The sequence below is a fragment of the Sphingomonas kyeonggiensis genome, from assembly GCF_014204495.1.
GTDB classification, from domain to species: domain Bacteria; phylum Pseudomonadota; class Alphaproteobacteria; order Sphingomonadales; family Sphingomonadaceae; genus Sphingomonas; species Sphingomonas kyeonggiensis_A.
The window spans coordinates 346,028-460,071 of record NZ_JACHLN010000003.1 but is presented as its reverse complement, the minus strand read 5'-3'; the positions used below and the strand labels follow the sequence as shown (position 1 = coordinate 460,071).

General features: G+C 67.1%; 104 protein-coding genes (2 of these 104 running past the window's edge). 40 read left to right on the top strand and 64 right to left on the bottom strand.

Features of this window, described 5'->3' with window-relative positions; genetic code table 11:
* On the top strand, positions 1–458 hold the final stretch of the coding sequence (locus tag HNP52_RS16365) for a dicarboxylate/amino acid:cation symporter (RefSeq protein ID WP_221416460.1). The gene continues 784 nt to the left of window position 1, outside the view; only the last 458 of its 1,242 coding nucleotides appear in the window; its start codon lies off the left edge, out of view; the stop codon is at positions 456–458.
* A 72-nt stretch (positions 459–530) separates the two neighbouring features.
* Here HNP52_RS16365 and HNP52_RS16360 read toward each other — a convergent pair whose 3' ends face one another.
* Both HNP52_RS16360 and HNP52_RS16355 read right to left on the bottom strand, forming a co-directional pair.
* On the bottom strand, positions 531–1,808 hold the full coding sequence (locus HNP52_RS16360) for an amidohydrolase family protein (RefSeq protein ID WP_184168694.1): 1,278 nt from the start codon (positions 1,806–1,808) through the stop codon (positions 531–533).
* Complete coding sequence (locus HNP52_RS16355; protein WP_260396187.1) at positions 1,805–3,820, bottom strand: prolyl oligopeptidase family serine peptidase; 2,016 nt, start codon at positions 3,818–3,820, stop codon at positions 1,805–1,807. Before HNP52_RS16355 ends, HNP52_RS16360 begins: the two co-directional genes overlap by 4 nt.
* A gap of 122 nt (positions 3,821–3,942) precedes the next feature.
* Here HNP52_RS16355 and dacB point away from each other — a divergent pair, with 122 nt between their 5' ends.
* Entirely contained in the window at positions 3,943–5,394 is a 1,452-nt protein-coding gene (gene dacB, locus HNP52_RS16350; protein ID WP_184168693.1) for a D-alanyl-D-alanine carboxypeptidase/D-alanyl-D-alanine-endopeptidase, read from the top strand.
* A 165-nt stretch (positions 5,395–5,559) separates the two neighbouring features.
* Here dacB and HNP52_RS16345 read toward each other — a convergent pair whose 3' ends face one another.
* From HNP52_RS16345 to HNP52_RS16335, 3 genes are read right to left on the bottom strand one after another with little or no spacing between them, the layout of a single operon-like run.
* The gene (locus tag HNP52_RS16345; RefSeq protein WP_184168692.1) at positions 5,560–6,747 is read right to left on the bottom strand and encodes a dipeptidase; all 1,188 of its coding nucleotides are present in this window, start codon (positions 6,745–6,747) and stop codon (positions 5,560–5,562) included.
* Positions 6,744–7,748 (bottom strand): serine hydrolase, encoded by a 1,005-nt coding sequence (locus tag HNP52_RS16340; RefSeq protein ID WP_184168691.1) that lies wholly within the window; start codon positions 7,746–7,748, stop codon positions 6,744–6,746. Before HNP52_RS16340 ends, HNP52_RS16345 begins: the two co-directional genes overlap by 4 nt.
* On the bottom strand, positions 7,745–9,295 hold the full coding sequence (locus tag HNP52_RS16335; protein WP_311768495.1) for a permease: 1,551 nt from the start codon (positions 9,293–9,295) through the stop codon (positions 7,745–7,747). Before HNP52_RS16335 ends, HNP52_RS16340 begins: the two co-directional genes overlap by 4 nt.
* 314 nt (positions 9,296–9,609) lie before the next feature.
* Here HNP52_RS16335 and HNP52_RS16330 point away from each other — a divergent pair, with 314 nt between their 5' ends.
* The 4 genes from HNP52_RS16330 to HNP52_RS16315 all read left to right on the top strand — a co-directional run bounded on the left by HNP52_RS16330 (position 9,610) and on the right by HNP52_RS16315 (position 18,306).
* Positions 9,610–12,618: a TonB-dependent receptor domain-containing protein gene (locus HNP52_RS16330; protein WP_184168690.1), complete on the top strand. Its 3,009-nt coding sequence runs from the start codon at positions 9,610–9,612 to the stop codon at positions 12,616–12,618.
* A 232-nt stretch (positions 12,619–12,850) separates the two neighbouring features.
* Complete coding sequence (locus HNP52_RS16325) at positions 12,851–15,856, top strand: TonB-dependent siderophore receptor (RefSeq protein ID WP_184168689.1); 3,006 nt, start codon at positions 12,851–12,853, stop codon at positions 15,854–15,856.
* A gap of 37 nt (positions 15,857–15,893) precedes the next feature.
* Positions 15,894–17,060, top strand: a complete 1,167-nt coding sequence (locus HNP52_RS16320) for a serine hydrolase (protein WP_184168688.1) — start codon at positions 15,894–15,896, stop codon at positions 17,058–17,060.
* A 4-nt stretch (positions 17,061–17,064) separates the two neighbouring features.
* The gene (locus tag HNP52_RS16315; protein WP_260396186.1) at positions 17,065–18,306 is read left to right on the top strand and encodes a threonine synthase; all 1,242 of its coding nucleotides are present in this window, start codon (positions 17,065–17,067) and stop codon (positions 18,304–18,306) included.
* Between the two features lie 25 nt (positions 18,307–18,331).
* Here the strand turns inward: HNP52_RS16315 and HNP52_RS16310 are convergent, their stop codons facing one another.
* Positions 18,332–18,901, bottom strand: a complete 570-nt coding sequence (locus tag HNP52_RS16310) for an alpha-ketoglutarate-dependent dioxygenase AlkB (protein WP_311768494.1) — start codon at positions 18,899–18,901, stop codon at positions 18,332–18,334.
* 141 nt (positions 18,902–19,042) lie between these two features.
* Between HNP52_RS16310 and HNP52_RS16305 the strand changes: the two genes are divergently transcribed.
* Positions 19,043–19,357, top strand: a complete 315-nt coding sequence (locus HNP52_RS16305) for a helix-turn-helix transcriptional regulator (RefSeq protein ID WP_184168686.1) — start codon at positions 19,043–19,045, stop codon at positions 19,355–19,357.
* Here the strand turns inward: HNP52_RS16305 and HNP52_RS16300 are convergent.
* From HNP52_RS16300 to manD, 4 genes are all read right to left on the bottom strand, one after another.
* Positions 19,330–20,259, bottom strand: a complete 930-nt coding sequence (locus HNP52_RS16300) for a 1-phosphofructokinase family hexose kinase (protein WP_184168685.1) — start codon at positions 20,257–20,259, stop codon at positions 19,330–19,332. The genes HNP52_RS16305 and HNP52_RS16300 overlap by 28 nt on opposite strands.
* A 3-nt stretch (positions 20,260–20,262) precedes the next feature.
* Positions 20,263–21,264: an AAA family ATPase gene (locus HNP52_RS16295; RefSeq protein WP_184168684.1), complete on the bottom strand. Its 1,002-nt coding sequence runs from the start codon at positions 21,262–21,264 to the stop codon at positions 20,263–20,265.
* Between the two features lie 72 nt (positions 21,265–21,336).
* The gene (locus tag HNP52_RS16290) at positions 21,337–22,476 is read right to left on the bottom strand and encodes an endo-1,4-beta-xylanase (RefSeq protein ID WP_184168683.1); all 1,140 of its coding nucleotides are present in this window, start codon (positions 22,474–22,476) and stop codon (positions 21,337–21,339) included.
* Between the two features lie 17 nt (positions 22,477–22,493).
* Positions 22,494–23,705 (bottom strand): D-mannonate dehydratase ManD, encoded by a 1,212-nt coding sequence (manD, locus tag HNP52_RS16285; protein ID WP_184169224.1) that lies wholly within the window; start codon positions 23,703–23,705, stop codon positions 22,494–22,496.
* Between the two features lie 132 nt (positions 23,706–23,837).
* On the opposite strand from manD, the gene HNP52_RS16280 reads away from it, so the two are divergent.
* A complete protein-coding gene (locus HNP52_RS16280; protein ID WP_184168682.1) occupies positions 23,838–25,988 on the top strand; it encodes an alpha-glucuronidase family glycosyl hydrolase in 2,151 nt (716 codons plus the stop codon).
* A 47-nt stretch (positions 25,989–26,035) separates the two neighbouring features.
* Here the strand turns inward: HNP52_RS16280 and HNP52_RS16275 are convergent, their stop codons facing one another.
* A complete protein-coding gene (locus tag HNP52_RS16275) occupies positions 26,036–27,043 on the bottom strand; it encodes a cupin-like domain-containing protein (RefSeq protein ID WP_184168681.1) in 1,008 nt (335 codons plus the stop codon).
* Positions 27,044–27,082: 39 nt separating this feature from the next.
* Between HNP52_RS16275 and HNP52_RS16270 the strand changes: the two genes are divergently transcribed.
* Entirely contained in the window at positions 27,083–27,811 is a 729-nt protein-coding gene (locus HNP52_RS16270; protein ID WP_184168680.1) for a DUF6445 family protein, read from the top strand.
* A 128-nt stretch (positions 27,812–27,939) separates the two neighbouring features.
* Here the strand turns inward: HNP52_RS16270 and HNP52_RS16265 are convergent, their stop codons facing one another.
* Entirely contained in the window at positions 27,940–31,266 is a 3,327-nt protein-coding gene (locus HNP52_RS16265) for a TonB-dependent receptor (RefSeq protein WP_184168679.1), read from the bottom strand.
* Between the two features lie 273 nt (positions 31,267–31,539).
* On the opposite strand from HNP52_RS16265, the gene HNP52_RS16260 reads away from it, so the two are divergent.
* The 6 genes from HNP52_RS16260 to HNP52_RS16235 are packed head-to-tail and all read left to right on the top strand — an operon-like array spanning position 31,540 to position 40,858.
* Positions 31,540–32,991, top strand: a complete 1,452-nt coding sequence (locus HNP52_RS16260) for a tryptophan halogenase family protein (RefSeq protein WP_184168678.1) — start codon at positions 31,540–31,542, stop codon at positions 32,989–32,991.
* A complete protein-coding gene (locus tag HNP52_RS16255; RefSeq protein ID WP_184168677.1) occupies positions 32,988–34,388 on the top strand; it encodes a tryptophan 7-halogenase in 1,401 nt (466 codons plus the stop codon). The genes HNP52_RS16260 and HNP52_RS16255 overlap by 4 nt, the downstream gene beginning before the upstream one ends.
* Positions 34,385–35,902 carry a tryptophan halogenase family protein gene (locus HNP52_RS16250; protein WP_184168676.1) on the top strand — a complete coding sequence of 506 codons (1,518 nt, stop codon included), beginning with the start codon at positions 34,385–34,387 and terminating at the stop codon, positions 35,900–35,902. Before HNP52_RS16255 ends, HNP52_RS16250 begins: the two co-directional genes overlap by 4 nt.
* Positions 35,899–37,416, top strand: a complete 1,518-nt coding sequence (locus tag HNP52_RS16245; RefSeq protein ID WP_184168675.1) for a tryptophan halogenase family protein — start codon at positions 35,899–35,901, stop codon at positions 37,414–37,416. The genes HNP52_RS16250 and HNP52_RS16245 overlap by 4 nt, the downstream gene beginning before the upstream one ends.
* The gene (locus HNP52_RS16240; protein ID WP_184168674.1) at positions 37,413–39,077 is read left to right on the top strand and encodes a glycoside hydrolase family 43 protein; all 1,665 of its coding nucleotides are present in this window, start codon (positions 37,413–37,415) and stop codon (positions 39,075–39,077) included. Before HNP52_RS16245 ends, HNP52_RS16240 begins: the two co-directional genes overlap by 4 nt.
* Positions 39,074–40,858, top strand: coding sequence for a glycoside hydrolase family 9 protein (locus HNP52_RS16235; protein WP_184168673.1), 1,785 nt, complete (start codon positions 39,074–39,076; stop codon positions 40,856–40,858). Before HNP52_RS16240 ends, HNP52_RS16235 begins: the two co-directional genes overlap by 4 nt.
* Before the next feature lie 165 nt (positions 40,859–41,023).
* Here HNP52_RS16235 and HNP52_RS16230 read toward each other — a convergent pair whose 3' ends face one another.
* Complete coding sequence (locus HNP52_RS16230) at positions 41,024–43,426, bottom strand: glycoside hydrolase family 3 N-terminal domain-containing protein (protein ID WP_221416458.1); 2,403 nt, start codon at positions 43,424–43,426, stop codon at positions 41,024–41,026.
* A gap of 158 nt (positions 43,427–43,584) precedes the next feature.
* On the opposite strand from HNP52_RS16230, the gene HNP52_RS16225 reads away from it, so the two are divergent.
* From HNP52_RS16225 to HNP52_RS16215, 3 genes are all read left to right on the top strand, one after another.
* The gene (locus HNP52_RS16225; protein WP_184168672.1) at positions 43,585–44,673 is read left to right on the top strand and encodes a LacI family DNA-binding transcriptional regulator; all 1,089 of its coding nucleotides are present in this window, start codon (positions 43,585–43,587) and stop codon (positions 44,671–44,673) included.
* A gap of 262 nt (positions 44,674–44,935) precedes the next feature.
* Positions 44,936–46,339: a sugar porter family MFS transporter gene (locus HNP52_RS16220; RefSeq protein WP_184168671.1), complete on the top strand. Its 1,404-nt coding sequence runs from the start codon at positions 44,936–44,938 to the stop codon at positions 46,337–46,339.
* A gap of 81 nt (positions 46,340–46,420) precedes the next feature.
* A complete protein-coding gene (locus HNP52_RS16215; protein WP_184168670.1) occupies positions 46,421–48,199 on the top strand; it encodes an IlvD/Edd family dehydratase in 1,779 nt (592 codons plus the stop codon).
* 160 nt (positions 48,200–48,359) lie between these two features.
* Here HNP52_RS16215 and HNP52_RS16210 read toward each other — a convergent pair whose 3' ends face one another.
* The 13 genes from HNP52_RS16210 to HNP52_RS16150 form a co-directional block, all read right to left on the bottom strand.
* The gene (locus HNP52_RS16210; protein WP_184168669.1) at positions 48,360–50,411 is read right to left on the bottom strand and encodes a hypothetical protein; all 2,052 of its coding nucleotides are present in this window, start codon (positions 50,409–50,411) and stop codon (positions 48,360–48,362) included.
* Between the two features lie 370 nt (positions 50,412–50,781).
* A complete protein-coding gene (locus tag HNP52_RS16205) occupies positions 50,782–51,249 on the bottom strand; it encodes a MarR family transcriptional regulator (RefSeq protein WP_184168668.1) in 468 nt (155 codons plus the stop codon).
* 202 nt (positions 51,250–51,451) lie between these two features.
* On the bottom strand, positions 51,452–52,339 hold the full coding sequence (locus HNP52_RS16200) for an SMP-30/gluconolactonase/LRE family protein (protein WP_184168667.1): 888 nt from the start codon (positions 52,337–52,339) through the stop codon (positions 51,452–51,454).
* Positions 52,340–52,342: 3 nt separating this feature from the next.
* Complete coding sequence (locus HNP52_RS16195) at positions 52,343–53,140, bottom strand: SDR family NAD(P)-dependent oxidoreductase (protein WP_184168666.1); 798 nt, start codon at positions 53,138–53,140, stop codon at positions 52,343–52,345.
* Between the two features lie 48 nt (positions 53,141–53,188).
* A complete protein-coding gene (locus tag HNP52_RS16190) occupies positions 53,189–54,313 on the bottom strand; it encodes a fumarylacetoacetate hydrolase family protein (RefSeq protein ID WP_221416456.1) in 1,125 nt (374 codons plus the stop codon).
* Between the two features lie 87 nt (positions 54,314–54,400).
* The gene (locus HNP52_RS16185) at positions 54,401–55,072 is read right to left on the bottom strand and encodes a dTMP kinase (RefSeq protein WP_184168665.1); all 672 of its coding nucleotides are present in this window, start codon (positions 55,070–55,072) and stop codon (positions 54,401–54,403) included.
* Positions 55,073–55,099: 27 nt separating this feature from the next.
* Positions 55,100–56,008, bottom strand: coding sequence for an XRE family transcriptional regulator (locus HNP52_RS16180; protein WP_311768493.1), 909 nt, complete (start codon positions 56,006–56,008; stop codon positions 55,100–55,102).
* 270 nt (positions 56,009–56,278) lie between these two features.
* A complete protein-coding gene (locus HNP52_RS16175; RefSeq protein ID WP_184168663.1) occupies positions 56,279–56,794 on the bottom strand; it encodes a hypothetical protein in 516 nt (171 codons plus the stop codon).
* A 67-nt stretch (positions 56,795–56,861) separates the two neighbouring features.
* Positions 56,862–57,923, bottom strand: a complete 1,062-nt coding sequence (locus HNP52_RS16170) for a sigma factor-like helix-turn-helix DNA-binding protein (protein WP_184168662.1) — start codon at positions 57,921–57,923, stop codon at positions 56,862–56,864.
* 227 nt (positions 57,924–58,150) lie between these two features.
* Positions 58,151–59,206 carry a peptidoglycan-binding protein gene (locus tag HNP52_RS16165; protein WP_184168661.1) on the bottom strand — a complete coding sequence of 352 codons (1,056 nt, stop codon included), beginning with the start codon at positions 59,204–59,206 and terminating at the stop codon, positions 58,151–58,153.
* Complete coding sequence (locus HNP52_RS16160) at positions 59,203–59,628, bottom strand: hypothetical protein (RefSeq protein WP_184168660.1); 426 nt, start codon at positions 59,626–59,628, stop codon at positions 59,203–59,205. The genes HNP52_RS16165 and HNP52_RS16160 overlap by 4 nt, the downstream gene beginning before the upstream one ends.
* Positions 59,625–60,965 carry a flagellar protein export ATPase FliI gene (gene fliI / locus HNP52_RS16155; protein ID WP_184168659.1) on the bottom strand — a complete coding sequence of 447 codons (1,341 nt, stop codon included), beginning with the start codon at positions 60,963–60,965 and terminating at the stop codon, positions 59,625–59,627. Before fliI ends, HNP52_RS16160 begins: the two co-directional genes overlap by 4 nt.
* 9 nt (positions 60,966–60,974) lie before the next feature.
* Positions 60,975–61,367, bottom strand: a complete 393-nt coding sequence (locus HNP52_RS16150; protein WP_184168658.1) for a flagellar biosynthesis repressor FlbT — start codon at positions 61,365–61,367, stop codon at positions 60,975–60,977.
* A gap of 184 nt (positions 61,368–61,551) precedes the next feature.
* On the opposite strand from HNP52_RS16150, the gene HNP52_RS16145 reads away from it, so the two are divergent.
* The 3 genes from HNP52_RS16145 to HNP52_RS16135 are packed head-to-tail and all read left to right on the top strand — an operon-like array spanning position 61,552 to position 65,949.
* Positions 61,552–62,910: a flagellar hook protein FlgE gene (locus HNP52_RS16145; protein ID WP_184168657.1), complete on the top strand. Its 1,359-nt coding sequence runs from the start codon at positions 61,552–61,554 to the stop codon at positions 62,908–62,910.
* A gap of 25 nt (positions 62,911–62,935) precedes the next feature.
* Positions 62,936–65,017 (top strand): flagellar hook-associated protein FlgK, encoded by a 2,082-nt coding sequence (gene flgK, locus HNP52_RS16140; RefSeq protein ID WP_184168656.1) that lies wholly within the window; start codon positions 62,936–62,938, stop codon positions 65,015–65,017.
* A gap of 23 nt (positions 65,018–65,040) precedes the next feature.
* On the top strand, positions 65,041–65,949 hold the full coding sequence (locus HNP52_RS16135) for a flagellin (RefSeq protein ID WP_184168655.1): 909 nt from the start codon (positions 65,041–65,043) through the stop codon (positions 65,947–65,949).
* A gap of 386 nt (positions 65,950–66,335) precedes the next feature.
* On the opposite strand, the gene HNP52_RS16130 is transcribed toward HNP52_RS16135, so the two are convergent.
* Both HNP52_RS16130 and HNP52_RS16125 read right to left on the bottom strand, forming a co-directional pair.
* Positions 66,336–68,159 (bottom strand): hypothetical protein, encoded by a 1,824-nt coding sequence (locus HNP52_RS16130; protein ID WP_184168654.1) that lies wholly within the window; start codon positions 68,157–68,159, stop codon positions 66,336–66,338.
* The gene (locus HNP52_RS16125) at positions 68,159–68,326 is read right to left on the bottom strand and encodes a hypothetical protein (protein ID WP_184168653.1); all 168 of its coding nucleotides are present in this window, start codon (positions 68,324–68,326) and stop codon (positions 68,159–68,161) included. Before HNP52_RS16125 ends, HNP52_RS16130 begins: the two co-directional genes overlap by 1 nt.
* 139 nt (positions 68,327–68,465) lie before the next feature.
* Between HNP52_RS16125 and HNP52_RS16120 the strand changes: the two genes are divergently transcribed.
* Positions 68,466–68,876 (top strand): hypothetical protein, encoded by a 411-nt coding sequence (locus tag HNP52_RS16120; protein WP_221416454.1) that lies wholly within the window; start codon positions 68,466–68,468, stop codon positions 68,874–68,876.
* A 73-nt stretch (positions 68,877–68,949) separates the two neighbouring features.
* Here HNP52_RS16120 and HNP52_RS16115 read toward each other — a convergent pair whose 3' ends face one another.
* From HNP52_RS16115 to HNP52_RS16100, 4 genes are read right to left on the bottom strand one after another with little or no spacing between them, the layout of a single operon-like run.
* Positions 68,950–69,549: a MotE family protein gene (locus HNP52_RS16115; protein ID WP_184168652.1), complete on the bottom strand. Its 600-nt coding sequence runs from the start codon at positions 69,547–69,549 to the stop codon at positions 68,950–68,952.
* On the bottom strand, positions 69,549–69,950 hold the full coding sequence (locus tag HNP52_RS16110) for a DUF6468 domain-containing protein (RefSeq protein ID WP_184168651.1): 402 nt from the start codon (positions 69,948–69,950) through the stop codon (positions 69,549–69,551). Before HNP52_RS16110 ends, HNP52_RS16115 begins: the two co-directional genes overlap by 1 nt.
* Complete coding sequence (gene fliM / locus HNP52_RS16105) at positions 69,947–70,966, bottom strand: flagellar motor switch protein FliM (protein ID WP_184168650.1); 1,020 nt, start codon at positions 70,964–70,966, stop codon at positions 69,947–69,949. Before fliM ends, HNP52_RS16110 begins: the two co-directional genes overlap by 4 nt.
* Positions 70,963–71,511: a flagellar basal body-associated FliL family protein gene (locus HNP52_RS16100; protein WP_184168649.1), complete on the bottom strand. Its 549-nt coding sequence runs from the start codon at positions 71,509–71,511 to the stop codon at positions 70,963–70,965. The genes fliM and HNP52_RS16100 overlap by 4 nt, the downstream gene beginning before the upstream one ends.
* Before the next feature lie 114 nt (positions 71,512–71,625).
* On the opposite strand from HNP52_RS16100, the gene flgF reads away from it, so the two are divergent.
* The 7 genes from flgF (at position 71,626) to HNP52_RS16065 (ending at position 76,564) form a co-directional block, all read left to right on the top strand.
* Complete coding sequence (flgF, locus tag HNP52_RS16095) at positions 71,626–72,363, top strand: flagellar basal-body rod protein FlgF (protein ID WP_184168648.1); 738 nt, start codon at positions 71,626–71,628, stop codon at positions 72,361–72,363.
* Between the two features lie 29 nt (positions 72,364–72,392).
* A complete protein-coding gene (flgG, locus tag HNP52_RS16090) occupies positions 72,393–73,178 on the top strand; it encodes a flagellar basal-body rod protein FlgG (protein WP_184168647.1) in 786 nt (261 codons plus the stop codon).
* Positions 73,178–73,606, top strand: a complete 429-nt coding sequence (flgA, locus tag HNP52_RS16085) for a flagellar basal body P-ring formation chaperone FlgA (RefSeq protein ID WP_184168646.1) — start codon at positions 73,178–73,180, stop codon at positions 73,604–73,606. Before flgG ends, flgA begins: the two co-directional genes overlap by 1 nt.
* Before the next feature lie 38 nt (positions 73,607–73,644).
* Positions 73,645–74,397, top strand: a complete 753-nt coding sequence (flgH, locus tag HNP52_RS16080; protein ID WP_184168645.1) for a flagellar basal body L-ring protein FlgH — start codon at positions 73,645–73,647, stop codon at positions 74,395–74,397.
* A 323-nt stretch (positions 74,398–74,720) separates the two neighbouring features.
* On the top strand, positions 74,721–75,578 hold the full coding sequence (locus HNP52_RS16075; RefSeq protein WP_184168644.1) for a flagellin: 858 nt from the start codon (positions 74,721–74,723) through the stop codon (positions 75,576–75,578).
* A gap of 153 nt (positions 75,579–75,731) precedes the next feature.
* Positions 75,732–76,133 (top strand): hypothetical protein, encoded by a 402-nt coding sequence (locus tag HNP52_RS16070; RefSeq protein ID WP_184168643.1) that lies wholly within the window; start codon positions 75,732–75,734, stop codon positions 76,131–76,133.
* A 149-nt stretch (positions 76,134–76,282) separates the two neighbouring features.
* A complete protein-coding gene (locus HNP52_RS16065) occupies positions 76,283–76,564 on the top strand; it encodes a hypothetical protein (RefSeq protein WP_184168642.1) in 282 nt (93 codons plus the stop codon).
* 309 nt (positions 76,565–76,873) lie between these two features.
* Here HNP52_RS16065 and HNP52_RS16060 read toward each other — a convergent pair whose 3' ends face one another.
* The 8 genes from HNP52_RS16060 to HNP52_RS16025 form a co-directional block, all read right to left on the bottom strand.
* A complete protein-coding gene (locus HNP52_RS16060) occupies positions 76,874–77,587 on the bottom strand; it encodes a flagellar hook assembly protein FlgD (RefSeq protein WP_184168641.1) in 714 nt (237 codons plus the stop codon).
* 12 nt (positions 77,588–77,599) lie between these two features.
* Positions 77,600–79,042 (bottom strand): flagellar hook-length control protein FliK, encoded by a 1,443-nt coding sequence (locus HNP52_RS16055; protein ID WP_184168640.1) that lies wholly within the window; start codon positions 79,040–79,042, stop codon positions 77,600–77,602.
* A 75-nt stretch (positions 79,043–79,117) separates the two neighbouring features.
* On the bottom strand, positions 79,118–81,199 hold the full coding sequence (flhA, locus tag HNP52_RS16050; protein WP_184168639.1) for a flagellar biosynthesis protein FlhA: 2,082 nt from the start codon (positions 81,197–81,199) through the stop codon (positions 79,118–79,120).
* 37 nt (positions 81,200–81,236) lie between these two features.
* Positions 81,237–82,562, bottom strand: a complete 1,326-nt coding sequence (locus HNP52_RS16045) for a sigma-54 dependent transcriptional regulator (RefSeq protein WP_184168638.1) — start codon at positions 82,560–82,562, stop codon at positions 81,237–81,239.
* Between the two features lie 17 nt (positions 82,563–82,579).
* Positions 82,580–82,933 (bottom strand): flagellar motor switch protein FliN, encoded by a 354-nt coding sequence (gene fliN / locus HNP52_RS16040; protein WP_184168637.1) that lies wholly within the window; start codon positions 82,931–82,933, stop codon positions 82,580–82,582.
* 10 nt (positions 82,934–82,943) lie between these two features.
* The gene (fliF, locus tag HNP52_RS16035; RefSeq protein WP_184168636.1) at positions 82,944–84,551 is read right to left on the bottom strand and encodes a flagellar basal-body MS-ring/collar protein FliF; all 1,608 of its coding nucleotides are present in this window, start codon (positions 84,549–84,551) and stop codon (positions 82,944–82,946) included.
* Positions 84,552–84,871: 320 nt separating this feature from the next.
* A complete protein-coding gene (locus HNP52_RS16030; RefSeq protein WP_184168635.1) occupies positions 84,872–85,534 on the bottom strand; it encodes a FliH/SctL family protein in 663 nt (220 codons plus the stop codon).
* A 12-nt stretch (positions 85,535–85,546) separates the two neighbouring features.
* Entirely contained in the window at positions 85,547–86,581 is a 1,035-nt protein-coding gene (locus HNP52_RS16025) for a flagellar motor switch protein FliG (RefSeq protein WP_184168634.1), read from the bottom strand.
* 159 nt (positions 86,582–86,740) lie between these two features.
* Here HNP52_RS16025 and HNP52_RS16020 point away from each other — a divergent pair, with 159 nt between their 5' ends.
* Entirely contained in the window at positions 86,741–89,467 is a 2,727-nt protein-coding gene (locus HNP52_RS16020; RefSeq protein WP_260396185.1) for a hypothetical protein, read from the top strand.
* 3 nt (positions 89,468–89,470) lie between these two features.
* On the top strand, positions 89,471–89,884 hold the full coding sequence (locus HNP52_RS16015; protein ID WP_184168632.1) for a flagellar basal body protein: 414 nt from the start codon (positions 89,471–89,473) through the stop codon (positions 89,882–89,884).
* Positions 89,885–90,110: 226 nt separating this feature from the next.
* On the opposite strand, the gene HNP52_RS16010 is transcribed toward HNP52_RS16015, so the two are convergent.
* Genes HNP52_RS16010 through HNP52_RS16000 form a run of 3 tightly spaced genes read right to left on the bottom strand, consistent with a single transcriptional unit; the run spans position 90,111 to position 91,942 of the window.
* A complete protein-coding gene (locus HNP52_RS16010) occupies positions 90,111–90,536 on the bottom strand; it encodes a flagellar protein FlgN (RefSeq protein ID WP_184168631.1) in 426 nt (141 codons plus the stop codon).
* Entirely contained in the window at positions 90,537–90,839 is a 303-nt protein-coding gene (locus HNP52_RS16005) for a rod-binding protein (protein ID WP_184168630.1), read from the bottom strand.
* The gene (locus HNP52_RS16000; protein ID WP_184168629.1) at positions 90,839–91,942 is read right to left on the bottom strand and encodes a flagellar basal body P-ring protein FlgI; all 1,104 of its coding nucleotides are present in this window, start codon (positions 91,940–91,942) and stop codon (positions 90,839–90,841) included. Before HNP52_RS16000 ends, HNP52_RS16005 begins: the two co-directional genes overlap by 1 nt.
* 80 nt (positions 91,943–92,022) lie before the next feature.
* On the opposite strand from HNP52_RS16000, the gene HNP52_RS15995 reads away from it, so the two are divergent.
* The 3 genes from HNP52_RS15995 to HNP52_RS15985 all read left to right on the top strand — a co-directional run bounded on the left by HNP52_RS15995 (position 92,023) and on the right by HNP52_RS15985 (position 94,394).
* Positions 92,023–92,445, top strand: coding sequence for a flagellar assembly protein FliX (locus tag HNP52_RS15995; protein ID WP_311768492.1), 423 nt, complete (start codon positions 92,023–92,025; stop codon positions 92,443–92,445).
* A gap of 184 nt (positions 92,446–92,629) precedes the next feature.
* Positions 92,630–93,043: a DUF2147 domain-containing protein gene (locus HNP52_RS15990; protein ID WP_184168628.1), complete on the top strand. Its 414-nt coding sequence runs from the start codon at positions 92,630–92,632 to the stop codon at positions 93,041–93,043.
* 49 nt (positions 93,044–93,092) lie between these two features.
* On the top strand, positions 93,093–94,394 hold the full coding sequence (locus HNP52_RS15985; RefSeq protein ID WP_184168627.1) for an OmpP1/FadL family transporter: 1,302 nt from the start codon (positions 93,093–93,095) through the stop codon (positions 94,392–94,394).
* A 31-nt stretch (positions 94,395–94,425) separates the two neighbouring features.
* Here HNP52_RS15985 and flhB read toward each other — a convergent pair whose 3' ends face one another.
* Genes flhB through flgC form a run of 5 tightly spaced genes read right to left on the bottom strand, consistent with a single transcriptional unit; the run spans position 94,426 to position 97,260 of the window.
* Complete coding sequence (gene flhB / locus HNP52_RS15980; protein WP_184168626.1) at positions 94,426–95,496, bottom strand: flagellar biosynthesis protein FlhB; 1,071 nt, start codon at positions 95,494–95,496, stop codon at positions 94,426–94,428.
* The gene (gene fliR / locus HNP52_RS15975) at positions 95,496–96,254 is read right to left on the bottom strand and encodes a flagellar biosynthetic protein FliR (protein WP_184168625.1); all 759 of its coding nucleotides are present in this window, start codon (positions 96,252–96,254) and stop codon (positions 95,496–95,498) included. Before fliR ends, flhB begins: the two co-directional genes overlap by 1 nt.
* The gene (locus tag HNP52_RS15970) at positions 96,251–96,517 is read right to left on the bottom strand and encodes a flagellar biosynthetic protein FliQ (protein ID WP_184168624.1); all 267 of its coding nucleotides are present in this window, start codon (positions 96,515–96,517) and stop codon (positions 96,251–96,253) included. The genes fliR and HNP52_RS15970 overlap by 4 nt, the downstream gene beginning before the upstream one ends.
* 5 nt (positions 96,518–96,522) lie before the next feature.
* Complete coding sequence (locus tag HNP52_RS15965) at positions 96,523–96,840, bottom strand: flagellar hook-basal body complex protein FliE (RefSeq protein ID WP_184168623.1); 318 nt, start codon at positions 96,838–96,840, stop codon at positions 96,523–96,525.
* A 12-nt stretch (positions 96,841–96,852) separates the two neighbouring features.
* Complete coding sequence (gene flgC / locus HNP52_RS15960) at positions 96,853–97,260, bottom strand: flagellar basal body rod protein FlgC (protein WP_184168622.1); 408 nt, start codon at positions 97,258–97,260, stop codon at positions 96,853–96,855.
* Between the two features lie 117 nt (positions 97,261–97,377).
* Between flgC and HNP52_RS15955 the strand changes: the two genes are divergently transcribed.
* The 4 genes from HNP52_RS15955 to HNP52_RS15940 all read left to right on the top strand — a co-directional run bounded on the left by HNP52_RS15955 (position 97,378) and on the right by HNP52_RS15940 (position 99,501).
* On the top strand, positions 97,378–97,614 hold the full coding sequence (locus HNP52_RS15955) for a FliM/FliN family flagellar motor switch protein (protein WP_184168621.1): 237 nt from the start codon (positions 97,378–97,380) through the stop codon (positions 97,612–97,614).
* Complete coding sequence (locus tag HNP52_RS15950) at positions 97,614–98,204, top strand: flagellar biosynthetic protein FliO (RefSeq protein WP_184168620.1); 591 nt, start codon at positions 97,614–97,616, stop codon at positions 98,202–98,204. Before HNP52_RS15955 ends, HNP52_RS15950 begins: the two co-directional genes overlap by 1 nt.
* Positions 98,197–98,931, top strand: a complete 735-nt coding sequence (gene fliP / locus HNP52_RS15945) for a flagellar type III secretion system pore protein FliP (protein WP_184168619.1) — start codon at positions 98,197–98,199, stop codon at positions 98,929–98,931. The genes HNP52_RS15950 and fliP overlap by 8 nt, the downstream gene beginning before the upstream one ends.
* Before the next feature lie 174 nt (positions 98,932–99,105).
* Positions 99,106–99,501: a hypothetical protein gene (locus tag HNP52_RS15940; RefSeq protein ID WP_184168618.1), complete on the top strand. Its 396-nt coding sequence runs from the start codon at positions 99,106–99,108 to the stop codon at positions 99,499–99,501.
* 302 nt (positions 99,502–99,803) lie between these two features.
* Here HNP52_RS15940 and HNP52_RS15935 read toward each other — a convergent pair whose 3' ends face one another.
* From HNP52_RS15935 to HNP52_RS15865, 15 genes are all read right to left on the bottom strand, one after another.
* Positions 99,804–100,448, bottom strand: coding sequence for a PilZ domain-containing protein (locus HNP52_RS15935; protein ID WP_184168617.1), 645 nt, complete (start codon positions 100,446–100,448; stop codon positions 99,804–99,806).
* 58 nt (positions 100,449–100,506) lie between these two features.
* Positions 100,507–100,959: a hypothetical protein gene (locus tag HNP52_RS15930; protein ID WP_184168616.1), complete on the bottom strand. Its 453-nt coding sequence runs from the start codon at positions 100,957–100,959 to the stop codon at positions 100,507–100,509.
* An 11-nt stretch (positions 100,960–100,970) separates the two neighbouring features.
* Positions 100,971–101,825 carry a flagellar motor protein MotB gene (locus tag HNP52_RS15925; RefSeq protein ID WP_184168615.1) on the bottom strand — a complete coding sequence of 285 codons (855 nt, stop codon included), beginning with the start codon at positions 101,823–101,825 and terminating at the stop codon, positions 100,971–100,973.
* Between the two features lie 2 nt (positions 101,826–101,827).
* The gene (locus HNP52_RS15920; protein WP_311768491.1) at positions 101,828–102,154 is read right to left on the bottom strand and encodes a hypothetical protein; all 327 of its coding nucleotides are present in this window, start codon (positions 102,152–102,154) and stop codon (positions 101,828–101,830) included.
* A gap of 8 nt (positions 102,155–102,162) precedes the next feature.
* Positions 102,163–102,687, bottom strand: a complete 525-nt coding sequence (locus HNP52_RS15915; protein ID WP_184168613.1) for a chemotaxis protein CheD — start codon at positions 102,685–102,687, stop codon at positions 102,163–102,165.
* The gene (locus HNP52_RS15910; protein ID WP_184168612.1) at positions 102,687–103,076 is read right to left on the bottom strand and encodes a response regulator; all 390 of its coding nucleotides are present in this window, start codon (positions 103,074–103,076) and stop codon (positions 102,687–102,689) included. The genes HNP52_RS15915 and HNP52_RS15910 overlap by 1 nt, the downstream gene beginning before the upstream one ends.
* Positions 103,076–104,113 carry a chemotaxis response regulator protein-glutamate methylesterase gene (locus HNP52_RS15905; RefSeq protein WP_184168611.1) on the bottom strand — a complete coding sequence of 346 codons (1,038 nt, stop codon included), beginning with the start codon at positions 104,111–104,113 and terminating at the stop codon, positions 103,076–103,078. Before HNP52_RS15905 ends, HNP52_RS15910 begins: the two co-directional genes overlap by 1 nt.
* Positions 104,113–104,991 carry a CheR family methyltransferase gene (locus HNP52_RS15900; RefSeq protein WP_409372639.1) on the bottom strand — a complete coding sequence of 293 codons (879 nt, stop codon included), beginning with the start codon at positions 104,989–104,991 and terminating at the stop codon, positions 104,113–104,115. Before HNP52_RS15900 ends, HNP52_RS15905 begins: the two co-directional genes overlap by 1 nt.
* Positions 104,988–105,485 carry a chemotaxis protein CheW gene (locus tag HNP52_RS15895; RefSeq protein WP_184168610.1) on the bottom strand — a complete coding sequence of 166 codons (498 nt, stop codon included), beginning with the start codon at positions 105,483–105,485 and terminating at the stop codon, positions 104,988–104,990. Before HNP52_RS15895 ends, HNP52_RS15900 begins: the two co-directional genes overlap by 4 nt.
* Positions 105,482–107,662, bottom strand: a complete 2,181-nt coding sequence (locus HNP52_RS15890; protein ID WP_184168609.1) for a chemotaxis protein CheA — start codon at positions 107,660–107,662, stop codon at positions 105,482–105,484. Before HNP52_RS15890 ends, HNP52_RS15895 begins: the two co-directional genes overlap by 4 nt.
* Positions 107,659–108,024, bottom strand: a complete 366-nt coding sequence (locus HNP52_RS15885) for a response regulator (RefSeq protein WP_184168608.1) — start codon at positions 108,022–108,024, stop codon at positions 107,659–107,661. Before HNP52_RS15885 ends, HNP52_RS15890 begins: the two co-directional genes overlap by 4 nt.
* A complete protein-coding gene (locus tag HNP52_RS15880; RefSeq protein ID WP_184168607.1) occupies positions 108,021–108,338 on the bottom strand; it encodes an STAS domain-containing protein in 318 nt (105 codons plus the stop codon). The genes HNP52_RS15885 and HNP52_RS15880 overlap by 4 nt, the downstream gene beginning before the upstream one ends.
* On the bottom strand, positions 108,313–109,197 hold the full coding sequence (gene motA, locus HNP52_RS15875) for a flagellar motor stator protein MotA (RefSeq protein WP_184168606.1): 885 nt from the start codon (positions 109,195–109,197) through the stop codon (positions 108,313–108,315). The genes HNP52_RS15880 and motA overlap by 26 nt, the downstream gene beginning before the upstream one ends.
* A gap of 81 nt (positions 109,198–109,278) precedes the next feature.
* Positions 109,279–110,097 (bottom strand): class I SAM-dependent methyltransferase, encoded by an 819-nt coding sequence (locus HNP52_RS15870; RefSeq protein WP_184168605.1) that lies wholly within the window; start codon positions 110,095–110,097, stop codon positions 109,279–109,281.
* The gene (locus tag HNP52_RS15865) at positions 110,094–112,490 is read right to left on the bottom strand and encodes an HAD family hydrolase (protein ID WP_184168604.1); all 2,397 of its coding nucleotides are present in this window, start codon (positions 112,488–112,490) and stop codon (positions 110,094–110,096) included. Before HNP52_RS15865 ends, HNP52_RS15870 begins: the two co-directional genes overlap by 4 nt.
* A gap of 115 nt (positions 112,491–112,605) precedes the next feature.
* Between HNP52_RS15865 and flaF the strand changes: the two genes are divergently transcribed.
* The gene (gene flaF, locus HNP52_RS15860) at positions 112,606–112,968 is read left to right on the top strand and encodes a flagellar biosynthesis regulator FlaF (protein WP_184168603.1); all 363 of its coding nucleotides are present in this window, start codon (positions 112,606–112,608) and stop codon (positions 112,966–112,968) included.
* A 75-nt stretch (positions 112,969–113,043) separates the two neighbouring features.
* Here flaF and HNP52_RS15855 read toward each other — a convergent pair whose 3' ends face one another.
* Positions 113,044–113,622 carry a DUF308 domain-containing protein gene (locus tag HNP52_RS15855; RefSeq protein WP_184168602.1) on the bottom strand — a complete coding sequence of 193 codons (579 nt, stop codon included), beginning with the start codon at positions 113,620–113,622 and terminating at the stop codon, positions 113,044–113,046.
* 95 nt (positions 113,623–113,717) lie between these two features.
* On the opposite strand from HNP52_RS15855, the gene HNP52_RS15850 reads away from it, so the two are divergent.
* On the top strand, positions 113,718–114,044 hold the 5' portion of the coding sequence (locus tag HNP52_RS15850) for a TetR/AcrR family transcriptional regulator (protein ID WP_184168601.1). Its footprint extends 252 nt past the window's final position; the window shows 327 of its 579 coding nt (coding positions 1–327); the start codon lies at positions 113,718–113,720; the stop codon falls past the right edge of the window.

Here is a 114,044-nt window from a genome sequence, read left to right as displayed (position 1 = left end):
GCGGCGCGACGCTGCCGGTGGCGATGCGGGTGTCCGAGCAGAATCTCGGCATCGGTCGCCCGGTCTTCTCGACCGTGCTGCCGCTCGGTGCCAGCATCGGCAAGGACGGCACGGCGATGTATGTCGGCCTGCTGAGCATGTTCGCGCTGCAGGCGTTCGGGGTGCATTTGACCCCGACCGTCTATGCCGCCGTGCTGCTGACCGGTGCGCTTGCCGCCTTTGGCACGGCGCCGGTGCCCTCGGCATCGCTGTTCATGCTCGCCGCCGTATTGAGCGCGGTTGGCGTTTCGCCTGAGCAGACCGCGCTAGTGGTGGGATTCGTACTTCCCTTCGACCGGCTGCTCGACATGACCCGAACCGTGCCCAGTGCGTCGGCAAATCTGACCGTCGCGACGCTGGTCGCGCGCTGGGAAGGGGAGTTGGACGAGGACGTCTATCGCGCGCCGGATAGGGCCTGAGAAAGAGCGGCCGGGGGCGACCCCGGCGGCTCCAGCCAAGCAGGCGAAATCCTACATTGCAATGCGCCGCGATCAGTCGGCGAGGCTGACCTCACGCCCCGCGACCCAGACCCGCCTGACCGCATACAGATCCCGGAACGTCACATCCGGCGCGCCATTTACCAGCACCAGGTCGGCGCGGGCGCCCTTGCGGATCACGCCTTCGTCCTTGCGGCCCATGATCTCGGCGCTCACCTTGGTGCCCGCTTCGATCGCCTCGGCGGGCGTGAAGCCCAGCTCGGTGAGGATGCGCATCTCGCGCAGCGCGCCGAAGCCGGGATAGACGCCCTCGATGCCGGTATCGGTGCCCACGCCGATGCGGATCCGCGCGACCTGGAGCCGGCGGATATTCTCGCGCATGATCTCCCAGCGCTTGCTGTCATAGGGGGCGATCGCCTCGCCCCTGGCCAGACGCGCCGTCTCGCGGGCCTGCTGCTCGGGCGTGAGCAGGGCCAGCTCCTCGGGCGCGAGCACGCGCGCCTCGAGCGGCTCATAGGTCGCCAGCGTGGCGACATAGGCCATGTGGTGCTTCTTCATCAGCCCGATCAGCTCATTGTCGACCAGCGCATCGCCGACGCCGTGGGCCAGCGAGTCCACGCCCGCGCGCGCCGCGATCTTGGCGCCCTCGAGCGTGACGGTGTGGGTCATCACCTTGATCCCCGCCCTGTGCGCATCCGCGACGATCGCGGCCAAAGTCGGCTCGTCGATGCTCGGCTTGTCGGGGCGGGCGGGGTCGCCATAGCGCCAGCCATCGGCGAACACCTTCACCATGTCCGGCTTGTAGGGTAGCGCCTTGGCCATTGCCGCATGCGCCTCCTCCGGATTGGTGACCTGGAGCGTGATCGCATTGGTGAACTGGCTCTCGGTGCCATGCCCGTCGGGCACGCCGAGCCGCACCGCCAGCGTCAGGCGCGGGGTATCGGCGCGGAGCGCGCGGATGCCGGCCATCATCTCGCCCGAGACCGAGAATTCGTTGATGCTGGTCACGCCCGCGCGCAGGTACGGTGCGTAGAAACGGTGGAGCGACGCGGCGTCGGTAAAGGCCTCGCGCCTTGTGTGGATGTGGAGGTCGTGCAGCCCGGGGATCAGCGTCAGTCCCGTCGCGTCGATCACCTCGGTGCCTTCGGGCACGCGCAGCTTCCTGCCCACCCGCACGATCCGGTCGCCCTCGATCAGCACGTCGCTCAGCTTCGCCTTGCCGCCGGTGCCGTCGAACACCCGCGCGCCGTGGATCAGCGTCGCGCGCTCCTGCGCCTGTGCCTGCGCCGTGCCCGCTCCGGCCAGTGCCGCCGCTGCCATGATCGCCCTCATTTCAGATGCGCGTCGAAGAAGGAGATGGTGCGGCCATAGGCAGCGAGCCAGTCTGCATTGCGGAAGAATTCGTGGCGTTCATTGGGGAATACCAGCTCCTCATGCGGGATGCCGCGGGCCGCCAGCTCGCGGGCGAGCAGCAGCGACTGGGCGAAATCGACATTGCGGTCGTCGTCGCCGTGGACGAGCAGCACCGGCGAGCGCCAGGTCGCGATCGAACCCATGGGCGAGCTTTCCCACTGCTTCTGACGCATGGCGGCCTGCTGGTCGGGCGACACGCTGGTGTCGACGTTGCGCAGCAGCGTGTGGACGCCGTGGAAGTCGGCGCCCGCCTTGAACAGGTCGCTGTTGCGGGCGAGGGCGAGGGCGGTGAGATAGCCACCCCAGCTGCCGCCCCAGATGCCGATCCTGTCGGACTCGACATCCTTCTGCGCCGCCAGCCAGCGCCCGCCGGCCAGCACGTCGCGATATTCGGTGGCGCCGTCGCGGGCGATCCCGGGGGCGTCGCGGAACGCCTGGCCATAGCCGGTGCCGCTGCGATAGTTGACCGACAGCACGGTATAGCCCTTCGCCGCCAGCACCTGGTTCATCACATAGGCGTTCGAATAATATTGGGCGTGGTGGAAGCCGAGCACCATCTGGCGGCGCGGGCCGCCATGGACGAAGATCAGCGCGGGATGCTTGCCCTTGCCCTGGCCGCGGAACAGCTGGGCATGGACGGTCACGCCGTCCTCGGCCGTGTAGGTCACCGCTTCGGGGGTGATCGCGCCCTTCAGCTCGGCGACTCCGCCCAGCGGCGCCAGCCCCCTGGCCAGCACCGGGTGCGCGGTGTGGCCGGCATCGGCGGCGATGCCGGCGAGCTGGCCGCCGCCGAACAAAGGCAGGCTCTCGCTGCCCTTGCCCTGGGTTACCCGCTTCGCCGCGCCGCCGCCGGCCGGGACCTGCCAGAAATGGCGGCGATCGGCTTCGTCGGCATTGGCGGCGAAGGTGACGACATCGTCGGCGCCGAGGATGAAGGTCTCGACCTCGAACTTGCCGGGGGTCAGCTCCCTGGGCTCGCCGCCCCTGGCGGCGTCGATCGCATAGACATGGAGGAAGCCGGTGCGCTCCCAGGGGAAGAGCAGCTGACCGGCCTTGCTCCAGTAGAGATTGTGCTGGCGGGTGCCGTAATAGCGGCCGCCCATGCCTTTCGGCGCGCTCCACAGCGTGCGGGCCTTGCCGGTGGCAGCATCGGCGACGCGGATCGACCAATAGGGCCCGCCGTCACCCGCCGCGCCGGCGGGCGGATCGAGATACTGGATATAGGCGACCTGGCTGCCGTCCGGCGACAGCGCCGGCTCGGCCGAATAGCCGAGCGCCGGGTCCATGTACGTCAGCTTGCCCGCATCCACATCAAGCAACGCGACGAAGCCGTGGCCATCGCGATTGTCGACGAACAGCAGCTTCCTGCCATCGGGCGTCCATTTGAGATCGCTGACTCCACCGCCGACCGCGCCGATCCGCGCCGCCTTGCCGCCGGCCCAGACCCAGATCTCGCCGCGCCTGGTAAAGGCGATGCGCTGCCCGTCGGGCGAGAAGGCGGGCATATGGCCTTCGCCAATCGCGACCGGGGATTGGCCGTCCTCGGCGAGGAAGAGCTGCTGGTTTGGCGTGAAGGGCAGCGAGGCGGTGTTGGGGATCTTGCCGTCGGGGAACTCGTCATCGCCGCCGCGCACGAACGCGATGCGCTTGCCGTCCGGGCTGAGCGCCACGTCGTAGAGCATCATGCCGTCATCCTCGGCATAGCCCGTCACCTGGCGCGCCTGCTGGCCGGCATCGGCCACCCAGAGGTTGCGTGCGCCGGCCCGGTTCTCGACCCAGGCGAAGCGCGGCACGTCGCGGGCGCCGGCCATCTGGCTCGCAGTCGGCAAGGCGAGCGCGGCGGCCAGGTCGTTGGTCTGGGCAAGCGCGGGAGCGGCACTTGCGAGCATCGTCGCGCAGGACAGGTTGAGGGTGATCCGGATCATCTTCATTACGCGAACGTGCCGGTGCCATGTTGCCGGTACAATGCTGGCATGCGCGGTGGTTATGCCGGGGCCATGCCTCTGAATGATCGCGGGTTTGCACGCCGCACGGGCGCGGTTACGCTTGCGGCATGAAGCACATCGCACTTGGTCCTGTCGCGCTCGGCATCGCCCTGACGCTCGCCACCCCCGCGCTCGCGCAGCAGACGCTGGAGCAGCGGGTCGCCGCCAAGCTGGCCGAGGCGCCGCAGGGCACCCGCTTCGGGCTGGTGGTGGTGGACGACAGCGGCAAGGAGATCATCGCGATCAACCCGGACGGCCGCTTCATCCCCGCGTCGAATACCAAGGTCTATACGACGGCGGCTGCCTTCGCGAACCTGGCCGACATCAACGCGCCCGATGCGGCGGCCGGTACCGCAGTGCGGTTGCAGGGGCAGGATGTCGTGCTGGAAGGGCGGGGCGACGCGCGGCTGTCGAGCACCGACGATTGCACCGTCGATTGCCTCGCCACGCTGGCCGATGCGATCGCGGCGAAGACCAAGCATGTCCGCAACATCATCGGCGACGACACGCTCTTCCCGGACCAGCGCTGGAGCCCGGGGATGAGCTGGAACAACATCCCCAGCTCGTCGGGCACCGGCATCTCGGCGCTGACGCTCGACGATAACGAGCTGAAGCTCACCGTTTCGCCCGCCAAGGCCGGAGAAGCCGCGAAGGTCGAGCTCTGGCCCTATTTCACGATCGACAACCAGGCGAAGACGGTGCCGGGCGACAAGACCGAGCTGGGCTGGGACCGTGATCCCAACAGCAAGCTGCTCCACATCACCGGCACCATCGGCGCGGACGCCAAGCCGCGGGTGTGGAAGCTGGGGATCGACGATCCGGCTGAGTACGCGGCGTGGCGGCTCAAGGTGCTGCTCGAGGCACGCGGGGTGAAGGTGAAGGGGGCGATTCAATCGCTGCATCGGCGACTGACCCCGCAGGATGATCGTGCGAACCGCACCTTCCCGCCGGTGGAGGTCACGGTGCCCGGCATCCCCGCGCTCGCGCGGCTGACCCCGGCGCCGTTCGCCGAGGACCTCAAGCATATCAACAAGGTCAGCCAGAACCTTCATGCCGAGCTGACCTTGCGTCGGGTCGGCCTGCTCGACGGCGGCAGCGGTTCGATCGCGGACGGGGTCGCGAAGGTCGAGCAGGTGCTGGTCGCCGCAGGCGTGCCGCGCACCGCCTGGGACTTTTCCGACGGATCGGGCATGTCGAGCTATAACCGGGTGAGCCCGCGCGGTTCGGTGCTGCTGCTGCGCTGGGTCGCTGCCCAGCCCTGGGGCACGCAGTTCCGCGACACGCTGCCGATCGCCGGCGTGGACGGCACGCTGGCCCGGCGGTTCAAGGGTACCCCGCTGGAGGGCAGGCTGTTCGCCAAGACCGGAACGCTCAACCAGACCAACGCGCTGGCGGGCTATTTCACGGGGGCGAGCGGGAAGAACTACACCTTCGCCTTCTACGCCAACGACGTGCCGCAGGATGCCAGCGGGACGAAATATATGGACGATGCGCTGAACCTGGTGGCTGCGGGGAACTAGTCTTCAAGACTCCCCTCCCTGCAAGGGAGGGGTTGGGGGTGGGTGGCGACCCCGGCGAAGGCCGGGGGCGCTCAGCTATCGGCCCGCGATAAAGAAAAGGCCGGGCATCGAGCCCGACCTTTTCTAACCCACCCCTAGCCCCTCCCTTGCAGGGAGGGGAACGGGTTATTTCTGCTTCGCCGCCCAGTCCTCGGCGGCCTTCAGCACGCGCAGGACGTTGCCGCTCCAGATCTTCTCGATGTCGGTGTCCGAGAAGCCTTCCTTCTTCAGCCGCGCGGTGATCTTCGGCAGCGCGGTGATGTCTTCCATGCCGCGCACGCCGCCGCCGCCGTCCCAGTCGGCGCCGATGCCGACATGGTCGACGCCCATCACCGCGATGCAGTGGAGCAGGCTCTTCATGAACAGCTCGAAATCGGCGCCCTGATAGGGGTTGGTCGCGTCGGCCTTGGCCTTGTCGGCGATCAGCTTCTTCTGCTCGGCGTCCGAGAGTGCGTGCCAGTCGTCCTGACGGTTCGAGATCTTGTTGCGCGCATCGTCATGGTCGCCATCGACCAGGTAGACGCTGTTGACCTGGAGCACGCCGCCGGCCTTGGCGAGCTTGCGCATCCGGTCGTCGTCGAGGTTGCGCGGGTGGTTGTAGATCGCCTTGGGCCCCGAGTGCGAGGCGATGATCGGGGTCTTGGACAGCGCCATCGCCTGGTCGAACACATCGTCCGACGAGTGGCTGACGTCGATCACCATGCCGAGCCGGTTCATCTCGGCGACCCATTGCTTGCCCAAGGGGCTCAGGCCGTTCCACTGCTTGACCTTGTCGGTGGCGCTGTCGCCGAACTGGTTGTTGCGGAAGTGGATCGGGCCGGCCATGCGGACGCCCTGGTCGTAATACCACTTCAGCAGGGTCAGGTCGGTGCCGAGCGGATAGCTGTTCTCGATCGACTGGAAGACGATGCGCTTGCCGGCCTTGGCGATGCGATAGGCGTCCTCCGGGGTGGTCGCGAATTCCATCTTGTCGCTGTTCGCCGCCACCACGCGCTGGATCCACATCTCGCGGGTGAGCGCGGCGTCGCGGGCCTTGGCATAGCCTTCGGGGGTGAGCGGGCCCTGGCCGGTGTAGATCACGAAGAAGCCGCCATCGAGCCCGCCCTGCTCCATGCGCGGCAGGTCGATCTGGCTCTTGTCGAAGTCGCGGTCGTGCCACTCGTCGAACTTCCAGCCGGGATGCTCGAACAGCTCGGGCGTGTCGAGATGGGTGTCGAGCACCAGCATCTGCTGGTGCGCCAGCCGGTCGGCCGGGGTGGGCGTGTCGCTATCGGGCCCGGACAGGGCGATGGCGAGAGCGAGGAGCGAGATCATAGGGCCTCCCAGGCAGTGATGACGGCATCCCCCGTCGCGGGGCGCAGCACGAAGATGCCGCTGTCGAAATGGCGCGTCGGGTGGACGCGGTTGGTGAGCAGGGTCCAGGCGAGGCCGCGCTCGAAGTCGATCCACAGGCCGGTGCCGGTGAAGCCGGTATGGCCAATGGTCTCGTCGGAGCAGGCCTGGCCGCCCGACCAGCCGGCGAACTTGCGTTCCCAGCCGCAGGTGCGGTGGCTGTATTGCGGGGTGCGGATCGCTTCGAGCATCGCGGGCGAGAAGCTGCCGGACAGCACGCCCTGCGCGAAGTCGAGCACCCCGGCGACGGTGCCGAACAGCCCGGCATGGCCGGTCTGCCCGCCCATCGCAGCGCAATTCTCGTCATGGACCTCGCCCTTGAGCACGCGGCCGCGCCACATGCAGCGCTCGGTCGCCACGGCGGGGCCGGGGGGCGGGCCGTAGCTCAGCCCGGGGCCGAGCGGGTATTCGCCCAGGGGCGCGCCGGTCACCCGCTCGATCGCGATGCCGAGCAGGATGAAGTTGATGTCCGAATAGACCGGCTCGGCGATGTGCTTCCATTCGCGCTGGAGCACGAAGGCGCGGAGGCGATCCGGATCGTCGCCATAGGTGTAGATCGGCTCGACCGCGGGGAAGAGCGTGCGGTGGGCGAGGCAATCCCGGAAGGTGAGCGTGCGCTCATAGGCGCCGGCGACGTCGTACTGGCGCAGGTCGGGGATCACGCTGGTCAGCGGGGCGTCGAGATCGATCCGGCCCTCGTCGGCGAGGCGGAGGATCATCGTCGTGGTCGCCACCACCTTGGAGACCGAGGCTAGGTCGAACCAGTGATCGAGCGTCAGCGGCTCGGGCTCGGGGACGAGGGCCGCCATGCCGGTATGCGTCACCCAGCGCCGACCGTCGGCCGCGACCACGCCGAGCGTCGCGCCCGGGATGCGACCCGAGGCGACGGCTTCGGCGGCGGGTGCGAAAGCGCGCCCGATCATGCCGCGGCGCCTTCGGGCGTGTCGTCCGGGCGCGGCTTGGCCTTCACGATGAAGGGCAGGAACACCAGCGCGCCCAGGCTCATCGCGCCGGCCATGATGAAGAAGCCGTCATAGCCGATCGCCTTCTGGAACACGCCCGACAGGCCCGCGAGCAGCCTGGGGATCAGGAAGGCGAGGCCGGAGAACAGCGCATACTGCGCGCTGGGGAAGCGCGGGTTCACCAGCAGCGAGAGATAGACGACGAACACCGCACCCTCGAAGCCGTGGCCGAACTGGTCGATCGCCATCGCCAGGTACAGGTCGAAATCGCCGGCGGTCACCTGCACGCCGAACAGCGAGAACCACACCGGCCCGCCCGGCGACTGATAGGCCAGCCAGGCGAAGATCCAGTTGGACAGCGCCGACATCACCGCGCCGATCACCAGCGCCCAGCCCATCGGTGCCTTGGCGGCGAGGATGCCGCCCATCGTCACCCCGAGCATGCCCGCGATCAGCGCAACGAAGCCATCGGCGACGCTGATCTGCTCGAGCCCATAGCCGAGATGGTTGAACATCGGGTGGGAGAGGGCATTCGCCATCACGTCGCCGGTGCGATAGACCGAGATGAACAGCAGGATCGGGATCACCACGATCCCGTAGCGCCAGGCGACATCGACATAGGGGCCGACCGCGGCCGAGCGGCGCAGCGGCGCATCCCAGGGCAGCTTCTTCAGCCAGGGCACCGCGGTGCCGAGGATGATGAAGGGCAGCAGGCAGATCGCGAACACCCAGTAGCTCACCACGCCGGGATTGCGGATCCCGCCCGACCCGATCGCGGAGAGCAGTGCCCAGCCGAGCGCGCCGACCACCAGGACGCTTGCCACCATCGCCGCGAGGCTGGCGAGGATGCCGGTGACCAGCGCCACCGAGCGGCCGCCGCCGCCTTCCGCCTCGGGCCGCATCGCAGCGAGGATCGGGAAGGGCACGAAGGCCAGCACCGCGACCGAGAGATAGGCGATCGTCCAGTCGAACTTCGCCGCCATGAAGATGGCGCCGCCGCTGGCGATCACCATCGAGGCGCGATAGCCCCATTGGTTCGCGGCGACGAGCGGGCCCTGCTCCTCGGCATTGGGCGCCAGCTCGACGCGCCAGCCGTCCGCGGCGATCTCCAGCGTGCTGGTCCAGAAGGCGAGCAGCACCGCGAACAGCGCGGTGAGCGGGAGGTTGGTGTCCGACGCCGTGAACGCCATGCCCACGGTCGAAGCGAAGATGGCGAGCTGGGAGAGCATGATCCAGCCACGGCGCTTGCCGAAGAAGCGGCCGAAGCCGGGCACGTCATATTTCTCGAGCAGCGGGGCCCAGGCGAACTTGATCGTCGACATCAGCGAGACCCAGGCGAAGAAGCCGATGATCACGATATCGACGCCGTGCCGCGCCAGCCGCAGCGAAAGCGTGGCGCTGAACAGGTAGAAGGGCAGGCCGGCGGCAAAGCCGAGCAGCAGGTACAGGCCCATGCGCCCCCAGCCGGGGCGGACCGCTGCCGCAGCGGGACTCGGCGCCTCAGTCACGCGGCACCGGGCAGTAAAAACGCTTCATGCAGGCTCCCTCGCCCTGGTTTTCCTAACGCTCGGACGGGGCGGCGGCGCAGTCAATGGCGACGCTAGCACGCTTGTGTTGCAGTCGTGTCACGCTTTCCCGCAGAAACGTCTCATTTGATGCCACTGGGTTATGCCCCGGTGCACAGAAACTATGGCGCGGCGCAGCATTCTTGATACCTAATGCCCTCTCACCGCGCGGGAAACGCGGTTTCAGGGGGTAAGACAACATGATCGAAGCGAGGACTCTCAGGAGGATTCTTGTCTCGGGCGTTGCGTTCGCCGCCATGGCGAGCGCCATGCCGGCCTGGGCGCAGAGCACCGACAACACGACGCAGGAAGCCGCAACGCCAACGGGCGCGGTTCCCACCACGGATTCCGACGAGAGCGGCAAGCCGAGCAAGGGTAACGAGATCATCGTCACCGGCTCGCGCATCAAGCAGGACCCGAACAATTCGGCGCTGCCGCTGCAGATCATCACCCAGCAGGAAATCACCCGCAACGGCATCAGCAGCCCAGAGCAGCTGATGATGTTCCTGACGACCAGCGGCAGCGGCGCGGACAATCTCGCGTCGAACTCCGACGTCGTCACCGGTGCGCAGCGCGGCACCAACGGCCTGTCGGCGGCGAACCTGCGCGGCCAGGGCGCCGGCGGTACGCTCGTGCTGCTCAACGGCCGCCGCGTTGCCGCGCACGGCCTTTCGGGCTCCGCGGTCGACGTCAACCAGATCCCGTTCGCGGCGATCGAGCGCGTCGAAGTCCTCAAGGACGGCGCCTCGGCGATCTACGGTACCGACGCGGTCGGCGGCGTGATCAACTTCATCACCAAGAAGGACTTCCAGGGCCTCAGCCTCAACGGCTTCACCGACACCACCGAACAGGGTGGCGGCAACATCTACCGCATCGGCGGCGTCGCGGGCTTCGGTGACCTCGACGAGGACGGCTTCAACGTGATGGGCGCCGTCGCCTATAGCTGGAACAAGATGCTGCGCGGTTCGGAGCGCAGCTTCGTCAACGGCAGCCAGCCCAATCGCGGCCTTTCGGTCGATACCCGCGGCACCCCGGTGGCGACGGCGTTCAACATCGGCGCGAACACCCAGCCGGGCAGCATCACGGCCGGCGGCACGCTGCTCACCGGCCTGACGCTGACGCTGCCGAACGGCGCGAACGGCGCATCGGGCGGCATCAACATCCTCGACCTGCCAGGCGGCGCCGGCTGTGACTCGATCGACGGCGGCATGGCCTATGACGAGCAGCTGTGGAACACGCCCAGCGCGCAATATGCCTGTTCGTGGGATACGGGCCGCGCCGCGGTGATCCAGCAGCCGATCCAGACGCTGACCTATTACACCAAGGCGACCTGGCGCATCTCGGGCGACCATATCGTCGCCTTCGAAGTGACCGGATCGGACGCGGACTCGGCGAAGAGCTTCTCGAACGCGCAGCTCACCGCGAACACCACCAACCTGCCGATCGCCTATCCGCGCAATGCGGCGACGCAGGCGCAGTATGACTCGGTGTTCAACGCGATCCGTTCGGCGTTCGACGTACCGACCAACCCGAACCGCACCGCGCAGATCGCGGCGCTCAACGCGCGCTTCGGCCAGCCGATCTCCTATCGCTGGCGCTGCATCCCCTGCGGTCCGCGCGAGTACAAGACCAACACCAGCACCTTCCGCGCCGCGCTCGGCTTCGAAGGTCCGCTCTGGACCGGCTGGGACTATCGCGCGGGCGCATCCTATGCGCGCAGCGAAAGCTCGTCGGTGCTCGGCAGCGGTTATTATTATCGCGGCACCAACGCCAACGGCAGCTACGACGTCAACGCACCCGCCGTTGCCGGCGCCGGCCTGATCAACGGCCAGCAGGCGCGCGGCCTGGTCGGCGTGATGAATTCGGGCCTCATCAACCCGTTCAGCCTCACCCAGACCGCAGCCGGCCTTGCCGCGCTGGAATCGGTCTCGGCCTATGGCGCGACGCTCTATGGCGGCCGCTATGAAGTGAAGCAGGCCGATGCCTCGATCTCGGGCCCGCTCTTCCCGATCTGGGGTGGCGACGTCCAGCTCGCGGCAGGCGTCGACTATCGTCGCGAGACCTATGAGTTCAACGGCTCGGCGGCGGCTGCCGCGGCGGCGCCGGTGATCTTCCTGGCCGCGTTCGACAACGTCAACGCGCTCACCCCGAAGAAGCGCGACGTGAAGGCGGCCTATGCCGAATTGCTCGTGCCGCTGTTCAAGGGCTTCGAGCTGACCCTGGCCGGCCGCATCGACGATTACACCGGCTTCGGCAGCACCAAGAATCCGAAGATCGCGTTCAAGTACCGCCCGATCAACGAGCTGATGTTCCGCGGTTCGTACAACACCAGCTTCCGCGTCCCGACCTTCAACCAGATCTACAACGGCATCACCGAATCCCCCTATGCGGGTTCGGACATCGCCGATCCGGTGAAGTGCCCGGGCGGCGTGCCGACCAGCAACTTCGGCAGCGGCCTGCCCTGCGCGCAGATCCGCCCGAACATCTGGACGGGCGGCACCGCGGACCTGCGTCCGGAAACGGCCAAGCAGTTCAGCGCCGGCGTGGTCTTCCAGCCGATGAAGGACATGAGCCTGTCCGTCGACTTCTGGTCGATCGCGGTGGACAACACGATCCAGCTGCTCACGCTGCGCCAGCTGATCGACAATGCCGCGCTGTTCTCCGATCGCTTCGTCCGCGACGCGAGCGGCACGGTGCAGGTGATCGACGATCGCTGGATCAACGCGGGTTCGCGCCGCACCCAGGGCCTGGAATTCACCTATCGCAGCGGCTTCGAGGCGCTGGGTGGCAAGTTCTCGACCGGCCTGGACGGCACGCTGCTGCTCAAGAAGCGCGAGAAGCTCACGCCCAGCTCGGCCTATGGCCCCAGCCTGATCGGCGTGTTCAGCTATGCGGGCGACCTGGGCATCAAGTGGAAGCACAACGCGTTCGTCAGCTGGTCGAACGACCAGTGGTCGATCTCGTTCAGCCAGATCTTCCGTCAGGGTTTCAAGAACGGCGCCCTTCCGGGCATCGCGGCGGGCACGGTCACGCGTCCGGACTATAATGTCCGCACCGACGACTATGTCATCTACAACGCCTCGATCAGCTTCAACGGCCTGGCGCCGGGCTATCGCCTGAGCCTGGGCGTGAAGAACCTGTTCAACACCGATCCGCCCTTCACCATCACCTATGACGGCAACAGCGGCGCCGGCAGCTCCTGGGATCCGCGTGTCGCCGATCCGCGCGGCCGCGCCTATACCGTCTCGGCGCAGGTGCAGTTCTGATCCTCGATTGACTGAGGCACGCAGGGAAGGCCGGGGCAGCGATGCTCCGGCCTTTTCCTTTCCGGCCGGGTGGTGCAGGGACCGTCGGGTCGCCGGAATCAGGCCTCGGCTCGTCCCGTCGGATGCCATCGGGTTATGGCGCCGGGAACAGAAATTATGGCGCTGCGCAACATTCTTGGTACCTAATGTTCCCTCACCGCACGGGAGTTGCGGGTATCAGGGAATTGGCGACATGATCGAAGTAAAGGCGTTTAAGAAGCTACTTGCGGGCAGCTCGGCGATCGCGGCGATTGCGACTGCGATGCCGGCCTGGGCACAGACCGCGGCTCCGGAACCGCAGGCAACCACGGCGCAGACGGCGCCTGCCGAAGAGGGCGAGATCCTCGTCACCGGCTCGCGCATCCGCCGCGACGGGTTCCAGGCTCCGACGCCGCTGACCGTGCTGACCCAGCAGGACATCCAGAACACGTCGCCGACCAACAACATCGCCGACTTCGTCAACCAGCTGCCGCAGCTCGCCGGCTCGACCAAGCCGGCCAATTCGCGCCTGAACCTGTCGAACGGCTCGGCCGGCATCAACGCGCTCAACATGCGCAACCTCGGCGAAGGCCGCGTCCTCGTCCTCCTCGATGGCCGCCGCTCGGTCGGCTCGACCATCTATGGCTGGGTCGACATCAACACGATCCCGCAGGCGCTGGTCGATCGCGTCGAGGTCGTCACCGGCGGCGCTTCGTCGGCCTATGGCTCGGACGCCGTCTCCGGCGTGGTCAACTTCGTGCTCAACAAGAAGCTCGAGGGGCTGAAGATCGAGGCCGATACCGGCATCACCACCTATGGCGACGGCGGCAATTATTCGGCGAGCATCGCGGGCGGCAAGTCGTTCGCCGGCGGCCGCGGCCACATCCTGCTCAGCGCCAATATCGATCATCAGGACGGTATCTTCGAGGTCGGCAAGGACCGCGAGTGGAACCACACCGGCTATGTCCGCGTGGAGAACCCCGCCTGGGTTTCGGGCAGCAGCACCTTCAACCGCTACTTCACCACCAAGCGCCAGGTCGGCGCGTCGAACTCGACCCCGGGCGGCCTGATCACCGGCTCGGCCGGCACCACCGCCAACGCGCTGCGCGGCCTGTATTTCGGCTATGGCGGCGCGGTGAACACCTTCGACTATGGCACGTTCACCTTCCCGGCTTTCACGCGCGCGGCCGGCTCCTCTGCGCCCAGCGTCACCCAGGGCGGCTCGTGGCAGGTCAATGATTCCGGCACGCGCATCGGCCTGATGCCGAAGGACGATCGCTGGGGCGTGTTCGGCCGGCTGAGCTACGAAGTGGCCGACGGCATCGAGCTGTTCGCCGAGGGCTCGTACAACAAGCAGAAGGTCTTCTTCAACGCGGGCCCGAACCTGTCGACCGGCATCACCTACAACACCACCGGCTGCACCACCGTGCCGGTTCCGGTGACCTGCAACGCCTTCGCGCTCCAGGCGCTCGGCGCGTCGCGGCTTGCCGGCGTCACCAGCGTGACGGTGGCGACCACCGCCGCCGACCTGCCGTTCCGCGCGATCGACAATGAGCGCAAGGTGCAGCGCTATGTCGTCGGCGCCAATGGCGATTTCGAAGCGTTCGGCAAGGCCGCGCACTGGGAAGTCTATGCCCAGTACGGCCGCTCGGACGTGCGCGAGCAGCTGCGCAACATCATGCACAATACGCGCATGGCCAATGCGACCGCCGCTGCCTTCGCTCCGGCTGGCAATGCCCGCGGCTATGCGACCGGCTCGATCCAGTGCCTGATCAACGTCGATACCAGCACCACCAACGACGATCCGAACTGCGTGCCGCTGAACCGCCTCGGCGTCGGCGTCGCCGATCCGGCGGCGATCAACTATGTGCTCGGCAACCCGTATCGCGACCAGGTGCTCGAGCAATATGTCGCCGGCACCAACTGGTCGGTCACGCCGTTCGCCACCTGGGCCGGGGACGTCAGCGTCTCGGTCGGCGGCGAAGTCCGCAAGGAGAAGATCCGCGGCAGCGTGCCGAAGGAATACCAGCCGGTCATCACCACCACCGGCACCACCAATGCGTGGTCGGTGGGCAACTACCTGCCCTTCACCGGCGAATACAGCGTGAAGGAAGCCTATCTCGAGACGGTGGTGCCGCTCGGCCTGGGGCTGGAGTTCAACGGCGCGGTCCGCGCGACCGACTATTCCAACGCCGGCTATGTCACCACCTGGAAGCTCGGCGCGACCTGGGCGCCGATCCCGGACATCCGCTTCCGCGTGACCCGCTCGCGTGACATCCGCGCGCCCAACCTCAACGAACTCTACCAGGCCGGCACCGCCAACAGCGATTCCGTCCGCAATCCGAAGTACACGGCGGACGGCCTGAACGGCCCGCAGACCTTCGGCTATTCGGGCCTGGTCACCGGCAATCCGAACCTGCGTCCGGAAATCGCCAATTCGTGGAATATCGGCGCGGTCGTCTCGCCGCGCTTCCTGCCGGGCTTCACCGCCTCGGCGGACTATTTCCGCATCGATCTCGAAGGGGCGATCGACTCGATCAGCGCCCAGGAGATCATGAACCGCTGCGCCGAGGGCCTTGCCGACTATTGCGCCGCGATCAGCGACGATCCGGTCCGTTCGACGCCGACGGCGCCGTACAAGCTGATCCGCAGCCAGCCGTTCAACTTCGTGCGCAAGCTGGTGCGCGGCATCGACTTCGACATGGCCTATCGCATCCCGGTCGGCTCGGACGCCTTCACCCTGAAGGGTGTCGCGACGCGCTATATCGAGAACCTGTCCGACACCGGCATCGCCGGCCAGGTGGCGGTGAACACCGTCGGTGCGAATGGCGGCCAGGCGAGCACGCCGACCTGGATCTTCCGCGGCAGCGCGACCTATGAGACCGAGACCTTCTCGGCCACCGTCACCGGCCGCGGCGTCAGCGCCGGCAAATACTCGGCCACCGGCATCGAGTGCACCACCAGCTGCCCGGTCACCACGACGACCTCGACCTACCAGACCTATGACAACAATCAGGTCTCGGGCCTGTTCTACGTCGATCTCAACCTGAGCCAGACGGTGAACTTCGGGGACAACAAGGCCCAGTTCTTCATCAACGTGACCAACCTGTTCAACCGCTGGCCGCTGCTGGTGCCGGAAACCGGCCTTGCCGCGAACAGCACCTATTCGGATATGCTCGGGCGCCAGTTCCGCGCGGGCATCCGCATCAGCCTGAAGTAACGTCCATGCCGGCTCCCTCCCTTGTGAAGGAGCCGGCATGATCGCCGCCGCGCTCCTGCTGGCGGCATCGGACCCGGTCGCCGCGGTCCGGATCACCTTCGACACGCATGGGGAAACTTCGGTCAGCCTGAAAGGGCTGGCCGACCTTTCTTCGTCCCGTCCCGTCACCGCCGACGATCCGGTGCGGATCGCCTCGATCTCCAAGCTCGTCGTCGCGATCGGCGTGATGCGGCTGGTCGAGCAGGGCAGGCTCGATCTCGACGCCGACGTCTCGCGCTGGCTCGGCTGGAAACTGCGCAACCCGGCCTTTCCGGACAAGCCGATCACGCTGCGCCTGCTGCTCTCGCACCGCTCCAGCCTGACCGATCGGGTGGACTATGTCCTGCCGCTCGATGCCGATATGCGCGCGGTGCTGCAGGACCCCAGGGCCTGGGACGACAAGCACGCCCCCGGCAGCTGGTGGGCCTATACCAACTTCAACTTCCCGGTCGTCGCCGCGGTGATGGAGCGCGCCACCGGCGAGCGTTTCGATCGGCTGATGGATCGCCTCGTCCTCCGCCCGATGAAGCTCGATGCCTGTTACAACTGGGCGAGCTGCAAGCCGGAGACGGCTGCCCGGGCGGTAGTCCAGTATCGCGAGCGCAAGCCGACCAAGGACGACAATCGGGGCGCCGCGCCCGCCTGCCCGGTCACCCCGGCAAAGGATGGCAGCTGCGACCTCGCCGTCTGGCGCCCCGGTGCGAATGGCGCGGTCTTCGCGCCGCAGGGCGGGCTGCGCATCTCGGCGCGCGGGCTCGCCCGGATCGGCCGCATGTTCCTGAACAACGGCACGCTCGACGGCACCCGTATCCTGCGCGCGCGCTCGGTCCGCGCGCTGGAGACGCCGCTCTGGACCTATGACGGGCACAATGGCGATGTCGGCGGCGACATCTCGGTCGCGGTGCCGACCGGCGGGGCGACCTGTTCCTATGGCCTGGCGGTGATGTTCACCGCGACCGGCGCGCCGGGCTGCCGGGACGATCCGGTCGGGGACGGCAGCAAGCGCTTCGGCCATTCGGGCGATGCCTATGGCCTCAAGTCCGGCCTGTGGATCGATCGCGCGGCGGGCAAGGGCGTGGTTTATTTCGCCACCGATGTTCCGGATGTGCCGGGGAAACGATCGGCCTATACGCCGACGGAGGAATCGCTCGCCCGCCCGGAGTAGCAAATTGCGCCACGACGCCAATCTCACCGCAGACCGTCCCACCTTCGTCACCCATCTCGAATGCTCGATGACCGGCGAGCGCTATGAGGCCGACCAGCTTCACGGCCTGTCGCGCGTCGGCCGCCCGCTGCTGGTGCGCTACGACCTGGAAGGCGCGAAGGCCGCGCTGCCGCGTGACGAACTCGCCCGCCGCCCGGCGGATCTGTGGAAATATCGCGAGCTGCTGCCGGTTCGCGCTACCCGGAATATCGTCAGCCTTGGCGAGATCGCCACGCCGATCATCCCGCTCGACAAGCTCGCCGCCGAAGCCGGGGCGAAGCATCTCTGGGTGAAGGATGAGGGGCGGCTGCCCACCGGCTCGTTCAAGGCGCGCGGCCTGGTCATGGCGATCGCCATGGCCAAGGAGCTGGGCGTGAAGACGATCGCGATGCCGACCAACGGCAATGCCGGCGCCGCCGCTGCTGCCTATGCCAGCCGGGTGGGGATCGAATCCGTGATCTTCTGTCCGGCCGATACCCCCGAAGTGAATGTCCGCGAGATCGCCGCGCAGGGCGCGCGGGTCTACCGCGTCAACGGCTATATCGACGATTGCGGCAAGCTGGTCGGGCAGGGGGCGAAGGAGCGCGGCTGGTTCGACCTGTCGACGCTCAAGGAGCCGTACCGGATCGAGGGCAAGAAGACGATGGGCCTCGAGCTCGCCGAGCAGCTCGACTGGGAACTGCCCGACGTGATCTTCTATCCCACCGGCGGCGGCACCGGGCTGATCGGCATGTGGAAGGCGTTCGCCGAGATGGAGGCGTTGGGCTGGATCGGCTCGAAGCGCCCGCGGATGATCGCGGTCCAGGCCGAGGGGTGCGCGCCGATGGTCCGCGCCTTCGAGGCCGGCGAGCGCCATGCCACGCGCTGGCAGGACGCGCACACGATCGCGATGGGCATCCGCGTGCCCCAGGCGGTCGGCGACTTCCTGATCCTCGACGCGGTGCGCGAAAGCGGCGGCGTGGCGATGGCGGTGAGCGACGATGCCATTGCCCAGGCCGTCGAGGATGCCGCCCGCAAGGACGGGCTGCTGCTCTGCCCCGAAGGCGGCGCGACGCTGGCGGGGTGGCGCAAGGCGCTGGCGGAAGGGCTGGTGTCGGCTGACGAGAAGGTGGTGCTGTTCAACTGCGCCACCGGCCTGAAATACCCACTCGCCGATCAGTCGAAGACGCTCGACAAGGATGGAGCGATCGACTTCGCTGCGTTGTAATTCCTCTCCCCGGAAGGGAGGGGAGTTATCCTGCCAAGCTCCGGAACGTCACCGACCACCGGCTCGCGTCCATCGGCGCGATGCTGTGCTCCCAGCCGTGCCGGGCCTCGCCGGACAAATGGTAGCTGCCGCGCGGCTCCAGCGGGATCTCCGCCCGGTCGAACCTGCCGTCGGCCCGTCGCCGGCGCAGCCGGAGTACCGCAGGCGCCCCCAGCGACACCCCGACGACATGCTCGAACACCGGTCGGTCGCGATGCCAGCCGATCCCGGCACCCGGGTCATAGCGCGTCACCAGCGCCTGGACGAGCGCATCAGGCGCCATGCCGGCCAACGCCGCAGCCCTCTCGCGCAGCGGCAGCAGCCAGTCGGGCAGGGGCCCTGCCTCCGAAAGACTTGCGTCGGTGAAGTCGTAGCGCCAGCCGAAACTGTGCGTCAGTCGCTTGCCCAGCCATTGCTGAAATCGGAACGGCTCCAGTGCCGCGCCATTGATCCGACGAATCAGATCAGCTTCTTCCTCGGCGCTGACGATATTCTTCGCCTGTTCGATTCCCGGTGGCAGCGCATTCCTGAAAAGCTCGGGAAACAGTGTGGACACCTGCCGGATATGGGAAGTGCGACTAGCAACTTCCAGACATGAAGATCTTCACATTTATATGGAATTCCTATGTCTTTCCCGCGAGATAGCGGTTGCAACCTGGGGCTAGCCTCCCTAGCTGTCCGCACCGTGAAAAACGAAATGATCGCAGTTGTTGATCGCGCCTCCTCGTTCTTGAAGGCGCTATCGGGTCGAAGCCGTTTTCTGCTGCTCTGCCATCTCCTCGATGGCGAGAAGTCGGTAGGTGAGCTCGCACGCCTTACCGAGGCGCGCGATACCGCCGTATCGCAGCAGCTGGCACTCCTGCGACGTGAGGGCATGGTTGCCGCGCGTCGCGACGGGCAGATGATCTTCTATTCGCTGGCCAGCGACGAAGTCCGTCAGATGTTCGAGGCGATGTACGGCCTGTTCTACCGCACCGAAGCGGATCAGCCGCGCGAAGCCGTTCCGGCGTAAAGCCGGTCGACATCCTCCTTGCGGGCCAGCTCGGTCGCGGGAGTCATCAGCGTCGCGGCTCCGGCGGCGATGCCATAGTGTAAAGCGTCCTCGATCCCCTTGCCCTGCGATGCGGCAAGGGAGATCGCCGCCACCATCGAGTCCCCGGCACCCACTGTGCCCTTGGCCTCGACCGGGATGGCCGGCACCCGCAATTCCACGCCTTCGCCGACCAGCAGCGCCCCGCGTTCGGCGAGCGACACCACCACCATTTCAGCAAAGCCGCGCTTCCGCAGCTCGCGCGCCGCCGCCATCTCGTCGTCTTCGCTGCGGATCTCGCGGCCAAGCAGGTCGACGACTTCGCGCAGGCTCGGTTTGATCAGCCAGGCGCCGGCGCCTTCACAGGCGGCCAGGGCGGGGCCGGAGGTATCGATCACCAGCTTCACGCCGGCCTCCGCACAGCGCTTGCCGATCCGCTTGAGGATCGCCGGATCGCAGCCTGGCGGCAGGCTGCCGCTCACCACGATGTGGCTGACGTCCTCCACCCCGAACAGCGCATCGAGCAGCGTCGCCAGTTCGTCGTCGCTCAGCCCGGGTCCGGGCAGCACGAAGCGATATTGGTCGCCCGGCCTGCCCTCATCGACGGTGAAGCTCTCCCGCGTCGCGCCCTTGATGGGCACGGGCAGGATCGCGACCCGCTGTTCCTCGAGCAGCTGGACGATCGTCGCGCCCGCCGGCCCGCCGCTCGGGAATACCGCGACCGCCTCGCCGCCCAGATGCGTGATGACCCGCGCGACATTGATCCCGCCACCACCCGGATCGAAGCGGGGCGGCGAGCAGCGCAGCTTGTGGCCGGGGCGGACTTTCTCGGTACAGGTGGTGACGTCGAGCGCCGGGTTGAGCGTCAGCGTCGCAATGGCCACGGATCAGTGGGTCCGGTCCAGCGCGGCGCGCGCGGCGGCGACGATCGCCTCCTGCGGGCGGTTCACCCGGATGCGGTGCCAGTGGATCTCGCCCACCGAGCGGCGCGACTGCTCGCGCACCACCATCTCGGTCGCGTCCGACGCGTCGTTTGCGCGTGCGTTCACCCGCGCGATCCGGTCGCGCTCGGGGGCCTCCAGCCAGATGCCGGTGAAGGCGGCGCGATAGCGATCGGCCAGCGCTTCCACCACGTCGCGCTCGCTGCGCGCCATGAACACCGCATCGAGGATCACGCTGTTGCCGCAGGCGAGGTGATCGTCGGCGGATTCGAACAGCGCCTCATAGGTCTCGTCGTCATTATGCCGGGTATAATGCCTGGGCGGCAGCCGGGTTTCCGGGCTGACCCCGGCAAGGCGCTTGCGGAACACGTCGGAGCGCAGCACCCGCGCGCCGGGCAGGCGGCCGATCCGGCTGCCGAGCAGCCGCGCCAGCGTCGACTTGCCGGTCCCCGAAAGCCCGCCGATCACCACCAGCCGCGGCCGTGCCGGTGCGAGCAGGCTGTCGGCCAGCTCGGCATCGCCGTCCATGCTGGCGCGCAACGAGAGATAGAGCGGCAGCAGCGCCCAGCCGGTCGCGCCCTGCGGCGCGACGTCGAGATAGCGGTTGGCCAGCGTGTTCGCCTCGCCGGCCATGCCGCCGCGCATCACTTCGAGCACGGGGCGGGCAAGGTCGTGGAGCACGTCGAGCGGCTCGCCCATCACCGCGCGGATGCGGCCGGCGGCGATGCGGCGGCCGATCGAGTCGGTCTGGGCGGCAAGCTCGGTGCGCTGGGCGTCGGTGGTGGCGCTCAGCGCCAGCGTCTTGCGGAAGGCGCCGCCGTCGCCCTTGGGCGCGGCGGTGTGCGCTGCGGCGATCCGGTCGGCAAGGGCGTGCAGCTGGGCCGTGTCGAGTTCGCCGCCCAGCAGCGCCTCGAAATCCGGGTCCTGGCTCACTGCCAGCGCCGCCATATCCCACCCCTTTCTCGTCCGTCGAATCAGCCCCTAGCACGAGTTTCCTGAACGATCTTGGACAAGATCGACCTATCGCGCCGCGGCACCCGCAAAGGCATCCCGGATCACCCCATGGAGTGCCTTTGACTGGTACTGATCATTATAGGGCGTGGCACGCTGCAATGTCTTGTCCTTGCGTGGCTTGAACCCGTTGAGCCAGGTGAAGCGATCGCACATGCCCCAGGCGAGCACGTCGCGGAGCTGTTGGTAGGAGAACATGATCTCCAGATAGGCCGCGGCGTAGTTGGCGACGATCCCGTCGCGCAGCTTCGCGTCGGTCGGCAACAGATGGTCGTCCACGTCGAACTCGGTGACGGCCAGCTTGTAGCCCATCTGGGTGGCGCTATCGAGGAAGGTGCGCCACGGCTTCTCCTGCCGGTTCACCAGCGCGCCCACCGTGCCGTCGCCAGTCAGCCCGATATGCGATTGCACGCCCAGCGTGTCGCAGGGAATGCCCCGCTTGCGGAAGCCTTCGAGCAGCTTGAGCACGCCAAGGCGATGCCCATCATTGCCCGGCTCCCAGCTCATGTAATCATTGTAGACCAGCTCGACGCCCGGGGCATGCGCGCGGGCAGTGTGATAGGCGAAGTCGAGCATCGCCTCGGTCCCGCCGAACGCCTTGGAGAGCGACGAGGTACGCAGCGCGCCGGTGCCTTCCTCCACCGTCTCGTTGACCACGTCGAAGCTGACGATGCGGCTGCCGTAGAGCTTGCAGAGCGTGCGGATGTGCTGGCCGAGGATCTTCTCGGCTTCCTTCACCGGCGACGCGCCGAAGTCATGCTCGTTCAGCCATTTCGGGAAATACTGCGTCTTGTGCCACAGCAGCGTGTGGCCGCGCATCGCCATGCCGTTCGCCTCGGCATAGTCGAGCATGTCGGAGAAATGGTCGAGGTTGAAGGTCTTGGCGTCGGGCCGGATTGCCTGCCACTTGAATTCGTTCTCGGGCACCAGGATGCCGCAGTCGCGCTTGAGCAGCTCGGCATATTTCGGATTGGCGAAGGATCCGCGATCCGCCCCCGGCGGTCCCCAGGCGAAGCAGGAGCCGAAGCGCATGCCCTTGGTCTTCGCGACTGCATTGATCCCCTCCACCGCCTGCGCGAAGGCGGGGAAGGGCAGGGTGGCGAGCGCCGCCCCGGCGCCCAGCAGTCCACGACGCGTAATGTCAGTCATCAGCAAGCCTCTCCCGCTCACCAGTTGAACAAGGTTCCGTCCTCGAGCCGTGCGACGGGGAGATAGGCGCGCTTATATTCGTATTTCGCAGCCAGTTCCTCGTCGATCTCGACACCCAGCCCCGGCGCATCGCCCGGATGCATCATTCCGTCCCTGAACGAATAGGCATGTGGGAACACCGCGTCGGTCTTCGCCGTGTGGGGCATCAGCTCCTGGATGCCGAAATTGGGCACCGACAGGCCGAAATGCAGCGCCGCCGCCATGCAGACCGGGGACAGGTCGGTCGCGCCGTGGCAGCCCGTGCGCACCTGATAGAGGTCCGCGAACGACGCGATCCGGCGTATGTGCGTGATCCCGCCCGCATGCACCATCGTCGCGCGGACATAGTCGATCAGCTGCTCCTCGATCAGCTGCTTGCAGTCCCAGATCGTGTTGAAGATCTCGCCCACCGCCAGCGGGGTGGTGGTGTGCTGGCGGATCAGGCGGAAGCCGGCCTGGTTCTCCGCCGGGGTCGCATCCTCGAGCCAGAACAGCCGGTACGGTTCCAGCTCCTTGCCCAGCCGCCCCGCCTCGATCGGGGTGAGCCGGTGATGGACGTCGTGGAGCAGGTGCACGTCCCAGCCCAGCACCTCACGCGCCTTCTCGAACAGCGGCGCCACCGAGCGCAGGTACTTCTCGGTCGACCAGAGGCTTTCGGTCGGCAGCGAACCGTCGGCCGGCTCGTAGCGCTGGCCCGGCTTGGCGACGCCATAAGTGGATTTCAGCCCCGGTACGCCCGCCTGCAGCCGGACGGCCTTGTAGCCCTCTTCCACATGGCGGACGGCTTCCTCGATCGTCTCCTCGATCGTCGCGCCATTGGCATGGCCATAGACCATGCAGCCCTCGCGGCTCGCCCCGCCGAGCAGCTGGTAGAGCGGCATCCCGGCGAGCTTGGCCTTGATATCCCACAGCGCCATGTCGACCGCGGCGATCGCACACATCGTCACCGGGCCGCGCCGCCAGTACGCGCCCTTGTAGAGATACTGCCAGATGTCTTCGATCCGGTGCGCGTCGCGCCCGATCAGGCAGGGGATGACGTGGTCCTGGAGATAGGCGACCACCGCCATCTCGCGGCCGTTGAGCGTCGCATCGCCGATGCCGGTCGTGCCGTCGGCGGTCTCGATCTTGAGCGTCACGAAATTGCGGTCGGGGCAAGTGACGATCACGCGCGCGGATACGATCTCGGCCATGACGTTCCCTGCTTCCCCTTCCTGGTCCGGCGCGTCGTCGCCGCGCGCCACTATGCTTGGTAGCGCTACCATTGTTGCGCTGATACAAGCTTGTCAACGGCGGCGTATGACCGCGTAGAGACGGGAAGAGCGATGCTTCGGAAATTGCTGGCTATTTTGTCTGCGTTTTTGTGTTTCGGCCTTGCGAATCAAGGCCATGCCGAAGACGGATATGACCTCTGGCTGCGCTATCAGCCGCTCGAATCCAGCGCGAAGGCGCGTTACGAGCCGCTCGTCACGCATCTGGTGGCGCCCAATGCGCGCCCGACGATCCGGGCTGCCACCGACGAACTGCAGCGCGGCTTCAAGGCGATGTTCGGTTATGACCTCGTCCAGCGCGAGACACTGATGGGCAACGGCGCGGTGCTCGTCACCCGGGCCGATTCCCCGAACCTCAAGGGGCTCGACCTGCCGTTCGCGAAGCTGGGCGAGGAAGGCTATCTGATCCGCACTGCGGTGATTGCCGGCAACCGTACGACGATCATCGCCGGAAACAGTGATGTCGGCACGCTCTACGGCGTGTTCCGCTTCCTGAAGCTGCTCCAGACCGGCCAGCCGATCGACAATCTCGACATCGTCGATGCGCCCAAGCTCAAGGTCCGCGTGCTCAACCATTGGGACAATCTCGATCGCCATGTCGAGCGCGGCTATGCCGGGCAGTCGCTATGGGATTGGCAGAAGCTGCCGCTGCACAAGGACCCGCGCTACACCGATTATGCCCGCGCCAATGCCTCTATCGGCATCAACGGCACGGTGCTGACCAACGTCAACGCCAATGCCGATATCCTGCGCCCCGATTACCTGCAGAAGGTGAAGGCGCTGGCCGAGGTCTTCCGGCCCTATGGCATCAAGGTCTACCTCACCGCGCGCTTCTCCGCTCCGATCGAGCTGGGCAAGCTCAAGACCGCCGATCCGCTCGACCCGCAGGTCCAGGCGTGGTGGAAGGCCAAGATCGACGAGATCTACTCGGTAATCCCGGATTTCGGCGGTCTGCTGGTCAAGGCCAATTCGGAGGGCCAGCCCGGCCCGGCGGATTACAAGCGCACCCATGCCGAGGGCGCCAACATGCTCGCCGATGCGCTTGCCCCGCATCACGGCATCCTGATGTGGCGTGCCTTCGTCTATGCCGCCGAGAATGCCGAGGACCGGCACAAGCAGGCGTACACCGAGTTCCAGCCGCTCGACGGCAAGTTCCGCGACAATGTGCTGGTCCAGGTCAAGAACGGCGCGATCGACTTCCAGCCGCGCGAGCCCTTCCATCCGCTGTTCGGTGCGATGCCGAAAACGCCGCTGATGATGGAATTCCAGATCACCAAGGAATATCTCGGCTTCGCTACGCACCTCGCCTATCTCGGCACGATGTGGGAGGAGGTGCTCGAGGCCGATACCTTCCGCCCGAAAAAGGGCAGCACCGTCGCCAAGGTGATCGAGACGCCGGTCGATGCCGGCGCCGCTACCGGCATGGCCGGGGTCGCCAATATCGGCAGCGACCGCAACTGGTCGGGCTCGCAGTTCGACCAGGCTAACTGGTATGCGTTCGGCCGCTTCGCTTGGGATCCCGACGCGAAGGCCGAAGCGATCGCGCGCGACTGGGCGGCGATGACCTGGGGCAGGGAAGCCGCCGATCCTGTGGTCCGCATGATGATGGGCTCGCGCGAGGCGGTGGTCGATTACATGACCCCGCTCGGCCTCGCGCACCTGATGGCGACGGGCCACCATTATGGCCCCGGCCCCTGGGTGTCCGACCTGGCCCGTCCCGAATGGAACCCGGTCTATTACCACAAGGCCGATGCGGCCGGGATCGGCTTCGACCGGACGGCCAAGGGCAGCGATGCGCTGTCGCAATATGCCCCGGAGGTCGTGAAGGCCTGGGGCAGCCCGAAGACCATTCCGGAGAATTTGCTGCTCTGGTTCCACCACCTGCCCTGGGACTATCGCACCAAATCCGGCCGCACTCTGTGGGACGAACTGGTCACCCGCTATGACGCGGGTGTCGATGTCGTCGGCAAGATGCAGGCCGACTGGGCCGCCCTGCGCGGCAAGGTCGACGAGACCCGCTGGGCCGAGGTCCGCGACTTCCTGGCGATCCAGCATGCCGAAGCGACCTGGTGGCGCGACGCCTCGATCGCCTATTTCCAGTCGATCTCGAAGCGCCCGCTGCCGGCCGGGCACAAGCCGCCCGCGCATGATCTGGAATATTACAAGGCGATCTCCAACCCCTACGCCCCGGGGCAGGGGAAGTAGCCTTTCCCGAATTCCCTCTCCCGCTTTCGCGGGAGAGGGAAGAGTGCCTAACCCTTCTGCAATCCGCGCATCAGATATTGCCGGATATACCCCCGGAGCTGCGGGGTCGGTTCGCCCAGCACGCCGCGCATGCCGTCGGGCATGTGCGCGGCCGGGTCGCCATGTTCGCGGAACACGAAGGTATCGAAGAAGGCCGACCAGGCCGCGCGGCGCTCGGCCGGCAAATGGCCGAGTGCCAGCACCGCGTGCATCATCGCATCGAAGCGCATGTCCTGTTCGGGGGCGTCCGCCCACCAGAAATTGACCAGCACGTTGAACGGCGACAGCGCCTCCACCTGGTGCCACCAGAGCGCGGGGATGAAGATCGCGTCGCCCGGTTCCAGTTCGGCGACCAGTGCCGCATCCAGCGCTGCCCGGAAGCGGGGGAAACGGTCGAAGTCAGGGGCATTGGCATCGACCATGCTGGTCGGCTGCCCCGCCACCGTATGATCGAGCGGGCCGACATAGAGGTTGGGCGTCTGCTCGGGCGGGAACAGGGTGAAGCGCCGCCGCCCCGCCGCGACGCAGGCGATATTGTCCGATGCGTCGAAATGGGTGCTGATCCGCGAGGCGTTGCCGATCCAGATCCGCGGTTCGGCATCGAGCCCCGCCAGCAGCGGCATCGGATTGGCCTCGGTCAGCCCCGGCAATGCCCGTCCGGTCTCCACCGCGCCGGCATAGACAGCCGGCACGTTTTCTCGCCCCTGGAGCGCCAGCAGGTAGCGCAGCAGGTCGGCGAAGCTGCCCTTGCGCCGCTCGAAATTGAAGCCGCGCAGGTCCGGCGCATAGAAGAACCGACCTTCGATCGCCGGTTGCCCGACAAAGGCTTCCGCGGCCGCACCGCCATCGAAGCCCAGCAGATAGTCGCAGGCGCCCTGTGGCGAGGCGCCGGCGGCTACCAGCGGCCAGTCCTTCACCAGCCCGCGCAGCACCACCGGCGCATAGCCGGCGACCAGCGCGCGGAAGGCTTCGGCATCGGGCGTGCCCTGGATTTCGCGGATCGGTTGCATAGGCATCGCTTTTCAATATCCCGGAAATGCGCCGGCCACATCCCGGTGGTTCGTTTCCGGGGCATGTCGGTGAACTCGTTCGATCTTTCGCTCAATCCACGCCCCGCGGCGCAGCTCTCGCATATCGGCAGGGAAGGGGAGCCCCTGCTCCGGCTCGACGGGTTGATGCGCGATGCTGGGCAGCTGGTCGACTATGCTGCGGAGCAGGGCGGGTTCGAGCCGGTCCATGGCCCGGCCGGCGGCTATCCCGGCATCCGGGCGCCCGCGCCGCTCGATTATGTCGGGGCGGTGGTCCGCGCGCTCGATCCGGTGCTGCGCGAAGCCTTCGGGCTGCACGGCGTCCGCCTCGGCCGGGCCGAATGCAATTTCTCGCTGGTCACGCTGGGCGCCGGGGATCTCGCGCCGTCGCAGCGCGTGCCGCACATCGACACCACCGATCCGCTGCAATTCGCCTTCCTCCACTATCTCTGCGGCCCGGAGCAGGGCGGCACCGCCTTCTACCGCCACCGCGCGACCGGGTTCGAGGCGATCACGCCCGAACGTCAGCCGCATTATGAAGCGGTGCGCGCCACCGAGCCCGAGGCGGCGCCCGGCTATATCGCCGGCGACACGGCCGAGTTCGAACAGGTTGCCGCCGCCGATGCCGTGTTCGACCGGCTGCTTGTCTATCGCAGCCGCCAGCTCCATTCCGGCCTGGTGACCGGGGCGGGCACGAGCGATCCGCGCACGGGCCGGCTCACCGCCAACATCTTCGTCAGCTACCGTCCTGCCTGAGAGTCTGTTTGGAAATGCGCGAAAGGGCGCATTTCCAGGCGGCGCCGCAAAGCGCCGAATGGCGCTTTCCCAAAAAAATAGGCGCCGCCGGTTGGAAACCGGCAGCGCCAGGCAGGGTGTATCTCGGATCAGAAGTTGAAGCGTGCGATCGCGGCGAAGCGGCGGTCGTTCATGTACCAACCGCGCGGCACTTCGATGATGCCGCCCCCGATCTTCGAGATCACCGCATTGGTGCGGGTAACCTCGTTGGTCAGGTTCGAGCCCTGCACGCCGATCTTGATCTGCGGGGTCACCGCGAAGAAGATCGATGCGTCGAGCTGGCCGGTCGCCTTGTTGATGATCGGGTCGTTCGGCGTGATCACGTCACGCACGGTGAGCAGGAAGTCCGAACGCCACGAGTAGCTGGCGCGCAGCGAGACCGGGCCATAGTCGAAGAACGGGGTGATGTTCACCTGGTGCTTCGACAGGCCCTGCAGCGGCAGCAGCGAGGTGTTGACCGTGGTCACGCGGCCGGCGGCCACGTCCGGATCGGTCTCGGACAGGGTCGACTGGGGCACGCCCGAGCTGTCGACATAGGTGTAGTTCGCCTGCAGGCCCAGGCCCTTGAGCGGCCCCGGCAGGAAGTCGAAGGTCTGCTGGTAGCTGACTTCGACGCCCTTGATCTTGCCCTTCTCGGTGGCGTTGATCGGGGTGGTGATGACCACCGGATAGGTCTGGCCGTTGTTGGTCAGGTCGACGCGGCGGGTGTCGTTGGTCACCACACCCGACAGCACCTTGTAGAAGGCCGAGACGGTCAGCGAGCCGACCCGCGAGAAATACCACTCGGCGGTCAGGTCGAAGTTATCGGCTTCCACCGGCTTCAGATAGGGGTTGCCCGCGGTGGTCACGCCCTGGAAGCGGAAGCTGCCGGGGACGAGATTGCCGTTGGCGTCCACATTCTGCACCACCGACAGGTTTGCCTGTAGATAGTTGCGGATCAGGCCGGTCTGGGGCGGCGAGACGCCCTTGAAATAGGCGGCGCGGAACTGGAGGCCGCCGCCCGCCTCGAGCTTCAGGTTCACGCTCGGCAGCCAGTAGGTATAGTCGAGCGAGACGTGCGACGGGGTCAGCGCGCCGTTGACGAAGGCGCGTGCCGCGTTGCGGTCCGCGATGCTGTACGAGCAGAAGGGCGACGGGGTCGCCGGCGGCACCACCGGCGCGGCACAGGTCGCGTCGGTCGGGAAGGCCGTCGTGTTGGTGAACGAGACATAGCCGTCGGTGTCGCGCTTGGTCTTGGTATAGCGCACGCCGACATTGCCGGTCAGGTGCAGCCCGCCCAGCTGGGTGTCGATCTTCGCCATCAGGTACGCGGCGTAGTTGCGCTCGCGGATCGGGTTGATCTCGTCCGGCAGGAACGGCGTGCCCTGGATGACGCCGCAGCGATTGGCCAGCGCGTTCCAGCCGCCATTGACCACGCGGCCATCGGCGCAGGTACCGGTCGCCTGCCATTCGCGCGAGATCGCGTTGGCATAGTCGATCATCGCGGCATAGTCGGACGCGGTGTTGCCCGAATAGTAGAGCCGCCCGTCGCCGCCCAGCGGATTGGTCACCTGGCCGCGGAAGAAGTTGTTGAAATAATAGGCGGAGTTGGACGTGTTCGCGGTGCCGTCGGTGTGGTTGGCGTTGTTGCCGTTCACCGGCATGCTCAGCCAGACCGGGCCGTTATTGCCCCACTGCTCCGAGAGCACGCCCCAGTTGTAGCGCGAATAGCGCGAGACCTGGTCGCGATCGGCATAGCGGATGCCGCCCTGGATCGACTTGAGGAAGCCGTTCTCGGGCAAAGCATAGTCGAGGTCGAGGCGGAAGGCGTCGGAATTGCCGCTGCTCTGCTCGATATGGTCCATCGCCGCGCGCGGGAAACTGTTGTACGGATCGACGAAGCTGGTGTGGCCCGCGCCGAAATAGGTCGGGTTCGCCGAGCCGCCCAGCGCCTGGGCGCTGTTGCAGTCGAAGCCGGTGCCCGGCGGGTTCTGCGAATTCGCGGCGGGGCCGTTGCAGACCTGCGGCGCGACGAACGCCACCGTCGGGAAGTCCGAGCCGTTCAGCTTGATCGACGCGTTCTGGTAGGTCGAGTTCCACAGCGTGTTGTCGAGCACGTTGGTGGTCGACTTCACATGCTGATAGTCGAAGATCACGCCCAGCCGGTCGGTCGCGTTCCACTTCAGGTTGAAGCCGTAATCGTCGGTGACGAGCTTCTCCTGATGGTCGCGGCGGATGTTGTTCGACTGCAGGCCGAGCATCGGCACGCGGGCCGCGCCGGTGTTCTGGTCGCCGCGCCAGCCGGTCGGGCCGGTGATCGTGCCGCTGACGAACATGCCGTCGCTGTCGAAGTCGAGCGTGGTGCCCGGCACCCGGCGCGAGTCGCCATTGGCCGAGACGTTGTCGGTCGCGATCTCGATCGTGCGCTCGCTCCAGGCCTGGCGCGCGTCGGAGCGCAGGAACTGGGCGACGGCCTCCACCGAGCCGTCATTGCTGCGATACTGGATCGCCCCGGCATAGCCGTAGCGCTCGCGATTGAACTCCTGGCGGCCCATCACCGCGCCGCGCGGGAAATAGACCTGCTTGCTGATCGTCGTGCCGCCATTGTCGACGACGTCGCCGTCCGAATAGAGATTGCGGATACGGAAGCTCGAGACCTGGAAGCGGTCCGACTGGCTCTTGAGCTGCGAATAGGAGAAGTTGGCGAGCACGCCGATCTCGCCGATCCCCGTGTCCCAGCGGTTGCTGACCATGATCGAGCCGGTCGGCGTCCACTTCTTCTCGAAGTCGCCGTAATTGCCCTCGAGCGAACCGGCGACGACCAGGCCCTTCTTGTTGTCGAAGGGCTTGCGCGTGCGCAGGTTGACCACGCCGGCGATGCCGCCTTCGATGCGGTCGGCCGAGGGCGACTTGAACACGTCGACGCCGCCCATCATTTCCGAAGGCACGTCGGCGAAGCTCAGCGAGCGGCCGTTATTGGCAGTGAACGCCTCGCGGCCGTTGAACTCCGAGCGGACATAGGTGAGGCCGCGCACGACCACGCCCGAGCCTTCGACCGAGAAGTGGTCGGGATCGACGCCGGCGGCGAAGCGGTTGATCGAGACGCCGGGGATGCGCTGCAGCGTCTCGGTGACCGAGCGGTCGGGCAGGGCGCCGATGTCCTCGGCCGTCACCGAGTCGACGATCACGTCCGAATTCTTCTTGAGGCTCTGCGCGCTCTGCAGCGACTGGCGATAGCCCTGGACGACGATCGTGTCTTCCTGGGTGGTCTCGCTGGTCGTCGGCGCGGGCGTGCCCGTGGCCTGGCTGTCCTGTGCCCAGGCAGGTGCCGCTACCGAAAGGCAGGCAAGCGCCGCGGCCGACACGCCGGCGCGCAACGCGCCCGTGCGGAACCTGGCAGTCCTGTCGATGTGATGAATAGAATCGTGCTTGCGCATCGAGCTGTCTCCCCTCCCTGTTAGCGCTATCATTTCCGAGCGCGTTTCTTGTTTGTGTCCAAACTAATGTAGGAGTTATGGAAAGATCAAGCCGTCTTGTTACGCTTTCATGTAAACCTTGGATTTGTGGCGTTTTCGCAACGGTTTCGCTGCGTTGCGGCACGATTTTCGCAACTGCGAAGGGGCCGGATCGGCCTCGAATCGCCTGTCGGGGCGATTGACGATTTCGCGGCGGGAGCGCTAACATTCGGGCTGGAGAGGGGCATCGCAAGAATGCTGATTGGGCGCGTACTCGTGGTCGGCGGGGGCACTGCGGGGTGGATGGCCGCCGCCGCGCTCGCGCATAAATTCGCCGGCACGCCGCTCGCGATCACGCTGGTCGAATCGGCCGAGATCGGCACGGTCGGCGTCGGTGAGGCGACGATCCCGCATATCCGCCATTTCAACGCCACGCTCGGCATCGACGAGGCGGAGTTCCTCGCGGCGACGAAGGGCACCTACAAGCTCGGCATCGAGTTCGTCGACTGGGGCTGCAAGGGCGACAGCTATATCCATCCCTTCGCCGAGTTCGGCGCGCCGATAGACGGCGTGCCCTTCCACCACCAATGGCTGGCGAGCGAAGGGGCAGGGGCGTTCGAGGAATATTCGCTGCCGATCCAGGCCGCTCGCCGGGGCCGCTTCCGCCGCCCGGATGGCGATCCCTACAACTATGCCTATCAGTTCGATGCGGGCCTCTACGCCCGGTTCCTCCGCGGCTATTCCGAAGCGCGCGGCGTCGTCCGGCGCGAAGGCAAGGTGGTCGATGTCGCGCTGGACGGCGAGAGCGGCCATGTCCGCGCGATCACCCTCGAAAGCGGCGAGACGCTGGAAGCGGACCTGTTCGTCGATTGCTCGGGCTTCCGTGGCCTGCTGATCGAGCAGGCGCTGAGGGCCGGCTATGAGGAGTGGACGCACTGGCTGCCGTGCGACCGCGCCATCGCGCTGCCCTGTCCCAACACCGGCCCGCTGCCGCCGCTCACCCGCGCCACCGCGCAGGAAAGCGGCTGGATCTGGCGCATTCCGCTCCAGCACCGCACCGGCAACGGCCATGTCTATTCGAGCGGCTTCACCAGCGACGATGCCGCGCTGGGAACCCTGCTCGCCCAACTCCCCGCCGCCCCGCTCGCCGAGCCCAACCGCCTCCGCTTCGTCACCGGCAAGCGCAGGCGCCAATGGGTGGGCAACACGATCGCGATCGGCCTCGCCTCGGGCTTTCTCGAGCCGCTCGAATCCACCTCGATCCACCTGATCCAGGTCGCGATCGGCCGGCTGCTCGATCTGTTTCCGACCCAGGCATGGGATCCACTCGACGCCCAGGAATTCAACCGGCTGATGGCGCTCGACTATGAGCGCGTCCGCGATTTCCTGATCCTCCACTATCACTGCCAGCAGCGCGACGATTCCAAGTTCTGGCGCCATTGCCGGGCGATGACCGTGCCGGACTCGCTCGCCCACAAGCTCGAGCTGTTCCGCGAGCGTGGCGTGGTGGTCCAGTATCGCGAGGGCACCTTCCTCGAGCCGAGCTGGCTCGCGGTCTATCTCGGCCAGCACGTCACGCCGAACCACCCGGACCCGCGTGCCGGAGGCGCGGGCGTCACCGGCGCCATGGCGGCGATGCGCGCCGAGATCGCCGCGCTGGCCGCCACGATGCCAAGCCATGAAGCCGCGCTGGGAATGGCGGCATGATCGCGCGCATCGGCATTGTCGGCACCGGCGTCGCCGGCTGGATGGCGGCGCTGGCGCTCACCCGCGCGCTGCCCCGCACCGAGGTCTTCATCATCGCCACCGAAGGCCCGGACCATAGCCTCGGTCCCTTCGGCCCGGCGGAGGCAAGCCTGCCGGACTTCCCATATTGGTTGGCCGATCACGGCGTTGACGAACGCGAGCTCCTGCACGCCGCGCACGGCAGCTTCTCGCTCGGTACGGCGTGCTCCGGCTGGGCAGGGGAGGTGGACTGGTTCCTGCCCTTCGGCACGATCGGCGCCCCGCTTGCCACCACGGCCTTCCACCAGCTCGCCGCCCGCCTGCGCGCGATCGGTCAGCCCGTCCGTCTCGCCGATTTCTCGCTTGCCGCCATCGCCGCCGCCTCGGGCCGCTTCGTCCGGCCGAGCGAGGATCCGCGCTCGATCCTGTCGAGCTATGGCTATGGCCTGCACCTCGACCGCGCCGGTCTGGCCGAGACGCTGCGCGCCGCCACTGGCCTGCGGCCTCTCGGCAGCTTCCGCGCCTTTGCCGACGATGAAGTCGAGCTGCAGGACGGCTCGCGCCTGACCGCCGACCTATGGCTCGATTGCTCCGGACCGGCCGCGCTGCTCGCCGGCGACAGCGGCTGGGAAAGCTGGGCCGAATGGCTACCCTGCAACCGCGTGGTCGAGAACTGGAACCCGGCCGAGGGCATCCCGCCGCCCTATTGCCATGCCGGCGCCTTCGAGGCCGGCTGGCAGCGCACCGTGCCGCTGGTCGGCGGGCAAAGCGGGGCGCTGTTCTACAGTTCGGCGCATCTCCCCGAGCAGCCGAACGCGATCCCGATCGTCCAGGGCCACCGCCCCCGGGCATGGACCGGCAAGGTCATCGCCCTGGGTGCCGCCGCCGCGCTGGTCGAGCCGCTCCACGGCTGGAACCTCGCCTTCCTCCAGAATGCGCTCGCCCGACTGCTCGCCTTGCTTCCCGCCGCCCCGAGCGGCCCCGAGCCCGCCGAATATAACCGCCTCACCGCCGAAGAGGCCGACCGCGTCCGTGATTTCGCCATCCTCCACTACAAGACAAATGGCCGCGCCGGTGAACCGCTCTGGGATCACGCCCGCACCGCGCCGGTTCCGGAGACGCTCCAGCACAAGCTCGACCTGTACGCGAGCCGGGGCCGCGTGCCGCTCTATGACGGGGAGCTGTTCGAAGCCGAGGACTGGATCGCTGTGCTCGACGGCCAGGGCATCCGCCCGCGCCGCCACGATGCACTCGCCGATGCCATTCCGGAGGAAGCGCTCGCGCAGCATTTCGGCCGCATCCGTTCGCTGATCCTCGACGCGGTCCGCGCGATGCCGCACCATGGCGCCACCCTCCGCGCCGAAGGACTGATCGCATGACCGCCCCCGCGCCGATCCGCCAAATCGTCATCGTCGGCGGCGGCACCGCCGGCTGGATGGCCGCCGCTGCGCTCTCGCGCCTTGTTCCCACCGGGGTCTCCGTCACCTTGGTGGAATCGGAGCAGATCAGCACCGTCGGCGTCGGCGAGGCGACGATCCCGCCGATCCGCAACTTCAACGCGCTGCTCGGTCTCGACGAGAATGACTTCCTCGCGAAGACCCAGGGCACGATCAAGCTTGGCATCGAGTTCCTGGACTGGACGCGCGAGGGCCATCGCTATGTCCACCCGTTCGGCGAGTTCGGCTTCGATATCGAGGGCGTGAAGTTCCACCAGATCTGGCGCAAGCTCCATGAAGAGGGGCGCGCTCGCGAGATCGACGACTATAATGTCTGCGCGCTCGCGATGACCGCCGGGCGCTACCAGCCGCCGGTCCAGGATCCGGGCTCGATCCTCTCGCGCATGGCCTATGCCTATCAGTTCGATGCCTCGCTCTATGCCAGGTACCTGCGCACCTATGCCGAGGAACGCGGCGTCGTCCGCATCGAGGGCAAGGTCGCCCATGTCCCGCTGCGCGCCACGGACGGTTTCATCGAGGCGGTGGTGCTCGAAGGCGATCGCCGGATCGAAGGCGAGCTGTTCGTCGATTGCACCGGCTTCCGCGCGCTGCTGATCGAGCAGGCGCTCCACACCGGCTGGGAAAGCTGGTCGCACTGGCTGCAATGCGACCGCGCCGTCGCGGTGACCAGCGCCAGCCCGGGCCCGGAGATCACCCCCTTCACTCGCAGCACGGCCCACAAGGCGGGCTGGCAATGGCGCATCCCGCTCCAGCACCGCGTCGGCAACGGCCATGTCTATTGCAGCGCCGATATCTCGGACGACGAAGCCCGCGAGACGCTGCTGGCGAACCTTGACGGCGCGCCCTTGCGCGATCCCTTCATCCTCAAGTTCGAGGCCGGGCGCCGCAAGCGCGCCTGGGAGAAGAACTGCATCGCGCTCGGGCTCTCCAGCGGCTTCCTCGAGCCACTGGAATCGACCAGCATCCACATGATCCAGGCGGGCATCCACAAGCTGATGGCGCTGCTACCCGACACGGGCTTCTCCCCCGTGGAGCGTGACGAGTTCAACCGGCTGACCGACACCCAGATGGAGCAGGTTCGCGACTTCATCATCCTCCACTACCACGCCAATGAGCGCCGGGACGGCGACCTGTGGCGCCGTGTCCGCGAGATGGCGATCCCCGAGAGCCTGGAGCGCAAGCTCGCCCTGTTCCGGGGTCGCGGCCGCTTCTTCCGCTACGAGGACGAGCTGTTCGCCGAATCGAGCTGGATCGCGGTGCTGCTGGGGCAGGGGGTGATCCCCGCCGGCTGGGATCCGCTGGTCGACGGGCTCGACGAGGACAAGCTCGCCACCAGCCTGTCGCGCATCCACGAGATGTTCGCCCGCGCCGCCCGGGCGATGCCCCGCCACGAGGAATGGCTCGCGCGCAACGCGCCCGCAAGGAACGACGCATGACCGACAAAGACCCAACGGATCGCAACATCCGCTCCATCCTGATCGTCGGCGGCGGCACCGCCGGCTGGATGACCGCCGCCACGCTCTCGCGCATCCTCGGCCCCGATTATGCGAAGATCACGCTGGTCGAGAGCGACGAGATCGGCATCATCGGCGTCGGCGAGGCGACCATCCCCCAGATGGCCACCTTCAACCGCATGCTCGGCCTCGACGAGGACCAGTTCATCCGCGAGACCAAGGGCAGCTTCAAGCTCGGCATCCAGTTCGTGAACTGGGGGCGGATCGGCCACCGCTATTTCCATCCCTTCGGCCGCTACGGGCTCGACATGAAGGGCGTGTCCTTCCACGCCTATTATCTCCGCATGCGCCAGCTCGGCGAGGCGCCCGACGTCGACGAATGGTCGCTCCAGGCGATGGCGGCGCGCGACGACAAGTTCATGCGCGGCATCGATGCGGGCAACTCGCCGCTCTCCGACATCGCCTATGCCTATCATTTCGACGCCGGCCTCTATGCCAAGTTCCTCCGCCGCTATGCCGAGGATCTCGGCGTGGTCCGCCGCGAGGGCAAGATCGTCGACGTGAATCTCCGGGGCGAGGACGGCTTCGTCCAGTCGGTGAAGATGGAGGACGGCACCGAACTGGAAGCCGATCTGTTCATCGATTGCTCGGGTTTCCGCGGCCTGATCATCGAGCAGGCGCTCAAGGCCGGCTATACCGACTGGTCGCAATGGCTGCCCTGCAACCGCGCGATCGCCGTGCCGTGCGAGAGCGTCGATGCCTGGACGCCCTATACCCGCTCCACCGCCCACACCGCCGGCTGGCAATGGCGCATCCCGCTCCAGCACCGGATCGGCAACGGCCATGTCTTCTCGTCCGACTATATGTCCGACGACGAGGCGACATCGATCCTGCTCGGCAATCTCGACGGCGCCCCGCTCGCCGATCCGCGCACCGTCCCGTTCAAGACCGGCCACCGCAACCGCATGTGGGTCAAGAACTGCGTCGCCATGGGTCTGTCCGGCGGCTTCCTCGAGCCGCTGGAGAGCACGTCGATCTGGCTGATCCAGTCGGGCCTGTCGCGCTTCCTGACGATGTTCCCCGACCGCGACTTCAACCAGGCGGACATCGATCGCTACAACCGGATCATGCAGACCGATTACGAGGAGATCCGCGATTTCCTCGTCCTCCATTACCACGCGACCGAGCGCACCGATTCCCCCTTCTGGAATTACTGCCGCACGATGGAGATTCCCGAGCGGCTGGCCGAGAAGATGCGCGTCTTCCGCAGCCATGGCCGCGCCTTCCGCGAGAATGAGGAACTGTTCAACGACACCAGCTGGTTCGCGGTGATGCTGGGCCAGCTGATGGAGCCGGCGGGCCATGATCCGGTCGCCGACGTCATGCCCCTGGAAGAGACCCGTTCGCGGCTCGCCCATATCCGCGAGGCGGTGGCGAACAGCGCCGCCTACATGCCCAGGCACCGCGACTTCATCCGGGACAATTGCGCAGCATGAGCCGCTTCCTGACCACCGCCGCCGCGCTGCTCCTCGCCGCGCCCGCCATCGCCCAGCCGGTCGCGACCTTCTCCAGCTTCACCTATAGCGGCAGGGACGCATCCGACGCGCTCACCGCCGGGCCGAACGAGTATCGCAACCCAATCCTCAAGGGCTTCTATCCGGACCCGAGCGTCACCCGGGTCGGCGACGACTTCTACCTCGTCACCTCCACCTTCGGCTGGTACCCCGGCATCCCGGTCTTCCACAGCCGCGACCTCGTCCACTGGACCCAGATCGGCAACGCGATCGATCGGCCGGGCATGCTCGATTTCAAGCAGCTCGGCCTGTCGCGCGGCGTCTTCGCGCCTTCGATCCAGGCCAGGGACGGGACCTTCTACCTGCTCAACACCTGCGTCGATTGCGGCGGCAATTTCCTGCTGACGGCAAGGAACCCGGCGGGCCCGTGGTCCGATCCGATCTGGCTGCCCGATCTCGAGGGCGGCATCGATCCCTCGATGTTCTTCGACGATGACGGCCGCACCTGGGTGGTCAACAACGGCCCGACGCGCGGCCAGCCGCTCTACCAGGGGCACCGCGCGATCTGGGTGCAGGAGTTCGACCGCAGGACCAGCAAGACCTTCGGCCCACGCACCCTCCTCGTCGACGGCGGCATCGACATCTCGAAAAAGCCCGTCTGGATCGAGGGCCCGCACATCTTCAAGAAGGACGGCTGGTATTATCTCAGCTGTGCCGAGGGCGGCACCGCCGAGGGCCATAGCCAGGTGATCCTGCGCTCCAAATCGGTCACCGGCCCGTACGAGGCGTGGAGCGGCAACCCGATCCTCACCCAGCGCGATCTGTCCCGCGATCGGCCGATGCCGATCACCTCGGCCGGCCACGCCCAGCTGGTCACCACGCCCGACGGCAAATGGTGGGCGACCTTCCTCGCCGTCCGCCCGTACGAGGGCGATTTCTACACCACCGGCCGCGAGACCTTCCTGCTGCCGGTAGAATGGAAGGACGGCTGGCCGGTGATCCTGCCCGCCGCCACGCCGATCCCCTGGACGCACGCAAGGCCGGCGCTCCCCCACGGCAAGGCGCCGCTCCCCACCTCGGGCGCCTTCACGATCCGCGACGATTTCCGCAGCAAGCTGCCCGCCTATTGGATGATGCTGCGCAACCCGCGCGAGGACTGGTACCGCACCGGCGCCGCCGGCCTGATGCTCAAGGCGCGCGCCGCCGGCCTCGGCGACAATGCCAACCCGTCGTTCCTCGCCCGCCGCCAGCAGCACACCAATGCGGTGGCCGAAACCACCGTGAAGTTCGCCCCCGAAAAGGACGGCGACCGCGCCGGCCTCGCCGTGCTGCAGAACGACGATTACTGGTTCTTCGTCGGGGTGAAGCGCGTCGGCGGCAAGGATGTGCTCACCCTCGACCAGCGCGAGGGCCCGAACAGCCCGAAGCTCGGCAAGACCCTGGCCACCGTACCCGCGCCCGCCGGCCCGCTGCGCCTGCGCATCGCCGTCCAGGGCCGCAGCTATGCCTTCAGCTATGCCGCTCCCGGCGCGAAGCCCGCCTGGAAGCATCTCGGCCAGGTCGAGACCGACAGCCTGACGACCAAGGTCGCCGGCGGTTTCGTCGGCTCGGTGTTCGGGCTGTTCGCCGGGGCAGGGGAGTGAGCAGGGCGCTGCTCCTTGCGGCACCGCTGCTGCTCGGTGCGACAGTTCCTCCGCCCTTGGCGATCGACGTCAACCAGCTGGGCTTCGAGCCCGGTGATACCAAGCGCGCGATCCTGCGTGCCGGGGCAGAGGTGAGCGCATGGGAGTTGCTGGACAATAAGGGCCAGGTCGTTCTGCGCGGCAGGACCGAGCCTTATGGCGAGGACGCGGCCTCGGGCCTGACGGTCCAGCGCATCGACTTCTCCGGCTTCCGCACGCCTGGCACCTATCTGCTCCGTACGGTGGTTGGCACGAGCAGCAGCTTCGAGATCCGCCCGAACCTCTACCGCCCGCTCGCCCGCGATGCGCTCGCCTTCTTCTACCACCAGCGCGCCGGCATCCCCATCGAGGCGCGCATCGTCGGCGCGAAATGGGCGCGCCCCGCCGGGCATCCGCACGAGACCGCCACCTGCTTCGCCGGCAAGGACGAGCGCGGCACCGAATGGACCGGCTGCCCCTACAGCCTCGACGTGACCGGCGGCTGGTACGATGCCGGCGACCACGGCAAATATGTCGTCAATGGCGGCATCGCGTTGTGGACGCTGCTCAACGCGTATGAGCGCAATCCGAAGGCACTCCCCACCGGCCCCAACGGCGCCCCAAGCTTGCTCGACGAAGCGCGCTACGAGATGGACTTCCTGTTGCGCATGCAGGTGCCGCAGGGCACGCGGCTGCGCGTTCCCGTCGGCAAGCCGCAGCCATCGCCCGGCAAGCCGGTGTGGGAAGCGCCCCCGGCGCCCTTCGCCGAGATCGACGCGGGCGGCATGGCCCACCAGAAGGTCGCCGATCGCTGGTGGACCGCACTGCCCACGCCGCCGCACAAGGACGATCGCGAGCGCCTGCTCTATCCGCCGACCACCGGCGCGACGCTCAACCTCGCCGCCACTGCCGCCCAGTGCGCGCGGATCTGGAAGACGCTCGACCCGGCCTTCGCCGCGCGCTGCCTCGCCACCGCCGAGCGCGCCTTCGCCGCCGCCCGGCGCAACCCGGAAGTCTATGCCACCAACAGCTTCACCGGCTCGGGCGGCTATGGTGACACCGACCTGTCCGATGAATTCTACTGGGCGGCAGCCGAGCTGTTCGTCACCACCGGCAAGGCCGAGTATGAGAAGGCGCTGGCCGACTCGCCGCATTTCCGCGAGGCCCCGGGCGAACCCGGCTGGCCCCAGGTCGCAACGCTCGGCACGATCACGCTGGCGACGCGCCCGTCGAAGCTGGCGCAAGCGGATGTGAAGCGCCTGCGCGCCGCGCTCGCCACCACGGCGGACCGTTTCCTCGCCGACGAGGCGGGCAATGGCTACCGCATCCCCTATCTGGCCAAGGACTATCCCTGGGGCTCGAACGGCGCGCTGCTCAACCGGGCGATGGTGCTGGGTGTCGCCGCGGACATTACCAAGGATCCGAAATACCGGGCAGGGGTGATCGACGCGATCGACTATATCCTCGGCCGCAACCCGAACCGCGTCTCCTATGTCAGCGGCTATGGCAGCGCCTCGATGCAGCATCCGCACCATCGCTTCTGGGCGCCGTCGCTCGATCCGACATTGCCCGGCCCGCCGCCCGGCGTGCTCTCGGGCGGCCCCAATTCGGTGGCGATGGTCGATCCGGTGGCGCTGCAGCTCAAGGGGCACTGCGCGCCGCAAGCCTGCTGGGGCGACGATGTCCGCGCCTATGCGCTCAACGAAGTCGCGATCAACTGGAACGCCCCGCTGGTGTGGGTGGGGGCGTGGCTGGCTGAATGAAAATCCCTCTACCGCTTTAGCGGGAGAGGGACGGCTCGCAACGCGAGCCAGGGGGAGGGTGTGTGCGAGAGGCAAGCGCACCGCTCGTGGCTCCCACTGACCCTCACCCGGTCTCGCTAACGCTCGACCACCCTCTCCCGCGAAAGCGGGAGAGGGTTGAACAGATCACCGAACCGTCAGCGTGGTGCTCTTCAGGTCCACCGAATTCGGCCCGGCCGAGATCGTGAACGTCCCCGGCTCGACAACCCGCTTCATCTGCACGTTCCACAGCGACAGGTCCGCCGGGGTCAGCTCGAAGCTCACCGTCTTCTTCTCGCCCGGCTGCAGCGTCACCCGCTGGAAGCGCTTGAGCTCGATCGTCGGCCGCGTCACGCTCGCCTCGTCATCGCGTACGTAGAGCTGGACCACTTCGTCGCCGGCGCGCTTGCCGGTGTTGGTCACGTCGACGCTCACCTTCACATTGTCGGCGATCCCGATCGTGCCCGATCCCAGCACCGGCTTGCCCATTTCGAAGGTCGAATAGGAAAGGCCGTAGCCGAACGGATAGAGCGGGCTGGTGTCGCCGAACAGATAGCCGCGGCGCGCGCTCGGCTTCTTGTTGTAGTAGTTCGGCAGCTGGCCGACATTGCGCGCGATCGACACGGGCAGCTTGCCGCCCGGGTTGAACCGGCCGAACAGCACGTCGGCAAGCGCATTTCCGGTCTGCTCGCCCAGATACCAGCCCTCGATCAGCGCCGGCGCCTTTTCGGCGAGATAGTTGACCGCATAGGGGCGGCCGTTGAGCAGGATCACCACCACCGGCTTGCCCAGCGCGATGATCTCCTTGGCCAGTTCGTTCTGCGGCCCCGGCAGCTCCAGATTGTCGCTGTCGCCGAGATGGTCGTCGGCCCAGGCCTCGCGGCTCAGCGCCTCGTTGCCGCCCAGCACCATCACCACGACATCGGCGTTCTTCGCCGCCGCCACCGCATCGGCGCGCAGCTTGTCGTTGGTCGCCGCGTCGGTCAGCGTCACCTTGTCCTGCGCCCAGACGCGCCCTTCGGTCAGCCGCACGCCTTCCGAATAGTCGACCGCGAACTTGCCCTTGCCCTCGGCCTGCATCGCCTCGAGCAGCGAGACGACATGGTTGGGGATGTCCGAATAGCCGCCGATCGGCGTGTCCCTGGCGTGCGTGCCGATCACCGCCATCCGCTTGATGCCGGTGGCGTCGAGCGGCAGCAGCCCGTTGGAATTCTTGAGCAGCACAACGCTCTCACGCGCAGCCTGGCGGGCCAGCGCGATCGCCTCGGGCGTGTTGGTCCGCTTCTCCGCCAGCTTCACATCGGCATAGGGGTTCTCGAACAGCCCGCCTTCGAACTTCATCTCGAGCACGCGGCGCACCGCATTGTCGATCTGGCCCGTGCTGACCTTGCCCTCGCGGACCAGCTGGATCAGGAAGTTGAAGCCTTCGCCGTCCGGCGTCTCGACATCGACGCCCGCATCGAGCGCGCGCGCGCCGGCGTCCTTGACGTCCTTGTACATATGGTGGCGGGTCACCAGCTCGCGGATCGCGAAATAGTCGCTGACCACCGCGCCCTTGAAGCCCCATTCGCCGCGCAGCACGTCGTTGAGCAGCCATTTGTTGGCATGGCTCGGGATGCCGTCGATCTCGTTATAGCTCGCCATCACCGCGCGCACCGGCAGCTGGGTCACGGCCTTTTCGAAGGGCGGGAAGAAGTCCTCGCGCAGCGTCCGCTCGCCGAGCGAGGCCGGGCCGATATTGGTGCCGCTCTCGGGCTGGCCGTGCCCGGTCATGTGCTTGAGCGTGACGAACACCTTGTCCTTGGCGAGGGGCAGGGTAGTCCCCTGGAAGCCGCGGATCGCCGCCAGCCCCATCTCGGAGACGAGATACGGATCCTCGCCATAGGTCTCCTCGATGCGGCCCCAGCGCGGGTCGCGCGCGACATCGACCACCGGGGCCAGCACCAGGTTGGCGCCGCGCGCCCGCGCCTCTGCGGCGGCGACGCTGAACACCTTCTCGAGCAGCCCCGGATTCCAGGTCGAGGCGAGGCCGATCGACTGCGGGAAGCTCGTCGCGCCCGGCGCTACCAGCCCGTGCAGCGCTTCCTCGTGCATGATCATCGGGATGCCGAGCCGGGTCTTCTCCATCGACCATTTCTGCGCGGCGTTGATGTACGTCGCGGTGTCCACCGCATTGCGGTTGGCGGTCGCGTCGGCACCGGCATTGGTGGTGCCCGCGGCCACGCCCTTGCGGTCGGACGGGCGCGAGATCATGCCCAGGCCGTTGGGGAAGGACACGCTTGCCTTGGCGGGATCGAACTCGCCCGAGGGGGTCTGGATCGCATCCTTCTTGAGCCAGATCGCAACGAGCTGCGCGACCTTCTCCTCCAGCGTCATCCGCGCGAGCAGGTCGTCGACGCGCGCTTCCACCGTCTGGCTGGCATCCTTGTAGAGCGGCCGATCCGCCTTGGTGTCGGCCTTTGCCGCCTGGGCCTGGGCCGGGGCGGCCAGTACGGGCGTCAATGCCGTGGCGGCGATGGCAAGCGCGGCGATGCGGCGGAAATTGCGCAACGAACCTCTCCCTCTGTGATGCGGCGCTCGGGCGCCGGTCTTGTCTGCGTTATGGTAGCGCTATCACTATCAGCGTAAATCCGGAACGGTCAACCGGGGCATTCGAACCGATTTCACGCCGATTGCATTTAGGGAAACCGCAGCATATCCCCGTAACGATGAGCAGACCCAGCCGTAGAAGCCGTGGCACGGTCACCGTCCAGGACGTCGCGCGTGAAGCGGGCGTGTCCGCGATGACGGTATCGCGTGTGGTCAATGGTGGTTCCAATGTTAGGGAAACAACCCGCCACGCGGTTCTCGAGGCGATCGCCAAGCTGAACTATTCGCCGAACAGCGCGGCACGCAGCCTGGCGGCGGGCGAGGCGACCCAGATCGGCCTGCTCTATTCGAACCCGTCCGCGGCCTATCTCTCGCAATTCCTGATCGGTGCGCTCGCCGCTGCCCGCCGTGCCGGCTGCCACCTCGTGCTCGAAGCCTGTGAAGGCGAGCGCGCGGACGAGCAGGCCGAGGCCACGCGCCAGTTCGCCGCGACCAGCGTCGAGGGCGTGATCCTGCCGCCGCCGCTGTCCGAGGCCGCGCCCGTCCGGGCCGAGCTCGAGACCGCCGGCATCCCCTGGGTGTCGGTCGCGATGGGCCTGCCGCCCGAGCGCAGCCTCAATGTCCGCATCGACGATGCCGCCGCCTCGGCCGCGATGACGAAGCATCTGCTCGACATGGGCCACCGCAATATCGGCTTCATTCGCGGCAACCCGAACCAGACCTCCTCGGCCGAGCGCCATCGCGGCTTTGTCGAGGCGATCGAGGCCGCCGGGCTCGACGTCAAGGCGATGCCGGTCGAGCAGGGCTATTTCACCTTCCGCTCGGGTATCGTCGCCGCCGAGCGGCTGCTCGACCGCAAGAACCCGCCCACCGCGATCTTCGCCTCGAACGACGACATGGCCGCCGCCGCCGTCGGCGTCGCGCATCGCCGCGGGCTGCACGTGCCGCAGGACATCAGCATCGTCGGCTTCGACGATACCGCGCTCGCCACCACCATGTGGCCCGAACTCACCACGGTCCGCCAGCCGATCGCCGCCATGGCCGAGAGCGCGCTGACCCTGCTCCTCGCCCGCCTGCGCGCCCACCGCGCCGGCACCAACGACAAGCTCGAGGAGCAGGTCCTCGATTTCGAGCTGATCCAGCGCGAATCCTGCGGCCCGCCCCCGGGCGCGGGCAAGCCGGCTGCGGGCCGGGCGGCGCGGCGCTGACGTTCGAGCAGCCTGTTCCCCGGCGAAAGCCGGGGCCCAGGGTCACGAGCAGCACGGCAGAGAAACCCTGGGCCCTGGCTTTCGCCGGGGAAGCGGCGCTGGGAGCGGAAACGCTTGGCCTCCGCCCCAAACAGGTCCAGCATGACAACGCTGGACGGAGTCGCCCGGCCGCGCGGAACGCCCTTGCTTTTCCCGCCGGATCGAGCCACCGTTACCGCTAACAATTCGTCCGATCGGGGCGCAATGGAGGGGAACGAACCAGATGAATGATACGGCGCAGAAGGCCAATATCGGCCTGATCGGCGCCATCGTCGCGGTGGCGACGATCGGCGGCCTGCTTTTCGGATATGACAGCGGCGCGGTGAATGGCACGCAGGAAGGCCTCAAGCACGCCTTCACGCTCGACGAGGCCGGTCTCGGCTTCACTGTCGGCTCGCTGCTGATCGGCTGCGTGTTCGGCGCCTTCTTCGCCGGCACCCTTGCCGACGCGATGGGCCGCCGCAACGTCATGCGCCTCGCCGCGCTCCTCTTCCTCGGCGGCGCGCTCGTCCAGGGCTTCGCGCACGATCACACCATCTTCGTCATCGCCCGCATCATCGGCGGCATCGCGGTCGGCGCCGCGTCGGTGCTGTCGCCGGCGTACATCTCCGAAGTCGCCCCCGCGAACATCCGCGGCCGGATGACGACGGTCCAGCAGATCATGATCATCACCGGCCTCACCGCCGCCTTCGTGGTCAACTATTACCTCGCCCAGGCCGCCGGCAGCTCGCTCGGCCATCTCGGCGGGATCGAGGCCTGGCGCTGGATGTACCTGATGCAGGCGATCCCGGCCGGCGTCTTCCTCGTCGCGCTGTTCTTTATCCCGGAGAGCCCGCGCTACCTCGTCGCCAAGAAGCGCAACCCGGAAGCCCTGAAGGTGCTCACCAGCCTGTTCGGCGCGACCGAGGGCGGGCTCAAGCTCGCCGAGATCCAGGCGAGCTTCTCGACCGACCACCGCCCGCGCCTGGCCGATATCTTCGCGCCGAACGGCTTTCTCGGCATTCGCGCGATCGTCTGGGCGGGCCTGCTGCTCGCGGTGTTCCAGCAGCTCGTCGGCATCAACGTGATCTTCTACTATGGCGCCACCCTGTGGCAGCTCGCCGGCTTCACCGAGAATGACGCGCTGCTGATCAACATCGTCTCGGGCGCGGTCTCGATCGCCGCCTGCTTCGTCACGATCGCGGTGATCGACAAGATCGGCCGCAAGCCGCTGCTGCTGATCGGCTCGGCCGGCATGGCGGTCACGCTGTTCGTGATGGTCTATGCCTTCAGCCAGGGCACGCTCGATCCGGCGGGCAAGCTCGTCCTCACCCCGCAGATGGGCATGGTCGCAGTCGTCGCCGCCAATCTCTATGTGATCTTCTTCAACGTCAGCTGGGGCCCGGTGATGTGGGTGATGCTCGGCGAGATGTTCCCCAACCAGATCCGCGGCTCGGCGCTGGCGGTCTGCGGCTTCGCGCAGTGGGGCGCCAACTATGTCATCGCCCAGACCTTTCCGAGCATGGCGAAGTGGAGCCTCACCGGCGCCTACACCTTCTACGGCGTCTGCGCGGTGATCAGCTTCTTCCTGGTCCAGAAGTTCATCCACGAGACCAAGGGCAAGGAACTGGAGGCGATGGAGGGCTGATCCCGGCCCTTCACGCTGATTGAGTACAGGGGAGGGGCGCGGGCCGCAGGGCTTGCGCCCCTCTGCACACAAGAGGAAGTTATGACCACCCGCACCCCCGTCCGTCCGTTCCGCTCGCGCGAATGGTTCGCCGCGCCCGGCCGCGCCGACATGGCGGCGCTCTATCTCGAGCGCTTCATGAACTACGGCATCACCCCGGAGGAACTGACCTCGGGCAAGCCGATCATCGGCATCGCCCAGTCCGGCAGCGACATCGCGCCGTGCAACCGCATCCATCTCGAGACGGTCAAGCGCGCCCGCGCCGGCATTCTCGCCGCCGGGGGCATCCCGATGGAGTTCCCGCTCCACCCGATCTTCGAGAATTGCCGCCGGCCCACCGCGGCGCTCGATCGCAACCTCGCCTATCTCGGCCTGGTCGAGATTCTCAACGGCTATCCGATCGACGCCGTCATCCTCACCACCGGCTGCGACAAGACCACGCCGTCGTCGCTGATGGCCGCCTCCACCGTCGACATCCCGGCGATCGTCCTGTCGGGCGGCCCGATGCTCGACGGCTGGCACGAAGGCGAGCTGGTCGGCTCGGGCACCGTGATCTGGCGGTCGCGCCGCAAGATGGCCGCCGGCGAGATCGACGAGGCCGAATTCCTCAAGCGCGCGATGGAAAGCGCCCCCTCGTCGGGCCATTGCAACACGATGGGCACCGCCTCGACGATGAACAGCATCGCCGAGGGCCTCGGCATGTCGCTCCCCGGCTGCGCGATGATCCCGGCGCCGTACCGCGAGCGCGGCCAGATGGCGTACGAGACCGGCAAGCGCATCGTCGAGATGGCCTATGACGATCTGCGCCCCTCGAAGATCCTCACCAAGGCAAGCTTCCTCAACGCGATCAAGCTGCTCACCGCGATCGGCGGCTCGACCAACGCTCAGCCGCACCTCGTCGCGATGGCCGCGCATGCCGGGATCGAGATCACCCCGGACGACTGGCGCCAGGGCTATGACCTGCCGCTGGTGGTCAACATGCAGCCCGCCGGCCAGTTCCTGTCCGAGCGCTTCCACCGCGCCGGCGGCATCCCCGCCGTGCTCACCGAGATGCTCGCCAATGGCGCGCTCGATGGCTCGGTGCTCACCTGCACCGGCAAGACCCTCGCCGAGAATATCGCCGATGCCCATGTCTCGGACCGCGAAGTGATCTTCGACTGGGACAAGCCGCTCAAGGAAAAGGCCGGCTTCCTCGTCCTGTCGGGCAATCTCTTCGATATCGCGATCATGAAGACCAGCGTGATCGGCGAGGATTTCCGTGCCCGCTATCTCTCGCGCCCGGGACATGAAGGCGTGTTCGAGGGGCGCGCGATCGTGTTCGACGGCTCGGACGATTATCACCACAACATCAACGATCCGGCGCTGAACATCGACGAGAACTGCATCCTCGTCATCCGCGGCGCCGGCCCGCTCGGCTGGCCCGGCTCGGCGGAAGTCGTCAACATGCAGCCGCCCGATCACCTGATCCAGAAGGGCATCATGTCGCTCCCGACGCTCGGCGACGGCCGCCAGTCGGGCACGTCGGACAGCCCCTCGATCCTCAACGCCTCGCCGGAAAGCGCGGCGGGCGGCGGGCTATCGTGGCTGCGTTCGGGCGACATTATCCGCGTCGATCTCAACAACGGCACCTGCGATGCGCTGGTCGATGCGGAAGAGATCGCCCGCCGCAAGACCGAGCCGGCCCCGCCGATCCCGGAGAGCAACACCCCCTGGGAAGAGCTCTACCGCGAGAAGACCGGCCAGCTCGGCGACGGCGCCGCGCTCGAATTCGCGCTCAAGTACCGCCGCACGAGCGAGAAGGTGCCGAGGCACAATCACTGAGGCGAAGGGAGGGGGAGCCTCCTCCCTTTCGTCACCCCGCAGCGAGCGGAGTGACGGTATTTAACTGCTCCCCGGCGAAAGCCGGGGCCCAGGGTTTCTCTGCCGTATCACTCTGTTACCCTGGGCCCCGGCTTTCGCCGGGGAACAGAAGAGAACCAGCCTAAGCCGCCACGTCCAGCACGTCAGCAGCCTTCACCGCATCATACCAGTCGTCGATCATCCCGCTGATCCGCTGCAGCGCCGACGGCACATAATGATGCGCATGGACCAGCTCATCGGCGGCGAGTTCCTCCCCCAGCTCGATCAGCGTGAACACGCCCGGATGGCGCGCGGCCACGCCGCGCCAATAATGGTTGAGCACCGGATGCCATACCCGGCTGCGCTCGGGCACGCAGCCCATGTGCAGCTCGTACATCTTCAGCCCCAGCCCCTGGGGCGGCAGGAACAGCAGCACCTTGTGCCCGCCCGTCGCCGCCATCTCGACGAAGCGGTCGGCGCAGTCGAGGAACAGCTCGTAATCGATCTCGCGTGAATAGGCTTCCCAGCGCCAGTCGATGTAATCGCTCGCCGCGGCATAGACGAGGTGACGCGGGAAATGCTGTTCGCGGTACGCCCCGGTCTTCATCTGGGGCAGGCTGAACAGCCGCGGGTTGTTGTCGAAATCGGTCACCGCCTGGTGCCGGCTGTAATGGTAGAAGGCGCCGGACTGGCAGTCCGCCATGATCCGCAGGTCGACCTTGCTCCAGTCGCGCGGCGCTTCCTCGGCCAGCACCCGCGCGCGCACCTCGGCATCCGAATAGGAGAGGGTGGTGATCGCCCGCGACGACTGGGCCGGCAGCGGCTTGCGGAACGCCGGGCTCGCCTGCAGCGGATAGCCGCGCTCGGCGAGCATCCGGATCATCGCGTCCTCCACGCCCATGTGCATGATCCGGCACGAAAAGGCGAAATGCTCAAGCGTCCTGGTCCGGAAGGCGTACACCGCCACGCCGACCAGCCCGTAATAGCCGTACTTGTCCCAGACGAAGGCGCAGAGCACTTCGTAATGGTCGATGTCCTGGATCCTGTCGCGGATCGTGCCCGGCTCGATCCGGCTCTGGGTATAGTTGAGCTGGTTGGAGCGATTGATCAGCTCCTCGATCCGCTCGGCGAATTCGAGGTTGTCCATCCGGTCGGTGAAGGTCGCGCAGATCCCGCTCTTCAGCAGGAATTCCTCGTCGCTCAGCTGCTCGCCTTCGCGCTCGGCCACCCTGGTCTCGAGCAGGCGATAGTCCGCCACCCGGCTCTTCGCGACATGCGCCTGGCCCGCCAGCAGCTCCTCCAGCAGCGCGTCGCATGCGCCCGAGGTCGCATCCACCACCGTGATCCCCGGCACCGCGTCGGCGACTTCGTGGAGATTGTGCGGGTTGTCGTCGACGAACAGCACATTCTCGGGCCGCAGCTGCATGTCCGCGATCATCCGCCGGATCACCGCGCCCTTGGGCACGAAGGCGATGCGCGGGAAGATGAACTCCTCCCACAGCCCGAAGCCCTCCAGCGCCGCCCTGGCCTTGTCGAATTCGTTCTTGGAGCAGATCGCCGAGACCACGCCGTGCCGGTTGAACGCGCGGACGAAGTCGGCGCGCTTCTCGATCAGCACCGGCACGTCCCCGTCCGCCAGCGTGCCGTGCCACAGCGTATCGTCCAGGTCCCAGATGATCAGCTTCGGCTTGAACGCCTCGGCCTTTTCCGGCGCGGGTGCATAGGCCTCTGCGATCATCGCTGCAGGCGGCCCATAGACCGCTTCCACGCGCCCCGGCCGTCCCTGTTCAAGCAATGCCGCCACCGCCGCCCGCTGGCCGCTGGCGCCCGCGAGGATCGCCGTACAGAACAGCATGGCATCGTCCATTTCCTGCGGCGCATCGAGCGCGCCTTCGGGCAGCGCCGCGATCAGCAGGTCGAGCGCCTGTTGCGCCAGCCGCGGCGGGCAGGCGCTGATCGCGCCCAGCGCCTCGCTCGCGTCCCCCGTCTCGAGCGAGTCGACCAGCATGCCGAGCATCCCGACCAGCACCAGCTGGCCGCGCTCGGTCTCCCAGAAGCCCGCATGGCGTTCGGCGAGCAGCAGGACATTGGGCAGTCTGCCCAGGTCCTCGCGCGTCACCATGTCCTCGGCAAAATTCCCGAATGCCGTCTCGTCCAGATCGCTGCCGATCCAGAATCCCGATAGTTGCTGCACGTCCATCCCCATAAACGTTTGCGCGCCTTGCATGGCAGGGGATGGTTAATGGGTGGTAAGCCATGTTGTGGGCGCCCGCGTCACCCCGGCCTTGATCCGCGGTGACGTGGAGGGGAACATCCGCACCATACGCCGAAGCTGGCGCGCGCTGTTTCCGCCCGCGCCGAAACCGCTTTCATCGCTCCGCACGGAGAGGCCGACCGCCGGCGTCACGCGCGGCTACCCGCTTGCGGAACCACGGCGCCACCGGGCCCAGTGCGAACATCCGCGCCTCAAGCGTCCACAGCGCAACGTGATACGGCCACATGTGAGTATAGTTCCCCGGCGAAAGCCGGGGCCCAGGGTTTCTCTGCCGGCTCGCGCATGACCCCTATTCCCCCTCGCGCCCGATCCCGATCAGCGCCGCTAGCACCTCGCGCGCATGCAGCACCTTCTCTTCGCCCATGCACGCCAGCAGCGCGCCATCGATCCCCTCGCGCGCTTCGCGCTGGGTATCCGCCGCTGCCTGCCCGCGCTCGGTCAACGTCACGGTCAGCCGCCGCCGGTCCTGTGGGTCGACCTCCCGCTCCAGATAACCGCGCAGCACCAGCGCATCGACCAGCTGCCCGGCCGCCTGCTTGGAGACGCGCAGCTCGCGGATGATCTGGCCGAGTGGTGCCTCGCCCAGCGCCAGCGCGCCGATCACGTACAGGCCATTGGCCGGAATATCGTCATAGCCGCGCGCGGCCAGCGCTGCCCGCATCGCCGCGCCATAGGTATGCCGTGCGTGCCGCAACAGCGCCGGCATCGCGACTTCGAGCAGGGGGGTAGGGGTAGGGGTAGGGGTAACGTCGGTCACGGCAAACCTCCAATTCCGTCATCCCCGCGAAGGCGGGGATCCAGAGTCCAGGGCGACACGCGAAGTCGTCCTGGATCCCCGCCTTCGCGGGGATGACGGTAAAAGGGATTTACAGTCCAAAAAATAGATAGTCAATAATATTGACTATTAGGCCGACCTCAAAGCCCGACCCGCGTAACCTTGGCCACCTTCGGCGTCTGGTTCAGACGCCTTCGCGGACCAGTGTCCCTGCCACCCCGGCCACCGAGACCCGGAAGCTGAAAAGATCCCCCGAGGTCGGGTTCGCGGCCTTCTCCTCGGGCGTGAGGTGCTTGTTGGCGGTGGTCGCGAACACGGTCTTCAGGTCGGGCCCGCCAAAGGCGATCTTGGTGATCGCATCCACCGGAAATTCCACGGTTTCCAGCAGCTCGCCGGCCGGCGAGTAGCGCCGTACCGCCGATCCCTTGTACAGGCCCACCCACAGGCAGCCCTCGGCATCCACGGTCGGCCCGTCGGGATAGCCTTGCTCGTTGGGAATACGGGCAAATTCCCGGCGGTTGCTCAGGCTGCCGTCCGGCGCCAGGTCGCAGGCGAAGATCAGCCCGCCCAGCGTGTCGATATGGTAGAGCGTCCTGCCGTCCGGGCTGATCGCCGGCCCGTTGGTGATCGAGCAGAAGGGCGTCGATGCCACGCAGTCGCCGTCCGCCGCCAGCCGGTAGACCGCGCCGCTGTCCTCCGCCTCGGCGTCGTCCATCGTGCCGAACCACAGCCGGCCATCGGGGCAGACGGTGGCGTCGTTCAGCCGGTTGCCGGGCTTTTCCGGCTCGGGATCAACCAGTTGGGTGAAGGCGCCGGTCTCGGGGTCGAAATGGGCAAGCCCGGTCTTCAGTCCGGCGACGAACCCGCCGCGCGCGGCCGGTAGCACGAAGCCGACCTGGTCGGGGGCATCCCAGCTCCGCTTGTCGCCCGTCTCCGGGTCATAGCGGTGGATCTTGTGCCCCTTGATGTCGACGAACCACAGGGCGGCGTCGTGCGCCACCCAGACCGGCCCTTCGAGCAGGGGAGCGGCGAGCGACCAGACGCTCTGCGGCGCCGACGTCACCACGCCCATGGCTCAGCGCCAGCCCGCGTCGACGAAGAACTCGTGGCTGGTGATCAGCCGCGCGTCGTCCGAGGCGAGGAACAGCGCCATCGCCGCGATGTCGTCGGGCACCAGCCGGCCCTTGAGGCACTGGGCGTTGACGATCTCGGCCTCGCCCTCGGGGGTGTACCACTTCATCTGGCGCGGGGTCTTCACATTGCCCGGCACGATGCAGACCGAGCGGATATTGTCCGGCCCCAGGTCGCGCGCGAGGCTGCGGGTCAGGCCCTCGATGCCGGCCTTGGCGGTCTGGTAGAGGATCAGCCCCTCCAGCGCGAGGTGCCAGGAGATCGAGCCCATGTTGATGATGACGCCGCCGCCCTTGGCCTTCATCCCCGGGATCACCGCCTGGGCGCAGAAGAACAGGTGGCGCAGGTTCACATTGAGCCGGTTTTCCCAATAGTCTTCCGTCACTTCCTCGATGGTGTGGCGGTCGTCATTGGCGGCGTTGTTGATCAGCACGTCGAAGGCGCCATGCTCCTCGATCAGCCGGGCGATGGTCGCCTTGGCGCCCTTGATGTCGGTCAGGTCGACATTCTCGTAGGTCGGCGCCTTGCCGAGCCCGGAAAGGTTGCCGACCAGCGCCTGCGAGTCCGCATCGGCGATGTCGAAGAAGGTCACGTCGGCGCCCTGGCGGACGAACCCTTCGACCAGCCCGGCGCCGATGCCCGATCCGCCGCCGGTGATCAGCACCCGCTTGCCCTTCAGGCTCGGATAGATGGCGCGCTGGTCGCGCGTCAGCACGGTGTTGGCGGGATCGGCTTCAGACATGGGAATGGAATACCTTGGAAATGCAAAGACTAGGGCCGCGCGCGGCGCTCACAGCAGGTCGCGGCCCGCCAGGTTGCGGATCAGCTCGCGGATGCCGAAGGTCCAGGGCGCGGCGGCCTTGGAGGTGGTCACGCGGTTGACCAGCGTGCCGAGCTTGGGGCTCGAGATGCGCACGACGTCGCCGTCCTTGTGGGTGAAGCCGCGGCCCGGATGGTCGCGGTCCTGTATCGGCGCGAACAGCGTGCCCAGGAACAGCGCGAAGCCGTCCGGATATTGATGCTCGCTCAGCGTCTGGCGGACCAGCTCGGTCGGGTCGCGGCTGATCTGGCTCATCTTGTTGGTGCCCTGGAGGCGGTATCCCTCGGGCCCGTCGATGACGAGATCGACTTCGGCCGAGCGGACATCGTCCATCGTGAAGCTGTCGTCGAACAGGCGGATGAACGGCCCCAGCGCGGTCGAGGCGTTATTGTCCTTGGCCTTGCCCAGCAGCAGCGCGCTGCGCCCCTCGAAGTCGCGCAGGTTGACGTCGTTGCCCAGCGTCGCGCCGCGCGGCGTGCCGGTCTTGTCGACGATCAGGACGACTTCCGGCTCGGGATTGTTCCAGTCGCTGTCCGAGCGCACGCCGATATCGGCGCCCCAGCCGACCGCGGAAAGCACCGGCGCCTTGGTGAACACCTCGGCATCGGGGCCGATCGCGACCTCGAGGTACTGCGACCACATGCCTGCCTCGATCAGCGCGGCCTTGAGGTTGGCGGCCTCGGGCGTGCCGGGGACGACCGAGCGGATGCCCGACCCCACCTTGGCCTCCAAGTCGCCGCGGATCTCGTTCGCCTTGTCGGCATCGCCGCGCGCGCGCTCCTCGATCACCCGCTCGATAGCCGAGAGGGCGAAGGTAACGCCGCAGGCCTTGACGCATTGCAGGTCGATCGGGGCGAGCAGGGTCGGGCCGATATCGCTACCAAGGGTGCGCACCGAACCGATGTCGGTGCCGTCGGTATTTGCGGGATCGGCCAGGTCGAGCAGGTCGGCCACGGTCGCCGCGGTGGCCGAGACGTCATAGATCCGCCCGCCGCGCAGAACCACGGGGCTGGGGCCGGCCTCGGTGAGGACTCGGCCAACCAGAATCGCCTGGGCATGATCGACAGGCAGTATTTCCGCCGGAGACGCGTTCAAGATCCTCTCACCCCGATATTGCTTTTGATAGCGCTACCATGCGGCGCCGCGGGGGGAGCTGTCAAGCCGGTCGCGCGGCTTTCGGGCTTATTCCGGAACCGCTTCCAGCAGGGAAATGATCTCGCCGACGATTTCGGCGGGCGGGCGCATCGTGCCGTCGGTGCTGGCATGCACCATGCGCCATGGGCCGAGCAGCCCGGCCTCGACGATCGACGCGTAATTGGCGCGCACGCGCTGCTGCAGCGCCACGTCCGCCTCATAGGCGTCGAAGCTCTTGTCGGTATAGCTGCGCTCGGCCTTTTGCAGGATCAGCGCACGCGCAAGGTCCCAGGGCGTGTTGAGATAGATGGATAGCGCGGGGACGGGCAGGGCGAACTGGCCGGTCTCCAGCGCCAGGATCCACTCCATCAGCGCGCGGCTCTCCCCGGCAGGCACGCGCGCGCCCTGATAGGCCATGTTCGAGGCGACATAGCGATCGAAGATCAGCACATCATGCGCTTCGACCGCCTTGAGGATCTCGTCGCGCCACTCGAAGCGATCGAGTGCATAGAGCGTCGCGGCGGCATGCGGACTCACCGGCACCGGCATGTCGCCGGCCAGATAGCGGCCGATCGTCACGCCGGCCACGGTCTCGCCATAGCGCGGGAAGCCGATCACCGTCGCGGTCTTGCCGGCGGCCTGCAGCGTCTCGCAGAGCAGCCTGGACGTGGTGTTCTTGCCGACGCCGTCGGCGCCTTCGATCGCGACAATGATCCCCATGGGCAGCGCCCTAGCAATATGGGGCGGTCAGAGGAAGACGGCGGAGACGATCGCGGCCAGGCTCGACGGATCGCAATCGTCGAGCGGCACTTCCATGTCCGGATTGACGCTGTAGCCGATCATCCGCCCGTCGCGGCCGGAAGCCACCGAGAGCAACCGCCAGCCGTCGCCTTCGCGCAGCGCCGCGAGGCCGCCGGGAAGCGGCAGGCGATCGGGATCGGCGACCACGGTCGCCTGGGCGGGCAAGCCGCCGCCCAGCGTCGCGCGGCATACCTTGATGCCGAAGGCGCGCACGCCGGCGATATGCGGGGCCTCGACCGTCTCGCCGGTCGGCTGGTCGCCGATCAGCCCCTGGGGCAGCGGCACGCCGAAGACGGGCAGCAGCCGGACGGCGCCGACCGGCCCTGCCAGCGGCAGCGCCACGGCGGGCGCGGGCTCCGCCGGCGGTTCCGCGTTCAGCGCCATGGTCAGTTCGGCAATACGCTCGCGGGTGCGGGCGATGCGCGTCTCGGGATTGGCGATGGTGGCCAGGAAGGCATCCAGCCCGCCCATCGCATGGCGCTGCTCGACTTCCGCGCGCAGGGCTGCTTCGTCGGTTACGCCGAACAGGGCGAACAAGGCGTTGTGGATGGCTGCGTTCCAGCGGCCGAACGGCTTCTGGGCATTCTCCACGCGCGAGAGGTTGACCGGGGGCAGCGCGAAATCGCGCTCGATCACGGCGATGGTCAGCGCGGGATCCAGGGTGCGACGGGCGCGCAGCGCCGCGCCGAGCAGCACCGCGAACCGTTCCTCCTCCAGGTCGAGCTGGGCCCCGTCGCCGAACGGCGCGGCCCAGGCAGCGATGTCGAAATCCGCCGCGTCGATATCGAGCAGCAGCTCCGTCGGCGCGATGTCAAGGGCGGCGGCGATGCGGCGCAACTCGTCCGGACGGGCCACGACTTCACCGCGTTCGATCTTCGAAAGACGAATATAGGGTATTGCGGGAATATTTGCAGAAAGGCGCAGGAGTTTCGCAAAGCCATGACGCTGCCGTTGCTCACGTACCCGGTTCGGGAAAACGATTGCACGATAGTAATCGATCAGGGGCTCGCCCGCGGATCCCACCCGCATCTTACCCTTGCCGTTCGCGCCTGCCATCAATGATCCCCTCGAATCTGAAGGTATCTTGAAGCAATTCAAGGATAATACAAGGTAAACGCCATTCCGTTAGTGGAATGAACCTGTGGATTGTCCGCCGATCAACAGTCCGCAGGGGCCGGCGGGGTCGAGATCCAGGATCATCGCCAGCGTGCTTTCCCCGGTGGCGTGGCGCAGCAGCCAGCTGTCCGCGGAAGGCGAGGGGTGGTCGGGTGCAAAGGCCACGCCCACGCCGTCGGTGATCACGCCGAGCGCGCCCGGCGGAGTCGGCCAGCGGCCGGCGAGATAGTCGAGCAGTGCCGCCGCCGCGTCCTGCAGCGCGCCCTCGTCGCTGTCCTCGGGGCAGAAGGCGTCCGGAGTCGCCGAGATGGTGGCGATGCGCTTGAAGTCGTGCTGGCGCCACCAGACCAGGTGGATCTGGCCGTCGGCGGTGGCCTCCAGGCCTAGGAACAGGTCGCCGCCGGCGGGTAGCAGCGGCTGGGCCAGTCGCGCCACATCCTGGGCGAGCGCGGTCAGGCGGCGATTGGGGCGCGGCAGCGAGCCGTGCGACTCCTCCTTGCCGGTCCAGTCGAGATTGCGATGCATCGGGGTCCTCCATGCCTCTTGTGAGCATTATAGGATGGCTAGGTGCGCGCGGGGCGTTCCGATGCGATCAGTGGAGCGAAGCGCTCGACGGGGCCGGGGCGGCAAGCTGGGCCGGCTCGGCGCGCTCGACCTGCTGGACGGCCGGGGTGCTGAGCACCGGCGACAGCGTCGTCGGGTCGACGGCGCGAACGCTCGCCAGGCGGTTGTGCGGCAGGTTGGTGTCGGGCAGCAGCGGCGTGGTGCGCGCGGCCGGGGCCGGGCGACGCTTCGGGGTGCCGGGCTGGCCATATTCGGCCATCACGGCGAAGCGCGGATCCTTGGCGGCGATCTCGGCGATCGCCTTGGCGGCGCGCTTGGTGATCTGGCGGACGCGCTCCTTGGTCACGCCGGTCTCGAGCGACAGGTCGTCGAGGGTGGCGGTCTGGAACACGCGGCGCTCGACGATCTCGCGGTCGCGGGCCAGCTTGGCTTCCAGCTTCTCCAGCTCGGCCGGGTCGATGCCATAGGTGGCCGAGCGCAGGCGCGGACCTTCGGCGCGGCGCAGCGCGGCTTCGGCGCGCTTCGGGCGGGGACGGCGGCGGAGCGCCTCGACACCCACCTTGCGGAGCTGGTCGACATAGGCGTCGATGAGCTGCGAGACGGCGCCTTCGGCGAGATAGTCGGAAGCGGCGGCTTCGGTGCGGAACACGGCTTCCTCGTCCTCGATCATCGCCTCGGGCGAAATCTCGTCGCCGTCGATCGAGGTGGCGAGGGCGCTGAGCGAAACGGTGGTGGCCTCGACCTTCTTCGCCGACGGGCGCTGATCGGTCATCAGGCGGAAGCGCAGGCTCTGCAGCTCGCCGCGGATCTGCCAGTTCACGAAGGTGGTGAACTGCGCCTTGGCGGGGTCATAGGCTTCGATGGCGCGGTGCACGGCGATGGCGCAGCACTGCTCGGCGTCTTCCCAGTGCGCGGTGAGGCCATACTGGCGGACGAAGTGGCGGATGCGCGGGGCGATCAGCTTGAGGATCTGGGCGAAGGCACGGTCCACATAGACGCGCTGGCGGTTGCTGCGAGCGGCGCCGTCTTGCGGCGTATTCTCGATGACGGTGGCGACGGCTGCTTCCAGCGCGATCGTGATCTTCGACATTGCGTATCCCCTGTTTTGTCCAGGCCAGCCGGGTCTCGACCGCCGTTCACAGGGGCAACATGGCTTCTAATCCTTTAACAGAACCCTTAAATTCCTATATGTAGTCCTACCAATCGCACATTCCCCTACGGAAGGTGCGATATGGTTAAAACTCGGAAACTACGAGTTTTTTGGCGGTTTCCGTCATTTCGGGTACCGCTGGCAGAAGCATTATAGGATAAAATAATTTAGCCGGCGAATTGTTCCGGACGGATTCTGCGATCGATGAATCCGAGCAGCCATTGGCGGTGCGCCTGGGTGGCGTTGCCTGCCGCGGCGATTCGCTGGTCGGCCGCGCCGCCGCCGATCTGGGCGGCAAGCAGCATGCGGGCGCGTCCGGCCTCGATGCCGCCGGCAAGGAACTTCTTCGCATCGCCCAGCCCGAGATGGTGCGAGAGATAGGCCGACTTGGCCAGGGTCTCGGCATCGGTGTTCACGCGGATGCCCGATTGCTCGAGCCGGGTGAGGTTCATCTTGGCGAGATCCGCGACGCCCAGGATCGATGCCTGGCCGTCATAGCGCAGCGCCAGCAGCTCGCTGCGCGCGCCGGGCTGCACCTGGCCGCGCCCGTCGAGCCAGCCATTCTGCGATGCGACCTGGTTGAGCCAGGTGCCCGAAGTCTCGGCGAGCTGCTCCCAGGTTCCGCTGAGGAACTGGCCAAGCCCCGCCGCGCTCGAACGCGGATTGCGCGACATGGTGTTCCAGACGCCGTCATGCCCCTTGGCCGCCTCGGCGTCGACGATCGCGGCAAGCGCGGTCGCGGGAATGCCGGTGCGCGCCTCGGCCATGGCGAGGGCGGGGGCGAAGCGGGTATTGGCGCCGAGCGCGAGGCCGGAAACCACGGCGCCGTTGGCAACCGATACGGTCGCCCCGGTGCTCATCATCGCGGCCATCTTGCGGCTGCTCTGCTCGGCGGCATCGCCGATCGCGCCGCGCAGGTCCTCGACGCAGTCATTGGCGAAGCTCGCGCTGGCGGCGGGCTTCTGGTGGCAGGAGCAGGCACAGGCGCAGTGGCAGCCCTGGGCGCCGCCGGTCTGGATGCCGTTCTGCTTGCCGAGCAGCTCGAGCAGCGAATCGCCGGAAAGGCCGTTCTGGCCGATGCCATTGCCCTTGCGGTCGTCCTTGTCGCCATCGCCGAGCGCGGCCTTCCACAACCGGCTGGCAAGCTCGGTCTGCGCTTCGCTGTAGATCACCTTGGCGCGGTTGGCCGGGCTCAGCGAGGCAAGGTCTGCGCGCGGGATCATGCGCTGCGCTCCGCATTGCGGCGCGCGATCACCAGCTTGGCGGCGGCGATATCGTCGATCATCGATTGTTCGGCACCGGCGGCGACGCGCTCGGCCTCGTCCTTGAAGCGGCCGGCGGCGCCTTCGATCGCGCGCATCGTGCCATAGGCCTCGACGGCCTGGGCGCGCAGCGAAGTCAGCCGCACATTGGCGAGCTGGGCCTGGTGGTCGAGGCGGGCGCGCTCGGCCTTCATCCGCAGCCGCCATGCATCGCTGGCGATCGGCACGATGGCGGCGAGCGCACGCTCCTCGCGCATGCGCAGGTCATGGGCGTGCGCCTGGCTGTTGAGCGTGGTGATCGTTTCGATCTCGACGCTGATCGACACCTTCACGGCATCGACCTCGCGGCGCTGGACGCGCAGGGCGGTGTCGAACGGAGTCATTGCTCCATCATCTCCATGCTGAGCGCGACGATCTCGCCGAGCGCGGCGAAGGCGGCGTCGGCATTGCCCTGGTCGTTCTTGCCCTGGTTGAGCATCTTCTCGATCTCGGGCGCCAGCGCGACGGCGCGGTCGACCTCGGGCGAGGAGCCGGCCTTGTACGCGCCGAGCCGCACCATCTCTTCCATGTCGGTATAGGTGGAGAGCAGCTTGCGCGCGCCGACGCGGATGTCGTTCTGCGCGTCGTTCATGCAGTGCGGCAGCGTGCGCGACACCGATTTGAGGATGTCGATCGCCGGATAGCGGCCGCGCTCGGCGATCGCGCGGCGCATCACGACGTGGCCGTCGAGGATACCACGCACGGCGTCGGCGACCGGCTCGTTATGGTCGTCGCCATCGACGAGGACGGTGAACAGACCGGTGATCATGCCCTTGCCCGGCTCGCCGGGGCCGGCGCGCTCGAGCAGGCGGGGCAGCTCGGCGAAGACGGTGGGGGTATAGCCCTTGGTGGCCGGTGGCTCGCCACTGGCCAGGCCGATCTCGCGCTGCGCCATGGCGAAGCGGGTGACCGAGTCCATCAGGCACAGCACGTTGAGGCCCTGGTCGCGGAAATGCTCGGCGACGGCGAGGGTGGTCCAGGCGGCCTGGCGGCGCATCAGCGCGGGCTCGTCGGAGGTGGCGACGACGACGACCGAGCGGGCCATGCCCTCGGGCCCGAGATCGTCCTCGATGAATTCCTGCACTTCGCGGCCGCGCTCGCCGATCAGGCCGATGACGGCAACGTCGCACTGGGTCCAGCGCGCCAGCATCGACAGCAGCACCGACTTGCCGACGCCCGAACCGGCGAACAGGCCGAGGCGCTGGCCGCGGCACAGCGGCACGAACAGGTCGAGCGTGCGCACCCCCGTCTCGATCCGCTCGGCGACGCGGGCGCGGTTGGCGGCGGCCGGCGGCGGCGCCTTGATCGGCTGCGGGTCGGCGCCATTGGGAAGCGAGCCGAGCCCGTCCACCGGCTGGCCGAGCCCGTTGATCATCCGGCCGAGCCAGGCCTGGGAGGGGCGGACGCTGAACTGGCCCGCGCCGAGCTCGGCGCGCGCGCCCAGGCCCACGCCCTGCGGATCGACGAACGGCAGGCACAAGGCGACTTCGCGGTCGAGCGCGGTCACTTCCGCCTGGACGATGCCGTTGGGCGAGGTGATCTCGATGCGGCTGCCGATCTGCGCGGCGCCGGCGAGCCCTTCCACTTCGATCAGCGCGCCGCGAACCGCGACGACGCGGCCGAAGCGGCGATCGGGCATCATGTCCCGGATCGCACGGGCTGCGCTGGCGAGCGTCTGCACCTTATAGCCTCAGGCGGCCTGCTGGGCGAGCACGGCGTCCTCGAACGCGATCACTTCGCGCGCGGTCGCCAGGGCCTTGTAATATTCGCCCTGGGCGATCTCGCTGGCGAAGCGGATGCAGGCCGACTTGGCGTCCTGCGTGCCGAGCACGGCGATCAGCGCGCCGACCAGCCCGACCACGGCGTCGTGGTGGCTGTCGCGGCTGGCCGGGTCGATATAGGCGAGCATGGCGGCGAAATAGAGCTGGCGCGCCGGGGTGGTCGCTTCCTCGGGGCGCATGATCTCGCGCCCGCGCAGGATGGACACCTTGTTCTCCACGGCGATCTGGGTGCGGCCCACCGCACGGATCACCGCGCCGTTGACGATTGCCTTCTCGCCATCGCGAAGCGTGATGCGAAGCATTGGGAAACAGCCTTTCGTTCGTTTGGCTGCATTATAGGATGTGTTTGCGGGGCAGCGTGCGCGCACCCGGCAATTTTTGCCCATCGAATCTTATTTGCGCCTTTGTTGGGGTCCGCGCCGCGCTCATCCTACAATTGGGGCGTGGGCCCGTGCGCGTTTCGCGGGCATCGAGGGAGTATTCGTCTTGAGCCTCTATTCCGCTCTCTATGCCGGCGTTTCCGGTCTCAACGCGCAGTCCAGCGCGATGGCAGCGGTTGCCGACAACATCACCAACATCAACACCATCGGCTACAAGGGCGTCGAAGCCCAGTTCAAGACGATGGTCACGGACGGCCGTGCCCGTTCGAGCTATTCGGCTGGCGGCGTCGTCGCCGCGCCGACCGCGATGATCTCGAAGCAGGGCATGATGCAGGCTTCGAGCAGCAGCACCGACATCGCCATCGACGGCAAGGGCTTCTTCGTCACCCGCACCGCCTCGGGCGGCCAGGGCGAAGTCGCCTTCACCCGCGCCGGCTCGTTCCGCGCCGATGAGGAAGGCTTCCTGAAGAACCCGGCGACCGGCCTGTACCTGTACGGCTATCGCCTCGATGCTGAGGGCAAGTACAACAACACCGGCAATATCGACGACCTGGAAGCGATCCGCGTCAGCGACCTGACCGGCACCGCGGCGGCGACGTCGCGCATCCAGGCGCGCATCAACCTCAACACCGCGACCGAGGTCTCGCCCGCTGCCGCCACCTATGCCACCGGCGACCTGGCGAAATATGCGGCCGACAACACCTACACGCCGAAGACCGAGAACCAGTTCCAGCGCTCGTTCACCGTCTATGACCAGCAGGGCGGTTCGCACACGCTGAACATGGCCTTCATCAAGACCGGCCCGAACGCGTGGAAGGCGGAAGTCTATTCGGTCCCGGCCGCCGACGTCATGGACACCAGCGTGACCCCGGCCGTCGCCAGCACCAACGGCTTCATCGCCGGCGGCGATGTCAACTTCAAGCCGGACGGCAGCCTCGACCTCCCGTCGGGCAGCTGGCTGAACAGCGCGCTGAACATCACCTATGCCAACCAGGCGTCCTCGGTGCCGATCAAGCTCGAACTGGGCAGCGACGGCAAGATCGACGGTCTCACCCAGTTCGGCCAGCCGAGCTCGCTGATCTCGGGCAACACCGATGGCGGCACGCTGGGCAACCTGTCGCAGATCGAAATCACCAAGGACGGCGTCGTCAACGCGGTATTCGACGACGGCACCACCCGCGCGGTCTTCCAGCTCCCGCTGGCGACCTTCCAGAACCCGGATGGCCTCACTCGCGTGTCGGGCAACGCCTACACCGCCAGCCGTACCTCGGGCGGCTTCACGCTGAACGAGCCGGGTGAACTCGGTGCGGGCGCGATCGCGCCGAACTCGCTCGAAGCCTCGACGGTCGATCTCGCCAGCGAGTTCACCAACATGATCCGCTTCCAGCGCGCGTACAGCGCGTCGTCGAAGATCATCACGACGGTCGACGACATGCTGCGCGAAGTCAGCGACCTGAAGCGCTAAAACACTAGACTGAACGCAGGGGATCATGGCGCTCAACGACATTCTCGGTACCGCGATTTCCGGCCTGACAGCTGCTCAGGCCGGACTTCGCTCGGTTTCCAACAACATCGCGAATGTCGGGGTGGCCGGCTACGCGCGCGAGCGCGTCAGCCTCACCACGGGCGTCGTCGCGGGGCAGGTCAGCGGCGTGGTGGTGGGCGAACCCACCCGCGTCGCTGACAAGTTCCTCGAAGCCACGGTCTACAGCCGCGCGGGCGATTTCGGCCGCGCGGAAGTCGTTTCCAACTATCTCGATCGCATGCAGGCGCTGCTCGGCCAGCCGGGCAGCAAGTCCGGCCTGTCCGCGCGCCTCGACGACGTTTCGGCCTCGGCCGTGGCGATGACGGGCTCGCTCGCCTCCACGCAGACGGTGGCCCAGTTCACCAACGACGTGCAGGACGCGATCACTTCGATGCAGCAGATGGACAAGGACGTGTCCCAGCTGCGCTCCGACGTGGAGTCGGAAGTCGGCTATTCGGTCGACAAGATCAACTCGCTGCTCCAGCGCATCCATGACCTGAACGGCACCATCGCCCAGGCGACCGGCCTTGGCCGCAGCGCCGGCGGTGCCGCCGATCAGCGGATGAGCGCGCTCGAGGAGCTGAGCGGCCTGATGCAGGTCACCATCCGCGAGCAGCCGGACGGCCGCGTCTCGATCGAGACCGGCAATGGCCAGACCCTGCTCGACAAGCGCCTGCGCCAGCTCAACTATCCGAGCAGCGGCTCGGTCTCGCAGGCCACCTATCCCCCGATCGAGATCCGCCTGGCCCAGCCCGATGCGGCGACCGGCGACAAGATCGATTCCGCCGCGATCGGCGGCAAGCTCGGCGGCCTGCTGGATCTGCGCGATCGTGCGCTGCCGGCGGTGCAGGAGCAGCTCGGCACGCTGTTCACCGGCCTGTCCCAGGCATTGAATGCGGTTTCGAACGCCAGCAGCACCGTGCCGCCGCCCGCCAGCCTCACCGGCCGCAACAGCGGCCTGGTCGGCACCGACCGGCTGGGCTTCACCGGCGCGGCCACCTTCGCCGTTACCAAGGCCGACGGCACGCTCGTCGCCAGCACCAAGGTCGATTTCGACGCGCTCGGCCCGACCGCAACGGTCGACGACATGGTCAACGCGATCAATACGGGCCTGGGCGGCGCCGGCACGGCGAGCTTCGTCGACGGCAAGCTGACCATCACCGCCGCCGGCGCGGGCAACGGCGTGGCCGTCGGCCAGGATCCGACCAAGCCCAGCGCGCGCGCCGGGCAGGGGGTCTCGCAGTTCTTCGGCCTCAACGACCTCGTCCGCAGCGACACCAGCTCGCTGGTCCCCTCGGGCCTCGTCGCCAGCGATCCGCATGGTTTCGCCACTGGCGAGACCGCCCAGATCGTGCTGCGCGACAGCTCGGGCCGGGCGCTGACCAGCTATACGCTGGCGCCTGCCGCCGGCGGCAGCGTCGGCGACATGGTCAACGACCTCAACGCCAGCCCGCTCGCCAATTTCGGTACCTTCTCGCTCGACGATGCAGGCCGCATGCGCTTCCAGCCGTCGGCGAACGTCGCGGGCGCGACGCTGTCGATCCCGGCGGACTCGACCAATCGCTTCGGCACCGGCCGCTCCTTCTCGCAGATGATGAACCTCACCGGTGCATCGAGCGGGCTCGGCATGGCGCAGGTGCGGCCGGAGATCCTGGCCGATCCGTCCAGGCTCGGGCTTGCCCAGCTGCAGGACGTCGCGGTCGGCGCCAAGGCGCTCGGCTCGGGCGATACGCGCGGGGCGACTGCCTTCGTCAACAAGCTCGGCAGCGCGATCGATCTCGGCAAGGATGGCAAGTCCACGGTTGATGCCTTTGCCAGCAACCTGATGGGCCGGATCGGCCTCGATGCGAACCAGGCGCAGGGCAAGCTCGCCGATGCCTCGGCACGCAGTGCCGATGCGATCAACCGCCGCGACAGCTTCGCCGGGGTCAACATCGACGAGGAACTCTCGCAGATGGTGGTGCTGCAGAACAGCTATTCGGCCGCCGCGCGCGTGATCACCACCGCCAACGACATGTACGACACGCTCCTCGGCATGCTCCGCTAAGGGCCAGAAAGAAGGGAAGACCCATGACCCGCGTCGCCACCATTCCGCTCCAGAGCACCATGTCCAGCGCGATCATGCGCGCGCAGGAAAAGCTCGCGAACACGCAGACCCAGCTCTCGACCGGCAAGAAGGCCGCGACCTTCGCCGATCTCGGCACCGAGTCCGTGCGCAACCTGTCGGCGCACACGCTGCTCGCGCGCCAGGAAGCGCAGTCGACCGTCTCCAAGCGCGTCGGCACCACGCTCTCGCTCTACCAGGCGAACATGGAAGGTATCGAGGATGCCACCACGGACCTGCGCACCAGCTTGATGAACGCGGTCGGCACCGGCGATGCAGCCGGCCTGCAGGAAGCGATCCAGCAGGCGTTCGACCAGTTCCGCACTTCGCTCAACGCCTCGGAAGGCGGCACGCCGCTGTTCGGTGGCAGCCAGATCGACCAGGCGCCCTTCTCGGTGGACACGCTCGCCGATGCGGCGGCCACGCCGGGCAGCGCTGCCTTCCACAACGACACGGTGCGCGCCAATGCCCGTGTCGGGGAAGGCGTGGACGTCAAGTACGGCGTTGGCGCCAGCGAGATCGGCGCCAATCTCTACGAGGCGTTCCGCACGCTCGGTGGTGCCGGCGCGATCGGCACCAAGATCACCGATACCCAGATGGACGCGATCAAGCAGGCGGTGTCGCAGCTCGATACCGGCCTTGGCGACCTGCGTGCCGTCAATGCGGAGAACGGCCGCAAGCAGAACCAGGTCGACACGCTCGCCTCGCGCGGCGAGGAGCGCGGGCTGGTGCTGAAGAACGTGATCCAGGAGAATGAGGATGCCGATCTCGGCCAGGTCGCGATCGACCTCGCCCAGCAGAAGAGCGTGCTCGAGGCCAGCTACTCGGTCTTCGCCCAGCTCTCGGGCCTGAACCTGACCAACTATCTGAAGTAATTCATATTCCGGCCCGATGACGGGTTGGCAAGCAAAAGGCCGGGCTCGATGCCCGGCCTTTTCCGTTTGGGCTCGGTTCGCCGCCATTCCCTCGCTTCCCCGGCGAAAGCCGGGGCCCAGGGTTTCTCTGCGGTGTCGCTTGTGGCCCTGGGCCCCGGCTTTCGCCGGGGAGCACCAGTTCCTTGCAATGTAGGATTTCGCATGATTGGCTAGGTCCGCCCGGGATCCAGTCCCGGCCGCTCTTTCTTCATGTCGAATAGGCGGGTGCAGCCCATGGATACCTGCGGTTCCCCGGCGAAAGCCGGGGCCCAGGGTTTCTCTGCAGTGTCGCTCGTGACTCTCGACCTCGGCCTTCGCCGGGGATCCGCTACGATCGCGGTGCGCCCTCAGCCCCCCGCGTCGAGCAGGTCGCCGATCGCGCCGGCCGGGCTCGCCTCGGGGATCGCGGCGATCGCGGCGTCCAGCTTGGTCGGATCGATCCTGTCGATGCTGGCGGTCAGCATGTCGAAGGCGCCGGCGCTGGGCAGGCCCTTGAACGCGGCGGCATAGCGGCCCTGCAGGGCGCGCAGCTTGTCCTCGCGATTGGTCATCGCCAGCGCGACGGCATAGCGCAGCACCGCGGCCTGTTGCGGCGCGCCCAGCGCGCCCTTGGCGGCGGGCAGGCTCTTCTCGCTCTCGGTGACGAAGCTGCCCCAGTCCTGGGTGCGCCAGTGGATCTCGGCACGCACCGCAGCGCCGTCCGGCACGCCGTCCAGCGCGGCTGCCGCGGCGTCGTCCTTGCCGAGCCGGTGAAGCGCCACGGCTTCCATCCGCTTGCGGTCCCAGCGCATCTGGTCGGAATAGCTGGGCTGCTCGCTGTTCTGCAGCGCCTTGAGCGCCAGGTCGGGGCGGCCGGCGAGGATCTGCAGCGTCGCGACGCGCACCGACAGCGGGCCCTGCGCCACGTCCTGCGCGCGCTGGGTGAGCTGGTAGGTGAGGAGTTCGGCGGCGCGGGCGTAGAGGCCCGCGGTCTGCAGCCGGTCGGCGAGCCGGTTGGCGAGCAGGTCGCCGTCGCCGCCCGCCGGGGCCAGTTCGCGATAGTCCCAGTACAGGCCGGCCGCCTGGGGCAGCGGCACGCCGCTTTCCGGCGCCAGTACCGAGATCATGGTCTGCTGGAGTTCGGCGAGCATCGGGCCGGCCTGGGCGCCGAGCTTGAAATAGCGCAGCAGCGTGGCGCCGCTCTTCAGCTCGGTGCGCAGGTCCTGGGCGTCCTTGGCCAGGCCATATTCGATGGTCAGCGCGCGCCGCTCCACCGGGCCGCCGCGCCAGCCGAAGCGCAGTGCGTCGAGCTGCTTGATCGCGTCGGCCGGGCTGATCGAGTGGCCGTCGATCGAAACCTGGATCGACCCCAGTTTTGCGCCCGCTTTGACCTCGGATGAGCCGGTCAGCGCCGCGCGTTCGAATCTCAGCCGTGCGCCGGCGAGGTCGTTTTTCGCGAGCAGCGCACGGCCGCGCAGCAGGTTCGCATCGGGGTTCCGGTCGCTGAACAGGCCGAGCCATTGCAGCGCGGGCTGGGGCTGGCCGACATCGATCGCGGCGCCGGCGGCGGCCAGCATGAAGTCCACCCGGTCGCGCGGGGCGCGGGCGTTGATCGCCACGCGGGCGCATTCGATCTGGCCGACGGCTTCCGCGGCAGCACCCGAATGGGCAAGCGCGCGCATCCGCCAGGCACAGGCCTCGGGATTGCCGACAAGCTCGGCGCTGCTCAGCGATGCCACCGCCTCGGCATCGCGGCCGAGCATGGTCAGCGCGGCGCCGCGGGCAAGCTGATAGGGTGCAACCAGCGCCAGGTCCGTATCGGCGAGACGCATCGCCTCGAGCACGCCTAGCGCCTCGGCACCGCGCTCGGCGGCGATCAGGCCCTTGGCATAGTTCCAGCGGACCGACTGGCGGGTATCGGGCGTCGCGGTGGCGAGCTGGTGCCAGGCCTGGGTGCCGGTCACGCCGCTCCAGCCGTCGCCGCCGGTGATCATCGGCATCTGTGCCAGCGTGGCGGCGAAGCGGGGCAGGGCGACGCTCGGGATGGTCGCCGGCGGCGTGGCGCCGGCTGCGGCCGCGGGCGCGGGTGCAGGAGCCGCGGCATGCGCGGCATCGCCGCCATGGACCGTCGGTGCGGTCGTGGCGGGCGCCGTCGTGGTGCCGGCGGCGAGGATGAGGAAGAAGCTGCGCATCAGCCGAGCCCGAATGGACGGATGACGACGATGGCGATGCCGCCACCGATGCAGGCGAGCAGGAACAGGATGGCTGGCATCATCGGCAGCGCCGGCTTGGCCGGTGCCGCGACAGGAGCCGGGCGTGGCCTGACGACTTCCGCGGTGCCCTCGATGGTGGTCCGCACATTCGGATGCCCCCCATCGCTGACGACACGCATCTTTCCCGGGCGCTGATCGTGGCTCAACTCGTCACCTGCTCACTGATTTCATTCTATTATAGAGTGATGGGCGCCCGCGCGGCGCCATGTACCGATATCGGAGGGCATGATTTTGCGACGCGAAACGCTGGTAGCGCTTGGGCTTGCGGCTTTGCCGATGCCGGGTGGCGGCGCTTTGGCCTCCGGCGGTGGCGCCGCGGGCGAGGGGCTGCACCTCGTGCAGATGGAAGAAGTCACCGTGCCGATCATCGATGCGGACCGGGTCAACGGCGTGCTGCGCTTCAAGCTGGTCATCGATGCCGGCACGGCGGAAACGGCCACCAAGCTGAACGGCGAGATGCCGGTTCTGCGCGCCGCGACGGTCGCGGCGGGCCTCGAGTTCGCGCGGCTCAACGCCTCGGCACTCCGCGCCGTCGATGCACAGCAGCTCGATCATGACCTGACCGCCGCGCTCAAGGCTGCCGAACCCGGCCTGGTCCGCGTGCTGATCGTCGAGGTCGATGCTCGCACCGGCTGACCGGTTCACAGCGCGCAAAAGAAAAGGGCCACCCCGGCACGGCGCCGGGGTGGCCCTTTTCTTTTGCTTCAACTCAGCGGCGCGCGGCCTGGGCCGGGCCGGTTGCCTGGCGGGGCGCAGCTGCTACAGCCTGGGGCTGTGCCTGGGCGTGACCGGCATTGCGGCGCGCCAATGCCATGCTCAGCGAAGCGGCGCCCTTGGGCGTCATCGCCGCCATGATCATCGCGGTCGAGCGCTCGCGCATGCGCTGCGCGACCTTCATCTGCACTTCCATGTCGAGCTGCTCGAAGACCACGGCCGCGGCCTTGGGCTTCATCGCCTGGTAGATCCGGGCCAGCTCGTCGAACTGCGAGTCCGCGGGGTTCGGCGCGGCGCCCGGGGCGCCGTTCGGGCCGCCCGCCATCTGCTGCGCTTCATCCTGCTTCTTGCGCGCCTCCGCATCGGCGGCGAGCCGCGCCGTGGCGGCCTTGGCCGCCTGTTCGCGCAGGTCGAGCCCGCGCTTGCGGCGTGCGGCCGCGGCGTCGCGGTCGTTCATGTCCTGGGTGATCGCATTGCCCAGCCGCGTGGTGTTCGCGCTGCTGTCCTGCTGGCCGGTGGCGATCGTCGCCGCATTGGCGACCACCGCCATCCCGGCGACGCCGGCGGTGAGGAGGAGGAGGGAGGGGCGGGCCATTACGCGGCTTCCGCCACGGGAGCGGCCGTCTCGCCTTCGCTGTCGGTCTCGACGGTCTCGGCGTCTTCACGGGCGTGGCGCTGGGCATTGGCCATGCCGACCGCGCTGACGATCCGCTCGGCCGCGGAATCAGCCAGACCGGTCATCAGGCTCAGCTCGTCCCGCAGTTCGCGGGCGCGCTCGACCAGCTGGGCGTGGCGGGCGCAATCCGTGCCGAGCGTGTGCTTCATATCCGAAAGCACGGCGCGGGCCTGGACGGTGGCGACCTGCAGAGCTTCGACGACCTGGGTGAGCGCGCCGTCCTTGACGGTGCGCAGGCTCTTCATCATCCGCACGCTCTGCACGAGCACGGCCATGCACAGGATGATCGTCAGCACATTGGCGAGTAGCGCGATGCTCATTGCTTCACCTTCTTGTCGGAGGAAACGTCGTTGATCAGGCGCACGGCAACCTTGCCGCTGCGCTGGCCGATCTGGCCCTGGGCAAGCTTCACGCCGCCACAGGCAATATCGAGTGCGTCGTCGGGGCTCTTGTGGAGCGCGATGGTCTGGCCGATCTCGAGGCTGCGCAGGTCGGCGATCGACATGGCTTTCTCGCCGAGCAGCACGCTCATCGACACATTGGTCTTGCGCACCTCGGCGGCCATATGGGCCTCCCAGATGCTGTCGCGGCCGCTCTTCTCGCCCATGAAGCGCTGGAGCAGCTTGTCGCGCACCGGTTCGAGCGTCGCGTAGGGGAACACCAGGGTGAACCGTCCGCCGCGCCCGTCCATGTCGACCCGGAAGGTCGCGGTGGCGCAGATGTTGGAGACGCCGGCGATCGCGGCGAAGCGCGGATTGGTCTCGATGCGCTCCAGGTTCATGTTCACTTCTTCGATCGGCGCGAAGGCCTCGGAGAAGTCGGCAAGCGCCAGGCTGAGCATGCGCGATACCAGACCGGTTTCGATCGTGGTGAAGGCGCGACCGTCGATGACCACCGGCGAACCGCCGCCGCGACCGCCGAGCAGCGCGTCGACCACCGAATAGATCAGGCCGGAATCGACGGTGACGAGACCGTAGCTTTCCCATTCCTCGATCTTGAACACGCCCACCATCGCCGGCAGCGCGACCCGGTTCATGAACTCGCCGAAGCGGGTGGAAGTCACTTCCTCCAGGCTCACGTCCACGCCGTCCGAGGTCAGGTTGCGCATCGAGCTCGCAAAGGTGCGGACGACGCGGTCGCACACCACTTCGAGCATCGGCAGACGCTCGTGGCTGATGACCTTGGACTCGATGACGGCGCGAAGGCCCTTCTTGCCGACCGTGGGCCCGAAATCGCCGAACAGCGCGTCGATATCGGCCTGGTCGAAGCTGCCGCCGCCCATATCGCCCGGAGGGGCGGGGGGATCGGGGAGGTCGAAATCCTCGAGATCGATCATTGCTGCACCAGATCCTGGATCAGAATGTCCTTCACCTGGCCGTCGCCCAGCGTGGCCGTGGCGCGAACCATCATCTCTTCCTTGATGCGGAAGACGGCGGCCGAGCCGGAAAGGTCCTCGGGGCGCAACTCGCGCAGGAAGGGCTGGAAGCTGTCGAGCACCAGCGGCAGCTTCTCCTTCAGGTCGTCCGGGGCGACACCGTCGCCGGGCACGATCATGAAGTGGAGCTTGAGGAAGCGGGCCTGGCCGTCGGGCGAACGCAGGTTCACCATCATCGCGGGCACGTCGAGGAATGCGTCCTTGCCGCTCTCGGTGCCTTCGCCGTGGCCGCCCTCGGCGCTCTTCTCTTCCTTCTTCTCCCCGTGCGCGCTCTTGGCTTCCTCAGCCTTGGCGCTCGAGCCGGAGAACAGGAAGGCGGCACCACCGCCGCCGCCCAGCAGCAGAACGCCTGCCGCGGCACCGATGATGATGAGCTTCTTCTTCGACTTGGGCTTGGCTGCCTTCGCAGCCTCCGCGCCCTCCTCGATGATTTCCGGAGACGACATTCCCTGGTGACCTTCCGAAATCTGCACGCCGACACCGCGTCGGTGCATTTCGTTCTATTATAGGAGGAGCGCCCGGCAATTGTTGCCTAGTGCGAACTTTTTGAGGGACGTCCGGTGGACATTTCTTCCTATGTGCTGCTCAGCCAGGAAACGGCGCTCCGCCGTCGCATGGACGTGGCGGCGAACAATCTCGCCAACATGAACACGGTTGGCTTCAAGCGCGAGCAGCCGGTCTTCCGCGAATATGTGGAGAAGACCGACAGCGCGGTGAAGCCCGCGAAGCAGACTTCGTTCGTGCTCGATTATGGCGCGGTCCATGATTTCAGCCAGGGGGCCTTCCAGCCCACCGGCAACCAGCTCGACGTGATGATCGAAGGGCAGGGCTATCTGTCGGTCCAGGCGCCTGACGGCTCGACTGCCTATACGCGCGCGGGCCAGCTCAAGATGCTGCCCAGCGGCGAACTCGCCACCTCGAGCGGCAACAAGGTGCTGGGCGAGGGCGGCAAGCCTATTATCGTCCCGGCCGAGGCGGCGAACCAGATCGAGATCGGCAAGGATGGCACGATCAACGGTCCGGGTGGCCCGTTCGGCCGCCTGACGGTGACGCAGTTCGACGAGGCGGGCGTGGATCCGCGCGGCGACGGCCTGTTCAACGGCACCGGCGGCCGCGAACTGCCTGCGGGCGAGACGCGCCTGATGGCCGGGGGCATCGAAGGCTCCAACGTCAACGCGATCCAGGAAACCACCGACATGGTGGAGATCCTGCGTGCCTATCAGACGAGCCAGAACCTCTCCCAGAGCATGAACGACATGCGCAAGTCGGCAATCGACAAGCTCAGCCGGGTCGGCTGACGCGCGCCCTAAGCACAAGGAACTGAACCATGCGTACGCTTTCCATCGCTGCGACGGGCATGCTCGCACAGCAGACCAATGTCGATGTGATCTCGAACAACATCGCCAACATGAACACCACCGGCTTCAAGCGCCAGCGCGCCGAGTTCCAGGACCTTCTCTATGAGCAGGTCGTGCGTCCCGGTTCGGCGACCAGCGCGCAGACGCGCAGCCCCACCGGCATCCAGATCGGCTCGGGCGTGAAGACCGGCGCGATCTACCGGATCAACGAGCAGGGCTCGGTCCAGCAGACCGACAACCAGTATGACATGGCGATCCAGGGCCATGGCTATTTCCAGATCACCCTGCCCGATGGCTCGACCGGCTATACCCGTGACGGCTCGTTCGGCGTGTCGGACCAGGGCGAACTGGTGAATTCGGACGGCTTCCCGGTCCAGCCGGGCATCACCGTGCCGCAGAACGCCGTCAGCGTCACCGTCTCGAAGACCGGCCAGGTCGATGTCGTCCTCGGCGGCGGTGATCCCACCCCGCAGACGCTCGGCCAGCTCCAGCTCGCCACCTTCGTCAACGAAGGCGGCCTGGAAGCCAAGGGCGGCAACCTGTTCCTCGAGACCGCCGCTTCGGGCGCGCCGATCGCCGGTGCGCCGGGCGATCCGGGCTTCGGCACGCTGATGCAGGGCTTTGTCGAAGCCTCGAACGTCAATCCGGTGGCCGAAATCACTGCGCTGATCACCGCGCAGCGTGCCTATGAGATGAACAGCCGCGTCGTGAAGACCGCTGACGAGATGCTGGCCACCACCAGCCAGCTGCGCTGATGCTGAACCTCCTCAGCCTCGCCCTGCTCGCCTTCGGTTCGCCGGAGGACGTGCCGGTCGCCGTGCTCGGCCATGCCGTGCAGAAGGGCGACCGCATCGAGGCGGGCGACTTCTCGGTCGAGCAGCGCCCCGCCGCTTCGGCGCGCGGCGCGCTCACCATCGATCAGGCTTCCGGCATGGAAGCCGCGCGCAACCTGCCCGCCGGCACGGTGGTGCGTCAGGCAGACCTGATGCGGCCGCAGATGGTTCGTCGCGGCGAGCCGGTGACGATCCGTATCGTCAGCGGTCCGCTGATCATCACCGCCGCGGGCCGCGCGCTCGCCGGCGGCTCGAAGGGCGAGGCCGTGCGGGTCGTCGCCAACGCCACCAACCGCACGCTGGACGGGGTCGTCGAGGCCTCGGGCACCGTGCGGATCGTCACGCCCTAAGTTCTAACGGTCCACTTGCAGCTTACAGGGAAAGTAGCATGCGTAAGATCATTCTGATTGCGGCGATGGCCGCCACGCTTTCGGGTTGCGGAGCCGTCGGTCGGCTGAAGGCCGTCGGCAAGGCGCCGAAGCTCTCCGAGATGCAGCCGGTCGACATGCCGGAGATCGAGCCGTCGCTCGCCGCGCCGGCTGACCGCACGCGCACCGGCACGCCGGCCGCGGTGGCCCAGCAGCAGGGCGGTAGCGCCTCGCTGTTCCGCACCGGCGCCGGCGCGCTGTTCCGCGATCAGCGCGCGAACAAGACCGGCGACATCCTGACGATCAAGATCAAGATCGCCGACAAGGCGGATCTGGGCAACAACACGTCGCGCACCCGCGGCGGCAGCGAGAGCGGCGGCCTGGGCGGCCTGCTCGGCATCAGCCCGGTCAAGAAGCTGCTCGGCGCCGATGCCAATGCCGCGCTCGAGACCAATTCGGGCTCGAAATACGCCGGCGGCGGCACTACCGCGCGCTCCGAGACGATCAACATGACGATGGCCGCCATCGTCACCCAGGTGATGCCGAATGGCAATTTGATGATCCGCGGCCGCCAGGAAGTGCGCGTCAATTTCGAGATGCGCGAGCTGATCGTCACCGGCATCATCCGTCCGGAAGACATCGCCCGCGACAATTCGATCAGCCACTCGCAGATTGCCGAGGCGCGCGTGATCTATGGCGGCAAGGGCCAGCTCACCGACGCGCAGCAGGCGCGCTGGGGCCAGCAGATCTACGACGCGCTCTTCCCCTTCTGAGCCGTCGCCACATCGACACGAGGATCGCCTCGCAGCCCGTGCTGCGGGGCGATTTTCTTTTGGGCCATGGTGCCCGCCAGGTCGCATTCCGAGGACCGGCTCGCCTCGATCGCGGCCTGCGCAAGTCGCTGAAATCGGGAGGCTTTGCGGCAAGGTTTCAAATTAACCTTTCGCTAACCATTTAAATTCGCGGACTAATTTTGGTCATCCTATAATTCTTCCCACAATGAACATGCGGGACATACCGATCATGTCTCCGTCGCGAGCCGGCGTCTCCGGTTCGGGCCGCAGAAGCAGCCCCTCGATCCAAGAAGGATAGTACAATGGCATTTTCGGTTAACACCAACGTCGGTGCGATGGCGGCTCTCCAGAGCCTCAACGAGACCAACAAGGGCCTGTCGCAGGTTCAGAGCCGCATCAACACCGGCCTGAAGGTTGCGTCGACCAAGGACGACTCGGCTTCGTACACCATTGCTCAGGGCCTGCGTGGCGACATGGGCGGCCTCGCTGCCGTGTCTTCGTCGCTGAGCCGCGCCAAGAGCGTGACCGACGTGGCGGTGGCTGGCGCCGAGCAGATCTCGGACGTCGTGAACCAGATGAAGGCGAAGGCCTACCAGGCTGCTGACGCCGGCATCGACACGGCGACCCGCGACGCGCTCAACGCTGACTTCGTTGCTCTGCGTGACCAGATCACGACGATCGTCAACTCGTCGGACTTCAACGGCACCAACCTGCTGAAGGCCTCGGGTGGCGGCACCGTGACCGCTCTCCAGTCGCTCAAGGACTCGAACACCGGTTCGACCACTTGGGATCCGGATTCGCTCAGCGTTGCCAACCAGGGTCTCGACCTTGGCGGCACCACGGTGACGATCGCGGCCAGCGGCAACATCAGCAGCCAGGCTTCGGCTCAGGCGATGATCGACACGATCACCACCACCCAGAGCAACCTGAAGACCACCCTCAGCACGCTGGGCGCTGCCTCGCGCAAGATCGACGCGCAGTCGACCTTCACGAGCAAGCTCTCGGACGTGATCGAAGGCGGCATCGGCAACCTCGTCGACGCCGACCTGGCCAAGGAATCTGCGAAGCTGCAGGCTCTGCAGGTCAAGCAGCAGCTGGGCGTGCAGGCTCTGTCGATCGCCAACCAGGCGCCGTCGACCATCACGTCGCTGTTCCGTTAAGGCCAGACTTTTCCCTGGAGTCTATGGCCCTGACGAGGAGGCCGGGACGCAAGTCCCGGCCTCCTTTTTTTGTGCCTGTTGGGTCGGTTTCGGCGCGTTCGCGCGTCTATAGTGGTTGACGCCTCTATAATGATCCTAAGAGGAGAATAGGTCTTGTTTCCCAGGATCAGAGAAATCACGGATGCGTTCGGCGGCCGCCTGCAGGTGAGCGTCGAGGAGCATCCTTCAGGGGCACTGGTGGTACTCGAGCGGCCCGACATGCTCGGCCGCCCGCGCGTGATGCTCGACGGCTACGGCGTGGACGTGCTCTCGGGCTATATCATGTCGGCGCGCCTCGCCGTACCGGACACGCTGCCCGACGAGCATATCGACGGCGTCTTCGCCACGCGTTTCCGCCTCGGCCTGGATCCCTGCGCGGCGCTTGCACTCACTCAGTCGAGCGGCCCGGCCCTCGATATTCCCGCGCCCTTTTGGGATCGGCTCTATGCCGAGCTCTGCCTGGTCGCGGCGCATGCACGCGAGCTCGGCCGGCGCGCCGAAGCGCGGGTCCATTGATTCCGCAAAAACACATACGGGCTTGCCCGTACTACGCCCGGAGCCGCGTTTGCGGCATCTAGGGTACAAATTCCACACGAACGGGTCAGGGGTGACAAATGGGCGTTGGTGAATTGGCGTTTGGTACAGGGGTTTCCGCCAGCTACACGGTGACGCTTTCGTTGACGGTGGAGGACGCCCGCACGCTGTGGGCAGCCGCTGCCGAGCGGGCGCTGGCTGCACCGGGGATGACGCTGGCGGACGTGCTCGACACGATCGGGCCGCGCGAAGATCCGTCGATTGCGGATTGCATTGCGATGCTGACGGCGCCGGCGGCGCTGCCCGGCTGCACGCTGGACGGCTATGAGGTGCTGGACCCGGACATGGGCCTGGCTCCGGCACAGATCATCCAGCTGCCGACGCAGCCGCTGCTGCGCGCTGCGCACGGCTGATCTTTCCGATCTTGTGAAACGGCGACGGGGTCCTTCGGGGCCCCGTTTTCGTATGCGCCGAAGGCATGGCGGCAGCGGGCGGGAGCGCCCGATCGGCAAGGCGGGGCGCCTGCGCCGCGCACAAAAAAAGAGCGGCCCGGTGGAGGAGGAACCGGGCCGCTCTATTTTAAGCGAAAGGAAAACAGGGCGCCGAGGCGCCGGCAGAGAGGCGGACGGATCGCGAGGGGATTGATACGTCCGCCCGCCTCTCTTCTTTCATTATAGAGGCCGGGAAGGGGCCTCCCAAACGCCTGCCCCTCAGGAATTCCCCTATGCGCCGGTGCCCGTGTCCGTGCCGGTGTCGGTATTGGTGGCGGGCGCGTTGCCGATGCGGATGAGCTTGCTCGAATCCACTTCGTTGCCGTTCACCGTCACCAGCACCGAGCCGTTGGCGAGCTGGACGTCGTTGACCACGCCGATGCTGTGCACCGTGGTGTTGGTGATCTCGGTGCCCGAGGCGTCGAGCGCCTTGATCGACAGCGAGTATTTGCCGGAGGGCATCTCGGTTCCGGTCGAGGTCAGGCCGTCCCAGGCGAGGGTGCCCTGATCGCCCTTCACTTCCACGGTGCGCGTGTCGACCACCTTGCCCGAGGCATCGGTGATCGTCGCGACGACCGACGTGGCGGTGCGCGGCGTCGTCCAGCTCCACTGCGCGGCCTGGGTGTCGCTCAGGCCCGCGACCGGCGAGTCCACTTCCACCGCGCGCCCGATCAGCGACGAAGCCTGGGTCAGGTTCTGCGTGCCGAGCGTCGACAGGATGTCCTTGAGCGTCGAGGTCTGCGCCATCGATTGCTCGACCTGCGAGTACTGCACCAGCTGCTGGGTGTACTGGCTGGTGTCCATCGGGCTCAGCGGATCCTGGTTCTGCATCTGCGTGGTCAGCAGCTTCAGGAACATCGTGAAGTCGGCGTTCAGCCCGGTGCTGTTCGCGGTCGCGGTGCTGTTGGTCGCAGCCGTATTGGTCGTGTTGGTGACGGTAGTCATGCTGGTGCGCTCCTAGGCGAGGAGATCGACCTGCCCGTCGCCGCGGATGCTGCGATAGGCGGTGTCGTTGGTGTCGGTTTCGTCAGTGCCGGCAAGCTGGTTGCCGGAGGCGTTCTGGCCCTGCTGCTGCTGCGATTGGGCGTTGCCACCTTCGCTGCGGCTCTCGAAGCGGAAGCTCTGCGCGTCGGTACGGATCCCCGCCTGGTCGAGCGAGCGGCCGAGGTCCGGCATGTCCTGGCGGAGCAGATCGAGCGCATGGGCGCTTTCCGCGCGCACCGTGGCGTGCAGCTTGCCGCCATCGTCGAACGACAACGTCACTTCGACCTTGCCGAGATTGTCCGGGCTCAGGCGGACGCGCAGCGTATCCTCGCCGGCCTCGACCTTGCGGGCGATCTCTACACCCATCTGCTGGCCGAGATGGCCGGGCCGGGCAGCGACGACCGGCTCCGCTGCGACCGCCGCGGGAGCGGTCTGGGCGCGAGCAGGATCGGTGGCGGCATGTGTGGGCGCGGCATGCGACGGGGCGGCGTCCGGGCGCAGCGTGAACGCAGGCGCCTGGCCGCGCTCGTCGCTGCCGGCTGCATTGTCGTTCTTGCCCTGCTTGCCCGTGATGGCGGAGACCGCGCTCGAGGCCTTGTCGGCCACGGTTGCGGTATCGGCGCCGGGTGCGTCGGAAGCAGCGGCGTGCGCGGCATCGGCCTTGCGGCCACCGGTCGCGACTTCGCCGATCTGGCGCGTGGCTGTGGGTTGCGGCTTCACCGCGACTTCCCCGCGTACCGGCGCCTGGACGATCGCGACTGCGGCGATGTCACCGGCCACGGGCGCGGCATCCGGCGTTGCGGCGGGATCGATCTCGCCTTGCTTCTCCGCACCGTCGGTCTGGCGCGAGCCGCGCTTGACCGGAATCTTTGGAGCGTCGGCGGGCTGCTCGGCCTGGACTTCGCCCTCCGCTTCGCCCTGCGTCTTGGCGGGTACGACGGTCTCGGGTGCAGGCTCGGCGAGCACGGGCTTGGAGCCGGCTGCGGGCTTGGCATCGACGATCGGCGCGGGCGGCTTGTCACCGGTCGGAGCCGGGGCCGCGGGCTCCGCCGTTACCGGCGTCGCAACGGGTACCGGCATCATGTCGGTTTCCGGCTGCACCTCGGTGGGCAACTGTACCACCGGCGCGGTTGCGGTCGGGACCGCAGCGTCAAGCGGGGCTTCGGGCATCGCCACGGCCGCACCTGCCGTTGGCGCCAGCGGCGCGGCAGTGGTGAGCAGCTGCGCCATGCTCAACGGCGTGGCGGGCGCAAGCGTGTCGTTCGCGGCGAGCGGCGGCGTGAGGCCGGCGGCCGGCTGTGCGGCGGGGTTCGCCGGCGCGCCGAGCAGCGCCGCGAAGCCGATGCCACCGGCTGCGGGAATGGCGCCTCCTGCGCCGAACAGACCCGTAGGAGACCCGATCGTGTTTATCTGCATTCAGGCGCCTCATGGGCGGGCATCTGGGCCCGCAATATTCCTTATAGAACGGTCTCGGCCACTAGGGTCGGGACCTCATCCAATTGTCCCGAGCGCACGGATGCGGGCGCGGGAATGGATCTCGTTCTGCGACAGCACGACGGTGGCCGGACGGACGCGCTCGATGATCGAGCGGACGAACGGGCGGATCGCCGGGCTGGTCAGCAGGCAGGGGATCTCGCCGTCCTGCGCCAACCGGTCATAGGTCTCGCGGACGTGCTGGATGAACTTGTGCAGCGAGCTCGGCGCCATCGCCAGCTGGCGGTCGTCGCCCTGGCCCAGGATGCTCTCGGCGAATTCCTGGTCCCATTCGGGCGACAGGGTGACGACGGGGATCGCCTCGCCGCGGACCTGCGACGCGCTGATCTGGCGTGCCAGGCGCGAGCGGACATGCTCGGTCATCTGGGTCAGGTTGCTGGTCAGCGGCGCAGCCTCGGCGATGCCCTCCAGGATCGTCGGCACGTCGCGGATCGAGATGCCTTCGCTCAGCAGGTTCTGCAGGATGCGCTGCACGCTCGAGATCGAGACCTTGCTGGGCACGATGTCCGCAACCAGCTTCTCGGAGTCCTTGTGGACTTCGGTCAGCAGCTTCTGCGTTTCCGAATAGGAAAGCAGATCAGCGATGTTGTCCTTCACCAGCTCGGTCAGGTGGGTGGTGATGATCGTGCCGCATTCGACCACGGTCAGCCCGCGGAAGCTCGCCTCGTCGCGCAGCTCGCGATCGATCCAGAGCGCGGGGAGGCCGAACACCGGTTCCGTGGTCGTCTCGCCGGGCAGGCCGGCCGGGCCGCCGCCCGGGTTGATCATCAGCAGCTTGTCGATGCGGATCTCGCCGCGCGCGGCCTCGGTTTCCTTGATCGTGATGACATATTCGTTGGGCTTGAGGCCCATATTGTCGATGATCCGGACCGAGGGGAGGACGAAGCCGAAGTCGGTCGCCATCTGGCGGCGCAGCGCGCGGACCTGGTCGTCGAGGCGCGGCTCGCGCTCGGCCTCGTTGATCATCGGCAGCAGCGCATAGCCGATCTCGATGCGCACCGCGTCGATCGCCAGCGTCTGCGAGATCGGCTGCTCGACCACGGCGGCGGCGGCCTGCTCCTGCGCGACGGCGAGCTTCTCCATCGCGGTCTTGGCGGCGGCGTTCCTGCTCATCTTCCACGCGGCGAAGCCCGAGGCGGCCGAGAAGATGGCGAAGGGCAGGAAGGGCATGCCCGGCATGATCGCCAGCGCGCCCATCAGGAACGAGACCATCCCGAAGGCCTTCGGGTAGCGGCCCATCTGCTCGCTGAGCGCCGAGCCGGTCTTGCCCTTCACGCCGCCCTTGGAGACGAGCAGGCCCGCGGCGATCGAGATGATCAGCGCTGGGATCTGGCTGACCAGGCCGTCGCCGGCGGTCAGCACGGTATAGGTGTGGAACGCCTCGCCGATCGGCACGCCGTGCGAGACGACGCCGATCGTCAGGCCGACGACGATGTTGACCGCGGTGATCAGCAGGCCGGCGATCGCGTCGCCCTTCACGAACTTCGAGGCACCGTCCATCGCGCCGTAGAAGCCGCTCTCGGCTTCGACTTCGGCGCGGCGGGCCTTGGCCTGGTCCTCGTTGATCATGCCGGCCGACAGGTCGGCGTCGATCGCCATCTGCTTGCCGGGCATCGAGTCCAGGCTGAAGCGCGCCGCGACTTCGGCGATGCGCCCGGCACCCTTGGTGATGACGACGAAGTTGATGACGATCAGGATGATGAAGATGGTGAGGCCGATGATGACCTCGCCGCCCATCAGGAACTCGCCGAACGCTCCGATCACGCCGCCGGCGGCATCATGGCCTTCATGGCCGTGGGTCAGGATCAGGCGGGTCGAGGCGAGGTTGAGGCCGAGCCGCAGCATCGTCGCGACGAGCAGGATCGTCGGGAAGGCGCTGAGCTCCAGCGGCTTCTCGATGAACAGCGCCGTCATCAGGATCATCACCGAAACGGTGATCGACAGGGCGAGGCCCAGGTCGAGCAGCCAGCCCGGGATCGGCAGGATCAGCATCGCGATGATGGCGATCACGCCGACAGCGAGCGCCATGTCGCGGTTGGCGCCGATCCTCTGCATGAAGTTCACGATAACGGGAGGCATTCTGCTCTCACTTTATTTGGGGTCAGCGTGAAACGGCTCAGGCCGCGGGCGGCACGGCGATGCCGCCCTCGATGAAGGTGCGCAGCTTGTTGCGCATCGTGCGCACCGAGATGCCCAGGATGTTCGAGGCCGAGGTGCGGTTGCCCTGGCAGCGCTCCAGCGTGCCGAGGATCAGCTCGCGCTCCACCTCTTCCACCGTGCGGCCGATCAGCCCGTTCACTTCGATGCGGCCATCGGCGACCGAGGGTAGCGACACGATCGCTTCCAGCGGCGAGCCGTCGGCGCGGGTCAGGTCTTCCGCCTCGATCCGCTGGCCACGGGCCAGCAGCGCGGCACGGTGGATGCACTCGCGCAGCTCGCGGATGTTGCCCGGCCAGCCATAGGCGCGCAGCACCGCGATCGCCTGCGGCGAAAGCGGGCGGGCGGGCAGGCCGTCCGCCTGGGCGAACTCTTCCATGAAATGCTCGGCCAGCCCGGCGATGTCATCGCCATGCTCGGTGAGCGGCGGCACCCCGATGCGGGCCAGGCTCAGGCGGACGAGCAGGTCCTCGCGGAAGCTGCCGGCTTCCACCGCCAGTTCCAGGTCCATGCTGGTCGAAGCGATCAGCCGTGCCTCGAAGGGCACGTCCTCTTCGCCGCCGAGACGGCGGAAGCGCTTCTCGATCAGCGCGGCGAGCAGCCGGGCCTGGGTGGCCGGGGCAAGCGCGCCGACTTCGCGCAGGAAGATCGTGCCGGTGCGAGCACCCTCGAGGCGACCGACACGGCGCGCGGCGGCGCCCGGAAAGGCACCGGCCTCATGCCCGAACAGTTCGGATTCCAGCACGTCGGCGGCAACGCCGGCGCATTCGACCGAGACGATCGGATCGGCACGGCCCGAAAGCCGGTGGATCTCGCGTGCCATCGTTTCCTTGCCGCTGCCCTTGCCGCCGCTCACCAGCACCGGCGAGCCGCTCGGGGCGACCGCGCCGGCCAGCGCCATGGCGCGTTCCAGCACGGGATGGCCGCCGATGCGCACCTGGCTCTGGCGCTCGACCACCGAAGCGATGGCCGCGGCGATCAGTTCGCGCTGCGGGGGCAGGGGAACATAGTCACGGGCGCCGGCACGGATCGCCGCCACCGCACGCTCGGCCGGGGCCGAGATGCCGCAGGCGAGGACCGGCACGACGAAACGCTCGGTGCGCAGGTCGCCCAGAAAGCCGACCACGTCTTCCAGCACGTCGATCATGACGAGATCGGCACCCTGCTCGCGCAGCGTCTCCAGCGCGGGGGCCGGGGCGTCGGCCATGGTGACCTCCGCGCCGGCGCCCTGCGCCAGCTCCGCCGCCCGGCGGAACTCGCTGCCCGGCGCACCGATCAACAACATCCGGATGGGGCCCATGCTCAATTCTCGGCCCGCACGATCTCGGTGAGCGTGACGCCCAGCGCGTTGTCGATGAGGACGACTTCGCCGCGGGCGATCAGTCGGTCGTTGACGAAGATGTCCACCGGCTCGCCGACGCGGCGGTCGAGTTCGACCACGGTGCCGGCACCGAGATGCAGCAGGTCGCCGATCGGCATGCGGGCCCGGCCCAGCACTGCCTGCACCTTGACCGGTACGTCGTGCACGGCTTCCAGGCCTTCGACGCCACCCTGATGGGTGTCCGTGCCGCCATGGGTATCGAAGTCTTCGAACACCGGCGCGGGCTGGTCAGCCGCGGTATCGGTGGGGATGATGTCGTGGGGTTCGATGTCCATGGTCATAATCCTATGCGTTCATCCACTGACGGATCACCGAGGCCGCTTCGGGCGGGCTGGCGGAGATCGCGTCCCCGATGCGCTTGAGCGCGGAGAGCTTGATGCGGCCGTCGACCTGGGCGAGCGCGATCTCCTGATCGAGCTGCGGTACATCGGCCTGGGCCATGTTTTCGAGCTGGGCCATCGCCTCGGTGTCGCCGTCGGCGGCACGCTCGGCGAGCGCGAGCATCTCGGGCGAGTGCGTCGGCAGGGCAGGTGCTGCCTCGGCGAATTCCAGCGCGGGCGCGGGCTTCGGCTTGAGCATGCGCAGCGCCACCAGGCCGACCACCCCGATCACCACCAGCTGGAGCAGGCTCCAGATCCGGTCCATCGGCAGCGACGACAGGAAGCTGCTCGTCGCGTCGGCGGGCGTGTCGTCGGTGTTGAACTTCATGCTCTCGACGACGACGCTGTCGCCACGCTGGGTATCGGCGCCTACGGCATTCTCGACCAGGCGCTGGAGGCGATCGATCTGCGGCTGGGCCAGGCCCTTCTCGCCGCCATCGACCATCACCGCGACGCTCAGGCGCGTCACCTTGCCCGGGGTGCGGACGGTGACCGTCTTGGTCGAGCTGTTGTCGTAGGTCGTGTCTTCCGAAGTCTGGTTGCTGCCCGACTGGCGCGAGGCGCCCGGGGTGTTCGCCGCGCCCATCTGGGCGGCGGGCAACTGGTTGCCGACCGAGGCGGTCTGCGGACCGGCGTCGGTCTCGCGGTTCTGCTCGCCGGTCTCGACGCTAACCTGGCGCGAGATGACCTGCTTGTCCGGATCGTAGACGTTCGATTCCTCGCGCGACTGATCGCGGTCGATCTGGGCCGAGACTTCGGCGCGGACCTTGCCCTGGCCGACGATCGGCGCGAGCAGCGCCTCGATCTCGTCGCGCAGCTTGGCCTCGACGGCCTGCTGGCGCTCGTCGGCGTCGCCGGCACTGGCGGTGCCGGGATCGCCGGCACGGGCGAGCAGCGCGCCGGTCTGGTCGACGACCGAGACGGCGTCGGGCGAAAGCTCGGGGACCGAGGAGGAGACGAGGTAGCGGATCGAGGCGACGGTCTCGCTGGGGATGCGGCCGCGCGTCTTGACGGTGACCGCCGCGGTCGCCTTGCGGCTTTCCTCGGCGAACATCGCGCGCTCGGGCATCACGATATGGACGCGGGCGCCGGCGACGTTCTGGATCGTCTGGATCGATTTGGCGAGCTCGCCTTCGATCGCACGCGTCTCGTTCATCTTGGCGCGGCTGGCGGAAACGCCGAAGGGCTGCTCTTCGTCGAGCACCTCATAGCCGATCTTGCCGCCCAGCTTCTCGCCGGCCAGGCTCATGCGGAGCTCGGCCAGCTTGTCCTGCGGCGCCATGATCGAGGTGCCGTCGGCCGAGAGCTGGAACTCGACATTCTGCGCCTTGAGCTTCTCGGTGATCGCCGAGGCGGCCGAGGGGTCAAGGTCGGTATAGAGGAAACCCATGCTCGGGTTCGAGCCGCGGGTAGCGACGAAGGCGAGGGCGGCGAGCAGCGCAAGCGCCACGCCTCCCATCAGCATCAGCCGCTTGGGCCCGATCTGGCCTACGAGATTTTTGATCGCTTCCAATGTCGCCCCGTGGGTGAGAACTGGTGGGGCGGATGCCCCTTGCGATCATTATAGAGGGGTGGGGGAGGCGGCAGTTTTTGCCGGGGGAAATTTTTGCCTAGTCGGTTGTCCCGGCTGGCTTTCCGCCCTCAATCGCCGTCCAGGCGAAAGCCGGAATCTCGGATGACGGGCGCCGCTTCGCTCTACCTGTCATGCTGAACTTGTTTCAGCATCCAGGGAGCCGCGACGGATATCGTTTGAGGAGAGTTGGACCCTGAAACAAGTTCAGGGTGACGACAGGGTTGGAGGTTCGGCCCCAACCCTGTCTTGAAACAGAAAGCCTAGGCCCCCTTCAGCAGCGTCTCGAGCTCGCCGAGCACCGCCGCGCGCCGCGCCGTGGCGTCGAGCGCCAGCCCGCCTTCTTCCCAGCCGATACGGGCATCGCCCACCGGGATGGTCTCGTCGGGCACCACGATCAGGTTGAGCTTGCGGCGGTCGCGCGACTGGCGGTCGGCGATGCGGCCCTCGATATCGTCGAGCAGGTCGGGGTGGACGCGGATCTGCAGCTCGGTGCCGCGGGCGACCTGGCCCAGCGCGCGGCCGATCGCCTCGTCGATCGCGGCGCCCGGCGCCACTTCCAGCGCACGGCCGGCGATCAGTTCGGCGGCGGCGAGCGCCACTTCGGCGGCTTCGCCGGTAACGCGCTCGGAAACCTGGCCGAAGCGGGCGTCGATGCCCTCGATCCCGGCCTGCAGCGCATCGACGGCGCTCAGCAGCGCCACTTCGCGTTCGTTGCGCGCCTGGGCGAGCCCGGCCTCATAGCCCTGCGCCCGGGCCAGCGCGAGCGCCGACTCCTGCTCGGAGCGGAGCAGCGCCAGCTCGGCACGCAGCGTCGCCACTTCCAGCGTCGCGTCGGGGCCGATCGGCGCGCCCTTGCCCGGCGGGATCGCGAAGATCCGGTCGAAGCCGAAGCGCTCGACATTCACATGGGCGTGCATGCTCATCGTATCGGTTCCTTAGATGATCATCGCGTCGTCGGACTTGGGATCGACGAGCAGGATCTCGCCGCGGTCCGCCAGGTCCTTGGCCAGGCGCACCAGCGCCGACTGTGCTTCCTCGCAATCGCGTGCACGGACCGGGCCCATGCCCGCCATGTCCTCGCGCAGCAGCTTCGATGCACGCTCGGTCATCGCGCCGAAGAACAGCGTCTTCAGGCTTTCCGGCGCACCCTTCAGGGCCAGCGCCATCTGGCGCTTGTCGGCGCTGCGGACGATCGCGGCGATTGCCGGCGGCAGCAGGTTGCCCAGGTCCTCGAAGGTGAACATGAGCGCGCGGATCCGCTCGGCGCTTTCCGGCGCCTTGTTGTCCAGCGCGTTGAGCATCGCTTCCTCGGTCGAGCGGTCGAGCGAGTTGAACAGCTCGGCCATCGCCTCGTGCGGATCGCGCTTCTGCGAGCGCGACAGGTTGGTCATGAACTCGCTCTTCAGCGTCTGCTCGACCTGGTTGATGACTTCCTTCTGCACCGTCTCCATGCGCAGCATGCGCATCACGACATCGACGGAGAAGTCGCGCGGCAGCTCGGCCAGCACGCGCGCCGAATGGTCGGGGCGAAGCTTGGAGAGGATCACTGCCACGGTCTGCGGATATTCGTGCTTGAGCGCACCGGCGAGGACGCTTTCCGAAACGTTGGACAGCTTGTCCCACATCGTGCGGCCCGAGGGACCACGGATGTCCTCCATGATCTCCTTCACCTTCTCGGCAGGCAGTATACCGGCGAGCAGGCGCTCGGTCGTCTCGTAGCTGCCGTGCATCGACGACATCGAGGCGATCTCGCTGGTGAACTGGACGAGCAGGTGTTCCACCACCGGGGCCGGAATCCGGCCCAGCCCGGCGATGCACGATGACAGCTCCTTCACCTCGTCGGTGGTCAGCTGTTCCCAGATCGGGGCGCCATGATCCTTGCCCAGGGCCAGCATCAGCGCGGCGGCGCGCTGGGGGCCAGTGAAACGCTTGAGTTCGGGCGGTTCGGCAATCGGCGCCATGACGGTCATGATTTTTCGTTTCCCTCGCGAAAAATTTGCGCCCGTACACACGGGTGGGGGCGGCTTTCCCTCTATTATAGGATCGAGGAAGCGAGGCGGAGCGCGATGACGGTTAATTTATCTGGTAGTCTGATCGGCTTAAGTATTCTGACGGGGTCGAGTTCGACGATGACCTCGGCGGTGTCGGCGATCACCTATGACAGCAAGGCCGTGCGCGCTGCCAAGGCGCAGTTCACCACCGCGGCGACGATCGCGCCGTGGAAGAGCAGCGACGAGCTTCCGGTTAACGCCAGCCAGGTTGCGGCGATCACGGCGCTGCGCTCGATCATCACGCCGTCCACCACCGATGCCGGCGGTGCGTTCCTGCCGAAGGACGTGCAGACCAGCTTCACGGCCTATCAGGCGCTCGACAAGCTGCGCGTGCTGGCCGAGACGGCGAGCGCCAAGACCACGTCGGACGCCCAGCGCGCCAACCTCCAGAAGACCTTCCAGAAGGGGCTGGACGAGCTCCAGACCTATCTCAGCACCGCGCCGTCCGATCTGGTGAAGCTCGCCTTTGGCAAGCCGTCGTCGAGCGTCACGACGAACAAGCTCGTCTCCACCAATGTGTACGAGACCGAGGGCAAGGGCCTGGTCAAGACGCGTGCCGAGGCCATTCCGGGCCTGACCGGCAGCGAGCAGTTCTCGATCACGCTGAGCAAGCCCGGCGTCTCGGCGCAGACCGTCACCGTCGATCTGTCGCAGGGCACCCAGCCGCCGACGTTGGACTCGGTCGCGGCCCAGTTCAACGCCGCGATCCAGGCAATTCCCAATTTGAACACCGATGGCACGCCGCAGCTGGATGCCAACGGCAATATCGTGCCGCGATGGAAGTCTACCTTCAAGGTAACCAACGAAAGCGGCAAATGGGGCTTCACGCTTTCGAATCCCACCGGCATCGAGCAAGTCACCCTCGACCAGACCAACGCCAAGGACGCGATCGTCGTCGCGACGGGGCAGACCGCGCTCGACGCGCCCAGCTCGACCCAGCTCTTCCGCTTCGATGATCCCACCGGCGCCAACACGCGTACCGCCATGGGTACGATCCAGGCGCTCGATCGCCAGGCGACCGCGCAGAACGTCGCCGCCGGCAAGACCACGACGACCACTTCGACGACGACTGACCTCGACGGCAAGGTGAAGACCGTCAAGACGTCGACCAGCAACGTCTACGCCAATACCGATGCGGCCTCGGTCGTTACCGACGCGCAGGGCAACAGCTACATTGTCGGCACCACCAAGGGCGACCTGGGCGCGAACCTGTCGGATGGCGACAACAACCTGTTCCTCACCAAGGTGGACGGATCGGGCAATGTCGTCTGGCAGCGCAGCCTCGGCGCGACCGGTTCGTCGACCGGCGCCGCGGTCAGCCTCGCACCCGATGGCAGCATCGTCGTCGCGGGTACTGTCACCGGCAGCTTCGGCGGCGCTTCCACCGACGGCGACATGGTCGTCGCGAAATATGCCGCGAACGGCGACGAGAAATTCTCCACCGTGGTCCGCTCGACCGGCGCGACGCCCGACGTTGCCAAGGCCCTGGCGGTCGGGGCGGACGGTTCGATCTATGTCGGCGGACGCATTTCCAGCGGCAGTGACGGCTTCATCGCGAAGATCGACACCACCGGCAAGATCGCCGAGCGCCGCACTATCACCGGTGCCGGCAGCGACAGCGTCAACGCGCTCGCGGTCGACAATGACGGCAATGTCCTCGCGCTCGTCTCGCATGACGGTACTGCGGAACTGCGCAAGCTCGACGGCTCGTCGCTCGCCACCGATCTCGGCAGCATCAACCTCGGCACCGCCGACGCCCGCGTGCTCGCCGTCGCCGATGATGGCACGATCGGCGTGGGCGGCGCGACCTCGAGCGCGATCTCGGGCAGCCAGGTCAACGGGATCAGTGGCAACCGCGACGGCTTCGTCACGCGGATCGACGCCAATCTGTCGAACGCCAGCACCACCTATATCGGCTCCTCGGCGGACGATCAGATCGACAGCATCGCCTTCATGAACGGCGATCTCTATGCCGGCGGCCGCACCACCGGCGACCTTGCTGCGACCCGTCGCGGTCCGACCGATGGCTTCGTTTCGCGGATCGACGGCACCACCGGAGCGGTGGAAAACACCACTCAATTCGGCCAGGCGTTGCTGCGCACCGAGCCGGTTCGCGTTTCGGCCGATACCGGCGGCGCCAGCGCGGTATCGGCGCTCGGCTATGGCCGGGGCACGATCAACGCCATCGCCTCGAACAAGGTCACCACCCAGACCGGCCTCAAGGCGGGCGACTATTTCTCGTTCAAGGCCGATGACGGCTCGGTCCGCAAGCTCACCATCCTGGCCGACGACACGCTCCAGTCGATCGCCACCCGCATGCAGGGCATGCTCGGCGCGTCCAAGGCGACCGTCACCGCTACCGCGGTCGACGGCGTCCAGCAGCTGCGCATCACGATGAAGCCAGGGCACCAGCTGCAACTGCTGGCCGGCACCGGCGACAGCGACGCGCTCGCCAAGCTCGGCATAGAGCCGCAACGGATCTCGACCCAGGCGGCGGTCTCGAGCAGCGCGCCCAAGGTCCGTCCGGGGGGCAGCTTCGGTCTCGACCTGGGCGAGGGGCTCAGCCTGAGCAACCTCGACATGGCCAAGGTCGCGCTCGGCAAGATCAAGGACGCGATCTCCATGACGCAGACCGCCTATCGCTCGCTCTATTGGGATGATTCCAAGAGCAACGTCATCAACGGCACCAAGAGCAATTCCGCGACCGGCACCGAGAGCACCGCGATCGTGAATGCCCAGCTCGCAAATTATCAGGCGGCACTCGATCGCCTGAACAGCTCCACTCCTTCTTCATACGGGTTCTGATCCATGGACATGCCTCCGATTCTTGCCGGCATCCGCCGCCAGATGGACAACCTCTCCGATCGCCAGCGCGTGATCGCCCAGAACATCGCCAACAGCGAAACCCCGGGCTTCAAGGCACGCACCGTCGAGGACGCCGATTTCTCCGATCTGGTCGGCAACAGCACGGGCGGCATCCGGGTCGCCAAGCCGCGCGTCGAGCTGACCGCAGGCATGAAGGGCCTGGGCGCGATCCAGCCGGCGGGTGCGGGCATCGTGCTCGACAAGGACATCAGCGAGACCAAGCCTGACGGCAACAATGTCACGCTCGAAGACCAGCTGCTCAAGCTCGGCCAGGTCCAGGCCGACTTCACCGCGATGACCAACCTTTACCGCAAGCAGATCAGCATGCTGAAAACCGCTGTGGGGAAGGGCGGCTAAGTCCGCTTCCTGGTTGATGAAAGCGAAAAGGCCCGCGAGTGATCGCGGGCCTTTTCCTGTTTCTGCCCCTCTCCCGCTTTGCGAGAGAGGGTAGAGCTATCCTCGAAGCGGGGACCTGCACGACTGAATCGAAAAGCCCGTCCCCACGCTCTCGCGAAGGACGGGCTTCTGTCATTTGTTGAGCTGTCGGCGGGAAGCACCCAACCGTGAGACCGTTCCTGGTGCGTTACAGCCGCGCGTTGATCGAGATCGGCGCCGGGGCCTCGCTCGAGGCCAGGCCGCCACCTGCACTATAGGTCATGTTGCGGGTGCCGGTCAGGCGCTGGGCCTCGGCGGCGATCGCGCCCATCATGTCGGTCGACAGGTCGATCTGGCGCTTGAGGATCTGCTGGTTGACGGTGGAGGCGTCACGCAGCCCACGGCTCGCCTCGGCCAGCCGCTCGCGCTCTTCGGGGGCGAGCCGCTCGGCCCAATTGTCCGGCGCCTCGCGCTTCATCCGCGCCACTTCCGCTTCGATCCGGCCGGTCAGGCGGAGCTTGACCGCGGCGATCTCGGGCATTTCGGGGAAATAGGGCGCCCGGGACAGCTGCTCGCTTTCCTCTTCCATGATGTGGGTGAGGGATACCATTGCGTCGATAAGCTGCTCGGTCACTTACTTATTTCCCCCCTGAAGCTTGATGATCTGGTCGAGCACGACCGGCGCGAGGCCGATGCCACCGCGTTCGGCGATCGAATTGCCGAGCTTTTCCGCCATGATGCCGCGGAACATCTCCTCGCCGTGGCCGCCCGAGAACTCGCCATCGCCCTGCTGGACACTTTCGAGCATCAGCTGGGTCATCTGGCCGAGGAACACCGCTTCGAAATTCTTGGCGGTCTCGCGGTTCTTGGCGTCGAGCTTGGGATTGTTCGTGGTGGCCGGGACCTGGGGCCCCGGCGCATTGGTCACGTTCTGCATCACTGTACCTCGATATCGGCCTGGAGGGCGCCGGCGGTCTTGATCGCCTGAAGGATGGTGATCAGGTCGCGCGGGCTGACGCCCAGCGTGTTGAGCCCGCTCACCAGCGTCTGCAGGCTGGCGCCGTCGATCAGCGCCAGGCTGGCGCCGTTGCCATCGTCCACCTGGACGTTGGTGCGCGGCACCACGGTGGTCTGGCCGTTCGAAAGCGGTGCGGGCTGCGACACCTGCGGGCTCTCGGTGACGGTGATGGTCAGGCCGCCCTGGGCGATCGCCACCGGCGTGATCCGCACATCGGCGTTCATCACCACGGTGCCCGATGCCTCGTTGATTACGACGCGGGCGGGCTGGTCGACCTTGACCGAAAGCTCGCCGATGCGGGTGACCAGGTCGATCACGTTGCCGACGAAGTTCGGGCCCGGGGTGAGCTGCACGGTCGCGGGGTCGAGCACGGTGGCGCTGCCCGGATATTTGGCGTTGATCGCCGCGGCGATGCGGTCGGCGGTGGCGAAGTCCGGGTTCTTGAGCGCCAGCTTGAGGCCGGTGGCCGACTGGAGCGAATAGGGGACTTCGCGCTCGATGATCGCGCCGCCGGCGATGCGGGCGGAGGTGGTCACGCCGCGGCTGACGCTGGCGGCGGCACCTTGGCCCTTGAAGCCGGAGACTGCGACATTGCCCTGGGCGACGGCGTAGATCTCGCCGTCGAGGCCGCGCAGCGAGGAGACGATCAGCGTCCCGCCCTGCAGGCTGGTCGCGTCGCCAAGGGCGGAGACCTGCACGTCGATATGCGAACCGTTGCGCGCGAAGGGCGGCATCGTCGCGGTGATCGAGACGGCGGCGACGTTCTGCGTCTTCATCTCGGTGCCGCGGATGTTCACGCCCATGCGCTCGAGCATGGCCTGCATCGATTCCTCGGTGAATGGCGTGTTGCGCAGGCGATCGCCGGTGCCGGCCAGGCCGACGACCAGGCCATAGCCCACGAGCTGGTTGTCGCGAACGTTCTCGACGTTGACGACGTCCTTGATCCGCGTCTGGGCCATTGCGGCCGGTGCGATGGCCGTGCTCAGCAGCAGGGCGATCATGGGAGCGGCGTAGCGCAGCATATAACCCCTGGGAGTGGAAAATTTCCGATAATTCTCTTATAGGATAGAGGTAGGCAAAAAGTGCCGAAGGACGAGATTTCGTGCGTATCGAGAACCTCCAGGGACCCATGCTGCAAAGCCTGCTGGCTGCGCTGCCCAAGGTCGCGTCCGGCTTCTCGGTGAAAGAAGGCGAGGCGCCCGCCGCGCCTGCGCCCGTTCCGCAGGGGACCAACGCCGCACAGGCGCTCAATCCCTCGGTCGCGATGCTCGTCACGCTTGCCGCCGCCGATCCTGCGATCGAGCGCCGCCGCAAGCAGGCAGTCGATGCCCAGCGCGGCGTCGACATGCTCGACCAGCTTAACCGCGAGTTGATCGCCGGCGTGGTCAGTCCGGCGAAGCTCCAGGCGCTCGTCGAATGGTCCGAGACCTTCGAGCACAGCGACGATCCCGCTTTGGCGGCCATCCTGTCCGATATCGAGCTGCGCGTGCGAGTCGAGCTGGCCAAACTCGATCTTCAGGCCTGATTTCACGCCCGGATTTACCCTACGGCATCGGCGACTTTTCAGTTTCAAATCCGAACGCATTTGCATACCCGGTTTTTGGAACCTAGGGAGGCGGCGACGGTTTCGCATTCAAAAGGGCGAGATCGTTTCACCCATGACCGGCCGTCAGAGCCCGGCATGGAGACCCCTCGAGGAGAGTATGCCTATGTTGGCTTTGCTTATGGGGCTCGCCGTCGCAGCGGCCCCGGCACCCCAGTCCGGCGACGCAGTCGTCGGTCGCTGGAAGACCCCCGTGCACAATGGAATCGTGGAGATCGCGCGCTGCGGCACGTCGATCTGCGGCAAGATCGTCTCGTCCGACAAGCTGCGCACCAATCCGAACCTGGCCGATGCCCAGAACAGCGACAAGGCGCTGCGCAACCGGCGGCTGATGAACCTGCAGATCCTGTCGGGCTTCAAGCAGCAGGGCGCCGGCTGGTATGGCGGCAAGATCTACAATGCCGAGGACGGCAAGACCTATAGCGCCGAAGTGACGATGACCGGCAACGACCAGCTCAACCTGCGCGGCTGCGTATTCAAGCCCTTCTGCCGTACCCAGACCTGGACCCGCGTGCGTTAAGGCGCGTTTCCCAGTTTCCGTTCAGTACTGCGTATCAAGGATTACCCGAATGTCCCCCTACAAGGTTTCGCTTGCCACCGGCGGCGCGCTGTTCGCGCTGATCGGCTTCTCTCAGGCTGCCAACGCCCAGGCCTTCTACCTTCAGGAACAGTCCGCGCGCGCCGCCGGCCGCGCCTTCTCCGGTGAGGCCGCCGACACCGGCTCGGCTTCGATCTGGTGGAATCCCGCCTCGATCGGCGGCATCGAGAATGGCGATGGCACCATCTCCGCTTCCGTCATCCTGCCGCGCGGCGAAGTCGTCGACAGCGGCACGCTGATCGTCCGCCCGGGCCAGCCCGCCGCGCCGGTCGGCGGCAACGGCATCACCCGCAACCCGATCAACAACGGCGTGCTGCCCTCGGGCGCGATCGCCGTGCCGCTCAACGATCGCATCGCGCTCGGCGTGTCGATCACCTCGCCCTACAGCTTCACCACCGATTATCCGTCGGACAGCTGGGCGCGCTACAGCGCCGACAAGACCAAGCTGCGCACCATCGACATCCAGCCGAGCATCGGCGTGGCAGTGACCGACTGGCTGCGCGTCGGCGCCGGCCTCAACATCGAATACACCGATGCCAGCCTGAGCAACGCGCTGCCGAACCTCGCCGCGACGCTGCCGGACGGCCGCCAGGAACTGAAGGGCGATGGCTGGGACTTCGGCTGGACCGCCGGCGTGCAGCTCCACTCCAACCGCTTCACCCTGGGCCTCAGCTACAAGTCGGCGATCGAGCACACGCTGAAGGGTGACCTGACCGTCTCCGGCCTGGTCGGCCCGCTCGCGACGTCGAACATGGCGCTCTCGGGCATCGAGGCGAAGTTCTACACGCCGTCCCAGGCGATTGCCGGCGCCCGCTTCGCGGCGACGGACAAGCTGACCCTCAATGCCCAGGTCATCCGCTATGGCTGGGACAAGTTCGATGCGATCCGCCTCGGCGCGCCGGTCAACGCCGTGCTTCCGGAGAATTATCGCACCAGCTGGAGCTATGCCGGCGGCGTCGACTATGCGGTGTCGCCCAAGGTGACGCTGCGCGCCGGCGTCCAGCGCGCGACCACGCCGACCCAGGATACCGAGCGTGACGCCCGCGTGCCGGATTCGGATCGCTGGAACTTCGGCGTCGGCGGCAGCTATGCGGCGAGCAAGAAGCTCTCGCTCGATCTCGCGGCCAATTATGTCAGCTTCGCCGACGCACCGATCGACCGCGTTACCGCGGCTTATGCCGGCACTGCCGCGCAGACGCCGATCCTCACCGATGGCGAACTGCGCAACGCCAGCGCCGTGGTGCTCACGGCAGGTGCGCGCCTGAAGTTCTGACGGACTCTGAACGATCGCGGGGAAGTGGCGCTCAGGCGCGCTTCTTCGCGATCTTCAGGACGTAGCTGATGACTTCCGCCACGGCGGCATAATGCTCGACCGGGATCGGGTGATCCAGTTCGGCATTGGCATAGAGCGCGCGGGCAAGGGGGCGGTTCTCGACCAACGGGATATTGTTCTCGGTCGCGATCTCGCGGATCTTGAGCGCGATCGCGTCGACGCCCTTGGCCACTACCACCGGCGCCGCCATCTGGCCGTGATCATATTGCAGCGCGACCGCATAGTGGGTCGGGTTGGTGATCACCACGCTCGCCTTGGGCACGTTCTGCATCATGCGGTTGCGCGAGCGCTGCATCTGGATCTGGCGGATCTTCGCCTTGATGTGCGGATCGCCTTCGCTCTGCTTGTGCTCGTCCTTGATCTCCTGGAGGCTCATGCGCATCCGCTTGAGGAACGCGCGGCGCTGCCAGACGAAATCGAACAAGGCGAGCGCGCCGACCAGCATCGCGATCGGGCGCAGCATCGAATAGACGATGCCGTGCGTGGCGCTGCCCACTTCCTGCAGGTCCGCGCCGACCATGGAGTCGACGGTGGCGGCATGGGGCCATGCCAGATATGCCGCCACGCCGCCGACCAGGCAGAGCTTGGCGACGGTCTTGGCGTATTCGACCAGCGCCTGCTTGCCGAACATCCGCTTGGCGCCGCTGGCCGGGTTGAGCTTGGACCATTTGGGCTTGACCCGGCTCCAGCTGATCATCGGCCGGCCCTGGAGGATGCCGCCGATCAGCGCGATGGCGAACAGCGTGCCGAGCACCGGCATCAGCGCGGTCGCGGTGGCGCTCAGCACGCCAGTCGCGAAGTCCTCGGCGCCCTGCGGCTCCATCCGGAAATCGTCGGCGCTGCCCCATAGCCGCACGAACAGATTGCCCATCAACTGCATGGTATAGGTGCCGAGCCCGCCCATGACGACGAGCATGCCGATGAAGATCGCGGCATGCTTCATCTCGGGGGCCATCGGCACGTCGCCCTTCTCGCGGGCGTCCTCCAGCTTCTTGTCTGTAGGGTCGTGTGTCTTGTCGTCCTGGTCCGTATCGCCCGACATCACCAGCCTCCCTGCATCGCATCGCCCATGGCGCGGGCGAAGAAGGTGAGCATGGTGCCGAGCGTGGCCGCGGCCAGGCTGATGCCGAGCAGCAGGTTGAGCGGCTGGGCGATGAAGAAGACCTGGATCGCCGGGGCGACGCGCGCGGCGAGGCCGAGCGCGACGTTGAAGACGATGCCGTAGATGAGGAGGGGCGCGGCCAGGCTGAGCCCGAGCGTCATCGAGCGGGTGATCGCCTCGACCGCGAGCATCGCGAAGTCATGCGCCGGCGGCAGGCCGCCGACCGGGAAGCTCTGGTAGCTGTGGACGATCGCGCCGAGCCAGAGATGGTGGACCTGCATGCCCATGCAGACCAGCGCCGCCGCCATGGCGACGAACTTGGAGAGCATCGGCGCGCTGCCGCTCTGCGCGGGATCGAAGATCACCGCGGAGGACAAGCCGATCTGGGTGGAGATGATCGATCCCGCCATCGAGACCGAGAAGAACAGGATCTTGACGATCATGCCCATGGCCAGGCCGGTCATCAGCTCGGCGACGAGCACGGCGGGCAGGGCGGCGCCGGCCTCGACCGCGACGCGGGCAGGGGCGCCGACCAGGCCGTACATGGTGGCCGAGAGCCCGAAGGCGATCATCAGCCGGATGCGGCCCGGGATCGCATCGTCGCCGAACACCGGGAGCAGCATCAGTACCGCGCCCACGCGGGCGAAGACGATGAAGAAGGCCGAGGCCTGCAGGGCAATATCGGGGGGCAGGGTCATCCGCCGGTCACGATCATGCCGCTGATCTTGGTCATGAAGTCACTCAGCGCCGCGCCGATCGTCGGGAGCATCAACAGCAGCACCAGTCCCATCGCCAGCAGTTTTGGGACGAAGGTGAGTGTCGTTTCCTGGATCTGCGTCAGCGCCTGGAGCAGGCCGATGACGGTGCCCACGATCAGCGAGGTCAGCAGCAGCGGACCTGCGATGGTGAGCACCAGCATCAGCGCACTCTGCGCCAGCGCAAGGACCTGCGACGGCAGCATCGCGGTTAGATCTGCATCCGCATGATGTCGGAATAGGCGTTCACCACGCGGTCGCGCACGGCGACCATGGTGTCGAGCGCGGTCTCGGCGGCGCCGATCGCGGTGACGACGTCGATCAGGTCGCCCTTGCCGGCAACCTGCTGGGCCGACGCCTTCTCGGCGGTGCGCAGCTGGTCGGCCGTGCCGGTGACCATGTCCTCGACCATTGCGCCGAAGCCGCCGGCACTGCCGCCGGTCTTGATCGGGTCGGTCTTGCTGTTGGTACCGCCAAGGCCTGCGACGCGGCCATAGGCCGACATCGCATCAAGTGCTCCGATGGACATTCCGGGTATCCTTTACTTGAGGAGATCGATGGTGCGCATCGTCAGGCTCTTCGCGGCCTCGATGGCATTGAGATTGGCTTCGTAGCTGCGCTGTGCAGCCTTCATGTCGGCCGTTTCGATCAGGCCGTTGACATTGGGCTTGAGGACATAGCCGTCCTTGTCCGCGGCCGGGTGGCCCGGCTGATAGACCTTGGTGAAATCGGACTTGTCGTTCTCGATCGACTTGACCTTCACGCCCATGCCGCCGGTCGAGCGATCGATCTCGGCCTTGAAGCTGGCGACGCGGCGGCGATAGGGATCGCCGCCCGGGGTGTCCGAAACCGAGTCCTGGTTCGCCAGATTTTCCGCGATCACGCGCATGCGCAGCGACTGTGCGCGCAGGCCCGAGGCGGAGATGCCGAGCGAGGTCTTGAGGTCCATGGTCGTCCTTCCAGCCAGCCCCCGATGGGCCGTTTCCTCCATTGTAGGCAAAAATTGCCGGGCCGGGCGCCGAGCGCGGAAAAAAGGTTCCTATAAGTCATCCAGAAAGGAACACGCATGTCAGTGCTCGACGGAATTATGGTCGATATGTCGATCGTGCTGGGCTCGGCCAATGTGCCGATCCGCCAGGTCCTGCAGATGAGCCGTGGCGCGATGATCCCGCTGGAAAGCAGCCAGGATGATCCCTCGCTCGTATATGTGAATGACGAACTCGTCGCGAAGGGCGTCGTCCTGGTCGACGGCGAAGTGATGTCGCTCGAGATCACCGAGCTCGTGAAGAAGCAGCGCCACTGATGGATATCCTGTCGATGCTGCGCACCATCGGTGCGCTCGGAATGGTGCTCGGCATGCTCGCCGGCGCGCTGTGGTTCGTGAAGCGCTATGACGTGAAGCTGCCCGGCCGCGTGAGCAGCTCGCGCCGCAAGCGTATCGAGATCGTCGAGCGGCTTTCGGTCGACGGCAAGCGCTCGGTCGCGCTGATCCGCCGTGACGGGATGGAGCATCTCGTGATGTTCGGCCCCGAGGGCCAGTCGACGATCGAGACCGGCATCGCCGCGCCCGAGCCGGCCGAGCCGGAAGTCGCCGCGGAGCCGGTGCCGGCCGCCAACCTGGCCGAGGATCTCGCCGCGCTGCGCGGCAACTTCGCCAAGCTTGTCGATCGTGTCGAGCTGCCCAAGCTTCCCGAGATTTCGAAGCTGATCGAGCTGCCCAAGTCGATCGAGCTGCCGAAGCGCCCGGCCAAGCGCGCTGCCGCCAAGGTCGCCTCGCCCACGGTGGTTGCAGCCTGCACGCCGTCGGCCCAGCGTCCGCCCAAGCGCGTCCGCGAGCCGCGCAACACCACGCGGTGGAACCGCGCAGCGGTCCGGGCCGCGATCGATGCATAAGATCCTCGCGGCGGCGGTCGCCGCCCTGATCCTCATGCCGGCTGAGGCGTATGCCCAGTCCAAGGGCACGACGATCAACATCGGCGGCGCTGACGGCGCGCTCTCGGCCAAGGCGATCCAGCTGGTGCTGATGCTGACGGTGCTCAGCCTGGCCCCAGGCCTGCTGATGACCGTCACCAGCTTCACCCGCATGGTGGTCGCGCTCTCGCTGCTGCGCACCGGTATCGGCGCGCCCGGCGTGCCGCCCAACCCCGTGATTATCAGCCTGGCGCTGTTCCTCAGCTTCTTCGTCATGGCCCCCACCTTCAACAAGGCGTGGGAGCAGGGCGTCGATCCCTACACCAAGGGTCAGATCACCGAGCAGGTCGCGTTCGAGCGCACCGCCGAGCCCTTCAAGAAGTTCATGCTCAGCCAGGTGCGCGACGGCGATCTCAAGCTGTTCGCGGATCTGGGCGGCAAGCCGATCCAGAACCGCGCCGAGACCCCGCTGACGACGCTGGCGCCGGCCTTCATGATCTCCGAGCTGCGCCGCGCCTTCGAGATCGGTTTCCTTCTGCTGCTGCCGTTCCTGGTCATCGACCTGGCGGTGTCGGCGGTGCTGATGGCGATGGGCATGATGATGCTACCGCCACCAACGATATCCCTGCCGATGAAGATCATCTTCTTCGTGCTGGTGGATGGCTGGGCGCTGGTCGCCGGGTCGCTGGTCAAAAGCTTCGCCACATAGCGAAGCGGCCGAGTGTTCAGGGAAGAAAGGGCGGGTGCCGGGGGGCGCCCGCCCTTTTTGCTTTGGGGGGCAGAGGGTTGTTCAATCAATCCTCCCCCCGGAAAGCGAGGATTGCAGTGCCGTATATCTGTGCTGCCGATAGCTAACGCATCGAAGATATGCTTCACTTCGCAGATGACGCGTCGGAAAGGCTGCACCATCGCGCTCGTGGTCTTGGCGATGCTGCTGGCCTATGGCGTGCTGTTGCTGCTCTCGCATCTCCCCTGGCCCGTATCCGATCCGGCAAGGCTGGCGGCGATCCGCGGCGAAGCCCAAGCGCTGATCGCAAGATATCCGGCCAGGCCGCCGGAATATCATGCTTCCATCCCGGAGAGCCAATGGCCCGCTGCCATTGCGGGCCTCCATCCCGATCGCGTCATCGTGCACGAATGGGGCGTCGATATCCTGATCAAGCCCTTTTTCGATGGCGGTTGGGGATATCATGTCGGTGCCGGCAAGCGGGCGTTGCCGATGCTCGAGGGCTGTTATTCCGAGCTCAGCCACAAGGTCTTCTGGCACGGCCCCTGCTGAGCGAGGCCGTGGTTCCGTCCCGTCCTTGCAATGTAGGATTTCGTCTGATCGACCGGTCCTGCCCGCCTGATGGCTGGCCACTCTTTCATTCTGTTGGAAAAATAGGATCACGCTGCCGCAAGAATATTGCGAGATCGGACGCGTCTCCGGGAAAATAGGGAAGATAGCTAGGGCGAAAACCCGCTCTTGGCCTGTACTTTGTGTACTTCCGCGAGTCGGAGCGCAACCAGTGTTGGAACGCAAAAAGAGGCGCCCGTGCCACGGCACGGACGCCCCAGTCTGCGTTAAGAGCGTAGAGCCGTTCAGCTATGCGCGGCGGGGCTGTCCAGCCAGGCCGAGAGCTCGGTATAGGAAATCGGATCGTGGAAGGCGATGCCCGCGAATTCCTCGTTGCTCCAGCGCGTGGTGCAGCGGCGCGTGGGCAGGCCGGGGATCATCAGGATCACTTCGCTGTCGACGCGCAGCGTGCGCTGCAGGCGCAGGCAGGCGCCGCCCTGGGATAGGTCGGCGACGATCACGTCGATCGAGCGGCCGAGCGAGCTGATCCGCGCCGGCACGTCGGCGGTGAAGCGCGGCGAGCGCGGGCGCGCTGCGGTGGCTTCGGCTTGGGGCTTGCCCAGGATCGCGTTGACGTCGGCGGGTGCGTCGAAGCGGACTCCGGCGCGGCTGCCCTTGGTCCAGGCGATCGCGCCGCTCAGCTGGGCGCCACCGCGCAGCTCGACGCTGATCTTCATGGCCGGCAGCAGGGACGCGATCGTGTCGATCTGCATGCCATGCTCGGAAATGTTCCGTACGCGGCAAAGCTGGCCGGGATTGCCCTCATGGCTCAGCTTGCCGACGAGCAGGGTGGCCACGGCACGTGGCGCGCGCTCGACCCAGTCGTCGCGATCCTCGAATGCGCTGGCGGGGATGGCTTCCACTATGTCCTCGGCTGGTTGCGGGTTCATACTATTTTATAGGTAGAACCGTGGCGGACGCGGGCCCCCACGCCGCAAAATACGTAGTTTACGCAGGGGTAGCCTGGGTGATCGCGACCTTGCGGACGACGCCGGCGCCGAACGCTTCGGGGGCCGATGCTTCCACTACCTTGCGGAACTGGTCGAGGCTGGGCAGCAGCCCGTCCTTGCCCGCTGCCATCGGCGTCTTGAAGGTGCGCATGTTGATCGCGTGGAGCAGCAGCGGCAGCCGCGCGGTCACCTCGGACGACTTGTCCTCCGGCACCTCGAGGTTGAACTGGAACTGGACATAGCCGGTCAGGCGGCCGTCATCGGCCGAGACGAGCGGCGCGAGCAGCTTGTCGACGGGCACGAACGCCGTCTTGACTTCCTCTGCAGCTGCCGGAGCCGAAGCGGCCTGGGCAGGGCGGGGCCCCAGCACCAGCAGGGTGCCGAATGCGGCAGCGCCCCCCAGGCCAAGCCCGGAGAGCAGCACGACGATCAGGAACAGGATCTTCTTCATGGCGCCGATACTCAGAACTTGAAGCTGCTGTCGGTCGGCAGCGAGGAAGCTTCCGCCTTCAGGACGATGGTGATCCGCCGGTTCTCCGGTCGATCGGGCTGGTCCGGGAACACCGGCCGGGTGCCGCCCATGGCGACGACCTCTGCGAAGCGGTCCGCTGTCATGCCGGATGCGATCATCGCCTGGCGTGCGGCGAGCGCGCGGGCGCCCGAAAGCTGCCAGTTGGCGTCGCTCTGGCCACCGCCCGAGGCATCGGTATGCCCCTCGATCGCGATCTGGCCGCCCGACTGGGCAAGCTTGGCCGCGGTCTTGGCGAGCAGCGAACGGGCGAACGGGTTGAGCTCGGCGGTGCCGGCGCGGAACATCGACTGCTTGTCGGTGTCCATCAGCGTGATGCGCATGCCGTTGCGGTCCGGCTGGATCGCAACGCTCTTGCGGCCCTGGTCCTGCGGCACGGAATCGAGCGCGACCTGCAGCTCGCTGGCGAGGACGCGCATCGAGGTGTCGGGCACATTGGCGGTGCCGCCGCGCGCCGCGCCGCTGGTCGCGGCCTCGGTGGTCGGCGTGCCGTTGGCGCGGCTGCTGTCGTTCGACGAACGACGCGCCTGGCCGCCAGCACCTTCCGACGTTCCCATCACGGGCGTCGACGGCGCGGTGTCGGACACGGTCGGCGAGAAATAGGCGGCGAGGCCCTTCAGGCGCTGCTTGTCCGGATTGGCGATCAGCCACAGCAGCATGAAGAACGCCATCATCGCGGTCACGAAGTCGGCATATGCGACCTTCCAGGCGCCGCCATGGTGACCCCCGGCGACCTTCTTGACCTTCTTGACGATGATGGGGCGATCATTGCCGCCATAAGCTGGCATGGTCAGGCGCTCCGAAGCGCGTCGCGCATGCGCTGCTGCACGGCGCCGAGGCGGATATGGCCGATCGCGGTGAGCGAGTCCTCGCCACCGGCAATCCGCTCGAGCAGGTTCACGCACTCATCCGCATGCTGGATGAGATAGTCGAAGTCCTGCAGCTGCTCGAGGTAGGAGGCCGCGAAATGCTCGTCGCAGACGAGCACTTCCGCCAGTGCCTCGAGCTTCACCCGCATCTCGCGGATCTCGTTCGCCACCACGGTGTGGAGCGTCGACGAGAAGGGGTCGAAGCCGGCGATCGCCTGCGAACCGGAGAGCTGTGAGGGGATGGGCATGCAGGACATCAGAACAGCTCCAAATCGCCACCGGAAACCGGGGCTTGAACGGGGACCAGCGGGCGCTCGGGCACGCGGTCCGTAACCTTGACGCAGCGGCTGCGGCCCTCATGCGGCAGGAACTCGATCTTGCGCGCGCTCGTTCCCCCCAGGTCCGCATGCGCCACCTGGATGCCTTCGGTTTCCATGAAGCGGCGCGCGAACGACGCGTTCGAGGAGCCGATCGAGCCCAGTCCGGAGACGATGTTGGCACCCCCGTATAGATGCGCCATCAGCCGGCCGCGCACCGCGCCCTTCTGCATCATCCCGTTGATGACCACTTCCATGGCATGCACGCCGTAGCGCGCCATCTCGGCGGCACCCACGCGCTGGTCCGCACTGGGCTCGCCGAGCAGGAAGTGGTTCATGCCCCCGACCCGGGCGACCGGATCGAACAGACAGGCCGCGACGCAGCTGCCGAGCAGGGTGGACACGACCACCCCCGGCTCGGCGACCACGGCATGCTCGCCCTGAACAATGGCGAGCCGGCGCATCAGGTGAGCTCGCCGAAGACGCGCTCGATCTTCTCCTTCAGCGCGGCGGGCGCGAAGGGCTTCACGACATAGTTGTTCACGCCCAGGGCCGCGGCCTTCTGGACGATCTCCTTGTCCGACGAGCCGGTGAGCATGATGAACACCGTCTTGCCGATCACCGCATCGGTGCGGACCGCTTCCAGGAACTGGAGGCCGTCCATTTCCGGCATGTTGAAATCGGAGATGATCAGGTGCACGCGGTCGGCCTTGACCGAGGCCAGGGCTTCCTGGGCACTCGGCTTGTCGCGCACGTCCTTGAACCCGAGATCCTGCAGAGCGCGACGGATCATCGCGCGCATGCTGGTCTGGTCATCGACCACCATCACCTTGATCGCTGCAGCAGCAGGCATCAGACGCTCCCAATCTTTTCACGGCAGGCCTTGAGGATCGCCTCAGGCATGCCTGACAAACCAACTTCATGTTCCACCGCACCCAGCTCCTTGGCCGAACGCGGCATTCCCCAGACAACGCAGGTTTCGCGGCTCTGACCCAGCGTCCGGGCACCCGCCCGGCGCATCGCCAGCATCCCCTGCGCGCCATCGGCACCCATGCCGGTGAGGATCACGCCGACCGCGGCAGCGCCCAGGGGCGCGACCGAGTGAAACAGCGTGTCCACCGAAGGCCGGTGGCCGGAGACGGGGTCGCCCTCGCGCAGCTTGATATGGCCGCGGACGCCCCCACGCAGCTCCATGTGGCGCTGCCCTCCAGGAGCAATATAGACGGTTCCGGGCAGCACCGGCGCGCCATCCGTAGCTTCCACAACCTGGACCCTGCATTCGCCGTTCAGCCGCTCCGCGAAATTGCGGGTGAACGCGGCCGGCATGTGCTGGACGATCAGCACCGGCGGGCAGTTTTCCGGCAGTGCCGGCAGCAGCGAGAACAGCGCCTCGACGCCACCGGTGGACGAACCGAGCGCGATGATCCGGTCCCCGACCGCGCCAGCGGCGAGGGTCGGCTGGGCGGGCAGGCGCTGCGGGCCGGCGCGGGCGACCGAACGGGCGGCGGCCTTCACCTTCTCGCAGAGCAGCACCGCGTCGCGCTCGATATCCTCGGGCGTGCCGCTGGGCTTGGTGACATAGTCGACCGCGCCCAGGCGGAGCGCCTCGATCGTCACTTCCGCGCCGCGGGCGGTCAGCGTCGAGCACATCACCACCGGCATCGGCCGGAGGCGCATGATGCGCTCTAGGAACGACAGCCCGTCCATCCCCGGCATCTCGACGTCGAGCGTCAGCACGTCGGGGTTGAGCTGCTTGATCATCTCCCGGGCCGCGAACGGCTCGGGCGCCATGCCGACGACCTCGATTGCCGGGTCCTGGGCAAGCATGCGCTTGAGCGTCGCGCGCATCGAGGCGCTGTCATCGACGATAAGCGTACGTACCGGTGCCATCAGTGCACCTCCGGCTTCTGATAGATGGTGTGACCGCACGAGCGCATGTGGCGCGCCGCCGGCCCGATCAGCCGTTCCGAGTGACCGATATAGAGGTGCGCGCCGGGAGCCAGCTGGTTGACGAAACCCGCCTCCAGCTCTTCCTTCGCGGGATCCCCGAAATAGATCATCACGTTACGGCAGAAGATCACGTCATAGGCGGCCTTGAGCGGCCAGGGCTCGAACAGGTTGAGCACCTTGGCCGTCACCAGCGCGCGTGCCTCGTCGGCCATCTGGTAGCCGCCCTGCACAGGCTTCATCCAGGTGGAGCGATAAGGCTCGGGCACCGCCTCGGCGACGTTGTCGGCATAGAAGCCGCGACGTACCGATTCCACGACGTGGGGAGCGATGTCGGTGGCGAGCAGCCGGACGTCCGCGTTGCGCAGCCAGGTGGCCGACGTGCGGTCCGGGCCCAGCAGGCACATGGCGATCGTATAGACTTCCTCGCCCGACGAGCATCCCGCCGACCAGATCCGGATCGGACCCTGCTTGCGCTTGAGCACCGGCAGGACGTGTTCGCGGAAATGATCGAAGTGATGCGGCTCGCGGAAGAAATGCGTGTGGTTCGTGGTCAGCGCCACCACCATCGCATGGCGTTCCACCGGGTCGCTCTGCACGAGCGCGACATAGTCGGAGAACTTGGCCAGGCCGTGCTCGCGCAGCCGGCGCCCCAGGCGCGACTGGACGAGCGTGGTCTTCGCCTCGCTCAGCGCGATGCGCGCATCCTCGTGCATGATGGCGGCGATGGCGGCGAAATCGCGGGGCGTGAGCTCCGCATTCGCCGCCGCCATGCCCACCCCGACGCCGGCAGGCGCCAGGGCGCCCCCGGCGGCGGTCACGCTGCGAGATCCAGGTGCTTGGTCAGGCTCAGCGCGTCGAGGTCGAGCAGCAGCACCATGGTGCCCTTCTCGTCCCGGGTGCCGTCCTTCTGGCGCGTGGCGATGCGCACCAGGCCCGCGATCACGGTCGGCTCGATCGTCTCGACCTCGGGGGCTGGCTGGATCTCGGTCTCGCCGATGGCGACGATGTCGTTGACTTCGTCGACCAGGAAGCCGGCCTGCTTGCCCGCGATGTTGACGACCAGCACGCAGGAGCGGGCATGGATCACGCTCGGCTCCCAGCCCAGGCGCTCGGCGAGGCCGACCACCGGGATCACGTTGCCGCGCAGGTTGGTCACGCCCTTGATGAAGCCCGGAACGTTGGGGAGCGGGGTCGGCTCGTCCCATTCACGGATTTCGATCAGCGCGCGCATGTCGATCCCGAAGGTCTGCTGGGCGAGCGAGAAGGTAACGATCTTGCGGTCGGTACCGGCGTTGTCGTTGGTCGTGGTCATGCTGCCAGTCCTTTCGGGGTATAGCGGTTGGTGGAGGCGACGAGCGCCTCGATATCGAGGATGAGTGCGATCGAGCCGTCACCAAGGATGGTGGCGCCGCCCAGGCCGCGGATCGGGTGGAGATTCTGGTCGAGGCTCTTGATGACGACCTCGCGGCGGTCATCGATCGTGTCGACGACGAGGCCGACCTTGCCCGAACCTTCGCTCTCGACGATCACGACGAGGCTGTCCTCGACCGCGCGGTCGTCGTTCAGCCCGAAGATCTCGGTCGTGCGCTTCACCGGCACATATTCGCCGCGCATGTCGATCACTTCGCTGTCCGGCGCGGTGCGCTTGACCTGGCCCGGCTCGGGCTGGACCGTCTCGAGCACATGCGCGAGCGGCAGCACGAAGCGCTGGCCGGCGAGGCGGACGATCATGCCGTCCAGGATCGCCAGGGTGAGCGGCAGGATCATGGTGAAGGTGGTGCCTTCACCCGGAACCGAGTGGATCTCGATGCGGCCGCCAAGCGCTTCCACGTTCGAGCGGACCACGTCCATGCCCACGCCGCGACCCGAGATGTTCGAGATCGTCTCCGCGGTGGAGAAGCCCGGGGCGCAGATCAGCTGATCGATCTCTTCGTTCGACAGCTGCGCATCGGCGGGGATGATGCCCTTTTCGATGGCCTTGGCCTTGACGCGCTCGCGATTGATGCCGCGGCCATTGTCCGAGACCCGCACGAAGATGCGCGCGCCCTTCTGCTCGGCCGAGAGCTTGATCGTGCCCTCGGGCGACTTGCCCGCGGCGATGCGCTCCTCGGCGCTTTCCAGGCCATGGTCCGCGGCGTTGCGGATCATGTGGGTCAGCGGATCGCCGATCTTCTCGATCACGCCCTTGTCGACTTCGGTCGTCTCGCCGGTGGTCTCGAGGTTGATCGTCTTGCCGGTCTCGACCGAGAGGTCGCGCAGCATGCGCGGCACGCGGCTGAAGGCCTGCTTGATCGGCTGGGCGCGCAGCGACATGACATTGTCCTGGATCTGGCGCGTCAGGCGGGCCAGTTCCGGGAGTTCCACGCGCTGGCGATCGGCCGGCGAGAGCCGGTCGGCCAGGATCGAGTTGCGGATCACCAGCTCGCCGACCAGGTTGAGCAGCAGGTCGAGCTTGCCCAGGTCGACGCGGATCGTCTGCTGCGCATCGCTGTTCGCCTTGGGGGCGATAGCGGGCGTATCGACGCTGCCGACGGCCGGCGAGGCTGCGGCGATCGTCTCGACGACGCGCTGCATCTCGGCGGCGAAGTCCTCGACGCCGGCGGTCACCGGCACGAAGCCGAACTCGTCCGCGGCGGCAACCTCGGCCACCGGCGCGGCGGCCGGGGCAGCGGTCTCGTCACGGCGGACCTCGACGATCGAATCCGGTGCGACGAAGTCGAAGCAGTCGTTGATGTCGCTCTCGCTCACTTCGCCCGGAACGCGCAGCGTCCAGGTGAAATAGGCGTCCTCGGGATCGAGGTCGCGCAGCGGCGGCACCGTCGAGGTGTCGACCGCGACGGTCTCGGCGCCGAGCGCTTCGAGCTCGCGGACGATCAGCAGCGGCTCGCCGGCATTGGCCAGCGCGGCGCGCGAAGGCTTGAAGGTGACGATCCACGGCGCGTCCGCGGCCGGAGCCTCGGCGGGGGCGTCGAAATCGTCGAGCGACACGGCCATCGGCACGAAGCCGAACTCGTCCGCCTCGTCGGCGGCCGGCGCGGCCGGAGTCTCCACCGCCGCGGGTGCCGGGGCGGTGGAGTTGGCCACGGGCGCGCCGTCATCGGCGCCCTTGTTCGCGAGAACCTGCTCGAGCGCGGCGAGCGCGGCCTGGTCGGCCGGGCGGGGCGCCAGGCCCTTGGCGGATTCGACATGGTCGGTCAGGATGTCGAAGGCGCTCAGCATCACCTTGACCACGCCGGGGCTCGGCGGGATCTTGCCGCCGCGCACTTCGTCGAGGACGTTCTCGAACTTGTGCGCGAAGGCCGTGAGGTCAGCATGGCCGAACGCGCCGGCGCCGCCCTTGATCGAGTGGACCGCGCGGAACACGCCCGCGATGGTTTCGGCCGAGACGTCGCCGGCCTGCATGGCCGAAAGGCCCTGCTCGGCGGTCACCAGACCTTCGGCGCATTCTTCGAAGAAGATCGCCTGGATTTCGTCGAGTTCGTCGCTCACGGGCACACGCGGCGGATGGCCGCCCCCAGCTTGGTGGCTTCGAACGGCTTGGTGATCCAGCCGGTGGCGCCGGCCGAGCGGGCGCGGGCCTTCTTCTCGTCCGAGAATTCGGTCGACAGCACCAGGATCGGCGTGCCGCGGAATTCAGACACGCCGCGCACTGCCTCGATCAGCTCGAAACCGTCCATCTTCGGCATGTTGATGTCGGTGATCAGAAGGTCGGGCTTCACTTCGTGCATGCGCTCGAGGCCGTGCTCGCCGTCATTGGCGCTTTCGATGCGAAAGCCCTGGGCGGTCAGCGACGTCTTGAGCAGCATGCGCATGCTCGCCGAATCATCGACGGTAAGGATCAACTTGCTCACAGAACGTCTCCGGTCTCGAGGCCGATCGCCGCGGCCAGCTGGCTGCGGTTCACGCGATCGACGAATGCGGGGCTAGGGTTGGCGATGCGGAATTCCTGGCCGCCCGCAGCAGCTTCGGCGCGCGCGGCGACGAGGAGCTGGAGGACGGCCTGGCCGACGCTCTCGACTTCCGACGCATCGATTTCGATCGCGTCGTCGAGGTCTGCGGCGAGCACGAGGCGCACGCGCAGGTCTTCGGCCGTAACGGTGGTGCCATGGGCGGGGAGACGCAGCGCGCGCTCCTCGGCATCAGGCAGCTGCTGGGACTGGTCCATTCTTGGCCTCGTCAAGTGCGGTTTCGAGTTGCTGGAAGGTCGGCGCGTAGGCCGACGGCGTCATGCGGCGAGCAATTTCAATGGCCACCTGAACCGGCTGGTTCTGGGCATAGGCGACGATCGCCGTCTTCACGATCTGGAAGGGCTTGCAGTCGGCATCGATCGTCTCGAGCAGCTTGGAGGCGAGCGGACCCACCACGCAGTAGCTGAGCAGAACGCCGAGGAAGGTACCGACAAGCGCGCCGCCGATCATCGAGCCGAGGATCTCGGTCGGCTGGTCGATCGAGCCCATGGTCTTGATGACGCCCAGAACCGCGGCGACGATGCCGATCGCGGGCAGGCCGTCGGCCATGATCTGGAGCGCGTGCTGCGGACCGGCCTCTTCGTGGTGATGCTTCTCGATGTCCGCGTCCATCGCGGCCTCGATCTGATGCGGGTCCTCGAAGTTGACCGTCATCATGCGGAGATAGTCGCAGACGAACTCGATCAGGTGATGGTCCTTGAGCAGGCGCGGATAGGGCGTGAAGAGGTTGCTGTCCTCGGGCTTGTCCAGGTGCGGCTCCAGCGCCGTGGCGCCACCCTTCTTGAAGGTGGAGAGCACGGTGAACATCAGGGTGAGCAGGTCCTTATAGTCCTGCGCCTTCCACTTGCTGCCCTTGAAGGAGCGCATGATGCCCTTGCCGGCGTTCTTCACGGTCGACATCGAGTTGGCGACGATGAACGCGCCGATCGATGCGCCTGCGATAGCCATCATCTCGTGCGGCAATGCGTGCGCAATGATCTCGAACTTGCCGCCCGAGATCACGAAGCTGCCGAATACGCAGACGAGAATGATGATGAATCCGATGCCGTTGAGCATGGCGGTTCGCCCAATGTCCCTGTTGTTTCCAGAATTATAGGAAGGTTTTGCCGGGGCAGGGTCGCCGCCCCGGCAAATTGGTTAAGCGGCTTCGGCGGCGCGGTCCTGCCAGTCGATGACGGCCAGGTAGTTGCGCAGGCGGTTCGCCTCGAGCGAGGCCAGCAGCTTGTTGTTGTGCCAGGGCATGATCATCTCGGCGAGCGCCGGCGCCCAGGGGGCCGAGGAATCGAAGAGCACGCCGAGGCCGAACACCGCGGGCACATGCGCCCAGGCGAGCTGGCGCTCGTCGGTGCGGGCTTCGTCGAGGAAATCCTCCACCGCGGTCAGCACGCCGTTGCGCGGGCCGCCCTCGTGCAGCGCCCAGGCGAAGCTGCCGGCGCCGCGGAAGCCGCGATTGGGGGTGCAGGCCGCGCTGCCGAGCGCCACGCCGCCCTCGAAGCTGTAGGGGTGGCGGTGTTCCTCGGGGATGCGGTCGGGTGCGTAATAGCAGTCGCGCCGGGCGCAGGGCCAGGAGACGTCGTGCATCAGCGCGAACAGCGGCTTGCCGTCGCGGCGCGCCAGCCGGTCGGCGATGCGCAGCTCCTCGATCACGGTGTAATAGTTGTGATCGCCGTCGATCACCCAGGCGTCGATGCCCGAGAGCTCGGGCATCGCGTCATGGCTCGGCTTGGCGATGTGGCGGACCTCGGGGGTCTGGTTGACCCAGTCGATGAACTCCTGCTTCGGCGCCGGATCGATGCTGGTCAGGCTGCCGCCGGTCACGCGGGCATAGGCGGCGAGCTGCTGCGAGGTGCCGCCGAACTCGGCGCCGACCTCGGCAATGTTGCGGGCACCGGCGATTTGCAGCGCCTGGAGGATGATGTCCGAGAATTCGGACATGGAGTGGATCAGCAGAGTCATGCGACGGCTCCCATGAGCGTGGTGGTGGCGGGCGCGGGCGCGGCGGGCGCGCGCGCGGCAATCGGGCGGAAGGCGATGGCGAGCATCATCGGCCGGTCGCCCTGGCGGGGCGGCGGCGGCACCATCATGAAGGAGAACTCGTTCTCGCAGCGGAAGAGGTGCGGCGCGACCTGGTCCATGCCTTCGAGCGAGGGCAGGGCATCGATCTCGCCGGTGCCATGCTGGATCTTGTCGCTCAGGAAGGTTTCGACCGGCATGAACACCGCGCTCTCCACCTGAACATAGTCGTAGAGCTGGCCGAACTGGACGCCCACCGAGAAGCGGCTGTCGCCAATCGGAATGGGAGCCAGGTAATAGCCGTCATGCGTCGGCGTGGCGGTGACGTTGCCGGTCGAGACCTGGTTGCCGTCGGCGACGATCAGCGGCAGCGAGATCGAGTTGTCGACGAAATCCTGGTACTTCAGCGGCATCGCGAAGCGGCGCTGGGCGAGCAGGCTCAGCTTGAGCGCCAGGCCTTCGCCGTGCAGCTCGGCCGGCAGGTACATGCGCTCGGCGCCCTTCATGTAGAACAGGCCGCGCTGGCGCAGGCCCTTCTTCGCGATGGCCGGGTCGAACAGCGAGACGGTGTTGTCGACGCCCAGGTTGATATCGTGCTCGAACTCGCCGAGCACTGCCAGCTCGGACCCGAGCGGCACATACATCAGCCGGCCAAGGACGGCCGCGGCAGCACGGCGCCACATGACCGTCTCGTGCGTCGGCGCGGCCGCACGGATGATCGCCTTGCCTTCGTCGCGAACGAAACGCAGGCAGCCTTCCTGCACCCGGTCGCGGACAGCCGACTGGCGCGACTTGATCGAGTTGCCCCGGCGGATGGCGGTGCCATCCTTCTCATAGTCGACGACCGAGCCCTGGGCCGCGGTGCACAGCTGCTCGAGCACGGCGACATTGGCGCACAGCGATTCCAGCGCCGCGCAGTCATAGTCGTCGTGGCCGATAAAGCCCTTCTTATCCAGGCCGCTGCGCGACTGCTCGCGCAGCAGCAGGTAGCGGCCGGCGACCTTCACGCCGAGCGCGCCGGCAAGCAGGCCGTCGATATCGTTCTGGACCGACCCGTTATAGCCCAGGTCGACCAGCATCAGCGTGTCGCCCTTGGCCGGGTTCACTTCCTTGCGGACATGGGCGACCAGCCGGTCGGCAAAGGCGCGCGATGCCGCGGTGATGCGGCGCATGCGCTGCGGCTCCTGCACCGCCCGCATGAAGGGCAGGGGACGGTTATGGTCCTTGAGCAGCTTGGCGGCTTCGGGGGCCGGCAGCAGCAACTGCTGCGCAACCGCGCGCAGGTCGCTCAGAATCTCGCGCTGGACATAATGCTCGACCGCTTCCGCGGTGCGCAGCGAGGCGGCGGTGGCGGTGAAGCGGCTGATCTCGACGGCGTGGCCGGTGCGGCCGCGTGCCTCATGGACCAGCTGCGGCAGATGGCCATCGCGCATCAGGAACACGGCATGGACGGTGCCGCCATTCTGCGCCTGCAGCGCGGCAGCTTCCTCTTCCAGCCAGCGGTCGAAGCCGAGCAGCGCCGGCCCGAGCGTGGTGTAGCCGAGCACCTCGGCCGTGTCGCTCATCCGCGGCTCGTTCGCCGCGATCGTCGCGCGATGCGGCTGATGGGTGATCGCCAGGCCCGCTTCGGTCGCGTGGAAGATGTTGCTGATCGCGCTCTCCAGCCGGATGCGCTGCTCGGTGCCTTCGGTGAACTGCTTGAGGTGCAGTGTATTGACGCCGAAGGGCGCGACGCCGTCGACATCGGCCTTCTTGTTGTCGCCGATATGCAGGATCTTCTCGGGCGCAAGCTTCAGTGCCTTGAGCACCGGCTCGTACAGGCCTTCGCTCTTCGCCTTGCCGTAGTGCGACGAGCAGAAGATGCGGCCGATCAGACCGGCGACTTCCTCGCCCGCAGCGGCGGTGATCAGCCCGCGCAGCTGCTTCTCGTCGAGATAGGTGTCGGAGACGATGATCGTCTCGATGCCCCGGGCCTTGGCCGCGCGCATCAGCTCCACGGTCGGCGTGAAGGCGAAGCAATGGCGTGCTTCGGCGTCGAGCTCGTCCTGCACGGCGGCGCGGCGCTCGGCGGCGCTCGCCAGCGGCATCAGCTCGGCATAGATCTCGTCGATATGGACTTCATTGCGGCGGTGGCTGACGGCGGCGTTGTTGCGCGCGGCCTGCTCGGCCCAGCCGCGCTGGAGCAGATTGGCTTCGCCCAGCGCGCCGAACAGGTCGCGCGGGGCATGCACGTCGCGCCACAGGAGCGTGTCGAAGCAGTCGAGCGACAACAGGGTCACGCCCGGATAGGCGTCCAGTGCCGACGGCAGCGCGTGCGGAAGGATAGCGTTGGCCAATGATTTTCCCCGGATGCGCGCCCGAAATCGGGTGGGCGCAGTAATCTTATAGGATGTTCGCACCCGGAGCGGTCGCAACCGTCCTAGAATGAAGGGTCAAGCAAATGGAGCGAGCATGACCCTTAGTGCTTATCAGGCAGCCCGTGCCCGGGCCGAAACGCCGCGCTCGGCGGAGCTCAGGTTGTTGGGCGAGATCACCGGCGAGATGATGGATGCGGAAGAGCGGGGCGCGAAGGGCGCGCTGCTGATGCCGTCGCTGCATCGCAATCGCGAGATGTGGCACGCCTTCACCACCGATTGTAACGACCCCAATAACGGCCTGCCGCGCGATCTGCGCGCGCAGATCGTCTCGCTCGGCCTGTGGGTCGATCGCTACACCAGCGACGTGATCGCCGGCCGTGAGCGCATCCGCGAGCTGATCGAAGTCAACCGGATGATCATCGAAGGCCTTCGCGTCCCGCAGCGCGTCGCCGCCTGAACCTTCTCTCCGACCGACAGAAAAAGGGCGCCCGGCAGAAGCCGTGGCGCCCTTTTCTTTGCCGGAAGCTGGCTGTTATCGGCGCCTGAAGCTGAGCCAGAGGGCGGAGACGAGGAAATAGAAGGCGCCGAACGCGGCATAGGGCGCGATATCGACGACGCTCGGCATCGCCGGCCCATAAGAGCGTTGCAGGAAGAAAGTGCCGGCCAGCGCCGATTGCGCACCGCTCAGTGCCATCGCCCATTGCGCGCCATAGGCCTTCCAGCGCCGGACGCCGGTGGCAAGCTGGAGCAGCCCGGCCAGGAACGCCCAGATTCCGAACACGGCGAGCACGCGGTGCATGTCGCCGAGCGCGGCCGCCACGGCGAGCGTAGCCAACAGGCTCACCACCATGTTGAGCGCCTGGGTGCGGTTGCGGGACAGTCCGCCGTTGCGGGTGGCATCGACTAGGTTGGCGATGGCGTCCCAGGCCGGATAGGCGACCAGTAGACCGGCGCCGAACGCCGGCGCGCTTCTCCCGATCGTGAACGCTGCGGCGACCCAACCGGCCGAGACAATGGCGCGCACCCAATAATAGCTCCGTAGCCCGGCTACATCCCGGGCATTGGCGCGCGGCGCGCTGTCGCCCGGGCGATGTTCGATCACTTCTGACATCGGAATCTCCATCTGCCTACTAGTAGGTAGTTTTGGCGGGTAGCCGCTTGCTCATCGCGAGGCAAGCGAATATCTACCTATTGGAAGGTAGGAACATGGCGCAGAACACGGCCGGGCAGATCGTCGATACCGCGCGGCAACTCATCATGACCCGCGGATATAACGGGTTCAGCTATGCCGATATCGCCGAGGCGGTCGGCATCCGGAAGGCGAGCATCCACCATCATTTCGCTGCGAAGAGCGACCTGGCAAAGGCAGTGGTCGAGCAGTCGCGCGCGATCATCCACGCTCAGGTCGCGCAGCTCGCCGAGGCCGAGCCTGACGCCGCCGCCCAGCTGCGCGCCTATGCCGGCTATTGGGAGCGCTGCATTCTCGACAATTCGGCGCCCTTCTGTGTGGCGGCGATGCTCGCTGCCGAGCTG

What these genes read in the sequence shown, in the direction of transcription:
- HNP52_RS15905 (WP_184168611.1), bottom strand. Translation starts at nt 104,113, where the DNA reads ATGGCACCGGTACGTACGCTTATCGTCGATGACAGCGCCTCGATGCGC.
- HNP52_RS15870 (WP_184168605.1), bottom strand. Translation starts at nt 110,097, where the DNA reads ATGACTCTGCTGATCCACTCCATGTCCGAATTCTCGGACATCATCCTC.
- HNP52_RS15880 (WP_184168607.1), bottom strand. Translation starts at nt 108,338, where the DNA reads ATGGACCAGTCCCAGCAGCTGCCTGATGCCGAGGAGCGCGCGCTGCGT.
- HNP52_RS16305 (WP_184168686.1), top strand. Translation starts at nt 19,043, where the DNA reads ATGATCGCAGTTGTTGATCGCGCCTCCTCGTTCTTGAAGGCGCTATCG.
- HNP52_RS16170 (WP_184168662.1), bottom strand. Translation starts at nt 57,923, where the DNA reads ATGTCGAAGATCACGATCGCGCTGGAAGCAGCCGTCGCCACCGTCATC.
- HNP52_RS16240 (WP_184168674.1), top strand. Translation starts at nt 37,413, where the DNA reads ATGAGCCGCTTCCTGACCACCGCCGCCGCGCTGCTCCTCGCCGCGCCC.
- HNP52_RS16280 (WP_184168682.1), top strand. Translation starts at nt 23,838, where the DNA reads ATGCTTCGGAAATTGCTGGCTATTTTGTCTGCGTTTTTGTGTTTCGGC.
- HNP52_RS16185 (WP_184168665.1), bottom strand. Translation starts at nt 55,072, where the DNA reads ATGGGGATCATTGTCGCGATCGAAGGCGCCGACGGCGTCGGCAAGAAC.
- HNP52_RS15990 (WP_184168628.1), top strand. Translation starts at nt 92,630, where the DNA reads ATGTTGGCTTTGCTTATGGGGCTCGCCGTCGCAGCGGCCCCGGCACCC.
- HNP52_RS16360 (WP_184168694.1), bottom strand. Translation starts at nt 1,808, where the DNA reads ATGAGGGCGATCATGGCAGCGGCGGCACTGGCCGGAGCGGGCACGGCG.
- HNP52_RS16215 (WP_184168670.1), top strand. Translation starts at nt 46,421, where the DNA reads ATGACCACCCGCACCCCCGTCCGTCCGTTCCGCTCGCGCGAATGGTTC.
- HNP52_RS15940 (WP_184168618.1), top strand. Translation starts at nt 99,106, where the DNA reads ATGACGCGTCGGAAAGGCTGCACCATCGCGCTCGTGGTCTTGGCGATG.
- flhA (WP_184168639.1), bottom strand. Translation starts at nt 81,199, where the DNA reads ATGCCTCCCGTTATCGTGAACTTCATGCAGAGGATCGGCGCCAACCGC.
- flgG (WP_184168647.1), top strand. Translation starts at nt 72,393, where the DNA reads ATGCGTACGCTTTCCATCGCTGCGACGGGCATGCTCGCACAGCAGACC.
- HNP52_RS16060 (WP_184168641.1), bottom strand. Translation starts at nt 77,587, where the DNA reads ATGACTACCGTCACCAACACGACCAATACGGCTGCGACCAACAGCACC.
- HNP52_RS16115 (WP_184168652.1), bottom strand. Translation starts at nt 69,549, where the DNA reads ATGGCCCGCCCCTCCCTCCTCCTCCTCACCGCCGGCGTCGCCGGGATG.
- dacB (WP_184168693.1), top strand. Translation starts at nt 3,943, where the DNA reads ATGAAGCACATCGCACTTGGTCCTGTCGCGCTCGGCATCGCCCTGACG.
- HNP52_RS16020 (WP_260396185.1), top strand. Translation starts at nt 86,741, where the DNA reads ATGACCTCGGCGGTGTCGGCGATCACCTATGACAGCAAGGCCGTGCGC.
- HNP52_RS16355 (WP_260396187.1), bottom strand. Translation starts at nt 3,820, where the DNA reads ATGAAGATGATCCGGATCACCCTCAACCTGTCCTGCGCGACGATGCTC.
- HNP52_RS15970 (WP_184168624.1), bottom strand. Translation starts at nt 96,517, where the DNA reads ATGCTGCCGTCGCAGGTCCTTGCGCTGGCGCAGAGTGCGCTGATGCTG.
- HNP52_RS15910 (WP_184168612.1), bottom strand. Translation starts at nt 103,076, where the DNA reads ATGCCTGCTGCTGCAGCGATCAAGGTGATGGTGGTCGATGACCAGACC.
- HNP52_RS15925 (WP_184168615.1), bottom strand. Translation starts at nt 101,825, where the DNA reads ATGCCAGCTTATGGCGGCAATGATCGCCCCATCATCGTCAAGAAGGTC.
- HNP52_RS16045 (WP_184168638.1), bottom strand. Translation starts at nt 82,562, where the DNA reads ATGTTGTTGATCGGTGCGCCGGGCAGCGAGTTCCGCCGGGCGGCGGAG.
- HNP52_RS15955 (WP_184168621.1), top strand. Translation starts at nt 97,378, where the DNA reads ATGTCAGTGCTCGACGGAATTATGGTCGATATGTCGATCGTGCTGGGC.
- HNP52_RS16225 (WP_184168672.1), top strand. Translation starts at nt 43,585, where the DNA reads ATGAGCAGACCCAGCCGTAGAAGCCGTGGCACGGTCACCGTCCAGGAC.
- HNP52_RS16200 (WP_184168667.1), bottom strand. Translation starts at nt 52,339, where the DNA reads ATGGGCGTGGTGACGTCGGCGCCGCAGAGCGTCTGGTCGCTCGCCGCT.
- HNP52_RS16000 (WP_184168629.1), bottom strand. Translation starts at nt 91,942, where the DNA reads ATGCTGCGCTACGCCGCTCCCATGATCGCCCTGCTGCTGAGCACGGCC.
- HNP52_RS16100 (WP_184168649.1), bottom strand. Translation starts at nt 71,511, where the DNA reads ATGTCGTCTCCGGAAATCATCGAGGAGGGCGCGGAGGCTGCGAAGGCA.
- fliP (WP_184168619.1), top strand. Translation starts at nt 98,197, where the DNA reads ATGCATAAGATCCTCGCGGCGGCGGTCGCCGCCCTGATCCTCATGCCG.
- HNP52_RS16015 (WP_184168632.1), top strand. Translation starts at nt 89,471, where the DNA reads ATGGACATGCCTCCGATTCTTGCCGGCATCCGCCGCCAGATGGACAAC.
- fliM (WP_184168650.1), bottom strand. Translation starts at nt 70,966, where the DNA reads ATGATCGATCTCGAGGATTTCGACCTCCCCGATCCCCCCGCCCCTCCG.
- HNP52_RS15935 (WP_184168617.1), bottom strand. Translation starts at nt 100,448, where the DNA reads ATGAACCCGCAACCAGCCGAGGACATAGTGGAAGCCATCCCCGCCAGC.
- HNP52_RS16195 (WP_184168666.1), bottom strand. Translation starts at nt 53,140, where the DNA reads ATGTCTGAAGCCGATCCCGCCAACACCGTGCTGACGCGCGACCAGCGC.
- HNP52_RS16340 (WP_184168691.1), bottom strand. Translation starts at nt 7,748, where the DNA reads ATGATCGGGCGCGCTTTCGCACCCGCCGCCGAAGCCGTCGCCTCGGGT.
- HNP52_RS16325 (WP_184168689.1), top strand. Translation starts at nt 12,851, where the DNA reads ATGATCGAAGTAAAGGCGTTTAAGAAGCTACTTGCGGGCAGCTCGGCG.
- HNP52_RS15985 (WP_184168627.1), top strand. Translation starts at nt 93,093, where the DNA reads ATGTCCCCCTACAAGGTTTCGCTTGCCACCGGCGGCGCGCTGTTCGCG.
- HNP52_RS16165 (WP_184168661.1), bottom strand. Translation starts at nt 59,206, where the DNA reads ATGATCCCGCGCGCAGACCTTGCCTCGCTGAGCCCGGCCAACCGCGCC.
- HNP52_RS16075 (WP_184168644.1), top strand. Translation starts at nt 74,721, where the DNA reads ATGGCATTTTCGGTTAACACCAACGTCGGTGCGATGGCGGCTCTCCAG.
- HNP52_RS16025 (WP_184168634.1), bottom strand. Translation starts at nt 86,581, where the DNA reads ATGACCGTCATGGCGCCGATTGCCGAACCGCCCGAACTCAAGCGTTTC.
- HNP52_RS16130 (WP_184168654.1), bottom strand. Translation starts at nt 68,159, where the DNA reads ATGCGCAGCTTCTTCCTCATCCTCGCCGCCGGCACCACGACGGCGCCC.
- HNP52_RS16220 (WP_184168671.1), top strand. Translation starts at nt 44,936, where the DNA reads ATGAATGATACGGCGCAGAAGGCCAATATCGGCCTGATCGGCGCCATC.
- HNP52_RS16295 (WP_184168684.1), bottom strand. Translation starts at nt 21,264, where the DNA reads ATGGCGGCGCTGGCAGTGAGCCAGGACCCGGATTTCGAGGCGCTGCTG.
- HNP52_RS16345 (WP_184168692.1), bottom strand. Translation starts at nt 6,747, where the DNA reads ATGATCTCGCTCCTCGCTCTCGCCATCGCCCTGTCCGGGCCCGATAGC.
- manD (WP_184169224.1), bottom strand. Translation starts at nt 23,705, where the DNA reads ATGGCCGAGATCGTATCCGCGCGCGTGATCGTCACTTGCCCCGACCGC.
- HNP52_RS15920 (WP_311768491.1), bottom strand. Translation starts at nt 102,154, where the DNA reads ATGCCCATCCCCTCACAGCTCTCCGGTTCGCAGGCGATCGCCGGCTTC.
- HNP52_RS16120 (WP_221416454.1), top strand. Translation starts at nt 68,466, where the DNA reads ATGATTTTGCGACGCGAAACGCTGGTAGCGCTTGGGCTTGCGGCTTTG.
- HNP52_RS16055 (WP_184168640.1), bottom strand. Translation starts at nt 79,042, where the DNA reads ATGCAGATAAACACGATCGGGTCTCCTACGGGTCTGTTCGGCGCAGGA.
- flgC (WP_184168622.1), bottom strand. Translation starts at nt 97,260, where the DNA reads ATGGACCTCAAGACCTCGCTCGGCATCTCCGCCTCGGGCCTGCGCGCA.
- HNP52_RS16245 (WP_184168675.1), top strand. Translation starts at nt 35,899, where the DNA reads ATGACCGACAAAGACCCAACGGATCGCAACATCCGCTCCATCCTGATC.
- HNP52_RS16260 (WP_184168678.1), top strand. Translation starts at nt 31,540, where the DNA reads ATGCTGATTGGGCGCGTACTCGTGGTCGGCGGGGGCACTGCGGGGTGG.
- flaF (WP_184168603.1), top strand. Translation starts at nt 112,606, where the DNA reads ATGACCCTTAGTGCTTATCAGGCAGCCCGTGCCCGGGCCGAAACGCCG.
- HNP52_RS15855 (WP_184168602.1), bottom strand. Translation starts at nt 113,622, where the DNA reads ATGTCAGAAGTGATCGAACATCGCCCGGGCGACAGCGCGCCGCGCGCC.
- HNP52_RS15930 (WP_184168616.1), bottom strand. Translation starts at nt 100,959, where the DNA reads ATGAAGAAGATCCTGTTCCTGATCGTCGTGCTGCTCTCCGGGCTTGGC.
- flgK (WP_184168656.1), top strand. Translation starts at nt 62,936, where the DNA reads ATGGCGCTCAACGACATTCTCGGTACCGCGATTTCCGGCCTGACAGCT.
- HNP52_RS15915 (WP_184168613.1), bottom strand. Translation starts at nt 102,687, where the DNA reads ATGCGCCGGCTCGCCATTGTTCAGGGCGAGCATGCCGTGGTCGCCGAG.
- HNP52_RS16160 (WP_184168660.1), bottom strand. Translation starts at nt 59,628, where the DNA reads ATGACTCCGTTCGACACCGCCCTGCGCGTCCAGCGCCGCGAGGTCGAT.
- HNP52_RS16320 (WP_184168688.1), top strand. Translation starts at nt 15,894, where the DNA reads ATGATCGCCGCCGCGCTCCTGCTGGCGGCATCGGACCCGGTCGCCGCG.
- HNP52_RS16175 (WP_184168663.1), bottom strand. Translation starts at nt 56,794, where the DNA reads ATGCATCGCAATCTCGACTGGACCGGCAAGGAGGAGTCGCACGGCTCG.
- HNP52_RS16110 (WP_184168651.1), bottom strand. Translation starts at nt 69,950, where the DNA reads ATGAGCATCGCGCTACTCGCCAATGTGCTGACGATCATCCTGTGCATG.
- HNP52_RS15950 (WP_184168620.1), top strand. Translation starts at nt 97,614, where the DNA reads ATGGATATCCTGTCGATGCTGCGCACCATCGGTGCGCTCGGAATGGTG.
- HNP52_RS16250 (WP_184168676.1), top strand. Translation starts at nt 34,385, where the DNA reads ATGACCGCCCCCGCGCCGATCCGCCAAATCGTCATCGTCGGCGGCGGC.
- HNP52_RS16265 (WP_184168679.1), bottom strand. Translation starts at nt 31,266, where the DNA reads ATGCGCAAGCACGATTCTATTCATCACATCGACAGGACTGCCAGGTTC.
- HNP52_RS15895 (WP_184168610.1), bottom strand. Translation starts at nt 105,485, where the DNA reads ATGACCACGACCAACGACAACGCCGGTACCGACCGCAAGATCGTTACC.
- HNP52_RS16030 (WP_184168635.1), bottom strand. Translation starts at nt 85,534, where the DNA reads ATGAGCATGCACGCCCATGTGAATGTCGAGCGCTTCGGCTTCGACCGG.
- flgH (WP_184168645.1), top strand. Translation starts at nt 73,645, where the DNA reads ATGCGTAAGATCATTCTGATTGCGGCGATGGCCGCCACGCTTTCGGGT.
- flgA (WP_184168646.1), top strand. Translation starts at nt 73,178, where the DNA reads ATGCTGAACCTCCTCAGCCTCGCCCTGCTCGCCTTCGGTTCGCCGGAG.
- HNP52_RS16275 (WP_184168681.1), bottom strand. Translation starts at nt 27,043, where the DNA reads ATGCCTATGCAACCGATCCGCGAAATCCAGGGCACGCCCGATGCCGAA.
- HNP52_RS16330 (WP_184168690.1), top strand. Translation starts at nt 9,610, where the DNA reads ATGGCGAGCGCCATGCCGGCCTGGGCGCAGAGCACCGACAACACGACG.
- motA (WP_184168606.1), bottom strand. Translation starts at nt 109,197, where the DNA reads ATGCTCAACGGCATCGGATTCATCATCATTCTCGTCTGCGTATTCGGC.
- HNP52_RS16150 (WP_184168658.1), bottom strand. Translation starts at nt 61,367, where the DNA reads ATGCTTCGCATCACGCTTCGCGATGGCGAGAAGGCAATCGTCAACGGC.
- HNP52_RS16135 (WP_184168655.1), top strand. Translation starts at nt 65,041, where the DNA reads ATGACCCGCGTCGCCACCATTCCGCTCCAGAGCACCATGTCCAGCGCG.
- fliR (WP_184168625.1), bottom strand. Translation starts at nt 96,254, where the DNA reads ATGACCCTGCCCCCCGATATTGCCCTGCAGGCCTCGGCCTTCTTCATC.
- HNP52_RS16290 (WP_184168683.1), bottom strand. Translation starts at nt 22,476, where the DNA reads ATGACTGACATTACGCGTCGTGGACTGCTGGGCGCCGGGGCGGCGCTC.
- flhB (WP_184168626.1), bottom strand. Translation starts at nt 95,496, where the DNA reads ATGTCGGGCGATACGGACCAGGACGACAAGACACACGACCCTACAGAC.
- HNP52_RS15965 (WP_184168623.1), bottom strand. Translation starts at nt 96,840, where the DNA reads ATGTCCATCGGAGCACTTGATGCGATGTCGGCCTATGGCCGCGTCGCA.
- HNP52_RS16005 (WP_184168630.1), bottom strand. Translation starts at nt 90,839, where the DNA reads ATGCAGAACGTGACCAATGCGCCGGGGCCCCAGGTCCCGGCCACCACG.
- fliN (WP_184168637.1), bottom strand. Translation starts at nt 82,933, where the DNA reads ATGGACATCGAACCCCACGACATCATCCCCACCGATACCGCGGCTGAC.
- HNP52_RS16255 (WP_184168677.1), top strand. Translation starts at nt 32,988, where the DNA reads ATGATCGCGCGCATCGGCATTGTCGGCACCGGCGTCGCCGGCTGGATG.